General features: G+C 66.6%; 104 protein-coding genes and 12 tRNA genes (2 of these 116 running past the window's edge). 33 read left to right on the top strand and 83 right to left on the bottom strand.

Translation table 11 applies throughout. The annotated features are described in order from the left end of the window. The 3 genes from rpoE to ISP14_RS14820 form a co-directional block, all read right to left on the bottom strand. Positions 1-491: the 5' portion of an RNA polymerase sigma factor RpoE gene (gene rpoE / locus ISP14_RS14830; RefSeq protein ID WP_404541254.1), read on the bottom strand. It extends 124 nt beyond the left edge of the window; the window shows 491 of its 615 coding nt (coding positions 1-491); the start codon lies at positions 489-491; its stop codon lies off the left edge, out of view. A 180-nt stretch (positions 492-671) separates the two neighbouring features. Beyond that, a complete protein-coding gene (locus ISP14_RS14825; protein WP_404541252.1) occupies positions 672-2,885 on the bottom strand; it encodes a putative bifunctional diguanylate cyclase/phosphodiesterase in 2,214 nt (737 codons plus the stop codon). Continuing rightward, a complete protein-coding gene (locus ISP14_RS14820) occupies positions 2,882-3,367 on the bottom strand; it encodes a hypothetical protein (RefSeq protein WP_404541306.1) in 486 nt (161 codons plus the stop codon). Before ISP14_RS14820 ends, ISP14_RS14825 begins: the two co-directional genes overlap by 4 nt. A 288-nt stretch (positions 3,368-3,655) precedes the next feature. Between ISP14_RS14820 and ISP14_RS14815 the strand changes: the two genes are divergently transcribed. Further along, entirely contained in the window at positions 3,656-5,719 is a 2,064-nt protein-coding gene (locus tag ISP14_RS14815) for a 3-hydroxyacyl-CoA dehydrogenase NAD-binding domain-containing protein (RefSeq protein WP_404541250.1), read from the top strand. 78 nt (positions 5,720-5,797) lie between these two features. Here ISP14_RS14815 and ISP14_RS14810 read toward each other — a convergent pair whose 3' ends face one another. The 5 genes from ISP14_RS14810 to ISP14_RS14790 form a co-directional block, all read right to left on the bottom strand. Further along, a complete protein-coding gene (locus ISP14_RS14810) occupies positions 5,798-6,355 on the bottom strand; it encodes a DUF2058 domain-containing protein (RefSeq protein ID WP_404541248.1) in 558 nt (185 codons plus the stop codon). Positions 6,356-6,499: 144 nt separating this feature from the next. Further along, positions 6,500-6,712 carry a SlyX family protein gene (locus ISP14_RS14805; protein WP_404541246.1) on the bottom strand — a complete coding sequence of 71 codons (213 nt, stop codon included), beginning with the start codon at positions 6,710-6,712 and terminating at the stop codon, positions 6,500-6,502. Further along, positions 6,712-8,055: a UDP-glucose dehydrogenase family protein gene (locus tag ISP14_RS14800; RefSeq protein ID WP_404541244.1), complete on the bottom strand. Its 1,344-nt coding sequence runs from the start codon at positions 8,053-8,055 to the stop codon at positions 6,712-6,714. The genes ISP14_RS14805 and ISP14_RS14800 overlap by 1 nt, the downstream gene beginning before the upstream one ends. A gap of 131 nt (positions 8,056-8,186) precedes the next feature. Next, positions 8,187-8,981, bottom strand: a complete 795-nt coding sequence (locus tag ISP14_RS14795; RefSeq protein WP_404541242.1) for an FKBP-type peptidyl-prolyl cis-trans isomerase N-terminal domain-containing protein — start codon at positions 8,979-8,981, stop codon at positions 8,187-8,189. 187 nt (positions 8,982-9,168) lie between these two features. After that, on the bottom strand, positions 9,169-10,938 hold the full coding sequence (locus ISP14_RS14790) for a cation:proton antiporter (protein WP_404541240.1): 1,770 nt from the start codon (positions 10,936-10,938) through the stop codon (positions 9,169-9,171). Between the two features lie 168 nt (positions 10,939-11,106). Here ISP14_RS14790 and ISP14_RS14785 point away from each other — a divergent pair. The 3 genes from ISP14_RS14785 to ISP14_RS14775 all read left to right on the top strand — a co-directional run bounded on the left by ISP14_RS14785 (position 11,107) and on the right by ISP14_RS14775 (position 11,384). Continuing rightward, a tRNA-Ala gene (locus tag ISP14_RS14785) sits at positions 11,107-11,182 on the top strand. A gap of 11 nt (positions 11,183-11,193) precedes the next feature. Next, positions 11,194-11,269, top strand: a tRNA-Glu gene (locus ISP14_RS14780). Positions 11,270-11,307: 38 nt separating this feature from the next. Then, positions 11,308-11,384: transfer RNA gene (locus ISP14_RS14775), tRNA-Asp, on the top strand. 121 nt (positions 11,385-11,505) lie between these two features. Here the strand turns inward: ISP14_RS14775 and ISP14_RS14770 are convergent. Next, a complete protein-coding gene (locus ISP14_RS14770; protein ID WP_404541238.1) occupies positions 11,506-11,991 on the bottom strand; it encodes a DUF1249 domain-containing protein in 486 nt (161 codons plus the stop codon). Positions 11,992-12,017: 26 nt separating this feature from the next. Continuing rightward, the gene (gene ppsR, locus ISP14_RS14765; RefSeq protein WP_404541237.1) at positions 12,018-12,833 is read right to left on the bottom strand and encodes a posphoenolpyruvate synthetase regulatory kinase/phosphorylase PpsR; all 816 of its coding nucleotides are present in this window, start codon (positions 12,831-12,833) and stop codon (positions 12,018-12,020) included. Positions 12,834-13,131: 298 nt separating this feature from the next. Here ppsR and ppsA point away from each other — a divergent pair, with 298 nt between their 5' ends. The 4 genes from ppsA (at position 13,132) to ISP14_RS14745 (ending at position 17,415) form a co-directional block, all read left to right on the top strand. Next, positions 13,132-15,504, top strand: coding sequence for a phosphoenolpyruvate synthase (gene ppsA, locus ISP14_RS14760; protein ID WP_404541235.1), 2,373 nt, complete (start codon positions 13,132-13,134; stop codon positions 15,502-15,504). 110 nt (positions 15,505-15,614) lie between these two features. Then, positions 15,615-16,289: a signal peptidase I gene (gene lepB, locus ISP14_RS14755; protein WP_404541233.1), complete on the top strand. Its 675-nt coding sequence runs from the start codon at positions 15,615-15,617 to the stop codon at positions 16,287-16,289. Positions 16,290-16,390: 101 nt separating this feature from the next. Further along, positions 16,391-16,480 (top strand) — tRNA-Ser (locus ISP14_RS14750). A 233-nt stretch (positions 16,481-16,713) separates the two neighbouring features. Then, positions 16,714-17,415, top strand: a complete 702-nt coding sequence (locus tag ISP14_RS14745; RefSeq protein WP_404541231.1) for a PP2C family protein-serine/threonine phosphatase — start codon at positions 16,714-16,716, stop codon at positions 17,413-17,415. On the opposite strand, the gene dnaQ is transcribed toward ISP14_RS14745, so the two are convergent. The 3 genes from dnaQ to ISP14_RS14730 are packed head-to-tail and all read right to left on the bottom strand — an operon-like array spanning position 17,407 to position 19,284. Beyond that, a complete protein-coding gene (gene dnaQ / locus ISP14_RS14740) occupies positions 17,407-18,144 on the bottom strand; it encodes a DNA polymerase III subunit epsilon (RefSeq protein WP_404541230.1) in 738 nt (245 codons plus the stop codon). The genes ISP14_RS14745 and dnaQ overlap by 9 nt on opposite strands. Then, complete coding sequence (rnhA, locus tag ISP14_RS14735) at positions 18,141-18,584, bottom strand: ribonuclease HI (RefSeq protein WP_404541304.1); 444 nt, start codon at positions 18,582-18,584, stop codon at positions 18,141-18,143. The genes dnaQ and rnhA overlap by 4 nt, the downstream gene beginning before the upstream one ends. 16 nt (positions 18,585-18,600) lie before the next feature. After that, on the bottom strand, positions 18,601-19,284 hold the full coding sequence (locus ISP14_RS14730; RefSeq protein WP_404541228.1) for a methyltransferase domain-containing protein: 684 nt from the start codon (positions 19,282-19,284) through the stop codon (positions 18,601-18,603). Between the two features lie 243 nt (positions 19,285-19,527). Here ISP14_RS14730 and gloB point away from each other — a divergent pair, with 243 nt between their 5' ends. After that, the gene (gene gloB, locus ISP14_RS14725) at positions 19,528-20,295 is read left to right on the top strand and encodes a hydroxyacylglutathione hydrolase (RefSeq protein ID WP_404541227.1); all 768 of its coding nucleotides are present in this window, start codon (positions 19,528-19,530) and stop codon (positions 20,293-20,295) included. Then, entirely contained in the window at positions 20,292-21,530 is a 1,239-nt protein-coding gene (locus ISP14_RS14720) for a LysM peptidoglycan-binding domain-containing protein (RefSeq protein WP_404541225.1), read from the top strand. The genes gloB and ISP14_RS14720 overlap by 4 nt, the downstream gene beginning before the upstream one ends. An 86-nt stretch (positions 21,531-21,616) precedes the next feature. Here ISP14_RS14720 and ISP14_RS14715 read toward each other — a convergent pair whose 3' ends face one another. The 17 genes from ISP14_RS14715 to rlmE all read right to left on the bottom strand — a co-directional run bounded on the left by ISP14_RS14715 (position 21,617) and on the right by rlmE (position 34,440). Beyond that, positions 21,617-23,521, bottom strand: coding sequence for a SurA N-terminal domain-containing protein (locus ISP14_RS14715; RefSeq protein WP_404541223.1), 1,905 nt, complete (start codon positions 23,519-23,521; stop codon positions 21,617-21,619). Positions 23,522-23,666: 145 nt separating this feature from the next. Further along, positions 23,667-23,743: transfer RNA gene (locus ISP14_RS14710), tRNA-Asp, on the bottom strand. A gap of 9 nt (positions 23,744-23,752) precedes the next feature. After that, positions 23,753-23,827: transfer RNA gene (locus tag ISP14_RS14705), tRNA-Val, on the bottom strand. A 19-nt stretch (positions 23,828-23,846) separates the two neighbouring features. Next, positions 23,847-24,119, bottom strand: a complete 273-nt coding sequence (locus tag ISP14_RS14700; protein ID WP_077483600.1) for an HU family DNA-binding protein — start codon at positions 24,117-24,119, stop codon at positions 23,847-23,849. A gap of 341 nt (positions 24,120-24,460) precedes the next feature. After that, positions 24,461-26,953 (bottom strand): endopeptidase La, encoded by a 2,493-nt coding sequence (gene lon, locus ISP14_RS14695; protein WP_404541221.1) that lies wholly within the window; start codon positions 26,951-26,953, stop codon positions 24,461-24,463. Positions 26,954-27,159: 206 nt separating this feature from the next. Further along, positions 27,160-28,452 carry an ATP-dependent Clp protease ATP-binding subunit ClpX gene (clpX, locus tag ISP14_RS14690; protein WP_404541219.1) on the bottom strand — a complete coding sequence of 431 codons (1,293 nt, stop codon included), beginning with the start codon at positions 28,450-28,452 and terminating at the stop codon, positions 27,160-27,162. 118 nt (positions 28,453-28,570) lie between these two features. Continuing rightward, the gene (gene clpP, locus ISP14_RS14685; protein WP_404541216.1) at positions 28,571-29,194 is read right to left on the bottom strand and encodes an ATP-dependent Clp endopeptidase proteolytic subunit ClpP; all 624 of its coding nucleotides are present in this window, start codon (positions 29,192-29,194) and stop codon (positions 28,571-28,573) included. Between the two features lie 81 nt (positions 29,195-29,275). After that, positions 29,276-30,568 carry a trigger factor gene (gene tig / locus ISP14_RS14680; protein WP_404541215.1) on the bottom strand — a complete coding sequence of 431 codons (1,293 nt, stop codon included), beginning with the start codon at positions 30,566-30,568 and terminating at the stop codon, positions 29,276-29,278. 82 nt (positions 30,569-30,650) lie between these two features. Further along, positions 30,651-30,736, bottom strand: a tRNA-Leu gene (locus ISP14_RS14675). 198 nt (positions 30,737-30,934) lie between these two features. Continuing rightward, positions 30,935-31,010, bottom strand: a tRNA-Lys gene (locus ISP14_RS14670). A 14-nt stretch (positions 31,011-31,024) separates the two neighbouring features. Further along, positions 31,025-31,100, bottom strand: a tRNA-His gene (locus ISP14_RS14665). A 21-nt stretch (positions 31,101-31,121) separates the two neighbouring features. Beyond that, positions 31,122-31,198 (bottom strand) — tRNA-Arg (locus tag ISP14_RS14660). Between the two features lie 25 nt (positions 31,199-31,223). Beyond that, a tRNA-Pro gene (locus tag ISP14_RS14655) sits at positions 31,224-31,300 on the bottom strand. 177 nt (positions 31,301-31,477) lie between these two features. Then, positions 31,478-31,554 (bottom strand) — tRNA-Arg (locus ISP14_RS14650). Between the two features lie 68 nt (positions 31,555-31,622). Next, on the bottom strand, positions 31,623-31,775 hold the full coding sequence (locus ISP14_RS14645; protein ID WP_404541214.1) for a hypothetical protein: 153 nt from the start codon (positions 31,773-31,775) through the stop codon (positions 31,623-31,625). Between the two features lie 62 nt (positions 31,776-31,837). Next, positions 31,838-33,793 carry an ATP-dependent zinc metalloprotease FtsH gene (gene ftsH / locus ISP14_RS14640; RefSeq protein ID WP_404541212.1) on the bottom strand — a complete coding sequence of 652 codons (1,956 nt, stop codon included), beginning with the start codon at positions 33,791-33,793 and terminating at the stop codon, positions 31,838-31,840. Beyond that, complete coding sequence (gene rlmE, locus ISP14_RS14635) at positions 33,790-34,440, bottom strand: 23S rRNA (uridine(2552)-2'-O)-methyltransferase RlmE (RefSeq protein WP_404541210.1); 651 nt, start codon at positions 34,438-34,440, stop codon at positions 33,790-33,792. The genes ftsH and rlmE overlap by 4 nt, the downstream gene beginning before the upstream one ends. A 77-nt stretch (positions 34,441-34,517) precedes the next feature. On the opposite strand from rlmE, the gene yhbY reads away from it, so the two are divergent. Both yhbY and ISP14_RS14625 read left to right on the top strand, forming a co-directional pair. After that, on the top strand, positions 34,518-34,814 hold the full coding sequence (yhbY, locus tag ISP14_RS14630; RefSeq protein WP_404541208.1) for a ribosome assembly RNA-binding protein YhbY: 297 nt from the start codon (positions 34,518-34,520) through the stop codon (positions 34,812-34,814). Next, complete coding sequence (locus ISP14_RS14625) at positions 34,814-35,188, top strand: Mth938-like domain-containing protein (RefSeq protein ID WP_404541206.1); 375 nt, start codon at positions 34,814-34,816, stop codon at positions 35,186-35,188. Before yhbY ends, ISP14_RS14625 begins: the two co-directional genes overlap by 1 nt. Before the next feature lie 74 nt (positions 35,189-35,262). Here ISP14_RS14625 and ISP14_RS14620 read toward each other — a convergent pair whose 3' ends face one another. The 4 genes from ISP14_RS14620 to surE form a co-directional block, all read right to left on the bottom strand. Then, on the bottom strand, positions 35,263-36,249 hold the full coding sequence (locus ISP14_RS14620; protein ID WP_404541302.1) for a peptidoglycan DD-metalloendopeptidase family protein: 987 nt from the start codon (positions 36,247-36,249) through the stop codon (positions 35,263-35,265). A 50-nt stretch (positions 36,250-36,299) separates the two neighbouring features. Further along, positions 36,300-36,908: a YqaA family protein gene (locus tag ISP14_RS14615; RefSeq protein ID WP_404541204.1), complete on the bottom strand. Its 609-nt coding sequence runs from the start codon at positions 36,906-36,908 to the stop codon at positions 36,300-36,302. Positions 36,909-37,267: 359 nt separating this feature from the next. Continuing rightward, positions 37,268-37,963, bottom strand: a complete 696-nt coding sequence (locus ISP14_RS14610; RefSeq protein ID WP_404541203.1) for a protein-L-isoaspartate(D-aspartate) O-methyltransferase — start codon at positions 37,961-37,963, stop codon at positions 37,268-37,270. A gap of 3 nt (positions 37,964-37,966) precedes the next feature. Next, positions 37,967-38,755 carry a 5'/3'-nucleotidase SurE gene (gene surE / locus ISP14_RS14605; RefSeq protein ID WP_404541201.1) on the bottom strand — a complete coding sequence of 263 codons (789 nt, stop codon included), beginning with the start codon at positions 38,753-38,755 and terminating at the stop codon, positions 37,967-37,969. 302 nt (positions 38,756-39,057) lie between these two features. Between surE and ISP14_RS14600 the strand changes: the two genes are divergently transcribed. Continuing rightward, on the top strand, positions 39,058-39,603 hold the full coding sequence (locus tag ISP14_RS14600) for a Smr/MutS family protein (protein ID WP_404541199.1): 546 nt from the start codon (positions 39,058-39,060) through the stop codon (positions 39,601-39,603). A 144-nt stretch (positions 39,604-39,747) separates the two neighbouring features. Here ISP14_RS14600 and ISP14_RS14595 read toward each other — a convergent pair whose 3' ends face one another. Continuing rightward, entirely contained in the window at positions 39,748-40,176 is a 429-nt protein-coding gene (locus ISP14_RS14595) for a helix-turn-helix domain-containing protein (RefSeq protein WP_404541197.1), read from the bottom strand. A 69-nt stretch (positions 40,177-40,245) separates the two neighbouring features. On the opposite strand from ISP14_RS14595, the gene ISP14_RS14590 reads away from it, so the two are divergent. Further along, the gene (locus ISP14_RS14590; protein ID WP_404541195.1) at positions 40,246-41,508 is read left to right on the top strand and encodes an MFS transporter; all 1,263 of its coding nucleotides are present in this window, start codon (positions 40,246-40,248) and stop codon (positions 41,506-41,508) included. Here ISP14_RS14590 and truD read toward each other — a convergent pair. The 11 genes from truD to cyoA form a co-directional block, all read right to left on the bottom strand. Next, complete coding sequence (gene truD, locus ISP14_RS14585) at positions 41,494-42,522, bottom strand: tRNA pseudouridine(13) synthase TruD (protein ID WP_404541193.1); 1,029 nt, start codon at positions 42,520-42,522, stop codon at positions 41,494-41,496. The two genes, ISP14_RS14590 and truD, sit on opposite strands and share 15 nt — an antisense overlap. Before the next feature lie 42 nt (positions 42,523-42,564). Further along, positions 42,565-43,044, bottom strand: coding sequence for a 2-C-methyl-D-erythritol 2,4-cyclodiphosphate synthase (gene ispF / locus ISP14_RS14580; protein ID WP_404541191.1), 480 nt, complete (start codon positions 43,042-43,044; stop codon positions 42,565-42,567). After that, positions 43,041-43,733 (bottom strand): 2-C-methyl-D-erythritol 4-phosphate cytidylyltransferase, encoded by a 693-nt coding sequence (gene ispD, locus ISP14_RS14575; RefSeq protein ID WP_404541189.1) that lies wholly within the window; start codon positions 43,731-43,733, stop codon positions 43,041-43,043. Before ispD ends, ispF begins: the two co-directional genes overlap by 4 nt. Continuing rightward, positions 43,730-44,080 carry a cell division protein FtsB gene (gene ftsB, locus ISP14_RS14570; RefSeq protein ID WP_404541187.1) on the bottom strand — a complete coding sequence of 117 codons (351 nt, stop codon included), beginning with the start codon at positions 44,078-44,080 and terminating at the stop codon, positions 43,730-43,732. Before ftsB ends, ispD begins: the two co-directional genes overlap by 4 nt. Before the next feature lie 18 nt (positions 44,081-44,098). Next, entirely contained in the window at positions 44,099-45,412 is a 1,314-nt protein-coding gene (gene eno, locus ISP14_RS14565; RefSeq protein WP_404541186.1) for a phosphopyruvate hydratase, read from the bottom strand. A gap of 64 nt (positions 45,413-45,476) precedes the next feature. Beyond that, positions 45,477-46,310, bottom strand: a complete 834-nt coding sequence (gene kdsA / locus ISP14_RS14560) for a 3-deoxy-8-phosphooctulonate synthase (protein WP_404541183.1) — start codon at positions 46,308-46,310, stop codon at positions 45,477-45,479. Beyond that, positions 46,307-47,977, bottom strand: a complete 1,671-nt coding sequence (locus tag ISP14_RS14555) for a CTP synthase (RefSeq protein WP_404541180.1) — start codon at positions 47,975-47,977, stop codon at positions 46,307-46,309. Before ISP14_RS14555 ends, kdsA begins: the two co-directional genes overlap by 4 nt. Before the next feature lie 186 nt (positions 47,978-48,163). Then, complete coding sequence (gene cyoD, locus ISP14_RS14550) at positions 48,164-48,511, bottom strand: cytochrome o ubiquinol oxidase subunit IV (RefSeq protein ID WP_404541178.1); 348 nt, start codon at positions 48,509-48,511, stop codon at positions 48,164-48,166. After that, complete coding sequence (gene cyoC / locus ISP14_RS14545; protein WP_404541177.1) at positions 48,511-49,125, bottom strand: cytochrome o ubiquinol oxidase subunit III; 615 nt, start codon at positions 49,123-49,125, stop codon at positions 48,511-48,513. Before cyoC ends, cyoD begins: the two co-directional genes overlap by 1 nt. A gap of 5 nt (positions 49,126-49,130) precedes the next feature. Then, positions 49,131-51,146 carry a cytochrome o ubiquinol oxidase subunit I gene (gene cyoB, locus ISP14_RS14540; RefSeq protein WP_404541175.1) on the bottom strand — a complete coding sequence of 672 codons (2,016 nt, stop codon included), beginning with the start codon at positions 51,144-51,146 and terminating at the stop codon, positions 49,131-49,133. 3 nt (positions 51,147-51,149) lie between these two features. After that, positions 51,150-52,118 (bottom strand): ubiquinol oxidase subunit II, encoded by a 969-nt coding sequence (cyoA, locus tag ISP14_RS14535; protein WP_404541173.1) that lies wholly within the window; start codon positions 52,116-52,118, stop codon positions 51,150-51,152. 200 nt (positions 52,119-52,318) lie between these two features. On the opposite strand from cyoA, the gene ISP14_RS14530 reads away from it, so the two are divergent. Beyond that, positions 52,319-54,133 carry an aminopeptidase P family protein gene (locus ISP14_RS14530; protein ID WP_404541171.1) on the top strand — a complete coding sequence of 605 codons (1,815 nt, stop codon included), beginning with the start codon at positions 52,319-52,321 and terminating at the stop codon, positions 54,131-54,133. A 206-nt stretch (positions 54,134-54,339) separates the two neighbouring features. Here the strand turns inward: ISP14_RS14530 and ISP14_RS14525 are convergent, their stop codons facing one another. The 4 genes from ISP14_RS14525 to ISP14_RS14510 form a co-directional block, all read right to left on the bottom strand. Continuing rightward, complete coding sequence (locus ISP14_RS14525; protein ID WP_404541169.1) at positions 54,340-55,440, bottom strand: fimbrial protein; 1,101 nt, start codon at positions 55,438-55,440, stop codon at positions 54,340-54,342. Then, entirely contained in the window at positions 55,437-58,145 is a 2,709-nt protein-coding gene (locus tag ISP14_RS14520; protein ID WP_404541167.1) for a fimbria/pilus outer membrane usher protein, read from the bottom strand. Before ISP14_RS14520 ends, ISP14_RS14525 begins: the two co-directional genes overlap by 4 nt. Positions 58,146-58,304: 159 nt before the next feature. Next, positions 58,305-59,102 (bottom strand): fimbrial biogenesis chaperone, encoded by a 798-nt coding sequence (locus ISP14_RS14515; protein ID WP_404541165.1) that lies wholly within the window; start codon positions 59,100-59,102, stop codon positions 58,305-58,307. Between the two features lie 20 nt (positions 59,103-59,122). Next, the gene (locus tag ISP14_RS14510) at positions 59,123-59,689 is read right to left on the bottom strand and encodes a fimbrial protein (protein ID WP_404541163.1); all 567 of its coding nucleotides are present in this window, start codon (positions 59,687-59,689) and stop codon (positions 59,123-59,125) included. A gap of 797 nt (positions 59,690-60,486) precedes the next feature. Between ISP14_RS14510 and ISP14_RS14505 the strand changes: the two genes are divergently transcribed. From ISP14_RS14505 to ISP14_RS14495, 3 genes are all read left to right on the top strand, one after another. Then, complete coding sequence (locus ISP14_RS14505) at positions 60,487-61,050, top strand: hypothetical protein (RefSeq protein WP_404541161.1); 564 nt, start codon at positions 60,487-60,489, stop codon at positions 61,048-61,050. 315 nt (positions 61,051-61,365) lie between these two features. Continuing rightward, a complete protein-coding gene (locus ISP14_RS14500) occupies positions 61,366-62,970 on the top strand; it encodes a S8 family serine peptidase (protein WP_404541159.1) in 1,605 nt (534 codons plus the stop codon). A 111-nt stretch (positions 62,971-63,081) separates the two neighbouring features. Further along, complete coding sequence (locus ISP14_RS14495) at positions 63,082-63,627, top strand: hypothetical protein (protein ID WP_404541157.1); 546 nt, start codon at positions 63,082-63,084, stop codon at positions 63,625-63,627. Between the two features lie 166 nt (positions 63,628-63,793). Here ISP14_RS14495 and ISP14_RS14490 read toward each other — a convergent pair whose 3' ends face one another. From ISP14_RS14490 to ISP14_RS14480, 3 genes are all read right to left on the bottom strand, one after another. Beyond that, entirely contained in the window at positions 63,794-65,374 is a 1,581-nt protein-coding gene (locus ISP14_RS14490) for an MASE1 domain-containing protein (protein WP_404541155.1), read from the bottom strand. 874 nt (positions 65,375-66,248) lie between these two features. Then, a complete protein-coding gene (locus tag ISP14_RS14485) occupies positions 66,249-66,932 on the bottom strand; it encodes a response regulator (protein WP_404541153.1) in 684 nt (227 codons plus the stop codon). A gap of 519 nt (positions 66,933-67,451) precedes the next feature. Continuing rightward, positions 67,452-68,099, bottom strand: coding sequence for a response regulator (locus tag ISP14_RS14480; RefSeq protein WP_404541151.1), 648 nt, complete (start codon positions 68,097-68,099; stop codon positions 67,452-67,454). A gap of 269 nt (positions 68,100-68,368) precedes the next feature. On the opposite strand from ISP14_RS14480, the gene ISP14_RS14475 reads away from it, so the two are divergent. The 6 genes from ISP14_RS14475 to ISP14_RS14450 all read left to right on the top strand — a co-directional run bounded on the left by ISP14_RS14475 (position 68,369) and on the right by ISP14_RS14450 (position 77,424). Further along, complete coding sequence (locus tag ISP14_RS14475) at positions 68,369-70,870, top strand: ATP-binding protein (protein WP_404541149.1); 2,502 nt, start codon at positions 68,369-68,371, stop codon at positions 70,868-70,870. A 144-nt stretch (positions 70,871-71,014) separates the two neighbouring features. Further along, a complete protein-coding gene (locus ISP14_RS14470) occupies positions 71,015-72,670 on the top strand; it encodes a FecR domain-containing protein (protein ID WP_404541147.1) in 1,656 nt (551 codons plus the stop codon). Positions 72,671-72,695: 25 nt separating this feature from the next. Next, positions 72,696-73,913: a CHASE2 domain-containing protein gene (locus ISP14_RS14465; protein WP_404541146.1), complete on the top strand. Its 1,218-nt coding sequence runs from the start codon at positions 72,696-72,698 to the stop codon at positions 73,911-73,913. 87 nt (positions 73,914-74,000) lie between these two features. Next, positions 74,001-75,890 carry a DNA topoisomerase IV subunit B gene (parE, locus tag ISP14_RS14460; RefSeq protein ID WP_404541144.1) on the top strand — a complete coding sequence of 630 codons (1,890 nt, stop codon included), beginning with the start codon at positions 74,001-74,003 and terminating at the stop codon, positions 75,888-75,890. 68 nt (positions 75,891-75,958) lie between these two features. After that, positions 75,959-76,825, top strand: a complete 867-nt coding sequence (locus ISP14_RS14455; protein ID WP_404541143.1) for an alpha/beta hydrolase — start codon at positions 75,959-75,961, stop codon at positions 76,823-76,825. 77 nt (positions 76,826-76,902) lie between these two features. Continuing rightward, positions 76,903-77,424 carry a 3-hydroxyanthranilate 3,4-dioxygenase gene (locus tag ISP14_RS14450; RefSeq protein ID WP_404541141.1) on the top strand — a complete coding sequence of 174 codons (522 nt, stop codon included), beginning with the start codon at positions 76,903-76,905 and terminating at the stop codon, positions 77,422-77,424. Here the strand turns inward: ISP14_RS14450 and ISP14_RS14445 are convergent. Further along, entirely contained in the window at positions 77,415-77,966 is a 552-nt protein-coding gene (locus ISP14_RS14445) for an NUDIX hydrolase (protein WP_404541140.1), read from the bottom strand. The two genes, ISP14_RS14450 and ISP14_RS14445, sit on opposite strands and share 10 nt — an antisense overlap. Positions 77,967-78,127: 161 nt before the next feature. Between ISP14_RS14445 and ISP14_RS14440 the strand changes: the two genes are divergently transcribed. Both ISP14_RS14440 and ISP14_RS14435 read left to right on the top strand, forming a co-directional pair. Continuing rightward, complete coding sequence (locus ISP14_RS14440; protein ID WP_404541138.1) at positions 78,128-79,612, top strand: amino acid permease; 1,485 nt, start codon at positions 78,128-78,130, stop codon at positions 79,610-79,612. Between the two features lie 74 nt (positions 79,613-79,686). Continuing rightward, positions 79,687-81,141, top strand: coding sequence for an amino acid permease (locus ISP14_RS14435; RefSeq protein ID WP_404541137.1), 1,455 nt, complete (start codon positions 79,687-79,689; stop codon positions 81,139-81,141). A gap of 442 nt (positions 81,142-81,583) precedes the next feature. Here the strand turns inward: ISP14_RS14435 and ISP14_RS14430 are convergent, their stop codons facing one another. Then, the gene (locus ISP14_RS14430) at positions 81,584-81,916 is read right to left on the bottom strand and encodes a high-potential iron-sulfur protein (RefSeq protein WP_404541136.1); all 333 of its coding nucleotides are present in this window, start codon (positions 81,914-81,916) and stop codon (positions 81,584-81,586) included. Between the two features lie 181 nt (positions 81,917-82,097). Between ISP14_RS14430 and ISP14_RS14425 the strand changes: the two genes are divergently transcribed. From ISP14_RS14425 to ISP14_RS14410, 4 genes are all read left to right on the top strand, one after another. After that, the gene (locus ISP14_RS14425) at positions 82,098-82,742 is read left to right on the top strand and encodes a methylthioribulose 1-phosphate dehydratase (RefSeq protein ID WP_404541135.1); all 645 of its coding nucleotides are present in this window, start codon (positions 82,098-82,100) and stop codon (positions 82,740-82,742) included. Beyond that, positions 82,739-83,299 (top strand): 1,2-dihydroxy-3-keto-5-methylthiopentene dioxygenase, encoded by a 561-nt coding sequence (locus tag ISP14_RS14420; protein ID WP_404541133.1) that lies wholly within the window; start codon positions 82,739-82,741, stop codon positions 83,297-83,299. Before ISP14_RS14425 ends, ISP14_RS14420 begins: the two co-directional genes overlap by 4 nt. Before the next feature lie 91 nt (positions 83,300-83,390). Beyond that, on the top strand, positions 83,391-84,077 hold the full coding sequence (gene mtnC, locus ISP14_RS14415) for an acireductone synthase (RefSeq protein ID WP_404541131.1): 687 nt from the start codon (positions 83,391-83,393) through the stop codon (positions 84,075-84,077). A gap of 22 nt (positions 84,078-84,099) precedes the next feature. Further along, positions 84,100-85,122, top strand: coding sequence for a C13 family peptidase (locus ISP14_RS14410; protein WP_404541129.1), 1,023 nt, complete (start codon positions 84,100-84,102; stop codon positions 85,120-85,122). Between the two features lie 10 nt (positions 85,123-85,132). Here ISP14_RS14410 and hisIE read toward each other — a convergent pair whose 3' ends face one another. The 16 genes from hisIE to ISP14_RS14330 all read right to left on the bottom strand — a co-directional run bounded on the left by hisIE (position 85,133) and on the right by ISP14_RS14330 (position 97,173). Further along, positions 85,133-85,756 carry a bifunctional phosphoribosyl-AMP cyclohydrolase/phosphoribosyl-ATP diphosphatase HisIE gene (gene hisIE, locus ISP14_RS14405; RefSeq protein WP_404541127.1) on the bottom strand — a complete coding sequence of 208 codons (624 nt, stop codon included), beginning with the start codon at positions 85,754-85,756 and terminating at the stop codon, positions 85,133-85,135. A 19-nt stretch (positions 85,757-85,775) separates the two neighbouring features. Then, entirely contained in the window at positions 85,776-86,546 is a 771-nt protein-coding gene (hisF, locus tag ISP14_RS14400) for an imidazole glycerol phosphate synthase subunit HisF (protein WP_404541125.1), read from the bottom strand. Next, complete coding sequence (gene hisA, locus ISP14_RS14395; protein ID WP_404541124.1) at positions 86,540-87,268, bottom strand: 1-(5-phosphoribosyl)-5-[(5-phosphoribosylamino)methylideneamino]imidazole-4-carboxamide isomerase; 729 nt, start codon at positions 87,266-87,268, stop codon at positions 86,540-86,542. The genes hisF and hisA overlap by 7 nt, the downstream gene beginning before the upstream one ends. After that, on the bottom strand, positions 87,265-87,855 hold the full coding sequence (gene hisH / locus ISP14_RS14390) for an imidazole glycerol phosphate synthase subunit HisH (protein ID WP_404541122.1): 591 nt from the start codon (positions 87,853-87,855) through the stop codon (positions 87,265-87,267). Before hisH ends, hisA begins: the two co-directional genes overlap by 4 nt. Continuing rightward, on the bottom strand, positions 87,855-88,922 hold the full coding sequence (gene hisB, locus ISP14_RS14385) for a bifunctional histidinol-phosphatase/imidazoleglycerol-phosphate dehydratase HisB (RefSeq protein WP_404541120.1): 1,068 nt from the start codon (positions 88,920-88,922) through the stop codon (positions 87,855-87,857). Before hisB ends, hisH begins: the two co-directional genes overlap by 1 nt. Further along, entirely contained in the window at positions 88,919-89,995 is a 1,077-nt protein-coding gene (gene hisC / locus ISP14_RS14380; protein WP_404541118.1) for a histidinol-phosphate transaminase, read from the bottom strand. Before hisC ends, hisB begins: the two co-directional genes overlap by 4 nt. Continuing rightward, positions 89,992-91,299, bottom strand: a complete 1,308-nt coding sequence (gene hisD, locus ISP14_RS14375) for a histidinol dehydrogenase (RefSeq protein WP_404541116.1) — start codon at positions 91,297-91,299, stop codon at positions 89,992-89,994. The genes hisC and hisD overlap by 4 nt, the downstream gene beginning before the upstream one ends. A gap of 13 nt (positions 91,300-91,312) precedes the next feature. After that, positions 91,313-92,206, bottom strand: coding sequence for an ATP phosphoribosyltransferase (gene hisG, locus ISP14_RS14370; RefSeq protein ID WP_404541114.1), 894 nt, complete (start codon positions 92,204-92,206; stop codon positions 91,313-91,315). Then, complete coding sequence (locus tag ISP14_RS14365) at positions 92,203-92,538, bottom strand: YerC/YecD family TrpR-related protein (protein WP_404541112.1); 336 nt, start codon at positions 92,536-92,538, stop codon at positions 92,203-92,205. The genes hisG and ISP14_RS14365 overlap by 4 nt, the downstream gene beginning before the upstream one ends. A 187-nt stretch (positions 92,539-92,725) precedes the next feature. Beyond that, positions 92,726-92,887, bottom strand: a complete 162-nt coding sequence (locus ISP14_RS14360; RefSeq protein ID WP_404541110.1) for a 30S ribosomal protein THX — start codon at positions 92,885-92,887, stop codon at positions 92,726-92,728. Between the two features lie 65 nt (positions 92,888-92,952). Beyond that, positions 92,953-93,912 (bottom strand): cation diffusion facilitator family transporter, encoded by a 960-nt coding sequence (locus tag ISP14_RS14355; protein WP_404541108.1) that lies wholly within the window; start codon positions 93,910-93,912, stop codon positions 92,953-92,955. Between the two features lie 54 nt (positions 93,913-93,966). Next, on the bottom strand, positions 93,967-94,419 hold the full coding sequence (locus tag ISP14_RS14350; RefSeq protein ID WP_404541300.1) for a MerC domain-containing protein: 453 nt from the start codon (positions 94,417-94,419) through the stop codon (positions 93,967-93,969). Between the two features lie 124 nt (positions 94,420-94,543). Continuing rightward, positions 94,544-95,029 (bottom strand): transcriptional repressor, encoded by a 486-nt coding sequence (locus ISP14_RS14345; protein WP_404541106.1) that lies wholly within the window; start codon positions 95,027-95,029, stop codon positions 94,544-94,546. 70 nt (positions 95,030-95,099) lie between these two features. Continuing rightward, positions 95,100-95,378: a hypothetical protein gene (locus tag ISP14_RS14340; RefSeq protein WP_404541104.1), complete on the bottom strand. Its 279-nt coding sequence runs from the start codon at positions 95,376-95,378 to the stop codon at positions 95,100-95,102. Between the two features lie 24 nt (positions 95,379-95,402). Continuing rightward, positions 95,403-96,803, bottom strand: a complete 1,401-nt coding sequence (gltX, locus tag ISP14_RS14335; RefSeq protein ID WP_404541102.1) for a glutamate--tRNA ligase — start codon at positions 96,801-96,803, stop codon at positions 95,403-95,405. Between the two features lie 55 nt (positions 96,804-96,858). Then, positions 96,859-97,173: a hypothetical protein gene (locus tag ISP14_RS14330; protein ID WP_404541099.1), complete on the bottom strand. Its 315-nt coding sequence runs from the start codon at positions 97,171-97,173 to the stop codon at positions 96,859-96,861. 447 nt (positions 97,174-97,620) lie between these two features. Between ISP14_RS14330 and ISP14_RS14325 the strand changes: the two genes are divergently transcribed. Together ISP14_RS14325 and ISP14_RS14320 are read left to right on the top strand one after the other, a co-directional pair. Then, positions 97,621-98,781, top strand: coding sequence for a glycosyltransferase family 4 protein (locus tag ISP14_RS14325; protein ID WP_404541096.1), 1,161 nt, complete (start codon positions 97,621-97,623; stop codon positions 98,779-98,781). Next, positions 98,750-99,307, top strand: a complete 558-nt coding sequence (locus ISP14_RS14320; RefSeq protein ID WP_404541094.1) for a phosphatase PAP2 family protein — start codon at positions 98,750-98,752, stop codon at positions 99,305-99,307. Before ISP14_RS14325 ends, ISP14_RS14320 begins: the two co-directional genes overlap by 32 nt. Before the next feature lie 278 nt (positions 99,308-99,585). Here the strand turns inward: ISP14_RS14320 and accD are convergent, their stop codons facing one another. The 3 genes from accD to trpB form a co-directional block, all read right to left on the bottom strand. Beyond that, a complete protein-coding gene (gene accD, locus ISP14_RS14315) occupies positions 99,586-100,455 on the bottom strand; it encodes an acetyl-CoA carboxylase, carboxyltransferase subunit beta (RefSeq protein WP_404541092.1) in 870 nt (289 codons plus the stop codon). A 95-nt stretch (positions 100,456-100,550) separates the two neighbouring features. Further along, a complete protein-coding gene (gene trpA, locus ISP14_RS14310) occupies positions 100,551-101,351 on the bottom strand; it encodes a tryptophan synthase subunit alpha (RefSeq protein WP_404541090.1) in 801 nt (266 codons plus the stop codon). Continuing rightward, complete coding sequence (gene trpB / locus ISP14_RS14305) at positions 101,348-102,559, bottom strand: tryptophan synthase subunit beta (protein WP_404541088.1); 1,212 nt, start codon at positions 102,557-102,559, stop codon at positions 101,348-101,350. Before trpB ends, trpA begins: the two co-directional genes overlap by 4 nt. A gap of 104 nt (positions 102,560-102,663) precedes the next feature. Between trpB and ISP14_RS14300 the strand changes: the two genes are divergently transcribed. Continuing rightward, a complete protein-coding gene (locus ISP14_RS14300) occupies positions 102,664-103,557 on the top strand; it encodes a LysR family transcriptional regulator (RefSeq protein WP_404541086.1) in 894 nt (297 codons plus the stop codon). Between the two features lie 145 nt (positions 103,558-103,702). On the opposite strand, the gene ISP14_RS14295 is transcribed toward ISP14_RS14300, so the two are convergent. From ISP14_RS14295 to ISP14_RS14255, 9 genes are all read right to left on the bottom strand, one after another. Next, complete coding sequence (locus ISP14_RS14295; RefSeq protein ID WP_404541085.1) at positions 103,703-104,338, bottom strand: phosphoribosylanthranilate isomerase; 636 nt, start codon at positions 104,336-104,338, stop codon at positions 103,703-103,705. Beyond that, complete coding sequence (gene truA, locus ISP14_RS14290; protein ID WP_404541083.1) at positions 104,335-105,105, bottom strand: tRNA pseudouridine(38-40) synthase TruA; 771 nt, start codon at positions 105,103-105,105, stop codon at positions 104,335-104,337. The genes ISP14_RS14295 and truA overlap by 4 nt, the downstream gene beginning before the upstream one ends. 251 nt (positions 105,106-105,356) lie before the next feature. Further along, complete coding sequence (locus tag ISP14_RS14285) at positions 105,357-107,708, bottom strand: FimV/HubP family polar landmark protein (RefSeq protein ID WP_404541081.1); 2,352 nt, start codon at positions 107,706-107,708, stop codon at positions 105,357-105,359. A gap of 176 nt (positions 107,709-107,884) precedes the next feature. Beyond that, on the bottom strand, positions 107,885-108,172 hold the full coding sequence (locus ISP14_RS14280; RefSeq protein WP_404541079.1) for a hypothetical protein: 288 nt from the start codon (positions 108,170-108,172) through the stop codon (positions 107,885-107,887). Continuing rightward, positions 108,169-109,197 carry an aspartate-semialdehyde dehydrogenase gene (locus ISP14_RS14275; RefSeq protein WP_404541077.1) on the bottom strand — a complete coding sequence of 343 codons (1,029 nt, stop codon included), beginning with the start codon at positions 109,195-109,197 and terminating at the stop codon, positions 108,169-108,171. The genes ISP14_RS14280 and ISP14_RS14275 overlap by 4 nt, the downstream gene beginning before the upstream one ends. Further along, complete coding sequence (locus tag ISP14_RS14270) at positions 109,194-110,246, bottom strand: 2-hydroxyacid dehydrogenase (protein ID WP_404541075.1); 1,053 nt, start codon at positions 110,244-110,246, stop codon at positions 109,194-109,196. The genes ISP14_RS14275 and ISP14_RS14270 overlap by 4 nt, the downstream gene beginning before the upstream one ends. After that, positions 110,243-110,629: a hypothetical protein gene (locus ISP14_RS14265; RefSeq protein WP_404541073.1), complete on the bottom strand. Its 387-nt coding sequence runs from the start codon at positions 110,627-110,629 to the stop codon at positions 110,243-110,245. Before ISP14_RS14265 ends, ISP14_RS14270 begins: the two co-directional genes overlap by 4 nt. 14 nt (positions 110,630-110,643) lie before the next feature. Beyond that, positions 110,644-111,732 carry a chorismate synthase gene (aroC, locus tag ISP14_RS14260; protein WP_404541071.1) on the bottom strand — a complete coding sequence of 363 codons (1,089 nt, stop codon included), beginning with the start codon at positions 111,730-111,732 and terminating at the stop codon, positions 110,644-110,646. A 33-nt stretch (positions 111,733-111,765) separates the two neighbouring features. Further along, positions 111,766-112,082, bottom strand: the 3' portion of a protein-coding gene (locus tag ISP14_RS14255) for a GNAT family N-acetyltransferase (protein WP_404541069.1). Its footprint extends 247 nt past the window's final position; the window shows 317 of its 564 coding nt (coding positions 248-564); its start codon lies beyond the right edge, outside the window; its stop codon occupies positions 111,766-111,768.

Here is a 112,082-nt window from a genome sequence, read left to right as displayed (position 1 = left end):
TAACTCAGGCCGTCCACCTCACGCAGCGTGATGGCCACCCTGAGTTCCTCAGGCAGCGCTTGGACAGTGGAAAACACCGAATGTTCAATTTCCTGCCGCATCAGCTCGCGCTCGGGGGTGGCGCTGTCGTGCATGCGCTCGGCGCCGGACAGGAACACGGCATCCTCCGCGTCGATATCGTCGGTGGGCGGGCGCCGCCCCATGGCCACCAGATGGTTCTTGGCCGTGTTGACCGCGATCTTGTAAAGCCAGGTGTAGAACGCGCTATCGCCGCGGAACGAGCCTATCGCCCGCCAGGCGCGGATGAAGGATTCCTGAGCGATGTCCTCGCACTCGGCATAGCTCTTCACGTAGCGCGAGACCAGCCCCACCACCTTGTGCTGGTACTTGCGCACCAGCAGGTCGAAGGCACGCTTGTCGCCGCCCTGTACGCGTTCGACCAGTGCCCGATCCAGTTCGTTTTCGCCCGTTCGGGCCGTATCCGTCGTCAATGCCGTCTTCCGCTGCAGTGCCTGTGCCAGAACGAGCGCGCTGCTCAGACCGGGGCCGGGCGCGCAAGTTCAGCATCGCGTATCAGTGTAGCGACCCCACTCTGACGTTCGGGCCTGCCATTGGTTGACCCGCCGTGGCTGCGGCGGATCGGTCAAGGATGGGGACAAATGCCGCCCGGCTCAAGCCGGCACGGCGGCCGACTGGCCCAGCAGGTGCTGGCGTTCGGCCAGCAGCCGCTCGAAGGAAACCACCGGCAGCGGCCGGCAGAACAGGTAGCCCTGCAACTCGTCGCACTGATGGGCGCGCAGGAAGCTGAGGTGCTGCTCGGTCTCTACCCCTTCGGCGACTACAGTGCGCTTGAGCCGGTGCGCCATTTCGATGGTGGCGCGCACGATCGCCTCGTCGTCCGGGTCCACGCCGATGTTGCGGACGAAACTCTGGTCGACCTTGATGCGGTCGGCCGGCAGCTTGCGCAGATAGTCCAGCGAGGCGGCGCCGGTACCGAAATCGTCGATCGCGATGCGGCAGCCCAGCCGGTGCAGCGCCTGCAGGTTCTCCACCAGGTTCGGTGCGGCCTTGATGCTGATGCTTTCGGTGATCTCCAGTTCCAGCAAGGTGGGGTCGAGCCCACTTTCCTGCAGCGAACGGAATACGGTGGTCGGCAGCTTCGGTTCCATCAGCTGCAGCGCGGACAGGTTCACGCCCAGGCGCAGGCGCAGGCCATAGCGCTGCTCCCACTCCTGAGCCTGGCGACACGCCGTGCGCAGCACCCATTCGCCGATCGGCACGATCAGGCCGGTCTCCTCGGCCAGCGGCACGAACACCGCGGGACTGATCGGCCCCAGCTCGGGATGTTCCCAGCGCAGCAGCGCCTCCATCCCCACGATGTCCTCGCTCTCGGTGCCGACCTGCGGCTGGTAGACCAGGCGTAGCTCACCGTTGCCCAGGGCATGGCGCAGGCGCGAGCGCAGCGCCATGCCGTGCTCGCGCGCATATTCCGGACTCACCTCGTAGATGCGGCAGTTGTTGCGCCCCTGGCGCTTGGCCGCGTACATCGCCTCGTCGGCATGCTTGAGCAGGGTTTCCGCGTCGGCCGCGTCGTCGGGGAAGAAACTCACGCCGATCGACACACCGACCTGCAACCGCGCGCCGTTTTCCAGCTGCACCGGCTCGGCGATCACCTGCAAGATCTTTTCCGCGACCCGCTGCACGTCGTCGTTCTTCACGATGTGGCGCAGCACCACAGTGAACTCGTCGCCGGCGTAGCGCGCCACCGTGTCGGAGGCGCGCACGCTGCCGCGCAGGCGACGGGTAACTTCCTGCAACACCTGGTCGCCGGCGGCGTGGCCGTGGGTGTCGTTGACCGCCTTGAAATGGTCGAGATCCACGAACAGCACGGCAAAGCACTCGCCGTTGCGCACCGCCTCGCGCAGGATCGACTCCAGCCGGTCGCCGAACAAAAGGCGGTTCGGCAGGCCGGTAAGCGCATCGAGCAGGCCTTCGGCACGCCCCTGCTCGCGCGTGAGTCCAAGCTCCAGTCCCTGCGCGAAGCGTGCTGCCGCGCAACGAAGCAAGGGCTCGACGATCGCCATGTCGTCGAAGCCGCGCCGGGTGCCGGCCAGCATCGCACCCAGCACCACCCGTCGCTCGTCCAGCAACGGCAGTCCGACGAAACCCGACAGCTCGAGCAAAGGCAGCAAGGGGTCCGCGGGCATGCGCTGCTGCGCGTCGCCACGGTAGAGCACCGACTCCCCGCCCAGGACACGCTGCAGCGTGGCTTGCGACTCGAGCGGCGGCCACGCCGGCTCCGCACCGTTCCAGAGCTGCAGCAGCGGCGCCAGGAACTCGCCGCCTTCGCCGCGCACCGGCCATACGGCCAGATAGTCCAGCGCCAGTTCGTCGAACAGCAGCCGCGCCGAGGCATCGCGGGTGGCGCCACCGCCGCTGGTGGCGAAAATGCGGGCCAGCAGGGCCAGCGCGTTTTCCGCTGCACTGCGCGCGGGTGCGGGTCCTGCCGAAGGCGCAGCCGACGGCAGCTGCTTCCAGCGTGTCAGCAGCTCGGTTTCGATCTGGCCGGCGGGCAGCCAGCCGGCGATGCCGTCGGGCAATTGGGCAACCTGCAATGGCGCGTCTTCGTCCAGGATCGCCAGCAACGGCACGCCGGCGCCAGCCGCCAGGGCGCACAGTTGCTCGCAGCAACGGCGGGCCTGCGCCTCGTCGTTGCCGAGCACAGCCACCATCAGCTCCAGCGACTGGCGTCCCTCCAGCAGGATCGCTGCATGCTGCGCGTCGCGAGCGCTGTGGATATGCCGGCAGCCTGCCCGGTCGAACACGTCGAACAGGCGGCGACGCAGATCGCGTTGTGCGGCCAGTACGAGGATGCCTTCGCTCATGCCTGTCCGCTCAGCCAACGGCCATCGCGCAAGCGCAGGCGCTGCGGCAACTCGGGCTCGCTATCGATGAAGGCGATCAATTCGCCCAGCTGCTCGACCAAGGCCAGCGGCGCATTCAACAACACCACGCGGCGCAGTTGCCCGGTGTTCGCCCGCGCCAGCTGTCGCAACAGGGCAAGGTCGGTCGGCGCCAGCGGCAATTCCAGTTCCTGCAGTATGTAGACCCCGAAATGCATGCTCTGCTGCATGTAGCGCAAGGCCTGGCCGAGACGTTGCGCATCCGGCACACGCGCATACGCATCGCGCAGGCTGGACAGGCCCACGCCCGGCTGCCACAGGTAAACCGCTTGTCCGCTGTGGCGGGCGATGCCGCGGAATTGTTCCAGCAACGCCCCGCCGTCTTCGCTGCGCACAGCCACCACGCCGGCAGGCGCGGCCAGGATCCGCTCGAAGACGTCGTGACCGGAAGATGGCAAGGGCATATCCATCATCGATGTCATCGTGGCTCCCTGAATCGTTCGATGCAGCCGGCAACGATGCTACGCCGACCACCAGTCCCCCGTGGCGCATTCTCCACGGTTTCCGACCATTCTGGCGCCTGTTCGCCACTGCGGTGGGCGAACCGCTTCACATTCAACCGATCGGAAGATTCCGAAAGTCGACGCAAGTCCGCGCCTGGCGCAGCGCCCACCGAGATGCCCGGACCGCATCTCGCATTCGTCCGGACGGGACGGTATGGTTCGGGCTTCGTCCACCACTTCCCTGATCCCATGTTCGAAGGATTGCGCTTCAACCATTGGAAGACGAGTCTGGACGAGCGCGGCATCGTCACACTCGGCCTCGACCGTGCCGGCAGCAGCGTCAACGCAATCAACCGCGCCGTGCTCGATGAGCTGGGCCAGATCGTCGAGCGGCTGGCGATCGAGCAGCCGGCCGGTGTGATTGTGCATTCCGCCAAGCCCGCCGGCTTCGCGGTGGGTGCGGACATCAAGGAATTCGTGGAGTACGCCAAACAAGGCAGCGTGCTGGAGAACATCGAGAACGGTCAGCAGGTGTACGAGGCACTGGCCCGGCTGCCCTGCCCCACGGTGGCGGCGGTGCATGGCGCCTGCATGGGCGGTGGCACCGAGCTGGTCCTGGCCTGCCGCCAGCGCATCGCCGCGGACGATGACAAAACCAGGATCGCCCTGCCCGAGGTGATGCTTGGCATCCATCCCGGCTGGGGCGGCACGGCGCGCCTGCCGCGGCTGATCGGCGCCCTCGACGCGCTGCCCCTGATGCTCACCGGCAAGCCGCTGTCGGCGAAGCGTGCGCTGGCACTGGGGGTGATCGACCGTGTGGCGCCAGCCGAGGAATTGCTGGCCGAGGCACGCGCACTGCTGCGCCGCCCACAGCCGCGGCCGTTCGCGCGACGCGCCAAAGCCTGGCTCAGCAACTGCTGGCCGGCGCGGCAGATCCTCGCGCCGATGGTGATGAAACAGACCGCCGCCAAGGTGCGCAGGGAGCACTATCCCGCCCCGTTCGCGATGATCGACGTGTGGCAGCGCGGCGGCGGCGACATCCGCCAGCGGTTGAAGCTGGAAGCACGCTCGGTGGCGAAACTGGCGCAGACGCCTACCGCACACAACCTGATCCGCCTGTTCTTCCTGCAGGAACGGCTGAAGAACCAGGGCGCCGGCACCGAACACGGCATCTCGCATGTGCACGTGGTGGGCGCCGGCGTGATGGGCGGCGACATCGCCGCCTGGGCCGCGCTCAAGGGCTTTGCGGTGACCTTGCAGGACCGCGAGATGAAGTTCATCCAGCCCGCGCTGGATCGCGCCCGCAAGCTCTACGAGAAGAAGCTGAAGACACCCGAGAAGATCGAGGCCGCGGTTCGTCGCCTGCGCGCCGATGTGGAAGGCGCCGGCGTCAAGGGCGCCGACCTCGCCATCGAAGCGATCTACGAGAACGCCGAAGCCAAGGAGGCGCTGTACGCCGCCATCGAACCGCAATTCCAGGCCGCGGAAATCCTCGCCAGCAACACCTCCAGCATCCCGCTGGATGAACTGCGCAAGAATCTCGTAGCGCCGCAACGCTTCCTCGGTCTGCACTTCTTCAATCCTGTGGCGCAGATGCCGCTGGTCGAGGTGGTGCGCCACGACAAGCTCGATCCGGCGATCGAGAAGCGCGCACTGGCCTTCTGCAAGGCGATCGGCAAGCTGCCGGTGGCCGTGAAAGGCACGCCAGGCTTCCTGGTCAACCGCATCCTGATGCCCTACCTGCTGGAGGCATTGCGCCTGTACAACGAGGGCGTGCCCGGCCCGGTGCTGGACAAGGCGGCAAAGCAGTTCGGCATGCCGATGGGGCCGATTGAGCTGGCCGACACCGTGGGCCTGGATGTGTGCGCCTCGGTGGGCAAGGAACTCGCGCCCTTCCTTGGCCTGGAGCTGCCGCCCGGGCTGGAAGACAAGCTCGACGCCGGCAAGCGCGGCAAGAAGGACGGTCAAGGCCTGTACGTCTGGCAGGACGGCAAGCCGATCAAGCCGGAGGTCGATCCCGACTACGCGCCGGCACCTGATCTCACCGACCGCATGATCCTGCCCATGGTAAACGAGGCAGTGGCCTGCCTCGCCGACGACGTGGTGGACGACGCCGACCTGCTCGACGCCGGCGTGATCTTCGGCACCGGCTTTGCGCCCTTCCGCGGCGGTCCGATCCAGTACCTGCGCAGCGAGGGCGTGGACTCGGTCAAGGCAAGGCTGGAACAATTGGCGCAGCGCCATGGCGCGCGCTTCACGCCCAAGGAAGGCTGGGAGCATCCGTCACTGTCGGCGGGTGCCGACACTATCTGAGCTCGCACTTGCTTCACCAACGAAACGCCCGGCCAGGTGCCGGGCGTTTTCTTGAGGGCCAACAGCAGGCGGACCGTCTTACCAGACCAGATCGTCGGGCACGCCGTCGTCGTCGCTGCCGGACGCATTCGGATCGACCAGCACGGCCAGCAGGTGCTCGTCGATCGCGCGCACCTGTTCGGCGATGTCGCGCGCGACCAGCAGGTAACGCCCCGCCTGCTGCACCACGCCCAGCTCACCCGCATTGAGCGCTGCCAGCTGGGCCGCATCGACGTGGATACGGCGGATCTTCCCGCCGTATTCGAAGTTGCGCACCAGTTCGGTCTCGGCCTTGTTCAACGCCTTGCCCTCCAGCAACTGCTGGATCTTCTGCTTGCGCTCGCGACGCAGGCGCGCCTGTTCCTCGGCCTCTTGCTGGGCGCGCTTGCGCTCGATCGCTTCGGTCTGCGCGCGAATCGCGTAGGCCTTGGCCAGGTCGATCTCTTCCTGGTTGCGGCGCGGCGCCGGCGGCTTGCCACCGTGACCATGAGCCTTGCCGGGGCTTGGCCTGCCTTTGCCTTCGCTGCCGCGTTTTTCTTCGCGGACTTGCTTGACGAGACCGCTCTTGAGCAGCTGGTCGCGCAGTGATTCACTCATGATCGTGATTCCGATGCTTTATTACTGCGATCGTCCATGATCGCGGAAATCAAACGGGCGGCCATCCTTGACCGCACTATCAATTCATTTGCGATCATCCATGATCGCGAGGATCAAACGGGCGGCCATCCTTGGCCGCACTTTTCAATAGTGCGGCGGCGGCGGTTCGCTGTGCGGATCGTGCCCTGGCCCCAAGCGCACGCTCTGCAATTCCTGGCGCAGCAGATGCAGCAGGCGTTCCAGCTCGACGATGCGCATCGCCTGTTCGGCGTCGGCCGCGGCCAGTGCCTGCACGGTGTCGTCGATGAAGGTCAGCCGTACTTCGAGATCGGCCAGGCGCTGTTCGATCGCGTTCATCACCGCGCCTGCTGCAGGCTGCGGCCACGGCCGATGCCGTAATAGGCCACGCCCGACTCCTCCACTGCCGCGGGATCGTAGAGATTGCGGCCGTCGAAGATCACCGAGGTTTTCAGCGCAGCGCGGATACGCGCGAAGTCCGGGCTGCGGAAGGCCTTCCACTCGGTGACGATGGCCAGCGCGTCGGCGCCTTGCAGCGCATCGTAGGCGTGCTCGCACAGCACGAGATCGGCGCGATCGCCGTAGATCCGCCGGGTTTCCTCGCGCGCCTCCGGGTCGAAGGCCTGCACGCGGGCGCCGGCGGCCCACAGCGCTTCCATCAGGTTGCGGCTGGACGCCTCGCGCATGTCGTCGGTGTTCGGCTTGAACGCAAGGCCCCACAGCGCGATGGTCCGGCCCTGCAGCTGGCCGTCGAAATGGCGCGCGATCAGGTCGAACAACTTAGTCTTCTGGTCGTGGTTCACCGCCTCGACCGCACCGAGCACGCGTGCCTCATAACCGACGCTACGCGCGGTGCGCTCCAGCGCCTGAACGTCCTTCGGGAAGCACGAGCCGCCGTAGCCCGCGCCGGGATAGATGAAGTGGTAGCCGATGCGCGGATCGGCGCCGATGCCTTGGCGCACCAGCTCCACGTCGGCGCCCACGCGCTCGGCGATGTTGGCGATCTCGTTCATGAAGCTGATCTTGGTCGCCAGCATCGCGTTGGCGGCGTACTTGGTCAGCTCGGCGGAACGCTCGTCCATCACCACGGTGCGTTCGTGGTTGCGGTTGAACGGTGCGTACAACTTGCGCAACACGGCCACCGCGCGCTCGCTGGAGCTGCCGATCACGATGCGGTCGGGGCGCAGGCAATCCTCCACCGCGTCGCCTTCCTTGAGGAATTCGGGGTTGGAGACCACGTCGAACTCGATGCTCGCGCCGCGCGCCGCCAGCTCCGCCGCGATCGCCGTGCGTACGCGGTCGGCGGTGCCCACCGGCACGGTGGATTTGTTCACCACCACGGTGTAGCGATCCATGTGCCGGCCGATGGTCTTCGCCACGCTCAGCACGTATTGCAGGTCGGCGCTGCCGTCCTCGTCAGGCGGGGTGCCTACCGCGATGAAGATTGTTTCGCCGTGCGCGATCGCCGGCGCGGCCTCGGTCGTGAAGTCGAGCTGGCCGTCGGCATGATTGCGCTTGACGATGGGCTCCAGGCCCGGCTCATAGATCGGAATCTCGCCGCGCTTCAGGCGTTCGACCTTGCCCGCGTCGATGTCCACGCAGACCACATGGTTGCCCATCTCGGCGAGGCAGGCGCCGGTAACCAGGCCGACATAGCCGGTGCCGAAGATCGTGACTTTCATCGTGCTGCCGATTCCTCTGGAACGCGAACATGCATTCTAACCGCGCGACCATTGCCGCGGTTGGACAATCAGGAAAGCAAGAGGGCGCGAATCGCTTCGCGCCCTCTCGACGGGGACTGCCAGGGCCGTGCTTACTGGCCGCTGTCGCCGCCACCGCTGGCGTTGCTGGGTGCGGGAGCGGCAGGCGTCGCCTTGGTGCTGACCAGGGTCACGTCGAAGATCAGCGTGGCGTTCGGCGGCATCGGCGGCTGCGGCTCGGCGCCGTAGGCCAGGCTCGCCGGAATGAACAGCTTGTAGTGGCCGCCCACCTGCATCAGCTGCAGGCCTTCGCGGAAACCGGGGATCACGCCGGCCAGCGGGATGTCGGCCGCACCCGGCGGGTTGTGCTTGGCGGAAGCGTCGAACACTTCACCGTTGATGAAGCTGCCGGTGTAGTTGATCTTCACCGTATCGCCCGGGCCCGGGCGGGCGCCGGTACCCTGGCTGATCACCTGGTACTGCAGGCCCGAGGCCGTGGTCTTCACACCCGGCTGGGTCTTGTTCTTGGCGAGGAAGGCGTCGCCCTCGGCCTTGTTCTTGGCCGCCAGCTTGGTCATCTCGGCTTCGTACTTGGCCTTGATCTTGGCCATGAAGGCGTCATGCACCTGCTTGGCCTCGGCCTCGCTCATGCTCGGCTTCTCGCCGGAAAGCGCAGCCTTCACCGCGTTCGCCACGGTGGCCGGGTCCAGCTCGTCGCGCATGATCGGCGGAACCTGGGAAGCAATCTCCCAGCCCACCACGTAGCTGGCCTTGGCCTTGTCAGTCGTGCCGGCGGCACTGCTGGCGGGCTTGCTGGTGGTCTTCTGGGCGGCGAACGCACCCGCCGACAGGCCCAGCGCCGCGGTCATCGCCACCGCCGTCAGCGTGGGGCGCAGAAAATGCTTCATTCGAAACTCCCTCGTATTGGATATGCCGGTGCCGCCGGCCGGGCCTCCACTGCGGAGGCTTGGTCGCCCATTGTGAGGCGGCCGCGCCGGGCTTGCAATCGGGTTTAGGTGGGACAGTCAAGCCACGGAAAGGTTCAAGTCGCGGCTATGCGGGAAACGCCGAACCGGGCCGTGCGATGACATTCCTTCAGGCGGAATTGCCGTGTTCGGGCGGTTCCGGCTTGTCCAGCGTCTCTTTCAGGGCCGCCTGCAGCCGCGCATGCAGCTTCACCAGCGTGCGCCACAGCACCACGGCCAGCACCACGCCGGCCACCAGCAGCGACAGCGCCACCCCGCGCGGCGGCAGGATCGCCGAACCCAGCGCGCTGACCAACAGCGCCAGGGCGAACAAGGTGGCCAGCGGGATCATCCGCGCCAGCACGTTGCGGATCGCATGCGTGTAGGCGCCGGCGAAGCGTTCGCGGATGCCCAGCTCGGCCAGCAGCATGCCCAGCGCCTCGGCCTTGCGGTACACGGCGATCAGCATCGGCAGCGACAGGAACAGCGCGCCGGCCCAGATCAGCGTATGGCGCAGGTCGCGATGGATGCCGAACTGCGCGAATACATCCCAGCCGTGCGAGTTCACGTAGGCACCGATCACGAACAGCGTGACCACCAGCAGCACGTTGACCGCAATGTGCCATAGCAGGCGACGCAGCATCGCCGCCAGCACCGCGTTCTCGTTGACCGGCTTGAGGTTCTCCAGCCAGCCGCTGTAGCTGTCGGCCAGGAAGCGCAACGAATGCGGCGTGACGCGCGACAGGCCATCCGCCAAGCGGTCGGCGGAGCGTCCCAGGTACGGCGACACCGCCATGCACAGCACCGACACCGCCACCGCGATCGGATACAGGAAATCGCTGATCGCGCCCAGCGACAGCCCCAAGGTGGCAATCACGAACGAGAACTCGCCGATCTGCGCCATGCTCAGGCCCGAGCGCAACGCGGTGCGGGCATCGTGCCCCACCGCGAGGATGCCCAGGCCGCATGCCAGCGTCTTGCCCACGATCACCACCGCGGCGATCAACAGCGCCGGCAGCGCGTACTGCCACAGCATCGTGGGATCGATCTTCAGGCCGATCGACACGAAGAACAGCGCAGCGAACATGTCGCGCAGCGGCTCGATCAAGTGCAACACGCGCCCCACGCTGCGTGCCTCGGCCACCACCGCGCCAGCGAGGAAGGCGCCCAGCGCCACGCTGAACCCCATCCACGCTGCCAGCAGGCTGGCGCCGAAACAGATGCCGAGCACACTCACCAGCAAGGTTTCGTCGCGGCCGAAGCCGGCCACGTAGTCCACCAACCGCGGCAGCAGCAGCAAGCCCAGGATCATGCCCACCACCACGAACAGTCCGAGGTGGCCGACCAGCGCGAATGCGGCATCCGCTTGCACGGTGCCGCCGATCGCCACCGCAGTGAGCAGGGTCAGCATCACGATGGTGAGCACGTCCTCCGCCACCAGCAGGCCCACCACCAGCTTCGCGAATGGCTGGCCCTGCTTGCCGCCCTCCTTCAGCGTGCGTGTGGCGACCATGGTCGAGGACAGCGCGATGATCGCGCCTAGGAACAGTGCATCTATGCCCTTCCAGCCAAACAGTCCGCCCAGGCCTACGCCGATCCACAGCATCAGGCCCACTTCCAGCACCGCCACCGCGAGCACGCCGATGCCGACCTCGCGCAACTTGCGCACGCTGAACTCCAGGCCCAGCGTGAACATCAGCAACACCACGCCGAGGTTGGAAATGTCGTCGATGGCCTGCGCATCGGCCACCAGCATGCCTGGCGTATGTGGGCCGATCAGCACGCCGGCCAGGATGTAGCCCAGCAGCACCGGCTGGCGCAGGCGCTGGAACAGGATCGTGGCGGCGCCGGCCACGAGCATCACGATCGCGAGGTCGCGGATGAAGCCGATCTCGTGCATGTCTTCCTCTGGTTACGCCGGTGCTGGAAGCTTAAACGATGCGTCGCGCACGCCGGACCGATGCCCGACGAATCACGCCGGTCGATCATCGGCAGCCATGTGAAAATTTCTTGAAAAAAAGCTTGACGGATATGCGACCCACGCCTATTCTTTGCGGCTTCCAGCGGCGGGGCCATAGCTCAGCTGGGAGAGCGCCTGCATGGCATGCAGGAGGTCGGCGGTTCGATCCCGCCTGGCTCCACCAATCTGACAAACGTCCCCATCGTCTAGAGGCCTAGGACATCACCCTTTCACGGTGGCGACCGGGGTTCGAATCCCCGTGGGGACGCCAGGATTGGTTCGCGTTGTACGTTAGCTGGAAACAAATGTGGAGCGGTAGTTCAGTCGGTTAGAATGCTGGCCTGTCACGCCGGAGGTCGCGGGTTCGAGTCCCGTCCGCTCCGCCACGAACAACAAAAAAGCCGCCTCAGGGCGGCTTTTTTGTTGGGCTGTATTTTTGCGCTCGTCCGTGAACGCGAAGATCAAGAAGCGCCCCCCCCCCCGGCCGCACTCTTCAACAAAGCCCCGCTATTCCCGTTCGCGCTCGTGCGCCTCTCCTTGCGGCTCCAGCGTGCCAACGGAATGCCCCTGCTCCGCCAGGTATTCCAACCAGCGCGCGAGAAAGCCGTTCATCTGCAGGCGATGCTGGAACACTGTATGTGCCGGCGCAAACGGCCCGAGCACCTGCCACAGATGGCGCCCGGGATGGCAATGCAGCGCCTCGGCCACGTGGGCATCGGTGTACATGCGCAGTTGCGCCGAGGGCGCGCGATGGCCGGTGTGCGCATCGACGAAATCGTAGGTGAGCTCCAGCTCCAGCGTATAGGGATGGCGCTCCTGCACCGCCAGGTGCACGTTGAGTCCGTCGTCGACGTCCGACACGTACTGCCCCGGCACCAGTTGCTGGGGCGCGAACAGCCGCGTCAGCCGGTGGTAGTTCTCCGCATACAGCCCCATCAGGAACTCGAAGCGTCCCGGCAAAAGGCTGTGGCGGTCGTCGAGTACGGCACTCATGGGACGCTGGCTACTCCTGTGCGGTTTCAGTACATGGTGCGCTCGATGCCGAAGCTGGCGAAGATCTTGCTCGCGATCTCCTCGATCGACACGTGCGTGGTATTGAGGAACGGGATACCGGCCTGGCGCATCAGCCGGTCGGCCTGTTCCAGCTCCCAGCGACACTGCTTGATCGTGGCATAGCGACTGCCCGCCCGACGCTGCTCGCGGATCTGCGCCAACCGCTCGGGCTCGATGGTGAGGCCGAACAGGCGGTCGCGGTACGGCCGCAGGCGCGCCGGCAATTCAAGCTTTTCCAGGTCCTCGTCGGTCAGCGGGTAGTTGGCGGCGCTGACACCGTAATGCAAGGCCATGTACAGACACGTCGGCGTCTTGCCCGAGCGCGACACGCCAACCAGGATCAGGTCGGCCTGGGCGTAGTCCACGTCGATGCCGTCGTCGTGCGACAGCGCGTAGTTGGTGGCGTTGATGCGCGCCTCGTATTTCTCGAAGTCCACCAGACCGTGCGAGCGGTTCACCGCGCCGGAACGCTTGGCGCCCAGCTCCGCTTCCAGTGGGCCGATGAACGGCGCGAACACGTCCAGCATCAACGCACCGCTGGCGGCGACAATCTCGCACAGCGCGCGGTCGGCCATGGTGTTGACCACGATCGGCCGCTCGCCGCTCTTCGCGTAATGCGTCTTGATGCGCAGCGCGGCCGCTTCAGCCTTGTGCGCGTCGTCGATGAAGGGCAAGCGGTGCTTGTCGAAACGCAGCCCTTCGAACTGCGCGAGGATGCTGTTGCCGATCGTCTCGGCCGTGATGCCGGTGGAGTCGGAAATGAAGAAGACCGTGCGCTGCATGAAAAGTCCGATGGTCGAGGCACCTGCCTGCCGCGCACCTTAGCGCAAGGTCCGAAAACTGTCGCCAGCTGTCCCGGCAACCCGACGCGGATGCCACCAAGGCCGCCGGAGCGCCGCGGGTGCCCTCCCCACACCGACTCCCGCCTGACTGGTATGCAGTTGGCGCGACACCGGCTGGCATTGGTCTTCTTGTGCTACGCACCATCGGCAGCGGACAATACCAATCCTTTGCGGCCCGCTTTGTGCCTGCGCTTCGCGACCATTCCACCATCTGCAGCACTTCCCTGAGGAGATCCCCTTGAACCACCTGGTGCTCTGGCTCGACCAACTGCGCATGACCGACCTCGGCAAGGTCGGCGGCAAGAATGCCTCGCTCGGCGAAATGATCGGCAACCTGGCCAAGCTGGGCGTCTCCGTACCCGGGGGCTTCGCCACCACCGCCGACGCGTTCCAGCAGTATCTGGAAAAGAGCGGCGTGGCCAAACGCATCCAGGCGCGCCTCGCCGACCTGGACGTGGACGACGTGGACGCGCTCACCAAGGCTGGCAAGGAGATCCGCGAGTGGGTCACCGAAACCCCGCTGCCCTCCGATCTCGACCAGGCGATCCGCGACGCCTACGCCAAGCTGTGCAATGACGCCGGCGCGGACAATATCGCCGTGGCCGTGCGCTCCTCCGCCACCGCCGAGGACCTGCCCGACGCTTCGTTCGCCGGTCAGCAGGAAACCTTCCTCAACGTGGTCGGTATCGAGGACGTGCTGCACAAGGTGAAGGAAGTTTTCGCCTCGCTGTACAACGACCGCGCCATCGCCTACCGCGTGCACCAGGGCTTCGCGCACGAGAACGTGTTCCTCTCCGCCGGCGTGCAGCTGATGGTGCGCTCGGATGTGGGCGCCTCCGGCGTGCTGTTCACGCTGGACACCGAATCCGGCTTCCGCGACGTGGTGTTCGTCACTGGCAGCTACGGCCTCGGCGAGATGGTCGTGCAGGGCGCGGTGAACCCTGACGAGTTCTACGTGTTCAAGCCCACGCTGAAGGCCGGCAAGCCCGCCGTGCTTCGCCGCAACCTCGGTGCCAAGCAGCTGCGCATGGTCTATTCGAACCAGCCCGGCGAGCGCGTGAAGACCGAGGACACCCCGGCCGAGCTGCGCAACCGCTTCTGCATCAGCGATGCCGACGTGGAATCGCTGGCGAAACAGGCGCTGATCATCGAGCAGCACTACGGCCGCCCGATGGACGTCGAGTGGGCGAAGGACGGCAACACCGGCAAGCTGTACATCGTGCAGGCGCGCCCGGAAACGGTGAAGTCGCGTGCGCACGCCACCCAGCTCGAGCGCTTCCACCTCAGCGAGAAAGGCAAGGTGCTGGCCGAGGGCCGCGCCATCGGCCAGAAGATTGGCGCCGGCAAGGCGCGCGTGATCCGCTCGCTGGCCGACATGAACAAGGTGCAGCCCGGCGACGTGCTGGTGGCCGACATGACCGACCCCGACTGGGAGCCGGTGATGAAGCGCGCTAGCGCCATCGTCACCAACCGCGGCGGCCGCACTTGCCACGCGGCGATCATCGCCCGCGAGCTGGGCGTGCCAGCCGTGGTCGGCACCCACAACGCGCTGGACAGCATCCCCGACGGCACCGAGGTCACCGTGTCCTGTGCCGAGGGCGACACCGGCACGATCTACGCCGGCCAGCTGAAGTTCGAGCGCATCACCGCCGACCTCGGCGCGATGCCCGAGGCGCCGCTGAAGATCATGATGAACGTGGCCAACCCTGAGCGCGCGTTCGACTTCGGCATGCTGCCGAATGCCGGCATCGGCCTGGCCCGCCTGGAGATGATCATCGCCAGCCACATCGGCGTGCACCCCAAGGCGCTGCTGGAATACGCCAAACAGGACGCCGAGACGAAGGCGAAGATCGACCAGCGCATCGCCGGCTATTCCGGTCCGGTCGAGTTCTACGTGGACCGCCTCGCCGAAGGCATCGCCACCATTGCCGCCTCGGTCTACCCGAAGCCGGTGATCGTGCGCATGAGCGACTTCAAGTCCAACGAATACGCCAACCTGCTCGGCGGTTCGCGCTACGAGCCGCACGAGGAAAACCCGATGATCGGCTTCCGCGGCGCCAGCCGCTACGTCGATCCCAGCTTCGCCGAGGCATTCGGGCTGGAGTGCAAGGCGGTCAAGCGAGTGCGCGAGGCGATGGGCCTGGACAACGTCTGGGTGATGATCCCGTTCGTGCGCACCCTGGAGGAAGGCCGCAAGGTGGTCGAGGTACTGGCGAAGAATGACCTCAAGCAAGGCGAGCACGGCCTCAAGGTCATCATGATGTGCGAGGTTCCCTCGAACGCCCTGCTGGCCGACGAGTTCCTCGACATCTTCGACGGCTTCTCGATCGGCTCCAACGACCTCACCCAGCTCACCCTGGGCCTGGACCGCGACTCCTCCATCGTCGCCAACCTGTTCGACGAGCGGAACCTCGCGGTAAAGAAGCTGCTGGCGATGGCGATCCAGACCGCGCGCGCCAAGGGCAAGTACGTGGGCATCTGCGGCCAGGGCCCCAGCGATCACCCCGACCTCGCCGAATGGCTGATGGACCAAGGCATCGAGTCCGTGTCGCTCAACCCCGACACCGTGGTCGACACCTGGCTGCGGCTGGCCAAGCGCAAGGCGGCCTGACCGGTTCGACGATCAAGGGGCGGTGGCGACACCGCCCCTTAGAGCCTACGCCAGGAACCTTCGCACGCAGCCGGCAGTCCCTTCCTGCACCACATTAAGGAGCGGACACCGTGCGCGCCATCCTGGGACTGATCTATCGCAACAAGGGGTTCATCACCTTCATGCTGTGCATGGTGATGTTCCGCAGCGCCGTCGCCGACTGGAACGTGGTGCCCACCGGCTCGATGCAGCCGACCATCCGCATCGGCGACCGCATCCTGGTGGACAAGGCCGCCTACGACCTGCACCTGCCGTTGACCTCCCTGTCACTGTGGCGGCGTGCCGATCCGGCGCGTGGCGACATCGTCGTGCTCGACTCCCACGCGGCGGGCGAACGCCTGGTGAAACGTGTCATCGGCCTGCCCGGCGATCGGGTGGCACTCATCGACGACCACCTTTTCGTCAACGGCGTCGCCGCGGACTATCGACCCCTCCATATCGCAGGCATCCGCGACGATCGGGCCGACCCTGCGCGCTACGTCGAGGAAAGCCTGGGCTCCATCCACCACGCGGTACGCTGGTCCGTCGCGGCGCAAGGTCACGGCCTGGATTTTGGCCCGATCACCGTGCCAGCCGGCCAATACCTGCTGCTGGGCGACGACAGGGACAACAGCGCCGACTCGCGCTACTACGGGTTCTTTCCCCGTAACGAGATCACCGGCCGCGCGACCCGGGTCGCGCTGTCGCTCGACCCCGGCAACCACTACCTGCCCCGCAGCGAGCGCTGGGGAAAAGCGCTGCAATGACCGCGAGGGTTAGCCGCCCGACGGAAACCCTCCCTGCTCCATTGCCAGCCACGGCTTGACCGCGTAAGATTGCCGGCTCGCGTAGACCACGCGACCCCTTTGGAGAGGTGGCAGAGTGGTCGAATGTACCTGACTCGAAATCAGGCGTACGTGTAAGCGTACCGTGGGTTCGAATCCCACCCTCTCCGCCAGACACAAAAACGCCCCCTCGTGGGGCGTTTTTGTGTCTGGCGGAGAGGGTGATGTAGACGAGCTCACTGGTTCAACAAATTTGTCTGGAACCAATTTGGACAGCCGAACGCTGACCCCGTAGCGCGCAAGCGCGGAGGGGTTCGGCTCATGAATGAACCGAACAATTCCACCCGCACGACTGCTCAGCGGCACCGCTTTTGCACCCTCCTCCAACATCCGCCATGCTTCCCCCATGATCGAATTCGGACACGGCACCCACGTCGGCCTGCGCCGCACGCGCAACGAAGACACTTATTACGCCGACGCGGCACTGGGCCTGTTCCTGGTGGCCGACGGCATGGGCGGCCATCTGCATGGCGAGGTAGCTTCAGCGCTGGTGCGCGACACGGTGGTCGAGCTGGTGAGCCGCGGGCATGGCCTGGCCGAGGCCATCCGCTGTGCCGACGAACATTTGCTGGCGCAGATGCACGACGGCACCGACGTGATGCCGATGGGCAGCACGATCGCGGCACTGCGCCTGAACGAAGACGGCTATGAAGCAGCCTGGGTAGGCGACAGTCGCATCTACACGGCCGGGCGCGAACTGCGCCAGATCAGCCACGATCATTCGCTGGTGCAGGCACTGGTCGAGGCGGGGCAACTGGACCCGGCGCACACCGCGCGGCATCCGCAGCGCAACGTGCTGACCCAGGCGCTGGGTGTGACCGCCCCCTCGCAACTGCACATCGGCATGGCGCACGGCCGCGTCACGCCGGGTATGGGCTTCCTGCTGTGCAGCGACGGATTGACCGAGGATCTCGATGCGACCTCGATCGCCCGCACGGTGGCGCGCACCGACCTGGCTGCGCAGGAGTGCGTGGATCAGCTGCTGCTGAACGCGTTGGACCACGGCGGCAAGGACAACATCACCGCGATCCTGGTGCGCTCAAGCTGAGCCCGTCTCCACCGCAGCCTCCTCCGTCTCCAGCTTGCGCCAGACGCTGACGCCGCCGGCGCTCTTGTCCAACGCATCGAGGCGCTGTTCGTGCGCGACGGCCTCCTCGGCGGAGGCGCGCAACACGCGGGGCCGTCCGCGCAACACCAGCGGCGTCGCCGCCATCGCCGCCGACTCCTGCGGTTGCTCGAAGGCCAGATCCAACGCGACCTGACCCGAGGTCATCGCGAGATAGACGTCGGCCAGCAGCTGGGCGTCGATCAGGCCGCCGTGCAGGTCGCGCCGCGAATTGTCCACGCCGAGGCGTTTGCACAACGCGTCCAGGCTGTTGCGCTGGCCGGGATAGCGCTCGCGCGCCATCGCCAGTGTGTCGAGCACGCTGCAGCGGTCGCCGATGCGGCCATACGAACCGCCGAGCCGCGCCAGCTCGGCATCGATGAAGCCCACGTCGAAGCTGGCGTTGTGGATGACCAGTTCGGCGCCATCGACGAAGTCGAGGAACTCTCCCACCTTCTCGGCGAACAGCGGCTTGTCGACAAGATGCTCGTCGCGGATGCCGGTGACCTGGCTGGCACCCTCATCCATCGCCCGCTCGGGGTTGAGATAGGTCTGCCAGTAGCGGCCGGTGAGGCGCCGACCCACCATTTCCACGCAGGCGATTTCCACCAACCGGTGACCCTGGCGCACTTCCAGGCCGGTGGTTTCCGTATCCAGCACCACCTGCCTCATGCGTTGCCCCTGCGCTGCTCGGCCTGTTCACGCGCGGCCTGGTCTACACGCTCATTCTCTGCATGACCGTTGTGGCCTTTCACCCACTTCCAACGCACGCGATGGTTACCGCTTGCCGCGGAAAGGCGCTCCCACAAATCCTGGTTCTTCACCGGCTTCTTGTCGGCGGTGCGCCAGCCGTTGGCGCGCCACTTCGGCAGCCACTGCTCAATGCCTTGCATCACGTAGCGCGAGTCGGTGGTGAGCACCACGGCGCAAGGCCGGGTCAGCGCCTCCAGCGCGCCGATCGCCGCCATCAGCTCCATGCGGTTATTGGTGGTGTCGGCCTCGCCACCGGCCAGCAGGCGTTCGCGGCCCTTGGCGCGCAGCAGCGCCGCCCAGCCGCCAGGCCCCGGGTTGCCAAGGCAGGCACCATCGGTGAATGCTTCCACTTCTTCAATCGTCACGCATGATTCCTTAGGAGACAGAGTGCCGCCGCGTGCCAGGCGACAAGTGCGCGTTCACCGGCGCGCGCGCCGGCAAGGGGCGCAATTTGATAGGAATGGGCATGCGCCGCTGTTTGCGCGCCAGCAGCAGGTAGCCGCCGCCCCAGCGGCTGTCGCCGCCCGCCGGCCGCGCGTCGCCCGGCCAGGGGGCGCCCAACCGGCGCAGGCTTTCGATTTCCAGCCCTTCCCGTCGCAGCTGTTGGCGTAAACGCCACGGCCACTGCAGCGATTGCCGCTGTCCACGCGCACGCCAGAAGAACCAGGGAGCCCATCCACCCAGCGGGTGTACCGCAGTCACCGCGAGCACGCCGCCGGCCGCCAGTACACGACAGGCCTCGCCGAGCATGCCGGCGATTTGCGGCGCCGGCTCCAGCGCATGCTGCAGCCAGACCAGATCGAAAGCCTCGTCGATGAAAGGCAGGGGCTCGTCGGCACGGCCACGCAGGTCGCCCCGATAGTTGTCCTGCGCCAGCCACAACCGCGTCCACGCCACGTCGGGCAGCGGCGGCACCGCGTCATCGTCGGCCACGCCGATGCGCAGGGCACGTCGCCCCGTCTCGCCCTGCAGCAGCGATGCCATGCTGCGCCACTGCCCGCTGCGCAGTTGCCGCAGGGGGGCGCTGGCGTGAATGTCCTGATCGCGTTGAAGCGGCATGCACTCGACCCGGCCCGGGAATACGGGGTTCCGGTCATCATCGAAATCCAGCCCGCAGTGTAGCGTTTGATGGCGCCAACCGCGTCGCAGACCTTTGCCGACGCGCCTCACATCGCTGAACCGCCGCCGCGCGCATTAACGAGATGCTAACGAGTCGCCGCGGGAGGCTGTTTATAGTCGACCGTTCGCGCATGCCCGGATGGCTGCGTCTGCACGTTAGTGAACCAACGCAGCGGAGCATGCATGCATCTCGTAGCGCTACCGGCACTGGCCGACAACTACATCTGGTTGCTGCACGACGACGCCGGCCAGGCCATCGCCGTCGATCCCGGCGACGACACCCCGGTGGAGCAGGCGCTGGCTGCGCGCAATCTGCAGCTGCGGGCGATCCTGCTGACCCACCACCACCACGACCACATTGGCGGCGCTGCGGCGCTGCGCCAGCGGCACGGCGTGCCGGTGTACGCGCCCGAAGATGCACGGATCGAATCGGCCACCGTGCGCGTACGCGACGGCGAACGCATCACCCTGCCCCAGCCACAGGCCAGCTTCGAGGTGATCGCCGTGCCGGGCCATACGCTGAGTCACGTGGCCTACTTCGGCGAGGGCGTGCTGCTGGCCGGCGACACCTTGTTCAGCCTGGGCTGTGGGCGCCTGTTCGAGGGCACGCCTGCGCAGATGCTGGCTTCGCTGGATCGCCTCGCGTCGCTGCCAGCCAATACCCTGCTTTGCTGCGGACACGAATACACCGCCGCCAACGGCCGCTTCGCCCGCGAGATCGAACCGGACAATCCCGACCTGGCGGCACGCCTGCGGGAAGTGGCTGCGCTGCGCGCCCAGCAGCGCCCCAGCCTGCCGGTCGCCATGGCCAGCGAACTGGCGACCAATCCTTTCCTGCGCACCGATGCGTCGGCGGTGATCGACTGGTGCCACCGACAGCCCGGCCATCCCGGGGATCGTACCGCCCGCTTCGCCGCCGTGCGGGCAGCCAAGGACGATTTCCGCGCATGAGCAGCCACCGCTACCCGAAACGGCTGCTGCCGTTAATGCTCTCGGCCCTGCTCACCGCCTGCGCCACCACGCCGCCGCCGCACCGCGAACCGGCGCCGCTGCCTGCCCCGCCGGCAAGCGCCGCTCCGGTCGAAACGGCGCCACCTGCCGCCGCGGCCGAGCCGGCACAGGACAATGGCAACGTCTGGGACCGGTTGCGCGGCAGTTTCGCCATGGCCGACTGCGATGCCGATCCCGCGGTGCTGTCCTGGGCGCGACGCTATACCAGCAACCCGCAGCGCTTCGAGGAAGAGGCGCAAGCGGCGCTGCCCAAGCTGACCTACGTGCAGCAGGTAGCAGCCGAGCACAACGTGGCCGGCGAGTTCGTGCTGCTGCCCTGGATCGAGAGCGGCTTCCGCCCGGTCCCCGGCCGGCGCGGCCGCCCTGCCGGCATGTGGCAGATCATGCCGGCCACGGCAGCTGCGATGGGTCTGCACGTGGATCGCCGCTACGACGGCCGTCTCGATGTGCAGGCCACCGCCGACGCGGTGATGAAACTGCTGAGCGGCTATCACGAGCAATTCCACGACTGGCGCATCGTCGACTACGCGTACAACGCCGGCGAATACAAGGCCCGCCAGCTGGTCCAGCAGCATGGCCTGCCACCGGAGACGCCGGTGATCCCGCACTGGCCGGTGCACAACATCACCCGCGAGCACCTCACCAAGCTGCTGGGCATGGCGTGCGTGGTGCGCGAACCCGACCGCTTCCATGTCAGCCTGCCCGCGCTGGCACCCAGCCAGCATCTGGTCAAGGTGCCGCTGCCGCACTCGATGCCGCTGGCGCGCGCCGCCGATCGCGCCGGCATGCCGGTAGACACGCTGAAGAGCCTCAACGCTGCCTTCCGCAATGACATCGCCGATACCAGCGTCGCTTCCTACCTGATGATGCCGGTGAGCCACGCACAACAGTTCCGCGACGCGCTGCTGAATCAGGCGGCCAGCGCCAGCGCCGATGCCGCCCTCGTGGCAGGTATCGGCGCTGCGGGCGCCGATTCGGCAGCGGCATCCGCCGGAGCGAAATCGACGCGAGCTGCCGCGGAACACGCGCGGACGCATCGCGTCAAATCCGGCGAAAGCCTGTGGCAAGTAGCCCATCGCTATTCGGTGAACGTGAGGGACCTGCAACGCTGGAACCACCTGCAGGGGCAGCACATCACGCCCGGCCAGGTGCTCAAGGTCAGCGCATCGCACTAATACGGGCACACCCCCATGCAGCGATGAAACGAAGAAGGCGGCCCGTGGGCCGCCTTCTTCGTTTGATCCGCATTCGCCGGAGCGATCTACATGCGGTCCTTGGCGATCTTGATCTCGGTGCTGCTGCGCAGCGACTTGATCAGCTCCTCGGTCGCCACGGCACCGTAGGCCTGGGTCATCTGCTGGCGCAGCGTGTCGCGCTGCCCGGGCGGGACCTTGGACAGATCGGCGCCCTGCACCTTGTCCACGGCAAGCAGTGCGTAGCTGCCGTCGTGCATGTCCACTGCGGCGTACTGCGGCTTGCCGTCGGCCGGGTGCGGCAGCAGGAAGGCCTGGTCGCGCAGGGTCGCCGGCAGGTCCGGCTGCACGCGTACCACGCCGGCGACGTTCTTGACGCTGGCATTGGCGGAAGCCGCCACGGCCGCCATCGCCTCGCCCTTGCGCAGGCGCGCCAGCAAGCTGTCGGCCTGCTGCTTCGCAGCGTCGGCGATGCGCTGGTCCAGGATGGTCTTGCCGATCTCATCGTGCACCTGGGCCAGCGGCTTCGCCGCGGCAGGCACGTGCTTCGCCACACGGATCACCACCGCATCGTCGTTGCCGAGTTCGACAAGGTTGGAGTTGTTACCCTGCGCCAGCACGTCATTGCCGAACGCCGCCTTGACGACCTTGGGGTTGGCGGCAATGCCCTGGCCGCCATTGCGCGAGAACAGCGGCGTGGTCTTGATCGGCAGGCCCAACGCCTGCGCGGCCGGTTCCAGCGAGGACGGATTCTGGTAGGTGGTGTCCGACAGCTTGCCGGCCACTTCGTTGTACTTGCGGTCCTTGTCGCCGGTCGTGGCTTCGGCCAGCAGCTGGTCACGCACTTCGGCGAACGACTTGGCCTCGCCGCTACGGATGTCGCGCAGCCAGAGGATGTCGTAGCCGTCCGGCGTCAGCACCGGCTTGGAGATCTCGCCCTTCTTCAGCGCGGACATCGCGGCGTCGAAGGCGGCGTTGGTCACGCCCTTCTGCAGCAAGCCCAGGTCGCCGCCCTGGCGCTTCGAGCCGAGGTCGTCCGAATCCTGCGCGGCCAGCTTGGCGAAATTCTCCGGCGTGGCTTCGGCGGCGATCTTGTCGGCCTTGGCCAGCGCGGCCTTCTGCTGGTCGGGCGTGGCATTGGCCGGCACGTTGACGAGGATGTGCGACACCTGCCGCTGCTCGGGCTGTACGAAGCGCTGCTTCTCACTGTCATAGCGCTTCATCAGGTCGGCGTCGCTCGGCGCCGCATCCGGCTTGAGCTGGGCGCCGTTCACTTCGATGTATTGCAAGGACACCTGCTCGGGGTCCATGTAGTCGGCGAGGTGTGCCTTGTAATACGCCTCGATCTGCGCGTCGGTGACCTTGCCGTCGGCCGGCTGCGGCTTGGGCAGCACGGCGTAGCTGATGTCGCGGCGCTGCATGCGCAGGTCGAGGAAGTGGTCGATCTCGGCGTCGGTGACGATGGTGCTGGCGTTGATCGCGTTCGGCAGCGCCTGGGTGGCCAGCGAGGCGCGGATATCGTCCTGGAACATGTCAGGCGTCTTGCGCTGCTCGGCCAGCAACGTGCGGTAGGTGTTGGCGTCGAACTGGCCATTGACCTGGAACGCCGGGATCGCAGCGATGTAATCGCGTATGGCCTGGTCGGGCACGCGAACGCCCCAGTCCTCGTTCGCCTTCAGCAGCAGTTGCTGGTCGATCATGCCGTCCAGCACCTTCAGCTTCATATCCGGCTTTTCGAACGCGTCCGGATCGAAGCTGTCGCCTTGCTCGGCGCTCAGCTGCTGGCGCAGCTCATTCATGCGGCCCTGGAAGTCCTGCTGGCTGATCTCGTGCTTGCCCACCTTCGCCACGTACGTGTCGGCGCGGGACATGATGTAGCCCTCGATGCCGAAAAACGCGACAGCGAAGACGCACACGCCAAGGAGGATGATGGACGGCCATCCATGCATCTTGTTACGCATTGCCTGCAGCATTGCCTACCTTCCTGCCAGTGTTGATCGGCGCCCTCGGCGCACGTTGCATGAACCATTCGGACGCCGGCGTGGCGCGAGTCACGGCGGATTCCCCGGAAACGCCGTCCAAACGACAAGGGCGCCACTGGGGCGCCCTTGCGAACCGTGGCGGAGCGGACGGGACTCGAACCCGCGACCTCCGGCGTGACAGGCCAGCATTCTAACCGACTGAACTACCGCTCCACAGTTTTCTGGTGGGTGCTGTAGGGATCGAACCTACGACCATCGCCTTGTAAGGGCGGTGCTCTACCGCTGAGCTAAGCACCCGAAACCGAGCGTAAGCCGCTCAGTTTAGGGCGTCCTTGAGCGTCTTGCCAGCCTTGAAGGCGGGAACCTTCGAAGCCTTGATCTTGATCGTCTCGTTGGTGCGCGGGTTGCGACCGGTACGGGCGGCGCGCTTGCGCACGGTGAAGGTACCGAAACCGACCACCGACACGTCCTCACCCTTCTTCAGCGACTTCTGCACGACTTCGAAGAAGGCTTCGAGCGCGCGGCCGGCATCGGCCTTGGTCAGTTCGGCCTTGTCGGCGATGGCATTGATCAGATCGGTTTTATTCATTGAAAGCTCCCTAGTACGTTTCGCGGCAGGCACGTCCGTGGCATGGACGCACGCAGCTGCAGTGGATGGTTGGTACCTGCTTGGCGCCGTAACGCAACCCCGCATCACGGGCACGTGCAGCAGGCGCCGGGATTGCGGTCTCGCCTTTATACCAGCGCCTCGCCGAACACCGCAATACAAGCTGCAGCAAGGTTTTCAGGGGGCATGCAGCGGTCGCGGCGACTTTGTCGGCAACTGCATCACAAAACGCCCGCGAGGCGTGAGAACTTCCCGAAACGCACGATAACGCAAGACGCCGCGGACCGCGTCCGGGCCCGGCGGCGCCTTGCCTGCAACCGGCCTCAGTGGGGCCGCACGTGCGACTCCGCCTCGTCGGCGTCCGCCGCTTCGTCGCGCGCCGCATGCGACGATTCCGCTCGCGGCTCGTTCGGCTGCAAGGGTCGTTCCAGCGCGATGTCCAGCACCTCGTCGATCCAGCGCACCGGATGGATCTCCAGCGAGGCGGTGATGTTGGCCGGCATGTCGGCCAGGTCCTTCTTGTTGTCCTCGGGGATGATCACCGTGGTGATGCCGCCGCGGTGCGCCGCCAGCAACTTCTCCTTGAGGCCGCCGATGGGCAGTACGCGGCCGCGCAAGGTGATCTCGCCGGTCATAGCCACTTCCGAACGCACCGGCACCTTGGTGAGCGCGGATACCAGCGCGGTGCACATGCCAATGCCGGCACTGGGGCCATCCTTCGGCGTGGCTCCCTCGGGCACGTGCACGTGGATGTCGAACTTCTGGTGGAACTCGGGATCGATGCCCAGCCGGTCGACGCGCGCGCGCACCACCGACAACGCGGCCTGGATCGATTCCTTCATCACGTCGCCCAGCTGGCCGGTATGCACCAGCCGGCCCTTGCCGGGCACCACCGAGGCTTCGATGCTGAGCAGTTCGCCGCCCACCTGGGTCCAGGCCAGGCCGGTGACCAGGCCGACTTCGTTCTGCAGCTCCTTGCGGCCGAAATCGAAGCGGCGCACGCCCAGGTAATGATCGAGATTGGCCGAATCCACCAGCACGACCGTCGCGGCCTTCGCCTTGCCCTTCGCAGCCTTCGCCGCCGCCGGCTTGGCCTTGCCCTTGGCTTTGCGCACCTCGCCCAGCGTGAGCTCCTTCACCACCTTGCGGCAGATCTTGGAGATCTCGCGCTCGAGGCTGCGCACGCCGGACTCGCGTGTGTAGTAGCGCACGATGTCGCGCACGGCCTCCTCGGCCACGCCCAGCTCCTCGGGCTTCAGCCCGTTGGCTTTGAGCTGCTTGGGCAGCAGGTATTTCTGCGCGATGGCCAGCTTCTCGTCCTCGGTGTAACCGGGGATGCGGATCACTTCCATGCGGTCGAGCAACGGGCCGGGAATGTTCAGCGAGTTCGCGGTGGCGATCCACATCACCTCAGAGAGGTCGAGATCGACTTCCAGGTAGTGGTCGTTGAACGCGTGGTTCTGCTCGGGATCGAGCACCTCGAGCAGTGCCGAGGACGGATCGCCGCGGAAGTCCATCGACATCTTGTCGATCTCGTCCAGCACGAACAGCGGGTTCTTGCTGCCTGACTTATTGAGGTTCTGCACGATGCGGCCTGGCATCGAGCCGATGTAGGTACGGCGATGACCGCGGATTTCCGCCTCGTCGCGCACACCGCCCAGCGACATGCGCACGAACTTCCGATTGGTGGCCTTGGCGATCGACTGGCCGAGCGAGGTCTTGCCCACGCCGGGCGGACCGACCAGGCACAGGATCGGCCCCTTCATCACCGACACGCGGTGCTGCACGGCAAGGTATTCGAGGATGCGGTCCTTGACCTTCTCCAGACCGAAGTGGTCGGCGTCCAGCACCTGCTGCGCCAGCGCCAGGTCCTTGCGCACCTTGCTGCGCTTCTTCCACGGCACGCCGACCAGCCAGTCGAGGTAGTTGCGCACTACCGTGGCCTCGGCCGACATCGGCGACATCTGGCGCAGCTTGCCGAATTCCTGGCGCGCCTTGGCCAGCACCGCCTTGGGCATGCCGGCGGACTCGATCTTCTTCTGCAGTTCCTCGATCTCGTTCGGGCCGTCCTCGCCCTCGCCCAGCTCCTTCTGGATCGCCTTCATCTGCTCGTTGAGGTAGTACTCGCGCTGGCTCTTCTCCATCTGCGACTTCACACGGCCGCGGATGCGCTTTTCCACCTGCTGCAGGTCCATCTCGCCGTCGACGAGACCGATCAGCAGTTCCAGCCGCTCGCCGACGTCGGCGGTTTCCAGCACCTTCTGCTTGTCGGCCATGCGCACCGACAGATGTGCGGCGATGGAATCGGCCACACGCGAGGGATCCTCGATGCCGGACAGGCTGGCCAGCACTTCCGGCGGCAGCTTGCGGCTCTGCTTCACCAACTGTTCGAACAGCGAGACCAGCGTGCGCGAAACCACGTCCAGTTCGCGCTCCTTGGCGCTGTAGACCGGCTCGATCACGCGCGAGCGCGCCACCAGCATGCCGCCGTCCTCATGGCAGTCCTCGATGGATACGCGCGACTGCCCCTCGACCAGCACCTTCACGGTGCCGTCAGGCAGTTTCAATAGTTGCAGCACACCAGCCAGCGTGCCGATTTCGTGCAGGTCGCCCACGGCAGGATCGTCGATGTCCGGGCTCTTCTGCGCCACCAGCAGGATCTGCCGCTCGCTCTCCATCGCACGCTCCAGTGCGCGCATGGACTTGTCGCGACCCACGAACAGCGGGATGACCATGTGCGGGTAAACCACCACGTCGCGCAGCGGCAGCACGGGCAGCGCGTCGAGTACGGCAGGCGTAGGGGCGTTCTTGGCCATTGGGGGTTCTCGCGGATATCCGGTGGGACAAGCCCGACACTGCGCCGGGCACCATGACACGTCAAGTGGAGGCGGGCCGGGAGTTACTCAAGCGATCATCCGTGATCGCGAAAGTCAAACGGGCGGCCATCCATGGCCGCACTCCCGTATAAAGCAAACGGCTCCGGCGCGAGCGCCGGAGCCGTTCGTTGGAAAACATACGGTGGTCAGGCGGCGTCGCCGCCTTCCCCCGCCGCGCGCTGCTGCAGGTTGCCGCGGTAGATCAGGTAGGGCTCGGCCTGGCCTTCGATCACCGCGTCGTCCACCACCACCTTGCTGACGTGTTCCAGCGAAGGCAGCTCGTACATGGTGTCCAGCAGGACTTGTTCGAGGATGGTGCGCAGGCCGCGGGCGCCGGTCTTGCGCTTCAACGCCTTCTTGGCGATCGCCTGCAGTGCCTCGGGGCGGAACTCCAGTTCCACGTCCTCCATCTCGAACAGCTTCCTGAACTGCTTGGTGACGGCATTCTTCGGCTCGGTGAGGATCTTCACCAGCGCAGGCTCGTCCAGCTCGTCCAGCGTGGCGACCACCGGCAGGCGGCCGACGAATTCGGGAATCAGGCCGAACTTCACCAGGTCCGACGGCTCCACGTCGGCCAGTACCTTACCAAGGTTCTGGGTGCGCTCCTTGCTGCGCACCTCGGCGCCGAAGCCGATGCCGGTGCTCTCGGAGCGCTGCTGGATCACTTTCTCCAGCCCCGCGAACGCGCCGCCGCAGATGAACAGGATGTTCTTGGTGTCCACCTGCAGGAATTCCTGCTGCGGATGCTTGCGGCCGCCCTGCGGCGGCACCGAGGCCAGGGTGCCCTCGATCAGCTTCAGCAGCGCCTGCTGCACGCCTTCGCCCGAAACGTCGCGGGTGATCGACGGGTTCTCGCTCTTGCGCGAGATCTTGTCGATTTCATCGATGTAGACGATGCCCGACTGCGCCTTCTCGACGTCGTAGTCGCACTTCTGCAGCAGCTTCTGGATGATGTTTTCGACGTCCTCGCCCACGTAGCCGGCTTCGGTCAGCGTGGTAGCGTCGGCAATCGTGAACGGCACATTGAGCAGGCGCGCCAGGGTCTCGGCCAGCAAGGTCTTGCCCGAGCCGGTCGGGCCGATCAGCAGGATGTTGGACTTGCCCAGCTCGACGTCGTCGCCCTTCTGGCGCGACTCCATGCGCTTGTAGTGGTTGTAAACCGCCACCGCCAGCGCCTTTTTGGCGCGCGACTGGCCCACCACGTATTGATCCAGCGACTCGCGGATCTCCTTGGGCTTGGGCAGCTGGGTACGGCCGGAGGCGGCCTTCTCCTCCAGCTCCTCGCGGATGATGTCGTTGCACAGCTCCACGCATTCGTCGCAGATGAACACGGACGGACCCGCGATCAGCTTGCGCACCTCATGCTGGCTCTTGCCGCAGAAAGAGCAGTAGAGAATCTTCCCGCCGTCGCTGGAACGTCCCTGCCGGTCGTCGCTCATACTTTCGATCCTGCTGGTGAAACTGTGGCTGGTTCAGGTTGCGGCCCGAGAATAGCACAGGGCCCCGCGTCTGCCCGCAGACGCGAAGCCCCGTGGCTCAAGCCGAAAAGCTGCGTTGTCAGGCCGACTTCACCGTGTCGACGGTGCGGCGGTCGAGCACCGCATCGATCAGGCCGTACTCGCGGGCGGCCTCGGCACTCATGAAGCGGTCGCGCTCCATGTCGCGCTCGATCCGGTCCAGCGGCTGGCCGGTGTGCTGCACGTAGATGTCGTTGAGGCGCCGACGCAAGTACAGGATTTCCTGCGCCTGGATCTCGATGTCGGTGGCCTGGCCGCGGGCGCCGCCCGACGGCTGGTGGATCATCACGCGCGAATTCGGCAGCGAGTAGCGCTTGCCCTTGGCGCCGGCCATCAGCAGCAACGAAGCCGCACTGCAGGCCTGGCCGATGCACATCGTGCTGACGTCGGGCTTGATGTACTGCATGGTGTCGTAGATCGCCAGACCCGCCGTGACCGCGCCACCCGGGCTGTTGATGTACAGATGGATGTCCTTGTCCGGATTCTCCGACTCCAGGAACAGCATCTGCGCGACCAGCAGGTTCGCCACCTGGTCGTTGACTTCGCCGACCAGGAAGATCACCCGCTCCTTCAGCAGGCGCGAGTAGATGTCGTAGGAGCGCTCGCCGCGGGCAGTCTGCTCGACGACCATCGGCACCAGGTTGAGGTTCTGAATCTGTTCCATGGTCTTTGCGCTCTCTGGTTATGTGCCTTGAGTATGCCACCGGGCCCGGCACGCGCCAGACCCGGTGGATGCACCTGATGATCAGGCGCCCGCGGGGCGCATCACCTCGTCGAAGCTGAGGTCCAGGTTGGTGGTGTTGGCGTGGTCTGCCACCCACTCGGCCACCTGGTCCTCGATCACGCGATTCTGCAGCCCTGACATCAACTGGGGGTCGCCGTTGTAGAGTTCAATGACCTTTTCCGGCTCCTCGTAGGTCGAGGCGATCGCGGCAAGCTGCTCTGCCACCCGCGTGCGGTCGATCTTCAGCTCTTGCTTGCGGGCGATTTCGCCCATCAGCAGGCCCGCGATCACGCGCTTGCGCGCCATCGGCAGCGCGGCTTCGACCAGCTGCGGCGGGGGCTGCTGGCCACGCGGCACGCTGCCCGCGGCCATCGCCTGCGCTTCGGACTGCACCATCAGCTTCGGCACGTCCAGCGAGGCATGCGTATCGGCCAGCTTCTCGGCCACTTCGGACTTCAGCCGGCCCATCAGCGCGGCCTTCAGCTCGCGCTCGAGGTTTGCGCGCACTTCATTGCGGAAATGCTCCAGGTCGCCATCGGCGATGCCGAACAGCTTGGCGAACTCAGCGTCGATCTCAGGCAGCTTCGGCTCCTGCACCTTGACGATCTTGAACTCCACCTTGGCGCTCTTGCCGGCCAGGTTCTCATTGCGGAAATCCGCCGGGAACACGATCTCGGCCTCGTAGCTGTCGCCGGCCTTGCGGCCAGTCAGCGCCTCGTCCAGCGCCTTGAACAGGTTGCCCGAACCCAGCACGCTGCCCGCGCGCTCCAGGCCTTCCGCCGGGAAACGGTAGTCGCCGGCCTGCGCCGCGTACTCGAACATCACGAAATCGCCCTCGACCGAGGCGCGCTCGACCAGCTCGAAGCTGCGGCGCTGCTGACGCAGCGTATCCAGCATCTTCTCGACGTCGGCGTCGGCCACCGTCGCCTGCGGACGCTTGATCTCCAGCGAGGACACATCCACCGCGGGGAATTCCGGCATCACCTCGAAGGTGGCGGTATAGGCGATCTCGCCGTTCTCCGGCTTGCCGGTGGTGTCGATCGCAGGGTTGGCGACCGGCTGCAGCTTCTCCTGCGTCACAGCCTCGCGCAGCGTGCTGCCGATCAGGTCGGACAGCACCTCGCCACGCACCTGCTCGCCGAAACGCTGCTTGATGACGGCCACCGGCACCTTGCCCGGGCGAAAACCCTTCAGGCGTACCGTGCGGCCCAGCTCCGCGATGCGCGCGCTCACCTGCGTTTCGTAACGCTCGGCGGGAAACTTCACCGTGAGCTTGCGCTCGAGCGTGCCGATGTTCTCAACCGAAACCTGCATGTCGTCTCCTGGAACCTGATTGTTGTGGCGCCCGTCGGGCGCCCTGGCGGCAACTGTGCAGCGCCGGAAAATCATCGAAAGGTGGTGCGAAAGGCGGGACTCGAACCCGCACGGGGGTTACCCGCCAGAACCTAAATCTGGTGCGTCTACCAGTTCCGCCACTTTCGCCTTGCCCCGCCCGGCTTTGGCGGCGGAAACGGTGCTTTCGCCGCACCTGCCCCGTCGCAGCCTAAGTCGATGATTACCCAGCGCTAAAGCGGTTCATTGTACGGTCGTGCCAAGCCGCAGCACAAGCGCGCGCGCACGCCGGATACCTTGCTGCGCCCCAAAACAAAACGCCGACACTGAAGGTCGGCGTTTTGGCGTTGGTGGGCCGTCTAGGATTCGAACCTAGGACCAATTGATTAAGAGTCAACTGCTCTACCAACTGAGCTAACGGCCCTGAAACTTAAATTTTGGGGTGAACGATGGGACTCGAACCCACGACAACCGGAATCACAATCCGGGACTCTACCAGCTGAGCTACGTCCACCATAAACACTTTGTTTGCTAGTGGTGCGCCCGACAGGACTCGAACCTGCAACCGTCGGCTTAGAAGGCCGATGCTCTATCCGGTTGAGCTACAGGCGCGGGCGCCTACGGCAGAACACGCAACTGGTCGGGGCAGAGGGATTCGAACCCCCGACTTTTGCGTCCCAAACGCAACGCTCTACCAGACTGAGCTATACCCCGAGCGAGCCCGCGACAACCTTCATCAACGGAGCCTTGGAATGCTACGGGCGACCATCCCATCCGTCAAACCGCAAACACCGCTCTGGGCGCCTTGCCCACCGTTCCGCGACCCCGGCAAACCTGCCTGTTTCGCGAAACTAAGGCGAACTGCGAACACTTCGCCTTGCAGTACAAAAATGGCGCGCCCGGAGAGATTCGAACTCCCGACCACCTAGTTCGTAGCCAGGTACTCTATCCAACTGAGCTACGGGCGCGCACTGAACTTGCCACTTCGTCGACCGGCTTCCCGAACCGCCGAAGCGAGGAGCGGAATTATTCAGGGTCAGGTGGCGAAGGTCAACACTTTTGTGAAAATTTTTTTCACGCCCGGCATCGTCGCCCCGCTCTCGCCGTATTCCATCGCGTTACCGATCCGCTGCAGGAACGCGCAGCGCACTGTTTCCAGCGATCCGCAAACGACGAAGGGAGCGGCCATCGCCGCTCCCTTCGCATGATCCGCCACTGCGAAACGTCTGGACGTCCAGACGTCTGCTCGCATCAGCTATCCAGGCCGGACCGGTTCTGCGTCGCCGGATCGCCCACCTTTCCCACCGTGGAATCCCCGCCCTTGGGCGGCGGCGGCGGTGGCGTGGAACCGCCGCTGGTGTTGCGGTTCCAGTCGGCAGGCGGCCCCGGTTGGCGGCCGGCCATGATGTCGTCGATCTGGTGCGCATCGATGGTCTCGTACTGCAGCAGCGCCTCGGCCATCGAGTGCAGCTTGTCGAGGTTGTCGTTCAACAGCTGCGTGCTGCGCGCGTAGGCGCGATCGAGGATGCTGCGCACGACCTCGTCGATCTTGCTGGCGGTTTCGTTGGAGATGCTCTTGTGCTGGGTCACCGAACGCCCCAGGAACACCTCGTCCTCGTCCTCGCCATAGGTGATCGGACCGAGCTCGTCGGAGAGGCCCCACTTGGTCGCCATGTTGCGTGCCATCTTGGTGGCGCGCTCGATGTCGTTGGAGGCGCCGGTGGTGACCTTGTCGGCACCGAAGATCAGCTCCTCGGCCACGCGCCCGCCGTACAGCGAGCACAGCTGTGACTCGATCGCCACCTTGTTCATGCTGTACTTGTCGCCTTCCGGCAGGTACATGGTGACGCCCAGCGCGCGGCCGCGCGGGATGATGGTGACCTTGTAGACCGGGTCGTGCTCGGGCACCAGGCGGCCGACGATGGCGTGGCCGGCCTCGTGGTAGGCCGTGAGCTTCTTCTCGTCCTCGCTCATCGCCATCGAGCGGCGCTCGGTACCCATCAGGATCTTGTCGCGCGCCTTGTCCAGGTGAACCATGCGCACTTCGCGCGCGTTCTCGCGCGCGGCGAACAGCGCCGCCTCGTTGACCAGGTTGGCGAGGTCGGCGCCGGAGAACCCCGGGGTGCCGCGCGCGATGGTCATCGCGTCGACGTCGCTGGCCACCGGCACCTTGCGCAAATGCACCTTGAGGATTTGCTCGCGGCCCTTCACGTCCGGCAGGCCGACCACCACCTGGCGGTCGAAGCGACCCGGCCGCAGCAAGGCCGGGTCGAGTACGTCGGGACGGTTGGTGGCGGCGATCACGATGATGCCCTCGCTGCCCTCGAAGCCGTCCATCTCGACCAGCAGCTGGTTCAGGGTCTGCTCGCGCTCGTCGTGGCCGCCGCCCAGGCCCGCACCGCGATGGCGGCCGACCGCGTCGATTTCGTCGATGAAGATGATGCAGGGTGCGTGCTTCTTGGCCTGCTCGAACATGTCGCGCACGCGGCTAGCGCCCACGCCCACGAACATCTCGACGAAGTCGGAGCCGGAGATCGAGAAGAACGGCACCTTGGCCTCGCCCGCGATGGCCTTGGCCAGCAGGGTCTTGCCGGTACCGGGCGGGCCCACCATCAGCACGCCGCGCGGAATCTTGCCGCCCAGTTTCTGGAACTTGGACGGGTCGCGCAGGAACTCGACCAGCTCGCCGACCTCCTCCTTGGCCTCATCGCAACCGGCCACGTCGCTGAAGTTGACCTTGATCTGGTCCTCGCCCTGCAGCTTGGCGCGCGAACGGCCGAAGCTCATCGCACCACGCCCGCCGCCGCCGGACTGCATCTGGCGCATGAACCAGATGAACACGCCGACGATCAGCAGCACCGGCAGCCAGCTCACCAGCAGGCCCAGCAGCGAGAAGCCCTCAGCCGGGTCCTGGCGCACTTCCACGCCCTTGTCCTGCATCTGCTTCACCACCTGGTTGGTGGAGAAGCCCAGCATCGGCGCCACCGTGCGGTAGCTGCTGCCGTCCTTCAGCTTGCCGCTGATGGTGGGCGGCGAGTCCGCGCTGATCACGGCACTGGAAACGTTGCCGTTGGCCACGCTCTGCACGAAGCTGCTGTAGGCCACGTTCGACGACGCGGAGCCGTGCGGATTGAAGCTCTGGAACACGGTGAACAACACCACCGCGATGATCACCCAGAGCAACACGTTTTTCGCTGTTTCGTTCATGCGCGGTTCTCGCCCGGTTGCGCCGCAGCGGCCTTGCGGCCGATTGCCAGCGCGTACACCTCGCGCGAACGTGCGCGCGAGGCCTTTGGTTTACGCATCGTCACGCGTGAGAAGTCCGCGCGCAAGCTGCGCAGGTAATCGTCGAAGCCTGCGCCCTGGAACAACTTGATCAGGAACGCGCCCCCCGGTTTCAGCCACTGCCGGGAAAAATCCAGTGCCAGCTCGGCCAGAGCCATGGCCCTGATCTGGTCGGCCAGCGCCACACCACTCATATTGGGGGCCATGTCGGACAGCACAAGATCCACCCTCTGCCCCTCCAGCCGGGCCTCCAGCGCCCGCAACACGCTTTCCTCGCGGAAATCGCCTTCGAGGAAATCCACCCCGGCAATCCCCTGCATCGGCAGGATATCCAGCGCGAACACCTTGCCGTTGTCACCCAGCCGCTGGCGCACCAGCTGCGACCAGCCGCCCGGCGCGGCGCCGAGGTCCACCACGGTCATGCCCGGCTTGAGCAGGCGGTCGCGGTCGATCAGCTCCTCCAGCTTGTACACCGCGCGCGAGCGCACGCCTTCGGCCTGCGCCTTCTTCACGTAGACATCATTGAAATGTTCACGCAGCCAGCCGGCGCTGCTCTTGCTGCGGCTCATGGGGCAACATCGCTACTAGGGGAATCAAGGCGCATGATACCCTTAGCGGCCGATTACTCGCGAATTGAAGCCGCCACATGGCCCTCTCCCCCTCGCAGATCCGTTACCTGCGCAGCCTCTCCCACGGCTTGAACCCGGTTGTCCTGCTCGGCAACAAGGGCGCCAGCGACGCCGTGGTCAAGGAATTGCACCAGGCCCTGGAGATCCACGAGCTGGTCAAAGTGAAGCTCTCCGGCGGCGACAAGGACGAGCGCCAGGCCCAGCTCGACACCTTGCTGGCCGACACCCGCGCCGAGGCAGTGCAGCAGATCGGCCATGTCGCCGTGCTGTTCCGCCGCAACGCCGACGAACCGAAGATCGCCTTGCCACGCTGATGGATTTGTCGCTGGAACGGCCGGAGGGCTACCTGTTCGTGCGCCGGGTCGGCGAACACGGCATCACCTTGATCGATCGTGAGCTCACCGACAGTTTCCTGCTGGCGCCCGACCGTGTCGTCGAGCACTGGCCGGTGCACGAGGCCGGCACGCTCGATGCCAGCCATGTCGACGCCCTGCTCGCCCTGCAACCCGAATTGGTGCTGCTGGGCACCGGCGCCCGCCAGACCTTCCCCGCCGCCGCGTTCATGGCCGGCTTCCTGCGCAAGGGCATTGGCGTCGAGGTGATGGACAATGCCGCCGCCGCCCGCACCTACAACCTGCTGGCTGGCGAAGGCCGGCACGTGGTTGCCGCGTTCATGCTTCCGGCCTGACGACGGGCAAGCTCACGGGTCGCATCCCGGTTCACCAGGGCAGCCTCGCTTGACGAGCCCCCAACCCTGGGGCGCTACTTGGACGGCAGGTAGTTCAGCGGGTCGACCGGATTGCCGTCCTTGCGGATCTGGAAACCCAGCTCGACGCTCGAAGCGCCGCTGGACCCCATCTGCGCGATCTCCTGGCCGGCGCTGACGCGCTGACCTTCCTTCACCAGCCGCTTGCTGTTGTGCCCGTAGGCCGACAGCAGGCTGTCGTTGTGTTTGATGATGACCAGTTCGCCATAGCCGACCAGGCCATTGCCGCTGTACACCACCACGCCGTCGGCCGCTGCCCGCACCGGGTCGCCTGCCTTGCCGGCGATCTCGATGCCCGGCACCGCGTCGCCAGGCGTGAAACGCTTGATGATCTGGCCATCGGCCGGCCAGTGCCAGGTAATGCCGCCGGACGCACGCGAAGCGCCACTGGCTGCTACTGGAGCCGGAGCTGGAGCCGGCGGCGGCACGGCCGCTTTGGGTTCTCCCGCCACCGGCACCTCGGTACTCACCGGCGCTGCCGGAGCGGCGACCGGCGCATGCGCCACTGCAGCCGTGGTGGCCACTGACCCGGTCACCACCGGCGCATGGGCACCGGCATGCGGCGGCGGTGTCGAAGCCTGCGCCGGCACACTCTCGAACACGGGCGCGGATGGTGCGGGCGCCGACTTTGCTGCCGTCTGGGCAGCAGCTACCGCGGCATGCGGCACCGGTGCACTGCCGGCAGGCGGCGACAGGCGCAGCTGCTGGCCCGGCCAGATCGTGTAAGGCGCGGCGATGCCGTTCCACTTCGCGAGATCACGGAAATCCACGCCCTTGCGGAAGGCGATCGAATACAGCGTGTCGCCCTTCGCCACCACATAGTTGCCGCCCGGAACCGGTGTGCGCGCCGCGGCGGGCGCAACGACGCGGTGGCTGCCCTGGCTTGTGGCGGGTTCCACCACCACGGTGCTGCAGGCGGACAACGCCAGCAAAGCAACCGCGAGCAGCAACGGGGCGAGGAGTCGATTCATGCGCGCCAGCATAGCGAGGCCTCCCTGTTTTTTCATGCGACGCACCAACGCGGTCGCCATGCTCAATGCCGCCAGAGCCACCACGCCAACAGCCCGCCCAGCAGCACCAGGACGATCCAGCCGATCCACTCGATGTACTTGTGCAGCAAGTGCTCGGCGCGCTCGCCGAACAGCCAAATCAGCAGCGCCAGCAGCCACACGCGCTTGCCGCGGCCCAGCGCCACGCAACCGAGGAAGGGCAGCACCGGCACGCCGACGATGCCCGAAGCCCAGGTCACGAACTTCATCGGCACTACCGGCTGCAGCGCGGCGAGCACCAGCACGCCGTAAAGCCCCCAGCGGTGTTCGGCCATCTGCGCACGCAGGCTGGACACGCCCTGCTCGATCGGCGCCAGCAGGTGCAAGGTACCCAGCAGCGGCCGCAACGCCTCGAACGCCCAGTGCCCCAGCGCAAAACCGACCAGCGAGCCCAGCAGCGAAAACGCGAGGCTGAGGTTTGCGTAGAAGAACGCCCGATGCCGCTTGCCCAGCATCATCGGCGCCAGCATCACCTCCGGCATGATCGGGAAGATGAAGGCCTCGAAAAAGCTGAGCGCGCACAGGTAGCGGACCGCATGGGGATGGCGTGCCCACACCAGAGCGCGGGCATAGAGCTTGCCGAACAGGCGCATCTAGTCGGTTTCCTTGGAGAGTCTGCTCAATGCCTCCGCATGGCCCGCGCCGGGAGCTGTTTGCGCGCAGGCCAAGGAAGAAGGAGGGAGTGGACGTCCGCCCACGACTGAGCGATGACGCAGGGATGCGGGCAGACAGACCCGGCCCGCACGCGGGGAGAGTCCATGGATGGACTCGGTCTTGAGGAGCGAGGAAGGGCTGCCTTGCCATGGCCGCCATGCGGCAGCGCGCGGCTTGACCTGCCAGCCACGCGGCTTGACCTGCCAACCAGGCAGGCGCGGCGCCACGCACTCCCACCTGACGGCCACGGCAAGGCAACGCGGGCTGTGTGGAGACATTGAGCAGACTCTTCGTTGCATCAACCGATGCCACCCAGCAGCGGCACGAAACTGACCGCGCCGAGCTCTTCCTGGGCGAAATCGCCCTGCCCGTCGCCGCGCAGGCGGATCAACACCTGGCTGCTGGGCGAGCCCACCGGGGCCACCAGCACGCCGGTGGGGCTGAGCTGTTCGAGGATGCGGCTGGGAATGGTGTCGCCCGCAGCGGTGAGGATGATCGCATCGAACGGCGCCTCGTCCGCCCAACCCAGCTTGCCATCGTCGTAGCGCGAACGGATGTTGGCGAGGCCCAGCTGGCGGAAGCGGCGGCGCGCCTGGCGCAGCAATTCCTCGATCCGTTCCACGGTGTAGACCTGCTCCACCAGCGCGGCCAGCACCACCGCCTGGTAGCCGGAGCCGGTGCCGATCTCCAACACCCGGCCGGGTTTCTCTTTGCGCGCGTCGAAATGTTCGAGCAGCGCCTCGGTCATCCGCGCCACCACCCAGGGTTGCGAGATGGTCTGGCCGTGACCGATCGGCAGCGCGGTGTTCTCGTAGGCGCGCGAGTGCAACGCCTGGTCGATGAAATGATGGCGCGGGACGTTGCGGATCACGTCGATCACCCGCGGATCGCGGATGCCGCTTTCGCGAAGCTGGGCGGCGAGCCGGTCGCGCGCGCGCTGCGAGGTCATGCCCTCGCCTTTCAGTGCCGCCGGGGGAAGCTGATGCATGCTCATCGCTCAGGCCACCTTGTGGCCGGGCGCGGCCATGTCGTCGCTGAGCGATTGCATCCAGCTGCTGACCTTGTCCAGCGCCTGGAAGCGGGTGAGATCGACGTGGATTGGCGTCACCGACACGTAGCCACGGCGCACCGCATCGAAATCCGTGCCGGGACCGGCATCGTCCACTTCGCCCGCCGGACCGATCCACCACACCGGACGGCCGCGCGGATCGGTCTGCGCGATGCAGGGCGCCGCACGGTGGCGGCGGCCCAGGCGCGTGACTTCGAAACCGCGGATCTCCGACCAGGGCCGGTCCGGCACATTGACGTTGAGGATGGTGTCGGCCGGCAGCGGATCGACCAGCAGGCGGCGCATCAGCAACAGCACCGCGTTCGCCGCGGCATCGTAGTGCGTGCCGCGATGATCGTCGCTGACCAGCGAAACGGCGATCGCAGGCAGGCCGAGAAAGCGCCCTTCCATCGCCGCCGACACCGTACCGGAATAGATCACATCGTCGCCGAGATTGGCCGAGTTGTTGATGCCCGACACCACGATGTCGGGCTCCTCTTCCAGCAGGCCGGACAAAGCAAGGTGCACGCAGTCGGTGGGCGTACCGGCGACACGGTAGCGGCCGTCCTCCATGTGCAGCACGCGCAGCGGAGCGTCCAGGGTCAGCGAATTGCTGGCGCCGGAACGGTCGCGATCAGGCGCCACCACCGTCACTTCGCCTACCTCGCCGAGACGCTCGGCAAGCACGTGAATGCCTTTCGCATCCACGCCATCGTCGTTGCTGACAAGAACTCGCATGCTGATCCGTGTTGAGTCGACCGCGGCACATCGCCATGCGTGGCGTACGCCCCCTGTAACCACCCGAGTTTACCGGAGCGAACCCGCGGTTTCACGGATCGGGAGCACGCGCGGCGCCCTGCCGTTTGCCAGGAGCCTGGGCGGTAGAAACCTTCGAAGCGAAAGGCTCGCCGCGGGATGGGGGTTTTCGACGGTTCGCCGCCCCGTAGGGGTTCTACGGAGCCAACAGAGCGAAAATGTGCGCGGCACAGCAGGCATTGCAGCCAGATGATTTCTGCCGCCCGAGCCCCTAGCATCGGGACATGAAACGCCGCCCGCCCACCTCGATCAGCGCAGACGACGCCCGCCTGTTCCGCGAGGCGATCGGCGAGGTGCGTCGCATCGATCCAGTCGCAGCGCCGCCGCCCACGCCGAAGCCCGAACCGCGGCCACGCATGTTCGAGGCCGACGAAGCCGCCGTGCCAGGCGAATTGCTGGAAATGGCCTTCGATCCGGCCGTGCTCGAGGTGGGCGAGGAACTGGGCTATCTGCGCGAGGGTTACCCGCCAAAGCTGCTGCGCCAGCTGAAACGCGGGCAGTTCAGCGTGCAAGACGAAATCGACCTGCACCAGATGAACGCCGCCGCCGCGCAAGCCTCCATCGCCAGCTTCCTGGCCGAAGCGAAGCAGCACGGCTTGCATTGCGTGCGCATCATCCACGGCAAAGGCCTGCGTTCGAAGGCTGCCGGCCCGGTGCTGAAGGCGCTCACCGACCGCTTGCTGCGCCGGCGCGATGACGTGGTGGCGTTCGCTTCCGCGCGGCCGGCGCAAGGCGGTACGGGCGCGGTGATCGTATTGCTCAAGAGCTGAGAAAGGCACTACGGACCCACCAGGCACCGCGCTCTTGCTCTTTGCGGAACCGTCGCCCGCGCGGGCGGAGCAATCGACTCTTGATCCATTGTTTCGAGGCTCGCATCCTGCCGACGGCATCCGCGATTGGATACACCCGCTATCTCAGGCCAACCCTCGTTTCGAGTCCGTGTGCTTTCCGCTGCGTCTGCCCGCCACGTTCACCAGCCTCCGAAACGTCGGGCACTCCATATGCGAGGGCGCAGAGCAATCGGCGACATGCCGGAGCGTATTGCGCAGCGCCATCAGCTCGCGGATTTGCCGGTCAATCTCGTCGGCCTTCTGGTGGAGCGCAGCGCGCGGCAGATCCGGCAGGCCGTTCTTGCCGAACATGCCGGCGATCTCTTCGAGCGAAAATCCGGCCGATTTGCCCATGGAAACCAACTTGAGCTGCAAAAGCACCTCGGGCAGGAATTGCCTGCGCAGCCCATGCCGCGAAACCGATGCAATCAGCCCGACTGCCTCGTAATGGCGCAGCGCCGAAGGCTTGATTCCGCTCCTTGCCGAGACCGCCCCTATATCCAGGTATCTCATGCTTGACCTCAAGTTGACTTGAAGTCGTAGCCTGCTCCCGAACCGAAATTCCGGCAAGAGGGCAGCACGATGGAACAGGCAGAAGCGCGCGTATCGGAAAAGAGACAGTCAGCCATCACGGCCACGCTGGCGCTATCGATGCTGCTCGCATCGCTAGGAACCAGCATCGCCAATATCGCGCTGCCGACGCTGGCCGAAACGTTTTCCGCACCGTTCGCGCAGGTGCAGGCGGTCGTCGTCGCTTATCTCGCAGCCCTGACGATTTCGGTCATCGTTGCCGGCCAGCTTGGAGACAGGCACGGGTTGAAGCCCATGCTCATGGCGGGTCTGGGATTGTTTGCGGCTGCTTCACTGCTGTGCAGCGTAGCGTCGAACCTTTGGCTCCTGATCGGCTTCAGGACGCTCCAGGGCATCGGCGCGGCCTTTCTGATGACACTCTCCATGGCCTTCATGCGTGAGACCGCCACCGAAACGCGTGTGGGACGAGCCATGGGCTTGCTGGGAACCGTATCGGCGCTAGGAACGGCACTCGGCCCGTCGCTCGGAGGGCTGCTGATCCCGGCGACGGGATGGCGCGGCATCTTCTGGATTCAGTTCCCGCTGGGAGCCGTCGCCTTGATTCTTGCCTACGTGACGCTGCCGGATGCCTTTGGTCAAAGAAAACGATCTTCGACAAACCAGCAGCCGGTGCTGAACCGGAACCTCGTACCCAATCTCGTCGTCAATCTCCTGGTTGCCGCGGTGATGATGACAACACTGGTGGTCGGCCCCTTCTACCTCAGCCTCGGTCTCGGCCTGAAGGCAGCGCAGGTCGGGTTCGTCATGGCGATCGGCCCCGTGATCTCCATCGTCAGCGGCGTTCCCTCAGGGCGGCTCGTCGATGCCCACGGAAGTGGCACCGTGCTCGCTCTCGGGCTTGCCCTCATGGTTGCCGGGACGCTCCTTTTGGCGATCATCCCAAACATGATCGGCGTCATCGGCTACGTACTTTCCATCATCGTCCTGACGCCGGGCTATCAGCTCTTCCAGGCCGCCAACAATACTGCCGCACTGGCAAACGTCCCCATCGACCGACGCGGCACCGTCTCCGGCTTGCTCGGCCTGTCGCGCAACATCGGTTTGATCACCGGCGCATCCGTTATGGGCGCCGTCTTCGCTTTCGGCATCGGCACCAAAGCATTCAGCAATGCAAACGCTGTTGCCATCGCTGCGGGGATGCGGATGACCTTCCTGCTGGCGGCAGGAATGATGATACTCGCTCTCTGGATAGCGCTCGGGCATGGGGCCGCACCGAACGCCAGCGGTGATCGCCAGCGGTCACACCGCAAGTGACGAAGCAGCCACCTCGCGCGCCACGACCGTAGCGTAGGCGCCGGCGGGCAGCTCGAACGACAACTCCAGCGCATCGTCGGCCAGCCAACGCCAGCGCAGGTCCTTCGGCAGCAGGCGCAGCGGGCGGCGCTCCTGATCCATGCGCGCAGCGGCGATGCCTTGCGCCAGGTCTTCGTGGGCAGCGGCGACTTCGCGCTCCAGTGCCCCGGCCTCGCCGGTGGCAGGCGGTTCGCCCTGCCCCCACAACGGGCCGGAGGGATGGATGTCGCCGCGCGCCAGGCGCTCGGCCAGCACGTCGCTGTACGGCTCCGGTCCGAACCACGATCGCGAGCCGGCCAGCGACCAGATTTCGCCATCCAGCGGCGCGTCCCACGCGGCGCGCTCGACGCGGGCGGCGAGCACGCTGTTGAAGATCTGCGAACGCGCAGCGGAGAGCAGAAAACCGCGCTTGTCGCGATCCACCCGGCGCCCCGCGAACATCGCCCGCGCCTGTGCCAGGTTGCCGCCTTCGCGGCCGAAGCGTTGCTCGCCAAAATAATTGGGCACCCCACGCGCGGCGATAGCGGTCAACACCTGTTCCGCATGGCCGCGATCGCCCTGCGCCTCGCGCAGCACCAGCACGAAACGATTGCCGCGCAGCGCACCGCGCTTGAGCTTGCGGCTGTGCCGCGTGGCGGCCAGCACTTTCACCTCCGCATGCGGAAATGCGGACCAGTCCGGATCGGGCTTGCCCGCGAGTTGCACGGTGAAAGCCTGGCGCGTCACCGCGTGGCGATCCTTGAGACCCGCGTAGCCCATCGCCAGCGGCGGCACACCGGCGAACTTCGCCAGCTCGCGCGCCACCCAGTCGGTGTTCGCGCCGCGCTTCTCCACCCATAGCAGCGCATGCTCCCCGCTGCCGTCGGCGTCGTAGCCCAGGATTTCCTCGACCACGAAATCTTCGGGAGTGCTGCGCAAGCGCGCGGTCAGTGGCGGTGTTGTGCCGTGGGCAAAAGGCAGTTCGGAATCGGACATGGCGCTCCGCCGGCCATGCCGGCACGCAAAATTCAGGAAGGCTCAGCGCCGCTCCAGCAGCACGCAGGCCTGCGCCGCGACACCTTCGCCGCGGCCGGTAAAGCCGAGCTTTTCCGTGGTGGTAGCCTTGACGCTGATACGGCCGAGTTCGCATTCGAGATCGGCAGCGAGGTTTTCGCGCATGGCCTGCGCGTGCGGGCCGATCTTGGGCGATTCGCAAATCACGGTGACATCGGCGTTGCCCAGCGCATAGCCATGCTGCGTCATCAGCAGCACGGCGTGACGCAGAAACTGGCGGCTGTCGGCATCGCGCCAGCGTTCGTCCGAGGGCGGGAAGTGCTTGCCGATGTCGCCCAGCGCCAACGCACCGAAGATCGCGTCGCACAGGGCGTGGATCACCACGTCGCCGTCAGAGTGCGCGACCAGGCCGTAGCTGTGGGCGATGCGCACGCCGCCCAAGGTGACATGATCGCCCGCGCCGAATGCGTGCACGTCGAAACCGTTGCCAATACGAAAGCTCATGCCGTCCTCGCCAGCAGGAATTCGGCCAGCGCGAGGTCCGCCGCCGTGGTCACCTTGATATTGTCCTCGGCGCCTTCGACCAACAGCGGCCGGAAACCGGCCAGTTCCATCGCCATCGCCTCGTCGCTGACTGCACGGCCATCGCGCGACACCGCGCGCAACGCAGCGACCAGTTCGCCGCGACGGAACATCTGCGGCGTGAACGCGCGCCAGCGCTGGTCGCGTGGCTCGGTGGCCATGCTGCGGCCACCTTCACCGGCACGCTTAAGCGTGTCGCGCAGCGGCGCGCCGAGCAGGCCGCCGTCTACCTGCGCGGCCTGTTCGATCAGGCGCGCGATGTCGGCTTCGCGCACGCAGGGACGCGCGGCGTCATGCACCAGCACGAAATCGGCGTCGTCCACCTCGGCAGGCAAGGCATGCAGGCCGGCCAGCACCGAATCGCTGCGTTCGGCGCCGCCGAACGCGGTGCGCACCGGCTTGCCATGCAAGGCGGCGGTGCCAGGCCAGTGCCCGTCGCCCGCTCCCAGCACCACCATCAGCCCGGCGATGCGCGGGTGCGCGGCCAGCCGTTCCAGCGTATGCGTAATCAGCGGCCGGCCATTCAGCGGCAGGTATTGCTTGGGGCAGTCCGCGCCCATCCTCGTACCGCGTCCGGCGGCCGGCACCACACACCACAGGGCCGCACTCATTTGACGCCGCCGCCGGGAGCGCCGCCCGGCCGGGCCGGCGGCGGCAGGGGCAGCGTGCTGCTCGCCCCCGCGGGCTGGTTGTCGATCTGGTAGAACGTTTCGCCGGGCTTGATCAGGCCCAGTCCGGTGCGCGCACGCGCCTCGACCGCCTGGTCGCCATGCTTGAGGTCCGCCACGTCGGCGGCCAGTGCCTGGTTGCGTTGCTGCAGGCGCGCGTTCTCGTCGGCCTGCTTCTTGATCGACACGCGCAAAGCATCCACCTCGTGCACGCCGCCGTGAACGGACCACAGTTTCATCTGCAGTCCGATCAGCAGCAACAACAGGACCAGGGCGATCCAGCGCAGCATGGGCCGGGGCGCGCCGGATCAGCCCGGCAGGTGGTCGAGGTTGGGGAACGCCGCGCGGCCCGCATAGCGCGCCGCCGAACCCAGCGCCTCTTCGATGCGCAGCAGCTGGTTGTACTTCGCCACGCGGTCGGTGCGGCACAGCGAGCCGGTCTTGATCTGGGTCGCGGTGGTGGCCACGGCGATGTCGGCGATGGTGGTGTCCTCGGTCTCGCCCGAACGGTGCGAGACGATCGCCGCGTACTTCGCCGCGTCGGCCATGGCGATCGCTTCCAGCGTCTCGGACAGCGTGCCGATCTGGTTGACCTTGATCAGGATCGCGTTGGCGATGCCCTTGTCAATGCCTTCCTTGAAGATGGCCGGGTTGGTCACGAACAGGTCGTCGCCCACCAGCTGCACGCTCTTGCCGATCTTGTCGGTGAGCAGCTTCCAGCCGTCCCAGTCGCCCTCGGCCATGCCGTCTTCGATGGTGACGATGGGGTACTGCTTCGCCCAGCTCGCCAGCACGTCCACCCATTCGTGTTGGGTGTAGACCTTGCCCTCGCCTTCCAGGTCGTACTTGCCATTCTTGAAGAACTCGGAGCTGGCGACGTCGAGGCCGAGCAGGATCTCGCTGCCCACCTTGTAGCCGGCCTTGTTGACGGCCTCCAGGATGGTGTCCAGCGCTTCAATGTTGGAGCGCAGGTTCGGCGCGAAGCCGCCCTCGTCGCCCACCGCGGTGTTGAGGCCCTTGCCCTTCAACACACTCTTCAGCGCGTGGAAGATCTCCGCACCGGCGCGCAGCGCCTCGGCGAAGCTGGACGCGCCCACCGGCAGCACCATGAATTCCTGCACGTCGACGTTGTTGTCGGCATGCGCACCGCCATTGATGATGTTCATCATCGGCACCGGCAGCGCGCCGGGCTTGCCGGTGGTGCCATTGATTTCCGCGAGGTACTGCCACAGCGCCTGCTTGCGCTGCGCCGCCACCGCGTGCGCGGCGGCCATCGACACGCCGAGCAGCGCGTTGGCGCCCAGCTTGCCCTTGTTCGGGGTGCCGTCGAGCTGGATCAGCTTCGCATCCAGGCCGCCTTGGTTGGCGGCATCGAAGCCTTTCAGCGTGCTGGCGATGACGCCGTTGACATTGCCCACCGCGTTCTTCACGCCCTTGCCGAGGTAGCGCGACTTGTCGCCGTCGCGCAATTCCACCGCCTCGCGCGTGCCGGTGCTGGCGCCGCTGGGCACCGCGGCGCGGCCGAAGCCGCCGCCGGCCAGGGTGACCTCGGCTTCCAGCGTGGGGTTGCCGCGCGAGTCGAGGATTTCACGGGCGTGGATGCGGGTGATGTCAGTGCTCATGCGGCTCCAATCCAAAGAGGGTTTTCGGTTCAGCCCGGGGCGCGGTCGTGTCGGCGATCCGGCGTTACAAGGTGTTTTCGAGGAAGCCGTGGCGCTTGGTCACGGTGTCCAGTTCCAGCAAGGTTTCCAGCAAGGCCTCCATCTTGCCCAGCGGCCACGCATTGGGGCCGTCGGACAACGCCCGGCTCGGGTCCGGATGGGTTTCGGCGAACAGTCCGGCCACACCTGCGGCCACCGCCGCGCGCGCCAGCACCGGCACGAACTCGCGCTGGCCACCGGAACTGGTGCCCTGCCCGCCTGGCAGCTGCACCGAATGGGTGGCGTCGAACACCACCGGGCAACCGGTATCGCGCATCGCGCTCAGCGAGCGCATGTCCGAAACGAGGTTGTTGTAGCCGAAGCTGGCGCCGCGCTCGCAGACCATGATCGCGTCGTTGCCGACGGCCTTGGCCTTGTCGACCACGTTCTTCATGTCCCAAGGTGCAAGGAACTGGCCTTTCTTGATGTTCACCGGCTTGCCGGCGCGCGCCACGTTCTGGATGAAGTCGGTCTGACGGCACAGAAAGGCCGGGGTCTGCAGCACGTCCACCACCGCGGCGACTTCGCCGAACGGGGTGTATTCGTGCACGTCGGTAAGTACCGGCACGCCGATCTGGCGCTTCACCTCGCCCAGGATGCGCAGCCCCTCTTCCATGCCCGGACCGCGGAAGCTGGTGCCGGAGGAACGGTTGGCCTTGTCGAAGCTGGACTTGAAGATGAAGTTGATGCCGAGCTTGCCGGTGATTTCCTTGAGCGTGCCTGCGGTATCGAGCTGCAGCTGCTCGGACTCGACCACGCAAGGACCAGCGATCAGGAACAGCGGCCGGTCCAGGCCGACCTCGAAGCCGCACAACTTCATGCCACGTGCTCCCTGGCGAGCTTCTCGCCCTCGCGCACGGCCTTGTGCTCGCGCGCGGCGCGCACGAAGCCGATGAACAGCGGGTGGCCGTCGCGCGGGGTAGAGGTGAATTCCGGATGCGCCTGGCAGCCGAGGAACCACGGGTGCTTCTGCGGCGACAGCTCGACGATCTCGACCAGCAAGTCGTCCATCGACTTGCCGGAGATCACCAGGCCCTGGTCCTCGAAGCTCTGGCGATAGCGGTTGTTGAACTCGTAGCGGTGGCGATGGCGCTCGCGCACCACCTCCTGGCCGTACATCTCGCGCGCCAGTGTGCCGGCCTTGAGACGGCACTCCTGCGCACCGAGACGCATGGTGCCGCCCAGGTCCGAGCGCTCGGTACGCTGCTCGACTTCGCCGCTGGCGGTGGTCCATTCGGTGATCAACGCGATCACCGGGTTCGGCGTGTTGCGGTCGTTCTCGCTGGAATCGGCGTCGGCCAGACCGGCCACGTGGCGGGCGAAATCCACCACCGCCGCATGCATGCCGTAGCAGATGCCGAAGTACGGCACGCCATGCTCGCGCGCGTACTTAGCGGCCATGATCTTGCCTTCGAAACCGCGCTTGCCGAAGCCACCGGGCACCAGGATCGCGTCGACCCCGCCGAGCACCTTGGCAGCGCCCTCGGCCTCGACCTGCTCGGAATCGATCCACTGCAGGTTCACCCGGGTCTGCTGCTTGATGCCGCCGTGGCGCAGTGCTTCGCCCAGCGACTTGTAGGCGTCTTTGTGCTCCACGTATTTGCCGACGATGGCCACGGTGACCTCGTCCTTCGGATGCACCACGGCATCCACCGTGCGCTGCCAGCCGGACAGGTCGGCTGGCTTGGCATCCAGCCCCAGCTTCTTCACCACGATCTCGTCCAGGCCCTGGCTGTGCAGCCACAGCGGCATCTTGTAGATCACGTCCACGTCCACCGCGCTGATCACCGCGTTCTCCGGCACGTTGGTGAACAGGGCGATCTTGCGGCGCTCGCCCTCCGGCAACGGCTGCTCGCTGCGGCACAGCAGGATGTCCGGCTGGATACCGATCGAGCGCAGCTCCTTCACCGAATGCTGGGTGGGCTTGGTCTTGATCTCGCCGGCGGCCTTGATGTACGGCACCAGGGTGAGGTGCATGAACAGGCACTTCTCCGGACCGTGCTCGATGCGCAGCTGACGGATCGCCTCCAGGAACGGCAGCGACTCGATGTCGCCCACCGTGCCGCCGATCTCCACCAGCGCCACGTCGAAGCCGCGGGTAGCCTCGTGGATGCAGTGCTTGATCTCATCGGTGATGTGCGGGATCACCTGCACGGTGGCGCCCAGGTAGTCGCCGCGGCGCTCCTTGCGGATCACCGATTCGTAGATCTTGCCAGTAGTGATCGAGTTCTTGCCGGTGAGCCGGGTATGGACGAAGCGCTCGTAGTGGCCGAGGTCCAGATCGGTCTCGGCGCCATCGTCGGTGACATAGACCTCGCCGTGCTGGAATGGGCTCATGGTGCCCGGATCCACATTGATGTAGGGATCGAGCTTCATCATGGTGACCGAGAGGCCACGCGCTTCCAGGATGGAGGCCAGCGACGCCGCGGCGATGCCCTTGCCAAGCGAGGACACCACACCGCCAGTGACGAAAATCAGGGGGGTCATGGAAAGCAGCCGTGCTGGAAATACGCATTCTAACGGCAGACGGCCTCCGCCGCGAGATGTCACGACGCCCCGATTCAGGCAGAAATGCCCGCCAGCCGCCCCGCGGCGGGGCTTCGCCCTCTCCAAACGAAACCGGCGGCCCCTTTGCGGGAGCCGCCGGCCCGGTACGACCAGGGGTAAGCCGCCTCAGCCGTTCGACATGCCCGGCATCATGTAGGCGTTCATGTTGTGCAGCACCCACAGCGTGCCGACCACCACGATCGCGATAAAGATCAGCGCGCAGACGGCCACCATCAGGTTCTCGCGCTGCTCCGGGGCGATGCCCATGTGCAGGAAGAAGCCGAGCTGTACCAGCACCTGGACCACGCAGAACACCATCAGACCCGGCACGATCAGGTGGTGCGGCACCATGCCGGTCATCACGCAGCCGAAGGACAGCAGCGTGAGCACCAGCGACAACCCGAAGCCGACCACGTAGGACGAAAGCGAACCGTGCTTGCCGCCGTGGGCAGCCTGTTCATGAGCGTGCGACATCACAGCACCCCGTTCAGATAGACAAAAGTGAACACGCAGATCCAGATCACGTCGAGGAAGTGCCAGAACAGGCTGAGGCACGACAGCCGGCGCTTGACCACGCTGTCCAGGCCGTCGCGGCGCACCATGTGCAGCATCACCACGATCCAGATCAGGCCGCAGGTAACGTGCAGGCCGTGCGTGCCGACCAGGGTGAAATAAGCCGACAGGAAGGCACTGCGGTCCGGGCCCGCGCCCTCATGGATCAGAGCCGCGAACTCGTGGATCTCCATACCCACGAAGGCTGCGCCGAACAGGAAGGTGATCGCCAGCCAGGCCAGCACCTTGTTGCGGCGGCCGGCGTGCATGTTCAGCATCGCCATGCCGAAGGTGAAGCTGCTGACCAGCAGCAGCATCGTCTCGCCCAGCACGTAGTTGAGATCGAAGATCTCCTTGCCGGTGGGACCGCCCGCGAACGAATGGGCCATCACGGCGAAGGTGGCGAACAGGCCCGAGAAGATCAGGCAGTCGCTCATCAGGTAGATCCAGAACCCCAGCAGGGTCTTGGAGCCGTCGTCGTGATGCTCGTGGTGGCCGGCGACGTCGTGGCCGGCCGCAATGACGGAGGTATTCATGGGTTTCAGGCCACCTTCTGCTCGGCGGGAGCGGCGCCCACCTGGTCAATCAACGTGTGCAGCGGCACCAGGCGCTCGCGCTCGATCTTCTCGACCTCCGCGCCCGGCACGTAGTAGTCGACGTCGCGGTCGTAAGCGCGCACCACGAACGAACCCACCATGCCGACCAGGCCCAGAATCGCCAGCCACCAGATGTGCCAGATCAGCCCGAAGCCCAGCAGCGTCGCGAAACCGCCCATCACCACGCCCACGCCGGTGTTGCGCGGCATGTGGATGTCGGCGTAGTGCGCATGGCGCGGGTAGGCGCGCTTGTGCTCCTTGTCGACCCAGAACTGATCGAGCTCGGCGATCTGCGGCTCCACGGCGAAGTTGTAGAACGGCGCCGGCGAGCTGGTCGACCACTCCAGGGTACGGCCGCCCCAGGGGTCGCCGGTGAGGTCGCGGTTGCTGTCGCGGTTGCGGATGCTCACGGCGATCTGCAGCACGGTGAAGCCGATGCCCGCCAGGATGATCGCGGCGCCGATGAAGGCCACCACGAAGTACGGCTGCCATGCCACGTTGTCGTAATGCTGCATGCGGCGGGTGGCGCCCATGAAGCCCAGCACGTACAGCGGCATGAAGGCTACGTAGAAACCCACCAGCCAGCACCAGAACGACCACTTGCCCCAGCGCTCCTCCAGCTTGAAGCCGGTGGCCTTGGGGAACCAGAAGTTCAGCGCGGCCAGGCAGCCGAACACCACGCCGCCGATGATCATGTTGTGGAAGTGCGCGATCAGGAACAGGCTGTTGTGCAGCACGAAGTCCGCGCCCGGCACCGCCAGCAGCACGCCGGTCATGCCGCCGATCACGAAGGTCACCATGAAGCCGATCGTCCACAGCACCGGCACGGTGAAGCGCACACGGCCGCGGTACATGGTGAACAGCCAGTTGAACACCTTCACGCCGGTGGGAATCGAAATCACCATGGTGGCGATGCCGAAGAACGCATTGACGTCCGCGCCCGAGCCCATGGTGAAGAAGTGGTGCAGCCACACCAGGAAGGACAGGCCGCCGATCGCCACCGTGGCCCACACCATCGACTTGTAGCCGAACAGCGGCTTGCCCGAGAACGTGGAGATGATCTCGGAGAACACGCCGAAGCACGGCAGCACCAGGATGTAGACCTCGGGGTGGCCCCAGACCCAGATCAGGTTCACGTACATCATGGCGTTGCCGCCAAGGTCGTTCGTGAAGAAGTGCATGCCGAGGTAGCGGTCAGCGCCGAGCAGCGCCAGCGTCACGGTCAGCACCGGGAATGCCGCCACGATCAGCACGTTGGTGACCAGGGCGGTCCAGCTGAACACCGGCATCTTCATCAGCGTCATGCCCGGAGCGCGCATGCGCAGGATGGTGACGATGAAGTTGATGCCGCTGAGCGTGGTTCCCAGACCCGATAGCTGCAGCGACCAGATGTAGTAATCCACGCCGACGCCGGGGCTGAACTGCAGCTCGGACAGCGGCGGATACGCCAGCCAGCCGGTGGTGGAGAACTCGCCCACGAACAGCGACAGCATGATCAGCACCACGCCCGAGGCGGTGAGCCAGAAGCTCAGCGAGTTCAGGAACGGATAGGCCACGTCGCGCGCGCCGATCTGCAGCGGCACGACCAGGTTCATCAGGCCCACGATGAACGGCATCGCCATGAAGAAGATCATGATCGTGCCGTGGGCGCTGAAGATCTGGTCGAAATGGTGCGCCGGCAGGTAGCCCTGGGCACCGCCGGCGGCCAGCGCCTGCTGGCCGCGCATCATGATCGCGTCAGCGAAGCCGCGCAGCAGCATCACCAGCGCCAGAATGACGTACATGACGCCGATCTTCTTGTGATCCACCGTGGTGAACCACTCGTTCCACAGGTAGCCCCACTTGCGGAAGTAGGTGATGCCACCGAGCATGGCCGCGCCGCCGATGGCCACCATCAGCAGGGTGCCCATCACGATCGGCTGGTCGAAGGGGATCGACGAAAGGGAAAGCTTTCCGAACATGGCTTACTCCGCAGCCTTGGCGTGATCGTTGTGCGAGGCGGCGACGGCGACGCCGTCATGCGCCGGCATGTCGTGCATCGGCATGCCCTCCATCGGCGCGCCTTCCATCGGCTTGTCGCCGGCGGGCTTGCCGCCCATGTCCTTGTGCAGGATGTCCTCGAACAGGTCGGGCGCGACCGTCGCGTAGTACGACACCGGCACCTTCTCGCTGGGCTGTTCCAGCGTCTTGTAGGTTGGCAGATCGAGCGTGGCCGAACTGGCCTTCGCCTTGGCCAGCCAGTCCTGGAAGCCCTGCGCACTGGTGGCGATCGCCTTGAAGCGCATGTCGGAGAACCCGGCACCGCTGTAGTTGGAGGACAGGCCGTCGTAGTTGCCCGCCTCGCGCGCGATCAGGTGCAGCTTGGTCTGCATGCCCGCCATCGCGTAGATCTGGCTGCCCAGCTGCGGGATGAAGAACGCGTTCATCACCGAGGCCGAGGTGATCTTGAAGTTCACCGGCGTGTCCACCGGGAACGCGATCTGGTTGACGCTGGCCACGCCGTAGTCCGGATAAATGAACAGCCACTTCCAGTCCAGCGCCACCGCCTCGATGGTCACCGGCTTCACGTCGGACGCCAGCGGCTTGTACGGGTCCAGCGCGTGCGTGCTGCGCCAAGTGATGACGGCGAGGATCGCGATGATGACGCAGGGGATGCCCCACATCACCGCCTCGATCTTGGTCGAGTGCGCCCACTTCGGGGCGTAGGTGGCCTTGGTGTTGGAGGCGCGGTAGCGCCACGCGAACCACAGGGTCAGCCCAATCACCGGGATCACCACCACGGACATCAGCCCTAGCGCGATCAGGATCAGGTTCTTCTCATGCATGCCCACATCGCCCTTCGGCGAGAGGACTTCCATGTTGCAGCCGGCGAGGAACACGGCGATGCCTGCGCACGACCAGCGCAAGGCGGAAACGACGGTACGTTTGCTCACGAACGACTCTTTGGGACGGCTAAAAGGGGGATGCCGTGGGGATGCGGCGCGCGCATCGTAGTGAGTGGCGGCACAAATTGACACCCCGTCGAGACACAATGTCGCAGTTGAAACATGCTGCGCGATGAACTTGCGCGTTGCCTGCCGCGCCTTAGTGTGGCTGGCATCTCACAGAAAGCGCGCCTGCTACCATGCCGCGCATGAGCACATCCATCCCCGCCCGGATCGCCGCGCTGCGCGCGGCCATGCAGCAGCACGGCGTCGCCGCCGTGGTCGTCCCCAGCGCCGACCCGCATCTGTCCGAATACCTGCCCGAGCACTGGCAGGCACGCGTATGGCTGTCCGGCTTCACCGGCTCGGCCGGCACCCTGGTGGTGGGCCGCGAGCAGGCGGGCCTGTGGACCGACTCGCGCTATTTCTCGCAAGCCGAGCAGCAACTCGCCGGCAGCGGCATCGCCTTGATGAAGCTGCACGTGCCGCACACGCCCGAGCACATGGACTGGCTGGCCACGCACCTGCATCAGGGCGACGTGCTGGCCGTAGCCGGCGACAGCGTCTCGCTGGCCGGCCTGCGTGCGATGGAAGGCAAGCTGGGCGCACACGGCGTGCGCGTACGCACCGATCTCGACCTGCCCGGCGCGGCCTGGCACGACCGGCCCGCCCTGCCCCATGCACGCATCGTCGAGCATCCGATCGCCTGGGCCTGCACTTCGCGTACGGACAAGCTCAACCGCCTGCGCAACGCGCTGCGCAAGCGCGGCGCCACCCATCACCTTGTTTCCAGCCTCGACGACATCGCCTGGCTCACCAACCTGCGCGGCAGCGACGTGGAGTGCAACCCGGTCTTCCTCGCCCACCTGCTGGTCGCGGCCGAGGGCAAGGCCACCTTGTTCGCCGAGCGCGGCAAGTTCGACGATGCGCTGGTCGCCCAGCTCGCCGCCGACGGTGTGGCGATCGCCGGCTATGCCGGCATCACCGGCGCGCTGGCCGAGCTGCGCAAGGGCGAAGTCCTGCTGTTCGACCCCGCGCGCGTGGTCTGCACGATCAGCAACGCGATCCCCGCCGACGTGCAGCGCATCGAAGCCGCCAATCCCAGCACCGCATTCAAGGCGGTGAAGAGCCCGGCCGAGCTGGATCGCGTGCGCGAGGTGATGCGCCGCGACGGCGCGGCACTGGCCGGCGCGTTCCGCGAGATCGAGCACCAGTTGGCCCAAGGCAAGCCGCTCACCGAGCTGGATGTGCATCGCCTCGTGCATGCCGCGCGCGCGGCGCAACCGGAGTTCGTGGGCGAGAGTTTCGCCACCATCGCCGGCTACCAGGCCAACGGTGCCCTGCCGCATTACCGCGCCACCCAGGAATCGCACAGCGCGCTGCAGGCGAAGGGCTTGCTGCTGATCGACTCCGGCGGCCAGTACCTCGGCGGCACCACCGACATCACCCGCGTGCTGGCGCTGGGAGAAACCACCGTCGAGCAACGCCGCGACGCCACCCTGGTGCTCAAGGGCATGATCGCGCTCAGCCGCGCCCGCTTCCCGAAGGGCGCCAGCGGCCCGCAGCTCGACGCGCTGGCGCGTGCGCCGCTATGGGCTGCCGGCTGCGACTACGGCCACGGCACCGGCCACGGTGTGGGTTACTTCCTCAACGTGCACGAAGGCCCGCAGTCGATCCGCCCGCCGGTGAGCGGTGGCGCGCTGGTGGCGCTGGAGCCGGGCATGATCTCCTCCATCGAACCCGGCCTGTACAAGCCCGGCCGCCATGGCATCCGCCACGAGAACCTCGCCGTGGCAGTCGAAGCCGACCGCACCGAATTCGGCGACTTCCTCGCCTTCGAGACGCTCACGCTGTGCCCGTTCGATCGCCGTGCGCTGGAACCCGGCCTGCTCAGCCCCGACGAACGCGCCTGGCTGGACGACTACCACGCCACCGTGCGCGCCGCGCTGTCCCCACTGCTGGAAGGCGCCGACCTCGCCTGGCTGACCTGGCATTGCGCACCGCTGGCCGGCAGGGCCGAGTAACCGGGGCAATCCGCCATCGTCGGCATCCCGGGATTCAAAAGATCGGGTGTTTCTTCGTGCCGCAGCCGTTTCTCCCTGTCCCGGGAGACGGCTGCCGGATTTCCCGCGGCCGGCCACCGATGCCGGCAAGGCGGCAGGTTTCCGGCGCCAGGACGGAAAGGCCGCGTCGTGGAATTCGCAGGATACGAATGCGAAGGACGGCCCCATCATTGGTATTGCATGGTCACGGTTACCGAGGTGTTTGCCGCCCCCCCGGCGATGGCACCGCCCACCCGGTAGTAGCGGGCCTTCAGCGGGATGACATAGCTTCCGCCGGAACTTGGGTCGTAATCTGAAAACGTCTGGTCCTTGCCCAGCTGGAAGGCGGTGGTCCCGTCGTCGTTCAACAATTGCACGCCGACCCCGGAAGCCGACGAACTGCCGTCCAGGGCAATCACCGAATCCGCAGCGCTCAGCACCGCGGTCGTGGGATCGAGGCGGTATTGAATGCGACCCAGGCCGGCCGGGCAGTTATTCAGGCTGATGTCGAAGCCGACGGCCTGCGTGGTAGTGCCGATCGCGGGCATCTCGCTCGGCAGGTGCGACCCCAGGCGAACCATGACGTCCGGCGTCTCGCATGCCATCTCGGAAATCTGGACGTTGGGAATACTGAAAGAAACGCGGCTGGTCCCTGGTGCCTGGACGGGATTGTTGTTCACGATCGCCACACCGTAACCCACGATGCCTCCCGGCAGAATGCCGGGCGTTATCGGCCCCGTTTTCACGAACGCCACGCCGATCTGGAGTCCGTTGAACACCGTGCCGTTCTGGTTGCACGCCGTCCAGGCATAGCCCGTGGCCGGCGCAACCTCCTGGCGGGCCCCCCATCCACAACCATTGACATGCTGCCTTACATAGAAGGCGATACCGACGCCCGGCACCGCCGTCATGTGCGCCGGAACCGATTGCCCAGAGATCGTATAAGTACCGACGGTAGCCCCCTCGCCCCTGAAGCCGGCGCCAGTGGACGAGCTGTTGTTGACACTGCACGTCCAGATGCTGGGGAGGCTGCTGCTGTAGCTGAATGTTGCCAGCACGGTTCCGACAGCGGCGTCCCGTGGCACCGTGATGGAGGAAGGCACATTGACGAGATAGTTCTGTCCCCCGCCGCGACAGGTAGCCGTTGCCATCGCCGCCCTGGATCCCGCAAGCAAGAGCAAGAGCATCGCCAACTTCGGCAGCAGGCGACGCCCACGGGCGCCCGCGCCGGAAGAAGAAAATCGCCAGCCGATGCGTGCCCGTGCGGCATATGGCCATGCAGACTTCATGGCGCCTCCTCTTCAGCGGGCAGGGATGCAGCTGCGGCACCGCCTGCCGAGCGACATACGGCACTAAGCGTGTCGTAATAGGAACGTCGGCTGCTCTTGCCGCGGGACGGCAGCGCGTAGTCGATCCGGCATTGCTGATCCGGCTGATCGCCCCATTTCACATGCAAGGTGCCGCTGTCGGCCAAGCCACGCAGGAAGAGCCGGCTGGCCTGCCCCACCACGCCCACCGTCTGTCCCTGTTCATCGAGCACGTCAGCACCAAACGGCAACGGATCGCCGTAGGGGCCGCGCGCCTCCATCAGCGCAGAGCGCCCCAGCGTGGTGCGGAAAACCAGCTTCACCACGGCGCCGGCGTAAGGCGCCACCTGCTGGCTGGTGTTCTGCCATTGCACGTCCGTGGAGGTGCCATACGGGTCGAGCTGCACGGTGTTCTGCTGATACGGAATCAGGTTCGCCACCAGTGCATAGCCACGGCCATCCACGTGTACGCCGGCGTAGTTGGAAACCTGCGCCCCCTTGGCGCCCCGGGCCTCGATCAACGCCATGGTCCTGCCTTGCTGAGGACTGAAGGTCACGCCCCCACCATGCACCAGCAAGACGCCGTTTGCCCCCAGCGACGCCTGGCTATAGCCAGCACCTTGCGCATACGAAGCACTGAGCGTGCTGTACGGGCTGAGGTATTGCAGACTCGCCGAGCCGCTGCCGCTGCCGCCGCCCCGGCTATCGTTGTTCGCCGCGACGCCGTAGCTGAACTCGCCCTCCCTGCCCGCGTTGCCGCTTAGGCCAAGCTCGCGGGTGCTGTAACCGCGGTCGCTGTGCGCGAACGTGCCGCTGAGCGTGGGCGCATGCGCCGCGTGCCCCAACGGCAACGAGAAATGCACGAAGTACTGCGTCTCGCGCATGCCGAAGGCGTCGCGCGTACGCGATACCGTCGCCGAGAAACCCAGATGGCCGACATGGCTGGTATAGCCGGCCTGGTATTGCACGTCCGAGCCTGACGCGTTCCAGTAACGCGAAAGCGAACCGCTGGCGTAGAACGCCCCCGCGCGGCCCAGCGGCTGGTTCATGGTCGCTTCGAACCGGCTGCGCTGGCGCCGGACGGCATCGATGCCAAGCCCACGCCGGGCCAGGTCACGGCTCAGCAAGGCCTCCTGCAAGCCAAGGTAGCCTGACGTCGAGTAGCGGTAGGCAGCCACCAGGAAGCTGGTGCCCGTGCCGGCAAGGAGCCTGCTGTAGCCGAGTTTGAAACTCTTTCCCCGCGAGTCGCGCGTGCCCGGGAGCCGTGCGCGCGCATGCGTAAGATCCGCCGAGAACGCACCGATCCGCGTATTGAATCCACCGCCGACCTGCAAGGCAGCGTAGCCCTGGCTGGCCACCATGCCGCCATAACCGGTCACGAGGTTGGTCACGCCGTGCTGATAGATGCCCTGGAGCAGGTAGGGACGGCCACGCAGGTAGTCGCCGCGCACATAACCCGCGGTGACGCTGTAGCGCGAAAAGCCCTGGCGCAGCAGCTGCGCGACGGAGGAATACGGCACCGCGAAGCGGTGCTCGCTGCCGTCCGCCTCGGTAACGGTCACTTGCAGGTCGCCGCCGTAGCTGCTGGGGTACAGGTCGTTGATCTCGAAAGGTCCCGGCGCAACCGCGACCCGATAGATCAGGTAGCCGTTCTGGCGGACCGACACGCGGGCGTTGCTCGACGCGACCCCTCGCACCACGGGCGCATAGCCGCGCAGCGAACCCGGCAGCATGCGGTCGTCGGAGGCCAGGCGGACGCCGCGAAACGCGACCGTGTCGAACATCTCTCCGCTGGTACTGGTGTCGCCGACGATCAGCTGGCTGCGAATCCCGGCAAAACTCCGCCGCGCATAACTGGCGATGTCCTGCCAATGCCGGCCGGCACCGGTCTGCCACGTCAACGATGACTCATGCCGGATTTGCCAGTCGCCGATATTCAAGCCGGCGTTCAAACCGAGGTAGGCCGAATCCTGCACCAGGCGGCGCGCGCCCGATGGCGGCATCCACGGCTTGCCGTCCGGCCCGAGGATGCGACCATCTGCATTGAACACGCTGCCGCCGGGGATGATGGCTCCGTGGATCGTGCTGCCGGCGGGAATCGCGCCCCCGACGGAGAGTGCATTGCCGTCCGGCCCCAGTACGCGATTGTCCTGCCATGCATCGCCAACACGGTTGCGCATGCGGAAGGCATTGAAGCTGTAGCCCAGCACGCCCGCGTCGATGCCACGATCCCAGTATTGCGGCGCCACGTAGCCGCGCGGGGTACGAACCATGGCAGCCTGGGGCATGCTCAGGTCGAGGCGGAACTGCGCGCTGTCGTAGCTGTCCGCGGCATCCGTCACCCACTGTTCGATACGGTGGCAAGCCCCCTGGCCCGATGGCGCCATCAGTCCCGAAACATCCACGCCGTAACGTTCAAGTTGTTCGCGACTGAAGCACGGGCGGGCGCGTTCGCTTGCGCCCGCCCTGAACTGCACCTGTTCGTTGCCGATGCGATCGCCATTGATATAGATGTCGACCCGATGAGCGCCCGGCAGCACCGGGTCGTCGTGTTCGAAACGCGAAAGGTCCATGTCCTTGGCGCCCCCCTTCAGGAAGGCGCGGTTGAAAGACGGTTCCGCCCCCTCGGCAGCCGTCTCCGAAGGAGTATCCGTCTCCACGACCTCCGCGCTTGCCGCCGCGGCCATCACGGGAGTGCTGCCAAGGACCCCGAAAACCACCGCGGCAAGCGGGTGCCGGCGCAGCGCTCGCGCAGACCGGTGCTGTTGCTTCCTTGCGCTTGCGACATCCGTCCTGCCTCCTTGTGCCATATGCATTCCCATGAAGGCTCCTCCACGCAGCCGGATTCAGCGCTCCAGTGTCGACTTGCGGGGCTTGTCGCCGCCGTAATCGTTGATCGAGGTGAAATCCACTTCGGTCCCGGCAGGCGGTAGCGACGACAAGCCGGCCAGCGGGAAGAAGGCCTTGGCCGCCGGAGCCACCATGCCTCCCTTGTCGAAGGCATAAGGGCGACCATCGACCGTCACGCCCACCCGGCTGAAGGAAACGTAGTAAGGCGTCGGGTTATCGCATTCCAGGCCGAGGCCCTTTCCATCGGACGAAGGCACGACATGCCAGTGCAGCTTGGCGGGCGCTTCGTTGGCCTGCCCGGGCAGCCCCGGCGGGCGAAAAAAAACCTTGATGCGCGAACGGAACGCCAATTGCAGGTAGTTCTTGCCGGTGCTACCCGCCGGCATCGGCGGCACTTCCAGCATGTTGAGCCAGAACAGGCTCTCCCGGTCCTTCGGCAGCGGACGTCCCGTGTACATCAGGCGCAACGCCTGCCCCTTGTTCGGGTTGAGCCGGAAGACCGGCGGCGTCAACGCGAAAGGGGCATTGCTCTCGTCTGGCGTCATCTTCGCGTCGCCGTTGTCCAGCCACGCCTGCACCAACGAAGGTGAGGTGCCGTGATTGCTCAACTGGATAATCACCTCGCGTGCCTTGCCCGGATACACCACGCGCGTGCCGTGGATGACGACATTCGCCCTCGCCGGATATATCGCGAACAGGGAAAACGCGAGGACTGCAGTCCATTGCAACGTAGGCTTCATCGACTGGACCCGGAAAGTACGGACAAGAGCGTTCGGGGAAAGCGGCCAGCCCACGGGAACTGGCCGCCCGTCCATCAGTTGTAAACGATGGTGTAATCCACGCGACTGGCAACGCTGCCTTCCGTCGCCGCGCCGTTGGTGGCCACGTATTGCACGTAGTAGTTCAGCGTGGCGGCGCCGCTGGACAGGGCCACGCTCCCGGTACCCGAGCTATCCGTGCCGCTCGTGGTCTCACCGACATGGATCTGGCTGGTGTCCTCATTCAACAGCGCCAGCTCCACATTCGTTGCGGCAGTGCCACCGCCGTCCACGATCAGCTGCCCCGTACTCTGGTTGACGCTGGTTCCCGGTTCGAAATAGGTCGAAACGTTGCCGGTTGCCGGCGAGCAGTTGCTCAACCCGATGTTGAAGGGAGTGCGGCCGGCCCACGCCCCGCTCGATGCCAGCGTACTCGCGGAAACGGTTGGCAGATTCACGGTGAAGTCCTCGCCGCCCGTGCCATTGCCGTTGATGTCGCAGGTCTGCCCGGTGATGTCGCCGTTGAAAGTGATGGTTCCATCAGCGGCCCGCGCGACTGACGGGGCAGCCAAAAGTCCGGCCCCGATCACGGCCAAACCAGTTGCAAGAATCACGTTATTCATGGAAATACCCTCCATTGATGGCACCAGCGAAATCGAAGAGGCGTCACACAGACCGTGGGACGTTGCATGCACATCGCAGACACACGCTGCCCGCAGCAATCTGTTTACGCCATGCGTTGCACAGCGACTCTTAAGTTTCGAATAGATCACCTCCCCCAGACCCAATCACAGGGACCGCACAAATGGCATTTACATCTCCGGAGCATCCGAGCGCCAAAGCGTTCGATTATCGAAATTCGACGGGAATGCATGAGCGCGGGCATCTTCGACCCAACTCACTTGTACAGTGACATCGTCCGTCGCCGCATATCCGGATAACACCAGACGATTCCGATTTTTGTCGGCCACCGTACTGACGTTGTGAATGCCGATGCCTATGGCAGGAAATACCCTGCACATAGCCATACCGCCCCACCCCTCTGTCCGCGTATCCCGCATGACGTAGAAGAAACCCCGACAGGCGGCCCCTTATTGGGGGTGAGCGGTCGCCTGCTGCCGACACGAAGCCGGCACATGCCGTTCCATGGGCACGCGGGTAATCGGTCGATGTCCGGCAACAAGCCACGGCGAGTACAGCGCCTCGAGGCGGCGAACATCACTCTTCACAGCCTCATTGTGCGGTGGCTATCCAGCGACGTGAATCAGATAGTTCTTAAAATTCGATCCGTAGCGCCACATCGCATACACGATGGTCGGCTGCTCCGACTCAACGAGCAGCATGCCTGCGGCCGCTCACCTTCTGAACACGCCGGCTTCTGGAGACTGTCGCTTCGCGCAGTCGACCAGGGCATGGAGCCATGTTTCCACTCGAGCGATCCATCAAGGGCAGAACGGCCGAAGCCATCGCCACCATCATCTTCGAACGCGGCGGATATCGACTGGCCCGCTTCGGCATCGAGGAGCTCTTCCGCGAGGTCAAGCTGCTGGGAGACGCCGAATACCAGCTACTCAACCTCGATCCACGGCTCCGCTCACTGCCGGATTTCCTGGTGTCGACGCAAAATCTGGACGCAGCGTTCCAGGTCGAAGTGAAGTTCCGGAGCAACCTCTACCAGGAGGTGCGCGAAGAACTTGCCGCCACCATGCAGGGGCAGCGCGACAACTGGCCCAACACCCACGTGCTCCTCCTGGTCGGCTATTCGCCCAACGGATCGAATGCCAAATTCTTTCAGGATTACGTGAGGATCGTTCCGCCTTCGGTGAGCATAGAATTCATCGCGGAAAAGCAGTGGCACAACCAGTTCTGGTCCCAGCTCCCACAGGTCGCCGACGTTTTTCCGCTGATCAAGAAATCCGATTTCGATCTCGACTCGGTGGTTCCGTTTCTTCAGGAACTCACCAAGCTCGGCAATGGCAGCTGACCATTGGTTTCGTCCCGCCAGGCAAAAGCGCCCAAGACGTTCCGCGCTAAACAGCTCCTGCTGCCGGGCTGGTCCGAAGTCCGAACGCGCCCCACGCGACACGGAGCCCGCTCCGGCCCGCGACGCATGCCGTAACGCGCCATCGCGGCCGGTCATCTGGATTCTTGCGGCACCCTCCAGGATGGAGGTCGACCCAGGGGAATCGCCATCGTCGGCTTGTCGCCGCGAGAGGGCCGGCCAGGGCGCCATGCCCGGCCGGGTTCGCCCAGGATGCCGTGCGCAGCGCGGCTCCAATCACCTGAAAGGGAAATTTCGATGAAACGTCCAATGCATGCAAAATGGCTGGCCGCCGCTCTGCTGATTGCCATGTCGGCAACCACCACCGCAGCGGAATTCGGCACATCGCCGCCACCCTCTGCCAACTTCGATGTCAGTCCGCTGCAGAGCGACCAGACCTATCGCGGCTTCATCGTCACTTACAAGAACGGCAGCAGCGAGCACGGCAATGCGGCCGCCGCCGTGCAAAACATCGGCGTGGCCATGGCGCGAGCCAGGCTGACTACCGGCACCGCCGGCGCGGCGCACGCTGTAGGCGTGCGCTATGGGCGCAAACTCGCCACCGGCGCGGAGCTGTTCCACACGGATCGCGCATTGTCCGCCACCGAGGCAGCTGGGCTGATCCGGCAAATCGCCGCCGACCCCGCAGTGGCATTCGTGGAGCCGGAGTACCTGCTCAAAGCCGTCGACAGAGTCGCCCCCGCCGGTGCGGCCAACTTTACGACGCCCAACGACACTTACTACGCCTCCTACCAGTGGGACTACCTGGGCACGGGTGGCAGCAGCTTCTTCGACAACACGCTCAACACCAGTGTGGCGAACTGGGGCGGCGCGAACATCCAGCAGGCATGGAGCCTTGCCGATGGCAGCGGCATCACTATCGCCAGCCTGGATACCGGCGTGACCAACCACCCGGATCTCAACCTCGCGCTGGCCAATGCAGGGTATGACTTCATTACCAGCGCGTCGGTGTCGGGGCGTTCCAGCAATGGCCGTGTCGCCGGCGGCTGGGATACCGGCGACTGGACCACCGCGGGCCAGTGCGGCTTCGGCCAGGGGGCGAGCGACAGCAGCTGGCACGGTACCCACGTGTTCGGCACGGCTGGCGGCGAAATCACCAACAACAACGTCGGCATGGTCGGCACGGCCTTTGGCGCGCAGGTATTGCCGGTGCGCGTGCTCGGCCACTGCGGCGGCAGCAATGCCGATATCGCGGATGCCATCACCTGGGCCTCCGGCGGCACGGTATCGGGCGTGCCAGCCAATACGCATCCGGCGCAAGTGTTGAGCCTGAGCCTGGGCGGCTCGGGTGCCTGCTCGCCCAACAGCGCGCTCGGTGCGGCGATCAGCGGGGCGATCAATCGCGGCGCGGTGGTAGTGGTGGCGGCGGGCAACAGCAATGCCGATGCGGCCAATTACTCGCCGGCCAGTTGCGTCGGCGCGGTGACGGTGGCGGCCACAGGCGTTACCAGCGCGCGCGCCTACTACTCCAATTACGGCGCGAAAGTGACCCTGGCGGCGCCGGGCGGCGGCGTCTACAAGAACGACGGCTCCAGCGGCGCCCAGGCCACCACCGGCTTCATCTGGTCGACCATCAACGCCGGCACCACCACACCATCCGGCGCCACCTACGGCGGCATGGCCGGCACCTCGCAGGCAACCCCGCATGTGGCCGGCGTGGTCGCCCTCATGCAGAGCTACCGCTTGGCCCTGGGCAAGGCGCTGCTGACGCCCGCGCAAGTAACCACACTGCTGCAATCCTCGGCCACCACCCCACACGTTATGCCCACAGCCCCCAAGACGATCGGCGCAGGCATCGTGAACGCTTACGCCGCAGTGCAGGCGGCAGGCAATCAACCCTGAGTGCGACCGGGCCGGCGTCATCGCGACGCCGGCCCGGTTTTCTTGGCAATGAGGCTCAGGGTGCTACATTCCCAAGGCCCATCGGGCACACCACTATTCAAGGAGGAAGTCATGTCGAATATCCCCTGTCGTCGCACTGCGCTTGTCGCGCTCCTGCTCATTGGCCTGTCAGGCACCACTGTCGCCGCCACTGCCCCGTCCAGCGGACTTGGCCAGGCCTGGCCGAATGCGACGGATGTCAGCGCCAGTCCGAACTGGCACGCCTATGTGTTCGTGCTGGGCGGCATCGAATTCGTCCAGATCAACGACATCAACGGCAACGTGATCGGCGCGGTAGGCACGGCCAACGGCGCATTCATCATCTTGCCGGTCGGCCGGTACGCGCAGCTGGTTTCCACGCCGCAGCAACCGGCCGCGGCCACTACCGCCTCCGTTGCCGCGGCCCCACCGACGACGGTCTATCGGGACACCGCGACCACCATCACTGCAACACCGATGAGCGACGGCACGGTCAAGCTCAACGCAATGGGCACCGCCATATGCGACCCGCTCGTCTGCAGCTCTCATGGCGCGCCGCTGAGCAGTGGCACGATCAAGCTCGATACGGAGGGCACAGACACGTGCGACCCGCTCGACTGCAATACCAACCTTCAGTAGGCAGCCCACCTAGACACTGCCGCCACCGTTGCTTCGACGTCGCCGCGCAACGGCATGATCGGACTCGATGCGGCACGCACGGTCGACTGCGGCCCGATGACTGTAACTTCCAGGGAAAGCAACAGTGAACCGCTCGACTCCCCGCAGCAGCACTCGCTGCCGGTGGTTATTCGGGATCGAAGAGGATCACGCTGGTGCGTCGCCCGTCGGGTAGCACGCGCTCCCGCGAGCGCCCCTCGAAGGTGGCGGCGCGGTCGTCGATGGCTTGCCGCCCAAAACCGCAGGTGCTGTAGCGCAGGCGCTGCAGGAGTTCGTGCCAGCGGATATGCCCGACCCGCGACGGATGCCCCCGAGCATCGATCTGAAGCACGGCGAACTGGCGGCCCCCGCCCATCCGCCCGCATCTCACCCGGACACAGAACGCGCTGACGTCGCGTTTCGCACAGGCCTGGGCGACGGTTTCGCACACCAGACGGTAGATCGCCAGATGAATCGGCAGCGAGAGCAGGCTCAACGGACCACGCAGATCGCACCAGTAGGTGATGCCGGCCTCGTCCAACGCCCTGACCATGATCCCTTCGCGCAAGGCGCCGAGCAGTCCGCGTTCGCGCCAGGAAACGGGATAGAGGCTGTCGGCGAGCCTGTGGATCTGGTCCTGCGCCACCAGTTCACGGTTGCGATAACGATGGTCGTCCAACGCCGGGTGCAGGTACCGGAGCCGTTCCATCATCAGCGTATAGCCGGTATGCACTGTCTCGCGGATCCGCTCGAGCGCATGCGAGGTCATGCGCAGCTGCATTTCACTGACGTGGACATTGCGTTGTGCAAGGGTCAATAGCGCCCGCATGGCGTCACGCTCTTGCCGGGCGCGGTGGTCGAACGCGGTGATGCGCGCGCCGACCAGCAGCATGGCCGAGATGACCACAGCGATCACCACCTCAGCCTGCAAGGTGTCAGGATCGTAACTCTGCGGCATCAACACCATGACCGCGATACTGGCTCCTGTGCCGCCAACGGCCGCGCCCTCCCAGCCATGACGCAAGGCCAGCCAAACTACCGGCAGGAACATCGCCACCTGGACGATTTCCCGCGCCTGCTCGGCATGCAGTCCGACCCAGATCAGGAAAATCAGCACCGGTGCAAGCAACAAGATGCTCTCAAGCAGCAACCGGCTCTCGGCGAGTTTCCTTTGCAGCGCGCCCACGTCGAGCCCTGCAAGCGACTGCCGCACCGCCAATACCAGGGGAGCGAGGGTGAGGATCCCCAGGTAGTTGCCGAGCACCCATTGCGCCACGACCTGATCATAGTGAATAGACGGATAGCCGGGTGGCAGCCTGATCGTCGACAGCAGGACCAGATTGTTGAGGGTCATGGCGCAGGTCACCAGCAGCGAAGCCCCCAGCAGCATTCCCATGCTTGCGGTGTTCCGCTCTGGAAAGAGCCGCCACCGCTCGCGGCACAGATAGACGATGGGCATCGCAACCACGGCTGATGGGATGACGTTGACGGTCGCCCAGGCCAAACCAAGCTGGTCGGCACACACATAGCTGAGATACGCCAGTGAGCAGGTTTCGCCGACGAGCAAGGCAGGCCAGTACCGGTACGGCGCCAGCAACAATACGCAGAGGTGAAAGCCACAGAGCGGCATCCAATGCGGTATCAGCCCTTGACGGAACAATGTTGTTCCCAACCCGTAAGCCACGGCTACCGCCGAGTGGCGCATCCAGGCGTTCGTCGACATCTTCATCCGTGCATCCCTCCTGGGATCCCTGTCGTCGTCCATCAATCGGACGAATCGAACTTTCCGGCGCCGGCCATCCGCATGACATGCGGGCACATCGGCCACTTCCGGAGCATCAGGCTTGTCCCCTGGATCCGCCGCTGCCGGCCATCCTTCTGGTCGCCGACAGCATCCTCTTGGCGAAATCGCAGCTATCGACGTTAACAGCATGCCTCCGTCGAATCCAAACGCATGCGCCTGTTCGCGACCCTGTGAGAGTCCGCGCCCAATGAAGATCGGAAGTGCGAAACGGAGGCTGTCATCGCGCCGACGCGCAAAGCGCGCCTCAACGAGCAAGGGCTCCCCAGCCAGCTGCACGCACCAGGATCATCGATCACTGGCGGCAGGAATACGGCGAGGAACGAGCGATGAGGGTAGCGGGCCGGCCGGTACTCGCCGCCCATGCGGAACGGCGAGCGCGCAATCCGGATCCCAAGCCGCCCTGCCACTCGAAGCGGGGATGTCGGCGGCAATGACATCGGCGATGCCGGGACTGCACGAACCCACGCAACCATGCCCGGCAACCCAAAAGAGATCCCGACAGGAGGGGCCACTTGGAGTAAGGGTAAACCCCTCCTGTCGCTAGCGTCGATTCGCCAACACACAGAATCCTTCCATGCGGGAAACCTTGAAGCCGGGAAACGGTCGCTGATCGCCAAAAGGCTCACGACATAGGGTCGCCACCGGCCTTGCTGCATGCTCGGCCATGGATATACGCATGGGAATCAGACGATTCCTAAAAAAGAACCGAACAAGACAAGAAACGCCGACCGAATCGCGGTGGCATGGCGGAGTAGGCACCGCCTGGCGGCGAACGTTTGCCGCCAGCAGCGCGGGCGGCTCAGAAACGCGGGCCGCAGACCCGCGCGTAGTCGTAGAGTTGGCTGCTGTTGGCGAGGCCGAGCTTGCGCATGGCATCGCTTTTCTGCTGGCTCACGGTTTTGACGCTGCGGTGCAGCTTCCCGGCGATCTGCGTCACGCTCAAGCCGCTTGCGTACAAACGCAGCACTTCCGCCTCGCGTCCGGACAGCATGGCCCGATTGACAGCCAGGCCTGCACCCTGCCTGGAGACCGCAATATCCACGCTCGCCTTGGCCAGGCTCGCCCGCACTTGTTCGCTCAGGTAGGTTCGTCCGTGCATCACTGCCTGCACCGCCAACAACAGCTCCCTGGTCAGGGCGGCCTTGCCGACCAGGCCGTTGGCGCCCGCCGTGAACATGCCGCGCACCAGCGCTGGATTGCTGACCATGGTGAGCACGATGACCGGCAGCCGCGGATGCTTGCGGCGCACCCTTCGCAACAAAGTCAGACCGTCGCCGCCATCCCCGTCGGGCATCGCAAAGTCGGTAACCAGCAGGTCGCAGGGCTCGCGTTCAAGCAGCACCAGCAATTCGCCGCCGCTGGTCGCTTCACCCACGACCCGCAAGCTTTGGTGCCGACTCGCCACAAGGGCTTTGACGCCCATCAGCACCACCGGGTGATCGTCCGAAACGACGATCCTGATCGGGAACCTGCTGTTTTCCACGCCGCGAGACCGCCCTGCACACCCGAGCCGACCCCATATCGTCCGGTCGGCATGCGCTCCTTTTGAAAATGGACTTCGTCTGCCGCGCCCCTTTCGGTCACGATGTTGCCGTGTCGGCCATCGCGACTGCCGGAACCGCGGTGGCGAGAGCGTGCATCACGCGCAGCGCTGCCAGCGTCCCCGCCCTGTCCGCGCATTCGGCATGCAGCAGAAATCGGATCCCGACAGGCAACTCCCCAGGGGAAGGGGTTACCTGCCGCCGACACGGAGGTCGACACATACCGGTCCTTCGGCATGCGGGAGTCGGTGAAGGGACGTCCAGCGGCAAGTCACGGCGAGCTCATCGCCATGAAGTGGCAGACATCACGCTTCATGGTCAGGATTGTGTGATGGGTATCCGGCGATTTGAATCAGACGATTCTTAAAAATTCGGCTGATGACAGCAGCAATCGTGCAAGGGGCGGTCGCGCCGGCCGGCCCAGGCCTCGGGATGCGTGCCCCGAGGGAAGCGCCCGCACCTCAGGAAAGCAATCCGTTGGCGCGGGCGAATTCGAACAACTCGCGATTGCTTTCCAGCCCGAGCTTGCGCATGGCGTCGTTTTTCTGCTTGCTGATCGTCTTCACGCTGCGTTGCACCGTTTCGGCAATCTGGGTGACTTTGAGGCCCTGGGCATACAGGCGCACCACCTCCGCCTCGCGCACCGAGAGCGCCGCGATGGCCGCCGACTTGTCGTCGGCACCCTCTGTGGCCTGGTCGTTCGCACTGGAAACGCCCGCGCTGACGTAACTGCGCCCGGCGGACATCGCGACGATGGCGCGAAGCAGTTCGGTGGTCATGCCGGTCTTGTCCACGACGCCTTGCACGCCCAGCTTGAGCATGCCTTGCAGCAGCGCGGAGTTGTGGATCATCGTGAGCACGATGACCGGCAGCTCGGGCCAGGTTTCGCGCAACCTGCGCAGCATGGGCAGGCCGTCGTCCCGGTGACTTTCGCCCGGCATCGAGAAGTCGGTGATCAGCAGGTCGCACGGCCTGGTTTCCAGCATGTCCAGCAGCTGCTGGCCACCATGCGCTTCGCCCACCACCTGGAAGGCATCGCCCTGGGTAGCGAGGATCGCCTTGACCCCCATGATCACTACCGGATGGTCATCGCAGATCACTATGCGCATGTCGATCATCTTCTTCGCTGAATCTATACGGCAGCGGCTCAATCTATGCGGCCGCGGCCCAAACATACCCGCCCCGGCGCCGCGAGCGCCACCCGGCCGCCTGAACGGGGGGCTTGCTGCCGCCCCACCCGGCCTGCAGGCTATGTCCATGCAGAAGCCAGCCAGGCATGCCGTCATGCGCATGGAAATTCCGGGAAACCATCGAGCCGTCGCCATGCGCTGGCGACGATTCCGGACATCGCCCACACGCACCCGCTGCCTGCCCTGACATGAAGACGGCCGCCACCTCTCTTCCCGTAGCCGATTGGTTGCACACCGCCAGTGGCCCCTGGCAGGGCCCCACCTTGCTGCTGGCCGCGTTGCTGGTACTGATGGCGCTGCTGGCGCTGGCGCTGCTGTGGCATGTCCGCAAACAGCGCGGAATGCTGCGTCGCGCCGGCCATTACCTTGCCGTCGAACGAGACTTGCGCGGCGTCGCCACGCATGTGCCAGTGGCGATCTTCATGTTGCGCATGGCGCCGGACGGCATACTGCGACTCGACCCGCTGGCCGGCGACCTGGCCGCCGTGGCGGGGCTGGAGCCCGCGGCGTTGCCGTCCGGCGGGAATCCACTGCAAGCCCCTTCGTTCCGCGAACGTGTTCACCCGGAAGATCTTCTCCCGCTGTCGCAACTGCTGGAGCTGTCGCCACAAGCGGACCCGCCGACGCCATCGCGCATGCTGGATTTCCGCGTGCGCGCACCGGAAGGCATGCGATGGCTGCACCTCGAGCTCGCCGCCCAGACGCTGGCAGATGGCGGCGTGCAGTGGATCGGCTGCCTGTTCGACGCCTCGCGCAGCCGCGCGCACGACGAGGCGCTGCGTGCGGCGCGCGACGCCGCGGAACGCGCCGCCAAAGCGCGGGCGGATTTCCTCGCCACCATGAGCCATGAGATCCGCACGCCGATGAACGGCGTGATCGGCATGCTCGAACTGCTGCAGCAAACGCCACTCGATGCCGCGCAAGGCGAGCTGCTGCATGCGGTGGAGGATTCGGCCTCCGTGCTGCTGCAGATCCTCAACGACGTGCTGGATTTCTCCAAGCTGGAGGCCGGCAGCCTCCGGCTCGACCGCGCACCGTTCGATCCGCGCACCCTGGTGGACAACGTGGTGGGCGTGATGGCCGCCTCGATGCGACGCAAGGGGTTGCAGGTCGACGTGCTGGTCGACGCCGCCACCGCCGGCCTGCTGCTGGGCGACGGGGTACGCATTCGGCAAATCCTGTTGAACCTGCTTGGCAACGCCGCGAAATTCACCGAGCGCGGACGCATCGCGGTCGCCTGGCGGGTCCTCGGCGACGACGGCGGAACGCAGCTGCTTCGCATCACCGTCAGCGACACCGGCATCGGCATTCCCGAGGAGAAACAAGCCGCGCTGTTCACTCCGTTCAGCCAAGCCGAGGACTGGACGGCACACCGCTATGGCGGCACCGGCCTTGGCCTGGCGATCAGCCGCCATCTGGTGCAGCTGATGGACGGCGAGATCGGGCTTGCGAGCCGCCCCGGCGAAGGCACCACGGTGACGCTGCAGTTACGCCTGCCGGTGGCGCGCCGCGAACCCGAAGGCTTGTCCGGCGCGGCGCCACGCCATGCCCTCGTGCGCCTGCGCGAGACGGGAACGGCTGCGGCGCTGGCGGAGCACCTCGCCGCGCTCGGCCTGACTGTCGAGCGCATCGACCCTACTCTTCCGCTGCGTACCGGCATGGCCGCCGACCTGCTGTTCCTGGACGAGGACGACCGCGACAGCGGGCACGCCATTCCCGCCCGCGTGGTGGCCATCACCATGCGCGACGAGCCGGCAGCCGCCGTCGCCACGGACGACGAGTGCATCCTGCTCGCCGCCAATCCGTTGCGATGGCAGGCGTTGCTGCGCGCCTGCACACAGGCGCTGGCGCCACGGCATGCATCCGGCGCCCCATCGACGGAGGAAACGCCCGGTCCACCTCGCTCCGTGGTGGCTTCGAAGCGGGCGCGCCGGCGTACGCAACGCATCCTGGTGGCCGAGGATCACCCGGTCGGCCAGCAACTCATGCAGCGCCAGCTCGAACTGCTGGGCTGGCCCTTCGACATGGTGAGTAATGGGCACGCCGCGCTGGCCGCCCTGCAACGCGGCGGTTACGCCTTGCTGCTCACCGACTGCAACATGCCGCGGATGAGCGGCTATGAGCTGGCGACCGCCTGGCGCCAGCGCGAACACGCAGGCAGCGCTTCGGCACGCCTGCCTATCGTCGCGACCACCGCCAATGCGCTCGCCGGCGAGCTGGTCCGCTGCCGCGAGGCCGGCATGGACGACTGCCTCAGCAAACCTTTGCAGCTGGAGCCGCTGGAACGGAAGCTCGAACAATGGCTGGATGGCGGCGACAGCGATACAACCGATGCCGCGGGAGCCGGCGCCCAGGCATCCTCCCTCCCCTCCGGCTCCGACGACACTGGTGCCGATATCGCTCCCGATACATGGCGCCGCCAGTTGCTGCCGATGCTGATCGCCACCAGCCGCGACGACCTGGACGAACTGTCCGTCGCGATCGCCCGGAACGACTCCGAGAGCGCGTGGCAACGCCTGCATCGTCTTTTGGGCGCACTGCCGCTAGTGCTCGACGACCCACTGATCGAGGAAGGGCGGCAACGGCTGGAAAGCCTGCGCGCGGGCGAGAACGCCACGTTGCCCGGACTGGCTTCCTATGTCGATGCCATGCGCCAATTGCTGAACCGGGTGGAACAAACGAACGTCTGAGTCAAGCGGCGGCGCGTGGATATTTCGTGCTCCATCCCGCAGAATGCACGCATTCCCGCAGCACGCCGCCGCCACTGGAAGTGAGGCACCGAACTGCTTGCACTGCCCGGGCGCAGGGGGCCCCGGCACTTTACAGGACACTTCATGAAGCGTCTGACCGGATGCGTGACGCCGATCCGCAAGCTCGCCGTGCTCGCCTTGCTGACCATCGGTTTGCTGCCCTGCGCGCAGGCAGCCGACTGGACCTATCGCGTACGACCCACCGACAACATCTGGGATCTCTCCCGGCGCTACCTGAAACCCGGCGTGTCGTGGCAGCAGTTGCAGCTCTACAACAAGGTGGCCGACCCCTACCACCTGCCGCCGGGCATGCGCCTGCAAGTGCCGATCGCCTGGCTGCGCGTGCAGCCGGCCGAGGCCACGGTGGTGGCGGTGATCGGCAGCGCACACGCGCAACAGAGCCCCCAGGCCCAGTCTGAGGACGTCAAGGCCGGCATGTCGTACGGCATGGGTGCACACCTGAGCACCGACGACGGCGCCAGCCTCACCCTGCAGTTCGCCGACGGCTCGCGTGTGCTGATGCAGGGCGGCAGCGAACTGGAACTCGATCGCCTCAGCGCCTACGGCCGCACCGGCATGGTGGACACCCGGCTGCGCCTGCAGCACGGCCGCCTGGTCAACGACGTCACCCATATCGACGGCGCCGCGCACTTCAGCGTGCAAACGCCGAGCTCGATCTCCAGTGTGCGCGGCACGCATTTCCGCGTGGCGGCCGACGGCAATGACCGCGCACAGACCGAGGTGCTCGGCGGACGCGTCGATGTCGACGGGGCGCGCCGGCACGTGTTGCTGCCCGCCGGCAAGGGCACGATCGTGGCCGCCGGTCAGCATCCTGGCCAACCACGCCCCCTGCTTGCCGTACCAGATCTGCACTGCCCGCAACAGCCGGTCACCCGCGCCGCCTGGGCATTCCGCTGGTCCGCGCTGCGCGGCGCGGCGCAATACCGTGTGCAGGTCGCGCCGGACAAACAGTTCGAGGCCTTGCTGATGGATCGCGTCGTCAGCGAAACAGGTGTCAACCTGCCCGACCTGCCCGACGGCAACTACGCGATCCGCGTGCACGGCATCGACGCGCAGCGGCTGGAAGGCGAGGATGCGAGTTGCGCGATCACGATCAGCGCGCATCCGCAGCCACCGCTGGTGATGGAGCCGCAGCCGGGGAGCAAGGTGCGCGACGCCCGTCCGCATTTCCATTGGACTGAGAACACCGAAGCGGCCTCGTATGCGTGGCAGCTGGCCAGCGACGACGCGTTCCAGCACTTGCTGGGCGAGCAGGCCACGCTCACCGGCGACGGTGTGCGTGCACCGCAGGCGCTGCCGCTTGGCCACTACTGGTGGCGCATCGCCAGCCGCGACCGCAACGGCAAGCTGGGGCCGTACAGCGATCCGATGCCGTTCGACCGCGTGGCCGAACCGCCGGTACCGGCGATGAACGCGCCCAAGCATTCCGGCAAGCAGATGGACTTCGGCTGGCAGGCCGGCCTGCCCGGCCAGCATTACCGCGTGCAGATGGCGCGCGACCTCGACTTCGCCCACCCTGTGCTGGATACGACAGTCGCGGAACCGACCCTGCAGATCCCCAAGCCCGCCCACGGCACCTGGTTTCTGCGCGTGCGCACCATCGACACCGACGGCTACGCCGGCCCCTGGAGTCCGGCGCAGAAGGTGAAGCTGCCCTGCATCGCCTGCCGTATCGCACTGGGCGGCGGCGGCGCAGCCGCGCTGTGGCTGCTGTTGTGATGCGAACCGGGATGCGCTGACCGCCATGCACGACCACGCCCTGCCGGATCGCCACGCCGCGCCACGCTACCTCGATCCCTTCGCGTGGCTGGTACGCATGGTGGTTTGGGCGCTGGCAGTCGGCGTGCTTGCGCTGTTGATGGCCAGCAACCGCGCCGCACGGCTGGACCACGCGCTGTACGACCTCCACATGCGTCACTGGGGCTGGGATCCCGGCAACGATGTGGTCATCGTGGCGATCGATCCGGCCAGCCTCGACGCGCTGGGGCGCTGGCCTTGGCCGCGCGAACTGCATGCACGGCTGATCGACCGGCTCACCGCCGCAGGTGTGCGCGGCATCGGCATGGACGTCACCGTATCCGAACCCAATGTGGCCCACCTGCAGAACGACCAGGCGTTCGCCGCCGCCATCGCGCGCAACGGCCGCGTGGTGATGCCGGTGTTTGCCGAAGCCCAGGAACTGGGCGGCATGCTGCAGGAGATCCTGCCGATCCCGGCCGTGGCGAAGGCCGCCGCGGCGATGGGCCAGGTGGACGTGGCGGTGGACGACGATCGCGTGGTGCGCAGCGCCTATCTGATGGCCGGTCTCGGCAGTCCGTACTGGCCCTCGCTGGCGCTGGCACTGGCGCGGCTGGATCGCGATGCCGGCAGCAAGGTGCTGCCTGGCCTGCGCGACAATGCCCTCGACCCGCGCTCGCCTTATCTGTGGGAGCGCGACAATCTGGTGCGGCTGCGCTATGCCGGCCCGGACGGCAGCTTCGGCCGGGTGTCCTACGCCGACGTGCTAAACGGCAAGGTACCTGCCGCACTGCTCAAGGGGCGGCTGGTGCTGGTCGGCGCCACCGCCGAGGGCATGGGCGACATCATCAACACGCCCGACGGCAACATACCGGGTGTGGAATACCAGGCCAATGTGCTGGCCGCCCTGCGCCGTGGCGAGACCATCCTGCCGCTGAATCTTGCCGGGCAATTCCTGCTCGGGGCTTCGCTGCTGCTGTTGCCGCTGGGGCTGTACGGCCTGCCCGGCCTGCATCGCGCCTGGCGTGCGGCGGCCGTGTCCAGCCTCGCCTGCCTGCTGCTCAGCGTGCTGTTGCTGCGTCTCGCCCATCTGTGGTGGCCGCCCGCGGCCTGTGTGTTGTTGATGCTGGGCGGTACGGCCCTGCTGTGGCTGCTGGCGCGACTGGACGTGCTCACGCGTCGCCGCCAGCACCGGCGCCGGATCGCCACGGGGTTTGCCGCCTGATCGACGGCACGACGCACGCCGGCCACGCTTGACCCTGCCCGGCGGCGCCCGCATCCTGCCCGCCTTGTCTCCCCAGAATCTCCCCGCATGAGCAGTCGCTACAACGCCGCCGACATCGAAGTCCTCTCCGGCCTGGATCCGGTCAAGCGCCGCCCCGGCATGTACACCGACACCACCCGCCCGAACCACATGGCGCAGGAGGTGATCGACAACTCGGTGGACGAGGCGCTGGCCGGCCACGCGAAATCGATCGAAGTGGTGCTGCACGCGGATGGCTCGGTCGAGGTCACCGACGACGGCCGCGGCATGCCGGTGGACATCCACCCCGAGGAAGGCATTCCCGGCGTCGAGCTGATCCTCACCCGCCTGCACGCGGGCGGCAAGTTCAGCGGCAAGAACTACAACTTCTCCGGCGGCCTGCACGGCGTGGGCGTGTCGGTGGTGAATGCGCTGTCGCAGCGCGTGGAAGTGACCATCCGCCGCGACGGCAACGAATACCGCATGGCGTTCGAGCACGGCGACCGCGTCAGCGAGCTGGAGATCATCGGCACGGTGCCGAAGAAGAAGACCGGCACCACCGTACACTTCTGGCCCGACCCGAAATACTTCGACTCGCCGAAGATCTCGCTGTCCAGGCTCAAGCACCTGCTGCGTGCCAAGGCCGTGCTGTGCGCGGGCCTCAACGTGAAACTCGTCGACGAGGCCAGCGGCGAAACCAGCGAATGGTTCTACGAGGACGGCCTGCGCGACTACTTGCGCGGCGAACTGGACGGCGGCGAGGCGCTGCCGGCGGAACTCTTCGTACACCACGTGGCGCGCGACACCGAAGGCATGGACGTGGCGCTGGCCTGGCTGCCGGAAGGCGAGCTGGTGCAGGAGAGCTACGTCAACCTGATCCCCACCGCGCAAGGCGGCACCCACGTCAACGGCCTGCGCTCCGGCCTTACCAACGCCATCCGCGAGTTCTGCGACATCCGCAATCTGCTGCCGCGTGGCGTGAAGCTGGCGCCCGAGGACGTGTGGGAGCGGCTCGCCTTCGTGCTCAGCGCCAAGCTGCTCGATCCGCAGTTCGCCGGCCAGACCAAGGAGCGACTGTCCTCGCGCCAGGCCGCCGGCATGGTGGAGAACGTGATCCACGACGCCTTCAGCCTGTGGCTGAACCAGCACGTGGATCTCGGCGAGCGCATCGCCCAACTCGCCATCGAGCGCGCCAGCGCGCGGCTCAAGGCCGCCAAGCAGGTGGTGCGCAAGAAGATCGTGCAAGGCCCCGCCCTGCCCGGCAAGCTCGCCGACTGCACCTCCACCGACCTCTCCCGCACCGAGCTGTTCCTGGTGGAGGGCGACTCCGCCGGCGGCAGCGCCAAGCAGGCGCGCGACAAGGAGTTCCAGGCGATCCTGCCGCTGCGCGGCAAGATCCTCAACACTTGGGAGGTGGAGTCCACCTCGGTGCTGGCATCCGAGGAGGTGCACAACCTCGCCGTGGCGATCGGCTGTGATCCGGGCAAGGACGACCTCACCGGCCTGCGCTACGGCAAGGTGATCATCCTTGCCGATGCCGACTCCGACGGCCTGCACATCGCCACCTTGCTCTCCGCGCTGTTCCTCAAGCATTTCCCGCACCTGGTCAGCGAAGGCCATGTGTTCGTGGCGATGCCGCCCCTGTTCCGCGTCGACGTGGGCAAGCAGGTGTTCTACTGCCTCGACGAGAACGAGAAGCAGGCGATGCTGCAGAAGATCGAGCGCGAGAAAATGAAGGGCGCGGTCGCCGTTACCCGCTTCAAGGGCCTGGGCGAGATGAACCCGCCGCAGCTGCGCGAATCCACCATTCATCCCGATACGCGCCGCCTGGTTCAGCTCACCGTGGACGGCGACGACGGCACCGCGAAGATGATGGACCTGCTGCTGGCCAAGAAGCGCGCCAGCGACCGCAAGGCATGGCTGGAGGAAAAGGGCGACCTCGCCACGCTGGAGGTATAACTACCGGCACGGTTCGCCCCAGCCCCGCGCGAGTATCGTGCACGCAGCCTCCTCCGGAGCGGCTTCCCATGATGCGCGCGTCCCTTCCGCGATTCGCGTTCGCCCTCACCTGCTGGCTGGCCGGCGGGCACGCCCTTGCGCAGGATGTCGTCAAGCTCTGGCCCGGCGTCGCGCCCGGCTCGGAACACTGGACGTGGCAAGAGCAGGCGTTCCCGCACCAGCAGGTCGACCACCGGTCCATCGGCACCGTGATCGAGGACGTGGTGACGCCGACGCTCGCCGTCTACCTGCCCGAACACGGCCACGCCACCGGCACCGGCGTGGTGATCGCGCCGGGCGGCGCCTGCATCGCGCTGGTGATGGACGAGCAAGGCAGGGACGTGGCGCGCGAGCTGCAACGCATGGGCATCGCCGCCTTCGTGCTGAAGTACCGCCTCCAGCACAAGGCCGCGCAAGGCATGCCGAAGGATCTGAGCGAGGACCAGGCCTGCCGCTGGGGCATCGCCGACGCCGCCCAGGCGATCCGGCTGGTGCGCGGTCATGCGAAGGCATGGGGCGTGGCGCCGAACCGGCTCGGCCTGCTCGGCTTCTCCGCCGGCGGCATGATCGCCAGCGAGGTGCTGGTACAGAAAGACCCCACGCTGCGTCCGGACTTCGCGGCGCTGATCTATGGCGCACCCTTCGAGTCCATGCCGCCCGTCCCTGCCGGCCTGCCGCCGGTCTTCATGGCCTGGGCGCAGGACGACGCCATTGCCGGCGACGCGATGGCGCGCTTCTACCAGGCCCTGGTCAAGGCCGGCGACAACCCGGAAGCCCATATCTACGACGCCGGCGGCCACGGCTTCTCGGCACGGCAACCGGACACCAGCAGCGCGCACTGGCTGCAGGAGTTCGAGTGGTGGCTGCAATCCCGCAAACTGGCAGGCGCACCCTGAGCCGCCGTCACAACACCGGCGGTTTTCGCGGCTGCAGGTCGGCGCTAAGGTAGGCAGGTCTTCCACGGACCGCCCGCATGGCCCTCACGCCCCCCTTCGACCTGCAACGCTGGATCGACGAACACCGCCACCTGCTGAAGCCGCCGGTGGGCAACAAATGCATTGTCGACGGCGACTTCATCGTGATGATCGTGGGTGGCCCGAACGCGCGCACCGACTACCATTGGGACGAGGGCCCGGAGTTCTTCTACCAGATCGAGGGCGAGATGGTGCTGAAGGTGCAGGACGACGGCGTGGCGCGCGACCTGCCGATCCGCGCCGGCGAGATGTTCTACCTACCCCCGCGCGTGCCGCACTCGCCGCAGCGCATGGCCGATTCGATCGGCCTGGTGATCGAGCGCCGCCGCCTGCCGCACGAGAAGGACGGCCTGCTGTGGTTCTGCGAACGCTGCAACCACAAGCTGTACGAGGAGTACTTCATCCTGGACAGCATCGAGCGCGACTTCCCGCCGGTGTTCGAGCGTTTCTATCGTTCGCGCGAGTCACGCACTTGCACGAGCTGCGGCCACCTCAACCCGGCGCCGGAACGCTACGGGTAACGCACCAGCCACTTGCGGGCCATGCGCCGCAACGATGTATCGGCCTGCGGGTTGTCGACTATCCCACGCACCGGTTTCCACGCCAGTGCCAGCGATTCCTCGCTGACTGCGAACGCCTCGCTGCCGGTGGCGCGCACCACGTAGCGCACGTCGTAGTGCCAATGCTCCGGTTCGTTGCCGCGCGCCGGAATGCGGTGGGCGTCGAGATCGAAAATCTCCGGCTCGACCACCAGTTCGCCCAGGCCGGATTCTTCTTCCGCTTCGCGCAGGGCCACCCGCGCCAGGTTGGCGTCGCCATCGGCATGCCCGCCCAGCTGCAGCCAGCGCTGGAGCTTGCGGTGGTGGGTGAGCAATACGCGCTCGCCATCCGCACTCACCAGCCAGGCCGATCCGGTGAAGTGGCCGGCGAGGCGGCTGCGCTCGAACACCGCCGCATCCGACGTGAGGAATTCCTCGAAGTCCGCAACGACACCGCCTTCTTCGGGATGGCGTGCGAGATAGTCGTCCAGGGCAGCAGCGAAACGCAGGAAAAAGACCGGCATGACTTGTGGCAGGGAGGCGGAAAGCGACGGCTATTCTAGCTGCATCGCGTCTTGTACCCCTCCAGTCGCTCCGCTATGGTTGGCTGTCCGTCGGCTCGTCGCGTCCCACTTCGTCGCGTTTCCGTTCGAGCGTGACGTCGCTGTTTCCCGGGGAGCACCGCATGCTGTTCAAGCGCATCAAGCCGATCGACCAGATCATCGCCACGGCCGAGAAGAAAAGCCTCACCCGCCAGCTCGGCGCCTTCCAGCTCACCATGCTCGGCATCGGCGCGATCATCGGCACCGGCATCTTCGTGCTCACCGCCGAGGCGGGCCAGAAGGCCGGCCCCGGCATGATGATTGCGTTCGTGATCGCCGCGGTGGTCTGCGCGTTCGCCGCGCTGGCCTACGCGGAACTCGCCGCGATGGTGCCGGTGGCCGGCTCGGCTTACACCTACACCTACGGCGTGCTCGGCGAAGGCGTTGCTTGGATCGTGGGCTGGGCGCTGGTGCTGGAATACACCATCGCCGCCAGCACGGTGTGCGTGGGCTGGGCCGGTTACGTCAATGGCCTGCTTGCGCATGCCGGATTCGGTTTGCCGCACTTCCTGCAGGTGGGCCCGATGGACGGCGGCACCTTCAACCTGCTGGCCTGCCTGATCGGCCTTGCGATCACCGGTCTGCTGGTGATCGGCACCTCGAAGTCGGCCAAGGTCAACACGGTGCTGGTGCTGATCAAGATCGCCGCGCTCACCGCCTTCATCTTCGTCGCCCTGCCGGCGGTGAAGGACCAGAACTTCACGCCCTTCGTGCCGAACGGTTGGGGCAGCCCGATGGGTGGCATCGGCGTACTGGGCGCGGCGGCTTCGATCGTGTTCGCCTACATCGGCTTCGATGCCATCTCCACCGCGGCTGAAGAAACCAAGAACCCGAACCGCAACATCCCGATCGCCCTGATCGGCTCGCTGAGCGTGTGCACCATCTACTACCTGCTGGTGAGCTACGGCGCCGTGGGCTCGGTGGGCGCGCAGCCCATGCTGGGGCCGAACGGCCTGGCGCTCGAGCCGGGCACCCCGGCATTCGCCGCGGCCTGCGACGGTTCGCAGGCGCTGGTGTGCAGCAAGGAGGCGCTGGCCCACGTGGTGCGCCTGCTCAACCACAACACCGTCGCCTCCTGCATCGCCTTTGCCGCCGGCATCGCGCTGCCGTCGGTGATCCTGACGATGACCTACGGCCAGACGCGCATCTTCTTCACCATGTCGCGCGACGGCCTGCTGCCACACTCACTGGCGAAGATTCACCCGCGCTTTCACACGCCTCACGTGATCACGCTCATCACCGGCACCTTCGTGTCGCTGTTCGGTGCGCTGTTCCCGGTGGGCATCCTCGCCGACATCACCAACTCGGGCACGCTGTTCGCCTTCATCATGGTGGCCGTGGGCGTGCTGATCCTGCGCAAGACCCAGCCCGACCGTGCACGTCCGTTCCGCACCCCGATGCCGTGGCTGGTGTGCCCGCTGGCGGTGATCGGCTGCCTGCTGCTGTTCCTCAACCTGTCGAAGGAAGCCAAGATCACCTTCTTCGTGTGGGGTGCGATCGGCCTGGTTGTGTACTACCTCTACGGCTACCGCAAGAGCCACCTGGCCCGCGGCGTCGAGCCGGGCTGATCCCGCACTCACGCAAACCGACTGTTACGCCACCGGCACGACCACGTCGTGCCGGTTTCACGTCCGGAAGCCCCATGCTCAAGCAACTGCTCGCCCGCAAGACCGAATTCGGTACCGATGCTGCCCATGGCCTCACCCTGCAGCGCACGCTCGGACCCTGGGGCCTGACCGCGCTGGGCATCGGTGCGGTGATCGGCGGCGGCATCTTCGTGATCACCGGCCAGGCGGCAGCCGAGCATGCGGGACCGGCCATCGTCCTGTCGTTCATCATCGCGGCTATCTGCTGCAGCTTCACCGCGCTGTGCTACGCAGAATTCGCCACCCTGATCCCGATGTCGGGCAGTTCCTACTCCTACGCCTACGCCACACTGGGCGAACTGGTGGCCTGGTTCATCGGCTGGAACATGGTGCTGGAATACGGCGTGTCCGCCTCGGCGGTGGCGGTGAGCTGGACCGGCTACTTCACCAGCCTGCTCGACCACATGGGCCTGCATCTGCCCGCGGTGCTGACCAATGCGCCGCTGGCCTACCAAGGCGGCCACCTGGTCGCCACCGGTGCCTTGTTCAACCTGCCCGCAGTGGCGATCACGCTCGTGCTGACCTGGCTTTGCTATGTCGGCATCCGCGAATCCAGCGGCGCCAACCTGGCGATGGTGATCCTCAAGGTCGGCCTGATCGTGGTCGTGATCGTGGCCGGCTGGCAATACGTGAACCCGCACTACTGGGAACCCTTCATTCCGCCGTCGCAAGGGCCAGAGAAATACGGCTGGGCCGGCATCATGCGCGCGTCCACCCTGGTGTTCTTCGCCTATATCGGCTTCGAGGCCACCTCCACCGCCGCGCAGGAAGCGAAGAACCCGCAGCGCGACCTGCCGATCAGCACCCTCGTCTCGCTGGCGATCTGCACCGTGCTGTATATCGGCATGGCTGCGGTGATCACCGGCCTGTTGCCGTTCGACCAGCTGGGTACTTCGGAACCGGTGGTCACCGCGATCAAGGCGCACCCCGAACTTAGCGCGCTGCGCTGGGTGGTGGAGGTCGGCGCGCTGATCGGCCTGTCCTCGGTGGTGCTGGTGATGATCATCGCGCAGCCGCGCATCTTCATGATCATGGGCAACGACGGCCTGCTGCCGCCGGTGTTCGCGAAAATCCACCCGCGCTACAAGACCCCGCACATCAACACCGTGATCACCGGCCTCGGCATCGCCGCGCTGGCGGCGGTGTTCCCGCTGGACATCCTCGGCGACCTCGTCTCGATGGGCACGCTGATCGCTTTCGTCGCGGTCTGCGCTGGAGTACTGATCCTGCGCTACACCCACCCCGAGCTGCCGCGCACCTTCCGCGTGCCGTGGGCGCCAGTGATCTGCACATTGGGCGTCGTGTGCTGCCTCGGCCTGCTGTATTGGGAGAACTGGTATCAGTGGCTGATGATGGGCATCTGGACCGTGATCGGCCTGGCGATCTACTTCGGCTACGGCTATCGGCACAGCCATCTGCGCCGTTCGAAGGCGGGCGCGCAACAAGCCTGACCGGGGAATATCGCCGAATTTCGTCGAAGACGGCTCAATTTCGGTATATGCCACTCATCGTGAGCATTCGGGCCGGCAGTCCGGTTTTCCCCGGACTCGGCCCGCGCATTCAAAATAAGTTGTTGTTTTTGAATGACTTAACGGAATATTTCCGAAAGAATCTCGACTCTCGACCGCCCATTTGGCCCGGCCAGGGGTATCATCCCAAGTCCGAGGGTTGATCACTTGGCAGTGGGCCCCGGATCGCGGCCCGGTGCGTCAGGTGGGTAGCTCCTCAGCCTGACGCGCCGGGCAGCATTTTTCTCCCGCGACACCCTCCCCTTTCGATACCGCTCGCGCCCTTGGCGTGACGTCGACGCGTGTCTGCGTGACGCCATACGCAAAAAGGCCGGCAACACGTGCCGGCCTTCGTTGCGTTGAACAGGAATCGCGGTGCGCGCGATCAACCCGCCTTCGGCGAATGCGATACGCACCAACCCTTCGCGTTGACGGACTTGCCAGGGAACAGCGCGCAGGGACCGTAGCCACTCGGGCCGCCGGAATAGAACTGGCAGTTCGCGCAGTCGTCGCCAGCCTTGTGCTTCGGATTGGTGGTCTTGCTGGCGTCCTCCACGTAACCCAGCGCTTTGGCGGTCGGATCCGCATCGGTCACGTGCGGCAGATCGGCGGCGCGCGCGAAACGCGGCAGCCCGCCCATCACCACGGCAGCCGCCGTAGTGCCGGCAGCCACCTTAAGGAAGCGGCGACGCGATTCGAGATCTTTTTCGTTCGACATGGGCAAAACCTCCGTCTTTGAAGAATCCGGCGCAGCAAGCGGCGGGATGAATGAAGCTCGATGCGGCGATCTTAGCGCGTTTGTGCGCGACGCCCCCTGACTTGCGAGAATGGATCGCATTACTGCGGGGCGCGCCCGCCGCGCATGTTATAGTCGGCATCCATTTGGACGTCCATTTGCCATGCACCAGAAACTCCCGGACACGATTCCCGCCACTCTCTTTGCTGCGCGCGCCGACGCCATCGCCGACGCTGCGCGCGAGTTGGCGCTCGCCGGCTGGACACCCGCCACCAGCAGCAACTTTTCGATGCGCGTGGACGCCGATCACGCCGCGATCACCATCTCCGGCCGCGACAAGGGCAAGCTGGGCCGCGATGACATCATGCTGGTGGACATGCAAGGCCTCGCCGTGGGCACCGATGCCCGCCCCAGCGCGGAAACCGCGCTGCACACCCAGGTCTACCGCCGCTGGCCCGAAGCGCAGGTCGTGCTGCACACCCACTCGCGTACGCAGAGCGTAGCCTCGCGGCTGTTCGCGCAGGACGGTGCGGTGCGCCTGGAGGGTTGGGAGCTGCAGAAAGCCATCACCGGCCACACCACCCATGAAAGCGTGCTGGAAATCCCGGTATTCCCCAACACCCAGCATATGCCCGAGCTGGTAGAACGCGTGGACGCGTGGCTGGATGCCGGCAAGCCGCTCGCGGCCTACCTGATCAATGGCCACGGCATCTATACCTGGGGCCGCGACATGGCCGAGGCGCGCCGCCACCTGGAGGCGCTGGAATTCCTGCTGGGCTGCGAACTGGATCTGAGGGCCTATTCATGAGTCGTCTGCGCATCTTCGACGAAAGCCACCCCGAGGCACCGCTGTCCGTCCATGCCGAGCATGCGGCCATCACCAGCGAGCTCGCCAAGGTCGGCGTGCGCTTCGAACAGTGGGCCGCGAACCAGCCGATCGCCCCCGGCGCCAGCCAGGACGAGGTGATCGCCGCCTACCGCGGCGACATCGACCGCCTGATGCGCGAGGAAGGCTATCAGTCGGTGGATGTGATCAGCCTCAGGCCCGACCACCCCGAGCGCGCCGCGCTGCGCCAGAAGTTCCTCAGCGAACACACCCACAGTGAAGACGAGGTGCGTTTCTTCGTAGCCGGCGCCGGCCAGTTCACCTTGCACATCCAGGGCAAGGTCTACGACGTGCTGTGCGAACAAGGCGACCTGATCGGCGTGCCCGACGGCACCCGCCACTGGTTCGACATGAGCGAGGCGCCCTATTTCGTGGCGATCCGCCTGTTCACCAACAAGGACGGCTGGGTGGCGAATTTCACCGGCAGCGACATCGCGCTGGGATTCCCGCGCATGGAGCCCCTCGCCACCGCGAGTTAAGCCCCCCTTCCCTCCGGAAGAGGGCCCCGGGGAGAGGGCACGGACGCCAAGGCCGGGTAAACTGTGCGCTCGCCATTGCCACACAGCAGCCATGCCCGAAATCCGCGCCATCGTCACCGATATCGAAGGCACCACGAGCTCGATCAGCTTCGTCAAGGACGTGCTGTTTCCGTACGCGCGCAAGCGCCTGCCCGCCTTCGTCGAAACCCACGCCGACCGCCCCGAGTTGCAGCACTGGCTGCACGAGGCCGCGAAGGAAGCGGGCTACATCGAGGCCAGCCGGCAGGAAGTGATCGAGCTGCTGCTGCGCTGGATAGCCGAGGATCGCAAGTCCACCGCGCTGAAAGCGCTGCAAGGCATGATCTGGCAGGAGGGCTACGAAGCCGGCGACTACCGCGCCCATGTCTATCCCGAGGTGCCGGCGCGGCTGCGCGCCTGGCGTGCCGAGGGCCTGCGGCTGTACGTGTACTCCTCCGGCTCGGTCCCGGCGCAGCAGCTGTTCTTCGGCTACAGCGAGGCAGGCGACCTGACGCCGCTGTTCGCCGGTTACTTCGACACCGAAACCGGCCCCAAGCGCGAGCAGGCCTCCTACGAAAAGATCGCCGCGGCGATCGGCGAGCAGCCTGCGCACATCCTGTTCCTCTCCGACATCGTCGAGGAACTGGACGCCGCGCAGGCCGCGGGCTACCGCACCGGCTGGCTGCTGCGCCCGCCGCAGGCGCTGCCGGCGCAGCCACGTCACCCTGCCTACACCGATTTCGACGCAGTCACGCCCTGACCCCTAGCCGAGTCTCCGCATCATGCGCACCGTACTCACCGTCCTGCTCGCCTTCGCTGCCGGCGTGTTGCTGATGCTGTGGCTGCCGGGCTCCGCACCCGCACCCGCCAACTCAGCCGTTTCCGCCACGGCGACGTCGATCGGCGCCGCAACGGCCAGCTCCGTCGGAGACAGCGAGAGTGGCGACGACGATGAAGGCACCAACTGGCCGGATCAGGGCCCCACGCCAGAACAGGTGCTCTACGCCCAGCCGCAGATGCTGCACGACGCACTGGCGAATCTCGGTCCGCGCGTGCCCGGCAAACCCAACCTCTACCTGGTCGCCTTCGCCGGCGATGGCAGCCAGGACGTGTTCCGCAACGAGGCGGAATACGCGTCCAAGCTGTTCCGCCAGCGCTTCGGCGCGAGCGCCCACACCCTGGTGCTGGAGAACAACCCCGCCTCGCTCTCCACCCGCCCACTGGCCGGCTGGAGCAACCTGGAGGGCGCGCTGGACGGCCTTGCCAAGGTGATGCAACCCGACGACATCCTGATGCTCTACATGGCTACCCACGGCAGCGAAGACCACGAGCTGCTGGTGGACATGGACCCGCTGCCGCTGGACCAGATCGGCGCGCAGGACCTGGCCGACATCCTCAAGGAGCACCCGTTCAAGTGGAAGGTGGTGGTGGTCAACGCCTGCTACTCCGGCGGCTTCATCCCGCCGCTGGCCGGCGATGGCACCCTGGTGCTCACCGCCGCACGCAGCGACCGCAGCTCCTTCGGCTGCGGCAGCGAATCGGAGCTCACCTATTTCGGCCACGCCTGGCTGGTCGACGCGCTGAACCACACCGACCACTTCGTCGACGCCTTCGCCCACGCCAAAACCGAGATCGCACAGTGGGAGCAGCGCGACAAGCTCACGCCCTCAGAGCCGCAGAGCTACGTCGGCAAGGGCATCGAGGCACAGCTCGATGCATGGCGCAAGGGCATCACGGCGGGCCCAGCGGTGCCCTTCGCACCAGCACCACCTGCGCCCGCCAGCAGCGCCGCCACGGCGGACTAAGCGCCTGCGATCAGTGTCCGGCGTGCCGTTTCGCCAGCACGGCCACCGCATCGGCCAGTGACAGCCCGCGTGCGCGCAGCAGCACCGTGAGGTGGAACACCAGGTCCGCCGCCTCGCCGAGCAACGCTTCATCGCCTTGCGCCACAGCGGCGAGCGCGCTCTCCACACCTTCCTCGCCCACCTTCTGCGCGATGCGGCGCGTTCCGGCCTCGAACAGCTTGGTGGTGTAGCTGCCTTGCGGGCGCTCCGCGTGGCGCTGTGCCACCAGCGCATCAAGCTCGGCGAGGAAACCCAGCGGCGGACGCATGTCTTCGCCGAAGCAACTGGACGTACCCAGATGGCAGGTCGGCCCGTGCGGCTCGGCCTGCACCAGCAAGGTGTCGGCATCGCAGTCGATGCGGATGGATTTCAGCGCCAGCACATGGCCGGAGCTTTCGCCCTTCATCCACAACCGCTGCTTGCTGCGGCTCCAGAACGTCACCTTGCCGGTGGCCTGCGTGGCAGCCAGCGCCTCGGCATTCATGTAACCCAGCATCAGCACCTCGCCAGTCAGCCAATGCTGCACGACGACGGGAAGCAGGCCGTCGCCCTTGGGCCAGTCGAGGCGGGAGAGATCGGTGTGGATGTCGCTCATGAGTGATGCTCTCGTCGGTTCACGGACGAACGCGGATGCCCTGCTCGCACAGGTAACGCTTGAGTTCGGGGATGGCGATCGCGCCGGAGTGGAACACGCTGGCCGCCAGCGCACCGTCCACGTCGGCTTCGGTGAATGCATCGCGGAAATGCGCCGGCTCACCCGCACCGCCGGAAGCGATCAGCGGCACCTGGCAGAGCGCACGCACAGCCTTGAGTTGTTCGATATCGTAGCCCTGCCGCACGCCATCGCTGCCCATGCAGTTGAGCACGATCTCGCCAGCACCGCGCTGCTGCGCCTCGGCCACCCAGTCCAGCGTGCGGCGCGTCAGGGCGCGCGTCTTCGATGGATCGCCGGTGTACTGGCGCACGCGCCATTCGCCGTCGGCGTCACGCAGCGAATCCACGCCCACCACTACGCACTGCACGCCGAAGGCGGCGGCCAGCTCGTCGATCAGTTCCGGCCGTTCCAGCGCCGGCGAGTTCACCGACACCTTGTCCGCACCGGCATGCAATACGGCGCGCGCTTCATCCACCGAGCGGATGCCGCCGGCGACGCAGAACGGGATGTCGATCACCCGCGCCACCTTCTCTACCCAGCCGCGGTCCACGCTGCGCCCCTCGGGGCTGGCGGTGATGTCGTAGAACACCAGTTCATCGGCACCTTCGTCGCGGTAGCGCAGCGCGAGATCCACGATGCCACCCATCGTCACGTGGTCGCGGAAACGCACGCCTTTGACCACCTGACCGTCACGCACGTCGAGGCAGGGAATGATGCGGCGGCTCAGCATGCCAGCGCCTCCGCCACGGTGAAACGCCCTTCCAGCAGGGCGCGCCCCAGGATCACGCCACGCGCCCCGGCTTCACGGGCCGCGCGAATATCGTCCAGCGAGCGCACACCGCCGGAGGCCTGCACCGCCAGCTGCGGCACGGTGCCGGCGAGGTGCCGGTACAGGTCGAGGTTGAAGCCGGCCAGCATGCCGTCGCGGTCGATGTCGGTGCACAGCAGGTGGCGCGCGCCTTGCGCGGCGTACCACGGCGCCAGTTCGTCCAGCGTGCGCGACTCGGTTTCCGTCCAGCCTGCACTGGGCAGGCTCCAGCGCCCGCCGGTGCGGCGGGTGTCGAGGGCCAGCGTGAGGTGTTCGGCTCCATGTTCGCGCAGCCAGCCGGCCACGCGGTCGGGATCGCGGATCGCCACGCTGCCCACCACCACGCGGCTCACGCCGGCATCGAACAGGCGGCGCAGATCCGCGTCCTCGCGCACGCCGCCGCCGGCCTGCACCTGCATGCCGTCCTTCGTGATCGCCTCGATCACCGCCAGGTTGTCCAGCGTGCCGGAGCGTGCGCCGTCGAGATCGACCAGGTGCAGCCAGCGCGCACCCGCCTCGGCATAACGTCGCGCCACGGCGCGTGGATTGTCCGAATAAGTAGTCTGCTGCGCGTAGTCGCCCTGCTTCAGGCGCACCACGCGGCCTTCGCGCAAGTCGATGGCAGGAATGACCGTGAACGTCATAGCGCTAGGAAATTCTTGAGGAGCTTCGCGCCGACGGCGGCGGAACGCTCGGGGTGGAACTGCATGCCGTGGAAGTTGCCGCCCGCGACCACGGCGGAGAACGCATCGCCATAGTCCGCAGTGGCCAGCGTCCACTCGCCCGTGGGCACCGCGTAGCTGTGCACGAAATACGCTTGCTCGCCCGCGTCCAGCCCGGTCAGCAGCGGATGTTCCTGTTGCACCGACAGCGGGTTCCAACCCATGTGTGGCACGCGCAGACCGGGACGCTCGGCGAAGCGGCGCACCTCCGCCGGAATCAGGCCGAGGCACTCGGTATCGCCCTCCTCCGAATGCGCGCAGAGCAATTGCATCCCCAGGCACACGCCCAGCACCGGCTGGGTCAGCGATCGCAACAGCTCGACCAGTCCCAGCTCGCGCAGGCGCGCCATGCCCGGGCCTGCCGCGCCGACGCCGGGCAGGATCACTTTGTCGGCGCCACGGATCGCCGCGGCATCCGAGGTCAGCGCCGCATCCGCGCCCAGGCGCTGCAAGGCATAGCGCACCGAGCCGATATTGGTGCCACCCGCATCGACCAGCACGACGCTCATCAAAGCGTCCCCTTGGTGCTGGGCAGTTCGTCGCCTTCGCGGCGGATCGCCTGGCGCAGCGTGCGCGCCACCACCTTGAAGCAGGCCTCGATCATGTGATGCGCGTTCTCGCCGCGCACCGACAGATGCAGGTTCGCGCCCAGCGTCTCGCACAACGAGCGAAAAAAGTGCGGCACCATCTCGACCGCCAGCTCGCCCACGCGCTCACGCGGAAACTGGCCTTCGAATACGAAGTACGGACGGCCGGACAGATCCAGCCGCGCTTCCGCCGCACTCTCGTCCATCGGCAGCGCAAAACCGTAACGGCCGATGCCGCGCTTGTCGCCCAGGGCCTGCTTCAGCGCCTGGCCCAGGGCCAGGCCACAGTCCTCGATGGTGTGATGATCGTCGATGTGGATGTCGCCGTCGCAGCTCAGCTCCAGCGCGAAACCGCCGTGCTTGCCGATCTGCTCCAGCATGTGGTCGAAGAAACCGAGGCCGGTGTGTGCCTTGGGCTCCGCAATGCGGTCCAGATCCACCCGCACGCGAATGCGGGTTTCCTTGGTGTTGCGCACCACCTCGGCGACGCGCGGGGCGTCCAGCACCTGGTGCGCCAGCTCGTCCCAGGCGATGCCTTGCGGCCCTACCCGGAAACCGCGCACGCCGAGGTTGGCGGCGAAGCACAGATCGGTCTCGCGGTCGCCGACCATCAACGAGGCGGCGCGGCTCCAGCCGTCGTCGGCCAGCCATCCGCGCATCATGCCGACGCCCGGTTTGCGCGTGTCCAATCCCTCGTGCGGAAAACTGCGGTCGATCAGCACTTCGCGGAAACGGATGCCCTGCGAGGACAGGATGCGCATCAGCAACTCATGCGGGCCGGTGAAATGCGCCTCGGGGAAACGATCGGTGCCCAGCCCGTCCTGGTTCGTCACCATCACCAGCTCGTAGCCTGAAGCGACGAAGCGCTGCAGCGCGGCGATCACGCCCGGCAGCAGGGCCAGCTTCTCGTAGCTGTCGATCTGCTCGTCCGCCGGCTCCTCGATCAGGCAACCATCGCGATCGACGAAGAGGATGCGGCGAGCGCTCATGCCGCCCCTCGCGCCATCGACCGGTCCGCCAGCACGGCCAGCACGCGTTCGTTCTCCGCCGGCGTACCGATGGTGATGCGCAGCGCATCGTCCAGGCCCGGGTAACGCCGCACGTCGCGTACCACGATGCCGGCCTCGAACAGCCGCTGGTAGGCGGCGCCGGCATCGTCGAAACGCACAGTCAGGAAATTCGCCTGCGAGGGCAGCACGGCGCGCACGCCCGGCAAACCCGCCAAGGCCGCCCGCAGGCGAACCCGCTCGGCCCGCACGATGTCGATATGCGCGCGTGCGTTCGCCTGCCCCCAGCCCGACAGCGCGAGCAAGGCCGCATTCACGCTGGGCAACGGCAGCGGATACGGTGGCATGATCCGGCGCAGCAGCGCCACCACGTCCGGGTGCGCCAGCAGGGAGCCTACGCGCGCGCCGGCCAGCGCCCAGGCCTTGGACAAGGTGCGCAGCACGGCAAGGTTGTCGTAACGGTCGAGCAGATCGGCCACGCTGCCTTCGTCGGCGAACTCTACATAAGCCTCGTCCACTACCAGCAACGCACGGCCGGCCAGCGCCCGCGCCAGGCGTTCGATGTCGGCGCGCGGCACCACGCTGCCTGCAGGGTTGTTCGGCGTGCAGACGAACACCAGCTTCACCGCACTGGTCACTGCCGCCAGCGTGGCGCCCATGTCCAGCGTGAAGTCGCGGCGCAACGGTGCCTCGATCACGCCTGCATCCTGGATGCGCGCGCATACCGCGTACATGCCGAAAGTGGGCGGCTGGATCAGGATTGTGTCGCGTCCGGCACGGCAGAACGCACGCACCAGCAGGTCGATCGCCTCGTCGCTGCCGCGGCCTACCAGCACCTGTTCGCGGCGCACGCCATACAGCCGCGCCAAGGCATCCACCAACGCGGCGGGTTGCGGCTCCGGGTAGCGGTTGCAGCCCGTGCCGCCGTCCCCGGTCGGCGCCCATGCGGATTCGTTCGCGTTGAGCAGCAATTGGCCACCGCTGGCTTCCATCCGTGCCGAGGAATACGGCTGCAAGGCACGGATTTCCGCACGTGCCAGATCGAGCACACTCATGTCATTGACTCCAGTTCGGCCAATCGCAGCGTCACCGCGCGGCGATGCGCCTCCAGTTGTTCGGCGGCGGCCAGCGTGGCAGTGCACGGGCCGATGCCGCGCAAGCCGCCGGCGCTGAGCTCCTGCACCGTTATCTGCTTCTGATAGCTCGCCACCGACACGCCGCTGTAGCTGCGCGCGTAGCCATAGGTGGGCAGCACGTGGTTGCTGCCACTGCAATAGTCGCCTACCGATTCGGGCGTCCACGCGCCGAGGAAGACGGAACCGGCGCTCTCGATGCCATCCAGCAGCACCCGTGGTGCGACCACCTGCACGATCAGGTGCTCGGGCGCATAGCGGTTGCTCACTTCGACCGCCTGCGGCAACGAGGCGACCTTGATCAGGCGGCTTTGCGCCAGCGCCAGCCGGGCGATTTCCGCGCGCGGCAGTTCAGCGCACTGCCGCGCGACCTCACGTTCGACGCGATCCAGCAGCGCGACGGAATCGCTGAGCAGGATCACCTGCGAATCCGGCCCATGCTCGGCCTGGGACAGCAGGTCCGCGGCGACGAAGGCGGGATTCGCCGCCACGTCGGCGATCACCAGCACCTCGGACGGCCCGGCCGGCATGTCGATCGCCGCGCCATCGGGCTCGGACGACACCTGCAGCTTGGCCTCGGTGACCCAGGCATTGCCGGGGCCGAACAGCTTGTCGCACTTCGGCACGGAAGCCGTGCCGTAAGCCATCGCCGCGATCGCCTGCGCGCCGCCCAGCTTGAACACCTTGTGCACGCCGGTGAGGCGCGCGGCATACAGCACCGCCGGATCGCAACGGCCGTCGCTACGCGCGGGTGAGCACAGCACGACTTCGCGGCAGCCCGCGATGCGCGCGGGCACGCCCAACATCAATGCGGTGGACGGCAGCGGCGCGCTGCCCGCCGGCACGTACAGGCCCACGCGCGTGATCGGCCGCAGTATGCGTTCCACCCGCACGCCGGGTGCGGTGTCCACGCTGACCGGCTGCGGCGCGGCGGCACGATGGAAGGCCTCGATGCGTGCGGCGGCCTCGCGGATCGCCGTCTTCAAGACCGGATCGAGCGACGCCTCGGCAGCCGCGAATTCGTCCTCGGCGACGTCGAGGGCATTCAAGGCGCAGCCGTCGTATTTCGCGCTCAACTCGCGCAAGGCCGCATCGCCGCGCGCGCGTACCGCCGCGATGATGCCACTGACGCCTTCGCGCAACGCCGCCGCGCGCGACTGCGCCGGGCGCGCCAGCGCTTCGCTGCGCTCTTGTTCGTCCAACGCGTTCCAGTCGATCCGTTTCATGCCAGCCAGCTCTTCATGCCAACATCTTCTCCACCGGCAGCACGAACATCTCGCGCGCGCCGGCCTTCTTGATCTCTTCCAGCTGACGCCAGCTCACCTCGCCCGCACACAACGCCTGCAGCATCAGCTGGTCGGGTTGGCCGGCCACCGGCAGCAAGGTCGGCTGCGGACCGCCGGGCAGCAGCCGGGTCACCGCATCCAGCGCGGCGCGCGGCGTCTGCAGCAGCAACAGGCGCGATTCGCGCACCTGGATCACGCCGTCCAGCCGCTTCAGCAGCAGCTCGATCAGGTCGCCACGCTCGTCCGCCGGCAACGCCTGTGGGCCGGCCAGCACCGCCTCGCTCTCCAGCAGCACATCGACCTCGCGCAACTGGTTCGCCACCAAGGTGCCGCCGCTCTGTACCAGGTCGCAGATCGCGTCCGCAGTACCCAGCTTCGGCGCGATCTCCACCGAACCGGCCAGGGTCACCACGCCGGCCTCGACGCCATGCTCGCGCAGCCATGCGCCGAGCAAGCCGGGATACGAAGTGGCGATGCGCCGTCCGGATAGTTGCGCGGGCTCGCTGTAGTCGAATTCCTGCGGCACCGCGATGGAAAGCCGGCAACGCCCGAAGCCCAGCGGCCGCAGCTCGGCCAGCGGCTCGCTGTCGCGACCGGTTGTGACACGGAACTCGTCGAGCACGTTGCGGCCCACGATGCCCAGCTCGCACACGCCCTGGGCGATCAGGCCGGGGATGTCGTCGTCGCGCACCAGCAGCAAGTCCACCGGCTCGCCCTCGCCGAAGCAGAACAGCTTGTCGCGGCTCTGCCGGAACGTGAGGCCACAACGCTTGAGCAATTCCAGCGCCGGCTCGGTCAGCCGCCCGGATTTCTGCATCGCGATGCGCAGGCGGTCGCGCGGCCTCATGCGCGTGCCTTCTTGCTGGCAGCGCGACGGCGCGAGGCGCGCGCGGCGGCGGCCAGGTAGCCACCGTTGCCCTGGGTGAGGAAACGCGCCACGCGGCCGATCGTGGTGATGCTCACCGCGGTGCGCTCGTGGATCTCGCGGTAGGACACGCCGTCGAGCAGATACGGCACCACGCGCCAGCGGTCCACCAGCACCTCCAGCTCGGCCGGCGTGCACAGGTCGCGCAGGAAGGCATCCATCTCCCCGGCATCCTTCAGCGACAACAACGCCAGGCACAGGCTCTGCTCGGCCGACTCGACGGGCGTCTCGGGATCCAGCGATCGACGTTTCATAATGTATTAGCGCATTAGTACAATGGATCGCATTGTAAGGACCGCCGGCACCCTGCGCAAGCGGCCGCTGCCGCGCCGGTTCAGCGCACCGTCACGGCGCACCCGTCGATCAACATCCCGGTCTGGCAAGCGCCCATAAAAAAACCCCGCCTAGGCGGGGTCTTTCGTGATGCGTGGTCGCTGCGACTCAGGCCGACTTCTTCTTCGGCGCGGCCTTCTTCACAGCCACCGGCTTGGTCACGGTCGGCTTGGCGCCGACCACGGCCGGCTGCGCACCGTGCACGCGGGTATTGCCGTAGCTGCCACGATAGGTCTTGCCGCGACGGGTCTTGCGATCGCCCTTGCCCATGGAAATCTCCTCAATGCGTGATGGTGGATCATGATAGCAGCGCCATCGCCGACGCCATAGCCGGGTCAGCCGTGGCCCGCACAGCCCCGCGACTGGTCGAGGCAGGCTTCCGGGTCGATCTGCACGGTGACGTGCTCGATGCCGAAACGCTCGCCCAGCAGGCAGTTGATCGCGCGCAGCGCCTGCGCGGCGGCGGCCGGATCGTGCAGCTCGGCGTGCAAGGTCGCCATGCGCGAGCCGGAAGCCAGCTGCCATACGTGCAGATGATGGATGCCGCGGATCGAGGCATCGGCACCGCGCAGCGCGGCCTCCACCTCGGCGCTGTCCATGCCGTCCGGCACACCTTCGAGCAGGATATGCGCGGAACGGCGCAGCAGGCGCCACGCGCTGCCCAGGATCAGCACCGCCACCAGCAGCGACAGCACCGGGTCGGCCCACAGCCAGCCGAACGCGCGGATCGCCAGGGCCGCCAGCACCGCCGCCACCGAGCCCAGCACGTCACCGAGCACATGCAGGCTGGCGCCAGCCAGGTTCACGTCGTCATGCGCATGGCCGTGCAGGCTGCGCAACACCAACAGGTTCACCAGCAGGCCGATAATGGCCACGATCAGCATCATGCCCGAGAGGATCTCGCCCGGATGCAGCAGACGCTGGACTGCCTCCCACGCCACCCAGGCCACCAGCACGAACTGGCTGAGTGCGTTGACGAAGCCGACCAGCACCTCCATCCGCCCATAGCCGTAGCTGCGTCGTGCGTCTGCCGGCCGCAATGCCATGCGCGCGCCGACGAAGGCCATCAGCAAGGCCAGTGCATCCACCATCATGTGGCCGCCGTCGGTGAGCAGAGCCAGCGAGCCCGACCACAGGCCGCCGGCCACTTCTGCCAGCATGGTCAGCGTGGTCAGCACAAAGGCCAGCAGCAGCTTGCGGCCGCGCACGCTGGCATGCGGCGCATGATCGTGGTCGTGATCGTGGGCATCCGCCGGGTGCGGATGTTCGTGATGGTGTGGGGAAGCGACGCTCATGCGTGCATGCTAGGAAGCACGGGCGGCGTTACACAATCACCGCGGTGCGGGAATTCAATGCGCGCACTGCGGGCCGTGCACATGCGCCACGGCAAGACCATGCCGGCGATCGATGTACAGGTTCACGAAATGCGCCGAAGCCACCAGCAGGCCGCCGCAGGTCACCATCACGCTATGCACGGCGATCGGATACGCCGATGCCCAGGTGACGCCTAGCAGCAGCAACGCCAACCCCGGCACCGCCAGCAGCAGCGGCAATGGCCGGTGATGACGGCGATAGCCGCCGACCAGGGCGAACAGCGCCAGCGTGGCGGCGAACATCACGAAGCCGCGCTCGAAACGGTGCCCGGCCAGGAAACCGAGACCAAGCAAGGGCAGCACGGTCAATACGAACGGCAACAGCGCGCAGTGGACCGCGCACAGGAACGAGGCCGTGGCGCCCAGGCGGTCGGCCAGATGCCACCAGCGCGCGGATTTCGACGCATCGCCCACGGCAGCAGGCCCCATCGTCATGGGGTCCAGCAGCACGGTGTCGCCTTCGGCGGAGCTTCCGATCCGGTCCATGCGAATAATGTTACTTTATAACAATCGCGCTGCACAAGCGGCTTGCCCGGACAGCGGCGTCCCGGCATCAGGACTTGCGGCAGCGCTTGCAGACGCCGTGCACTTCCAGCGTCTGCGCCTGGGCACGGAAGCCCAGCGCCTTGGCCTGAACCTCGATCAATTCGGCGACGCGCTCGTCGCACACTTCCTCGGCGCCGGAGCAGACGTCGCAGATCAGGAACGGCACCTGATGCGCCTCGGCGGGGTGATGGCAGGAAACGAAGGCGTTGATCGATTCCAGCTTGTGGATGAAGCCCTGCTCCAGCAGGAAATCCAGCGCGCGGTAGACCGTGGGCGGCGCCGCGTTGCCGTGTTTCTCGCGCAGCTGGTCAAGCAAGTCGTAGGCCTTCACCGGCTTGGCCGCAGCGGCCACCAGCTCCAGCACCTCCATGCGCAGCGGGGTGAGGCGCAGGCCGCGCTGCTCGCTGACGTGGGCCACCTCGCGCACGAAACCCTTCGCATCATGGTGATGCGAATGGTGGGCATGCGGCTTGCTGGCGGCGTCGTGGGCCAAGGGGTCTCTCCTCGCAGACGATCATACATGCAGGTCTACGGGCAGGAAGATGCGGCCGTTTGCCGGCAAGTCAACGCGACAACGGCGGCGGCGCGGCCCGCGGTTTGCCGCGCGGGCGCAGCAGCAGCGCGATCCAGCCGATCGGCCCCAGTACCAGGGACCACACGACGCCCTCCCACAGGCGACCGCGCCACCAGCCCAGCAGCGCCCCTACCGCGACGAACTGCAGGTTCCACCAGAACAACGCGACCCAAGGCACCATCGCCCACAGATTGAAGAACACGCGCCAGAACGCGTCCGGCGCGTCGGGATCGACACCTTGCATGGCGCGGGCGAGCAGCTCATGCATGGCGTCGGCGCCCTGCCCGCTCGATCAGCCGCGGGCCAGCGCCAGCGCGTGGTCGATGCGCTTCAGCGCCTCGTCGCGCCCGGCGAGATAGATGGTGTGGTCGATCGACGGCGACACCTGGGTGCCGGTCATCGCCACGCGCAGCGGCTGCGCGATCTTGCCCATGCCCAGCTCCAGCCTGGCGGCCACCTGCTCGATCACGCCGTGGATCGGCTCCGGCCGCCACTCGACGGCGGCCAGCAGCTCCCTGGCCGCTTCCAGCACGGCGGCGGCACTGTCGTTCTTCAAGTGCTTGGCGACGGCTTTGTCGTCCCACTCGGCGATCGGGCCGTACCAGATCTTCGCCCGCTCGGCCATTTCCTTCAGCGTGTGCACGCGGTCGCGCAGCGCCACGATCACGTCGGCCGGCGCCGGGCCATTCGCCGTGGCAATGCCGGCGCGCGCCAGGTGCCACGCGAACTCGGGCGCCAGCACGGCGGGATCGTCGGTCTTCAGGTAATGCTGGTTCAGCCAGTTGAGCTTCTCGGTGTCGAAGCGCGAGGCGGCCTTGTTGACGTCAGCGATGTCGAACAGGCGGATCATCTCCTCGCGCGAGAAGATCTCCTGGTCCCCGTGCGACCAGCCGAGGCGCACCAGGTAGTTGAGGATCGCGTGCGGGAGATAGCCTTCCTCCCGGTACTCCATCACGCTGACCGAATTGGTGCGCTTGGAGAGCTTCTTGCCCTCCTTGTCCAGGATCATCGGCAGGTGCGCGAACTCCGGCACCGACGCGCCCAGCGCGTGGTAGATGTTGATCTGGCGCGGCGTGTTGTTGACATGATCATCGCCGCGGATCACCTCGGTGATGCCCATGTCGATGTCGTCCACCACCACGGCGAAGTTGTAGGTGGGCCAGCCGTCCGAGCGGAAGATGACGAGATCGTCCAGCTCGGCGTTGGACCACTCCACCCGCCCCTTCACCTTGTCCTCGAACACCACCGTGCCCTCCAGCGGGTTCCTGAAGCGGATCACGCGGTTCGGATCGTCGCGGAAGGGTTCGTTGCGGTCGCGGTAGTAGCCGTTGTAGCGAGGCTTCTCGCCTTTCGCCATGGCGGCCTCGCGCATCGCCTCGATCTCGTCCTTGCTCTCGTAGGCGTAATACGCCTTGCCCTCGGCAAGCAGGCGCTCCGCCACCTCCTTGTAACGGGCGAGGCGCCGGGTCTGGTAGACCGGGGCTTCATCGGCGGAAAGCTCCAGCCAGGCCATCGCATCGAGGATCGCCTGCACGGCCTCGTCGGTGGAGCGTTCGCGGTCGGTGTCCTCGATGCGCAGCACGAAGTCGCCGCCGCGCCGGCGCGCCTCCAGCCAGCAATACAGCGCGGTGCGCGCGCCGCCGATGTGCAGGAAACCGGTAGGGCTGGGGGCAAAGCGGGTACGGACGGTCATCGAGATCGTGGCTATCGGATGAAATGCGCGATTTTACCCGATAGCCAATGGCCGTTTAACGGTGGCCGGAGGTTTCGCAAGCCCATTGCCGGCAGATTTCCACGTTCGGATCGACGGCAAAGGCACCGAACGCTTTGGAACCCGGCCAGTCCAAGTGCAACGGCAGCATGGCGGCGGATGATTCGCTGTAATCGATCCGGGGCGCGTCATCGGCCGTCTTCGGGGCTGGCAACAGGACATATTTCACGTAGACCAACGGTCTATGCACGGCCGGCTTCGCCGGCGCCGGCACGATCTGGGGTCCGGGAACGCCGGCCGCCCACGCTGCGGCCGGAATCGCCAAGGCCAGAACGAGCGACATGCGTTTCATCGGGCGCCTCCGCGGGGAATCCGGGTCGACTCGGCCGGGATAGTACGCTCATCCACTCGCGCCTCCACCCAGGCATGCCGGCGCAACGAAATACAGGGATGAAGCTCCGCCGACACGGGCACATTCATCGATCCGCGCCGGCATCGCCGCCTTGCAGGCATCCGCCCGGTGCGCGGCGGCGCCTGCTGGCGGCAACCCGGGCCACGGCTACCTGCCACGGCGCCATGCCTGCCGTACCGGGTGCCGGCGACATCACCTGCAGCAAGAGGCCTCCCGGGCCGCTGCCTCGCTCGCGGTAGCCACGGCGGCACGCGGTGGCTGAGCACCGGTCTCCTGCTGGAATTCCAGCCCGGCAGGCCGCCACCGTCATCACCGCGTCACACATCCGCCACCCGCACGCAAACCTGCGCGATCAAGCTGTCTGCGGACTACGTGAGAGCAGCCGTCATGCGCATCGGTATCGTCAGCGAAACCTGGCCGCCGGAGATCAACGGTGTCGCCCTCACCGTGCACGGGCTGGCTGCCGGGCTCGCCGCGCGCGGCCATGCGATCGACGTGGTGCGGCCGCGCCAGGCGCGGCAGAGCGTGGCCGACCCGCACTTCGAGACCTTGTTCACCCGCGGCGTGGCCTTGCCGCGCTATCCCGGCCTGCGCTTCGGCCTGCCGGCCGGACAGGCCCTGCACGAGCGCTGGGCGCAGGAACGCCCCGACGCGATCTACATCGCCACCGAAGGCCCGCTGGGCTGGTCGGCGCTGCGCACGGCCTGCGCCCTGCGCATTCCGGTGGCAACCGGTTTCCACACGCGCTTCGACAGCTATGTCGGCCACTACGGCCTGCGCTGGCTGACCTCGCTGGTGCGCGGCCACCTGCGTCGCTTCCACAGCCGTGCCGTCGCGACTCTCGTGCCTACCGATGCGCTGGCGCAGGAGCTCGCTGCACTCGGCGTGGACAATGCGCGCCTGCTGCGCCGCGCGGTGGACACGCAACTGTTCCATCCCGACCGGCGCGACCCGGCGTTGCGCGCGCAATGGGGCGTCGATGCCGGCACGCCGGTGGTGCTGTACGTGGGCCGCATCGCGCCAGAGAAGAATCTCGACCTGGCGGTGCAAGCCTTCCGCGCCGCGCAACGGAAGCAGCCGGCGCTGCGTTACGTATGGGTGGGCGACGGTCCCGCGCGCGCCGCACTGCAGGCGGCACATCCGGATTTCATCTTCGCCGGCATGCAGCGTGGCGAAGCGCTGGCGCGGCACATCGCCAGCGCCGACCTGTTCCCCTTCCCCAGCCTCAGCGAGACCTTCGGCAACGTGATCCTGGAGGCCATGGCCTGCGGCCTGCCGGTGGTGGCTTACCACGAGGGCGCGGCGCGCGAGCATCTGCGCGACGGCTACAACGGCTACCGCATCGCCTCCGGCAACGCGGCCGAATTCGTCGAGGCGACCGTCAGGCTGGCCAACAACCCCGGCCTGATCCGCCACATGGGCCGCCGCGCACACGAAGGCGTGGCGCGTCTGTCGCCGGAACGCGTGATCCGCGAATTCGAAACCCTGCTGCGCGAACTCGCCGAGGAGCAGCACCATGAACACGATACCGTCGTCGTCCATGCCTAGAACCGTCGCCTTCGACCGCCGCGTCTGCGTGGCGGCCAACCGCTGGGGCACGCGCCGCGCGGTGGGCACTTGCTTCGGCGCGATCAGCCGGCTCGGCGACGGCATGTTCTGGTACGCGCTGATGTTCGCCCTGGCCGCGCTGGAAGGCCGCCGCGGCCTGTATGCCGCGGCGCAGATGGCCATTACCGGCCTGGCTGCTCTGCTGCTCTACCGCCTGCTGAAAAAGTACACGCGCCGGCCGCGTCCGTTCCGCGCCTGCCCGGGTGTGATAGCGCACGTGCCGCCGCTGGACGAGTTCAGCTTCCCGTCCGGCCACACCTTGCAGGCAGTCAGCTTCACCATCGTGGCAGTGGCCTGGTTTCCGCTGCTGGCGCCGCTGCTGGTGACGTTCACCGTGCTGATCGCCACTTCGCGCGTGGTACTCGGCCTGCACTACCCCAGCGATGTATTGGCCGCGATCGGCATCGGCGGCGCGCTCGGCACACTGTCCTTGTGGCTGGCGCACATCGCAGCGACGCTAGGCTGAGCAATTCCTGCGCACCGCGTCGAACGCTGTTTTGCGCTCAGACACTTGCGACACCTATCCACAGGCTGTGCCCACATGCTTCCACACGAACTGTGGAAAACCCGCGCCGCGCTGCGCATAAATTCGTCAACGCGTGCCAAGTGCTTGTCGTCAAAGCACCGAATGCGGCTTGTCCACAGCTTTGTCGGACAAACATCCACATCGCCTGTGGAAAACCCCGGCGCGAAAACGACGATGCCGCCCAAGGGCGGCATCGTGCATCGAGGATCGGGCAAGCATCACGCCGCGCGCGGCGCCTTCTGCATCAGGTTGAGCAGGTCGGCCAGCTTGTCGCGCATCTCGCGGCGGTCGATGATCATGTCGATCGCGCCGTGCTCGAGCAGGAACTCGGAACGCTGGAAGCCTTCGGGCAAGGTCTCGCGCACGGTCTGCTCGATCACGCGCGGACCGGCAAAGCCGATCAGCGCCTTCGGCTCGCCGATGTTGATGTCGCCCAGCATGCCCATGCTGGCGGAGACGCCACCGGTAGAAGGATTGGTCAGCACGCTGATGTAGGGCACGCCGGCATCGCGCAGCTTCGCCAGCACCGCAGAGGTCTTGGCCATCTGCATCAGCGAGAACAGGCCTTCCTGCATGCGCATGCCGCCGCTGGCGGCGAAGCACACCAGCGCGCTCTTTTCGGCCAGCGCGCGCTCGCCGGCGCGGGCGAACTTCTCGCCGCCCACCGAGCCCATCGAGCCGCCGACGAAGGCGAACTCGAACGCGGTGGCGACCAGCGGCCGGCCCTTCAGGCGGCCGCTCATCGCGATCAGGGAGTCCTTCTCGCCGCTGGACTTCTGCGAGGCCACGATGCGGTCGCGGTATTTCTTGGAGTCGCGGAACTTCAGCGGGTCGGTGGCCTCCATACTCGGCCACAGCTCCTGCGTGGAACCCTCGTCGAGCAGCGCGAGCAATCGCGTGCGGGCACGGATCGCATGGTGATGCCCGCACTTGGGGCAGACCATCAGGTTGCGCTCCAGCTCCGGCTTGTACAGCACCGAGCCGCATCCGGCGCACTTCTCCCACACACCCTCGGGCACCTTGCCCTTGCCGGCGTTGGAGCCGTGCGTCCGCGCACGCGGGGTCATGATTTTCTGCAGCCAGTTCATAGCGACACCTCTGGTGAAGCGTGCATTCTAGCCGAGAACCGGGATACGTCCCGGACGCCCGCGTGTGGTGCGCGGCGTGCGGTCAGGCGCAGCCGTCAGCCGGCATCCAGCGCGGCACGGATCGGCGCCAGGAAACCGCTGACACGGTCCTCGACTTCCGCCGCCGACGCTGCGCCTGCCAGCCGCTCCACCAGCGCGCTGCCGATTACCACCGCGTCGGCGAAACCGGCGATGGCCTTCGCACTTTCGGCATCGCGCACGCCGAAGCCCACCGCCACCGGCGCGTTTGCATGGCCACGGATGTCGGCCACGCGCTCGGCGATGTCCGTGGTGCTCAGCCGTGCGGCGCCGGTAATGCCGGCGAAGGATACGTAGTAGAGGAAACCCGCGGCCGCCGCACACAGTTTCGCCAGGCGCTCCGGCGCCGTGGTGGGTGCGGCGAGCAGGATCTGCCTGAGGCCCGCTTCCCGCAATGGCAGCAGTACCGCCGATTCCTCCAGCGGGCAGTCCACCACCAGCACGCCGTCCACGCCGGCCTGCACGGCCTCTGCGGCGAAGCGCGCATAGCCGTGGATCTCGATGGGGTTGAGGTAGCCCATCAACACGACCGGCGTGTCGTTGTCGCGCTGGCGGAACTGCGCCACCCAACCGAGCACCTTGGCCAGACCTACGCCCGCGGCAATCGCCCGCTCGCTGGCGTGCTGGATCACCGGGCCGTCGGCCATGGGGTCGGAGAACGGCACACCCAGTTCGATCAGGTCGGCGCCGGATTCGACCAGGGCGTGCATCAGCGCCACCGCGTGTTCGGGCGAAGGATCGCCCGCCGTGACGAAGGGGATCAGTCCGGTGCGGCCGGCGGCCTTGAGCGCTGCAAAGCGACGGTCGATGCGATTCATACCTGCACTCCTTCGCGCGCCGCGATCGTGTGCACGTCCTTGTCGCCGCGACCAGAAAGATTGCACAGCACGATGCCGTCCTTCGGATACTCGCGGGCCAGCTTGATCGCCTGGGCGACCGCGTGGCTGGATTCCAGCGCGGCGAGGATGCCCTCGGTGCGCGCCAGCAAATGGAAAGCCTCCAGCGCTTCGTCGTCGGTGACGCCGACATAGTCGGCGCGACCCGCATCCTTCAGGAAGGCATGCTCCGGGCCCACGCCGGGGTAATCCAGGCCCGCCGACACCGAATGCGTCTCGGTGATCTGGCCGTCGTCGTCGCACAGTACGTAAGTGCGGTTACCGTGCAGCACACCAGGGCGACCCGCGGCCAGCGAAGCTGCATGATGCCCGGTGGCAATCCCTTCGCCCGCCGCCTCGGCGCCGACGATGCGCACGTCGCGGTCGTTGAGGAAGGCATGGAACAGGCCGATCGCATTCGAACCGCCGCCCACGCAGGCGGTCAGCACGTCAGGCAGCCGGCCGTACTGCTCCAGCAGCTGCGCGCGCGCCTCGCGGCCGACGATGGCGTTGAAGTCGCGCACCATCAGCGGATACGGATGCGGGCCGGCCACGGTGCCGATGATGTAGAAGGTGTCGGCCACGTTGGTGACCCAGTCGCGCATCGCCTCGTTCAAGGCGTCCTTCAGCGTCTTCGAACCGGACGTCACCGGCACCACCTCGGCGCCGAGCAGCTTCATGCGGTAGACGTTGATCTTCTGCCGCTCGATATCGGTGGCGCCCATGTAAACCACGCACTTCAGGCCCAGCCGCGCCGCCACCGTGGCGCTGGCCACGCCGTGCTGGCCGGCGCCGGTCTCGGCGATGATGCGGGTCTTGCCCATGTGCCGCGCCACCAAGGCCTGGCCCACGGTGTTGTTGATCTTGTGCGCGCCGGTGTGGTTGAGGTCCTCGCGCTTGAGCAGGATGCGCGCGCCACCCACGTGCTTGGTCAGCCGCTCGGCGAAATACACCGGGCTGGGCCGGCCCACGTAATGCGTGAGATCGCGGTCGAGCTCGGCAATGAAGGCCGGATCCTTGCGCAGGCGCAGGTAGGCATCGGTCAGCTCGGCCAGCGGCGCCATCAGCGTTTCGGCGACATAGCTGCCACCGAACTGGCCGAAGCGTCCCTGGGCATCGGGGAAGGCGTGGAAATCCCGGATCTCGGGCATGGCGGCTCCAACGGAAAGCGGCGGCGACAGGCTCACACCTTAGCGCCTGCGCACCCCGCGAAAAAGCGAAAAGATCGCAGTGATACTTGAGCTAGACTCACAGCATGTCGGATCGCGATCTGCCCTCGCTGAATGCCCTTCGCGCCTTCGAGTCCGCTGCGCGACTGGGCAGCATGAGCCTCGCCGCACAGGAACTGCACGTGACCCACGGCGCGGTGAGCCGGCAAGTGCGCGCGCTGGAAGAAGCCCTGGGCCAGCCGCTGTTCGTCCGTCAGGGTCGCGGCGTCGCGCTGACCGCGACCGGGCAGCAGTTGCGCGAGCAATGCAGCGCCGCGTTCGGGCAATTGCGGGAAGGCTGGCTGCAACTGAAAAAGACCAGCGGCATGTCGGCCTACGTGCTCGGTTGTTCCGGCAGTGTGCTGGCACGCTGGGTGATTCCCCGGCTGGAGCGCCTGCGCTACGAACTGCCCGCGCTGACGCTGCATCTGGCCGTACAGGACGAACCCGTGGCCGACCACCTGGCCGACGTGGATGCCGCCCTGCTGCTGGCCGCGCCGCCCTGGCCTGCCGGCTGGCAAGTGCACGAACTGGCGCCGGAACGCATCGGCCCGGTACTCAGCCCGCGCTACCCCGACGCAGACCGCCTGCGCGAACTGCCCGCCACCGCACTGTGCGACGAGCCGCTGCTGCACACCGCCTCGCGCCCGCAGGCCTGGCCGGAGTGGGCGCACGCCATGGGCCTGCCCCCCGAATCGCTGCAGCAGACGCAGGCCCTGCCCCACCTCTACTTCCTGCTGGAGGCTGCTGCGGCCGGGCTGGGCGTGGCCATCGCGCCGCAGCCGCTGGTTGCCGACGACCTGGCCAGCGGGCGTTTGCTGGCACCCTGGGGATTCCGCGAAACGTCCGCGCGCTGGGTGCTGGTTTCGGCGCGACGAACCGACGATGCGAGGCTCGCGGCGCTGGCGGACTGGCTGCGCGGCGAACTGGCCGAGGCCTGATCGAGATTTCTGCCGCGCTTCGACTCCGCTTGCTATCGCAGGCTACGCTCAGCGTGCACGGTGAAAGCACGGCCAGCGATTCTGCTTTGCATTGACCTGCACTCCTCCACCACGGCCGCTGCCGGCATCGTGCTGGAAGCTTCGCTCATGGCGTGCCTTCTCCTTCGTCCGTGGCACGCACCGCCGCGATGAAATCCCGCAGCTTGCCGGCATCCTTGATGCCAGGCGCCGACTCCACGCCGCTGGCCACGTCCACCGCCCACGGTCGCGCGACGCGGATCGCTTCGGCCACGTTGCCGGCGTGCAGCCCCCCGGCAAGCACCAGCGGCTGCACAAGGTTCCTGGGCATCAGCGACCAATCGAAAGCTTTGCCGCCACCACCGGCCTCGCCGAGGCCGTGGCCGTCGAGCAGCAGCGCGGCGGCACGCGGATAGTCGCGCAGGCGCGCCAGCGCAGCAGCACCCTCGCCCATCGCGATGGCCTTGAGGTAGCGATGGCCGAACTGCGCGCACCAGGCGTCTGATTCGCCGCCGTGGAACTGCAACAGGTCCGGCACCACGGTGGCGATGACTTCCTCCACCAGCGCCGGCGCGTCGTCCATGAACAGTGCCACTGTGCTTACGAACGGCGGCAGGGCATGCACGATGGCCTGCGCCTGCGCCACGGAAACGCGGCGCCGGCTGCGCGCGGTGAACACCAGTCCGATCGCGTCGGCACCGAGCTGTGCGGCCAGCAAGGCGTCCTCGACGCGGGTCATGCCGCAGCACTTGATGCGCGTCATGGTTGGCTCACCGCTGCGGGCAGACCCCAATGCGCCTCGTAGCGCGGGCCGATGAAGGTGAGCCCGGAGGATGGCGCGGTCGGTCCGGCCACCTCGCGGTTGCGCCCCGCCAGCAGTTCGCCGACCCATGCGACAGGCTGCTCGCCGCGCCCCACCGGCAGCAGCGAACCCACGATGTTGCGCACCATGTGGTGCAGGAAAGCGTTTGCCTCGATCTCCACGATCACCTGCTCGTCTTCCCGTCGTACGCTCACCGCCAGCACGGAACGCCGCGCGTGTGCAGCCTGGCAGGACACCGCGCGGAATGCGGAAAAGTCGTGCTCGCCCAGCAACGCCTGCGCGGCCTCATGCATGCGCGCTGCATCCAGCGGCAAGCGTTCCCAGGTCACGTAGCGCGCGTCCAGCGCCGCGCGTACCGGCCGGTTGAGGATGGTGTAGCGATAACGCCGGCTGCGCGCGGAAAAACGCGCGTGGAAATCCTCCGCCACCGGCTGCGCCCACAGCACCGCCACGCCGGTCGGCAGGTTGGAGGTCGCGCCCAGCAGCCAGCCGCGCATCGCACGCGACACCCCGGTATCGAAATGCACCACCTGGCAACGGCCATGCACGCCGGCGTCGGTGCGACCCGCACAGGTCACCTCGACCGGTTGCGCGGCCACTTTCGACAAGGCGTCTTCCAGCGCGCCCTGCACCGTGTTGCCATGGCTCAGGCGCTGCCAGCCGAGGAAGTCGGTGCCGTCGTATTCGATGCCCAGGGCGATGCGCATGGATCGGGAGAATGCGGAAAGTGCGCAGCGTAGCAGGCATTTTCATTTGCGATCGTCCGTGATCGCGAAAATCAAACGGGCGGCCATCCATGGCCGCACTCCTCAAACTTTGCGATCGTCCGTGATCGCGAAAATCAAACGGGCGGCCATCCATGGCCGCACTCCTCAAACTTTGCGATCGTCCGTGATCGCGAAAATCAAACGGGCCGGCATGGCCGGCCCGTTCGGGGTTCGAGGTGCGCGCAGGCGACTCAGTGCAGGTCGTCGATCATGCGCTTGGCGACGTCGCGCTGCGTTTGGCTGCCCTCGTGGATCACTTCCTCGAGCATGGCGCGGGCCCCTTCGGGGTCGCCCATGTCCAGGTAGGCGCGAGCCAGGTCGAGCTTGGTGTCCACCGGGTCGTCGCTGAAATCGCGCGGCTCGATGTCGTGCCCAGCCGGATGGACGTGCATCTCCGGCTCCTCGAACTGCCAGCTCGACGCCGACGAGCGCAGCACCGTCACATCGTCGTCAGCGGCGTGATGCTCCGCGGCCTGGTGCGCCACGACCGGCTCGACCTCGTCGGCATGCTTCGGCGACGACGCCGATTCGTGCCCCGGCGTCAGGTCGAAATTGAAGTTGTACTCGCTCACCTTCACCGGGTGCGCAGGCAGCGGCGGCGGACCGGCCGGCGCGGATGCCGCAGCAGGCTCAGTGGTGGGCTCGGCAGCGTACTTGTCGATGTCGAAGCCGTGGTGCGCCTCAAGCTCCTCCGCCGACATGCCGCCGTGCCCGGCGAACAGCGGATGGCCGGGCACCAGGTCCTCGCCCATGTGCAGCACGTCCTGCCACTCTTCCTGATGCGGATCGGTGACGTGGGCATGCATCGCCTCGGCGGCGGCCTCGAAATGCTCGACGTCGCGGCGGCCGTAATACAGGCTGACCAGCTCCAGGTGCAGGCCGATGTCGTCGGGATGCTCGGCCAGCTGGTCGAGCAACTGGTTCTGGTCGACGTCGTCGGCACTGTCGACCAGCGGCGTGTCGCCGAAACGGTCGGCCAGCGACGGCGCCAGCTTCGGCGCCTGGACCGCGGGCTTCGCCTTGCGGCGACGGCCGAGCAGCGCGCCCAGCAACAGCAGCACCAGGACGATGGCGCCCAGCGCCTGCGCCCACAGCTGCGTGTACCAGGGTTCCTCGCTCGCCGGCGCTGCCGGCTTGATGGCCGTCGGCTTGATCGGGGTGGTCTTCGCCGGCGTGGCGGCCGCGGCCGGCTGGCCCGTGGTGGGCGCCGTCGCGGCAGCAGACGGGGCCGCTGCCGGTTTGGCAGCCGCGGTCACGGGCTGGTTGCCAGCGGTCGCCGCCGCGGCCGGGGCGACACTGGCCGGCTGCTCCGCCGGCTTCGCCGTGCTCGCGCCAGTCGCTGTCGCCGCCGTCGCTGCGGCAGCAGGCGCCGCATGCACCGGTTCGACCGGCTGGCCGGAAGCTTTGCGCGCCGCGGCCAGCTTCTGCTGCAGCTCGGCGATCTCGCTGTCCTTGAGCGCCAGCAGGCGTTCGTTCTTGTTGTTGATGTCGCTGAGATCCTTCAGCCGCGACTTCAGGTCCGCACCCTGCTGCTGCAGGCTGGCGAGGGTCTCCTGGCTGCGCAGCAAATCCTGGCGCAGCGCATTGCCCTGCTCCGCCCCGGCCGCCGCAGCGGCAGCCTTGCTGCCCTGCTTCGCCGGCATCAGGGCCAGGTGGTCGCCCTTGCTGCCTGCAGCCGCCGTGGGCGAGCTGGAGGTACCGGCGCGCGTGCCCGCATCGGCCACGGTCACCGGCGAACTGCTCACCGTGCCGTTGCGCCAGTCGCCGTTCTGGCGGCGCACTTCTTCTGCGGCGGCGGCGATGGCAACCGCTGCAGCCTCGTCCTTGCTGGGGATGCGCAACACCGCGCCAGCCTTCAACGCATTGATGTTGTCGCGGTAGAACGCGTCGGGATTGGCCTGCTTGAGCGCCAGCAGCATCTGGTTGACGTCGACGCCGGCCGGTGCCGTCTGGTGAGCCACCGCGGACAAGGTCTGGCCGCGTGCAACCGGTCCAAAACGGCCATTCGCCACCTGTTCCGTCGCGGCGGCATGCGTCGCGCCGGCATGGCTGGCCGGGCGGGGTGCGGACGCGGTGGCGGCCGGCTTCGCCTCATGGGATGCCGCATGGGAAGCGGCGGGGGTATGCGACGCTACCGGCGCCGGGTTGCTGCCGGGCGGATCGAGCAAGATGGTGTATTCGCGCACGCTCTTGCCGGTGCCGCCGCTGATCTCGACCAGCAGATCGAGGAACGGGTCGTTGACCGCCGCCTCGCTGGTAATGCGGATGACTTTGTGGCCGTTGGCGCCGTCGACCACGTCGAAGCGCAGGGGAATCGAGGGTCGTCCGCCGCTCACCCCGGCACGTGCGAATTCCTCGCCCGAAGCCAGTTGCACGCTGAGCTGCTGCAACTCGGCCGGCGTCGCCTTCTGCACCGGGATTTCCGCCAGCAGTGGCTGGCCCAGCGCCGACTTGACCTGGACCTGGCCCAGGTCCAGCGCCAGTGCGTGGCCGCTGCCAAGGGTCAGCGCCACCAGCAGTGGCAGTTTCAACGAACGATTCATCACGCGCTCCCCCGAACAAGCCATGGCATCTGGCAAGGCCACCACGATAGTGGCGCTTCGCCCTGACGAGGCGCCACTTTAGTTAGATGTGTACGGATCAACAATAGCAGGATCGCAGACTTGCGACGCATTGCTGCCGCACATTCCAGAACCCTGGCGGCCCTTGGGAGGGAGGATCAGGGTCCTTTGCCGGTGGCGGCCCCGGCCTGCTGTGCCGCCTGCAACTGCCGCTGCAGATCGGCGATCTCCGCGTCCCGCTGCTTGAGCCGCTGGGCGGCCGCCTCGCTGCCGGACTCCTGCGCGGCCACGTCGTGCCGCAAGCGTTGCACCTCGGCACGTTGCCTGGCGACCGCAGCCGCATCCTTGGGCGCCGCCTTGGAAACAGCAGGCTGCTGGGTGCGCGCCCACAGAGGGGCGGCCGCCAGCGCCAAGGCCAGCGCCAGCCAGTACTGGCCGCGCCTCACAGATAGTCCTTGATCAGCAGCTCGGCGATCTGCACTGCGTTCAGCGCCGCGCCCTTGCGGATGTTGTCCGAGACGATCCACAGATCGAGGCCGTGGTCGTGCGAGATGTCCTCGCGGATACGGCCCACGTACACCGGGTCCTTGCCGGCCACGTCGCCCACCGGGGTGGGATAGCCGCCGGCCTTGCGCTCGTCCATCACCACCACGCCCTCGGCCTGCTCCAGCAAGGCGCGGGCCTGCTCGGCGCTGATCTTGTCGCGGGTCTCGATGTGCACCGCCTCGGAGTGGCCGTAGAACACCGGCACGCGCACCGCGGTGGGGTTCACCTGGATGGATTCGTCCTCCAGGATCTTGCGCGTCTCCCACACCATCTTCATCTCTTCCTTGGTGTAGCCGTTCGGCTGGAATTCGTCGATGTGCGGGATCACGTTGAAGGCGATCTGCTTGGGGAACTTGCTCTTCTCCACGTCCTGGAAGTTGAGCAGCGCGGCAGTCTGCCGGCCCAGTTCCTCCATACCCGAGCGGCCCGCGCCGGAAACCGACTGGTAGGTAGCCACGTTGATGCGCTCGATGCCCACCTCGCGGTGGATCGGCGCCAGTGCCACCAGCATGCCCATGGTCGAGCAGTTCGGGTTGGCGATGATGCCGCGGGTGGTGTACTGGGCGATCGCGTGCGGGTTCACCTCGCTCACCACCAGCGGGATGTCGTCCTGGTAGCGGAACTCGGAAGTGTTGTCGATCACCACCGCACCGGCCGCCGCGGCGCGCGGCGCATGCACCTTGCTCACCGAGCCGCCGGCCGAGAAGAAGGCGATGTCCACGCCGGCGAAGTCGTAGTCGGCAAGGTTGCGCACCGTCACCTGTTTGCCCGCGAACTCCACCTTGCCGCCGGCAGAGCGCTCGCTGGCCAGCGGCACCAGCTCGCCGACCGGGAAATCGCGCTCGGCGAGGATCGCCAGCAGGGTCTCGCCCACGGCGCCGGTGGCGCCGACCATCGCAACCTTGTAACTGCTCTTCTTGCTCATCGGGTGGGTTCTTGGTGGGTGGAAAAGTGGAGGGGTGGTGGAACAGTCGCGCCGGCCGCGGCCAGCGCTTCGGGATTCAAGAGGTTCGGCGGATGCCCGGCATGCGGGCCATGGCCGAAGAACGCCAGCACATTGTCCACCGCCACGGCGGTCATGGCACGGCGGGTATCTGTCGTGGCGCTGGCGATATGCGGGCTGAGCAGCACGTTGTCGAGCGCGAGCAGGTCCGGATGCACCCGCGGCTCACCCTCGAACACGTCCAGCCCCGCCGCGGCGAGGCGGCCTTCGCGCAGCGCGGCCGCCAGCGCCGCGTCGTCCACGATGCCGCCGCGCGCCACGTTCACCAGCACCGCGGACGGCTTCATCTGCGCCAGCTCGGCGGTGCCGATGGCGTGACGGGTCTCCGCCGTCAGCGGCAATACCAGCACGAGGCAGTCGGACTCACGCAGCAAGGTGGTCTTGTCCACGTAACGGGCGCGGCATTCGCGTTCGGTGCTCTCTGGCAGGCGCGAGCGGTTGTGATAGAGCACCGGCATGCTGAAGCCCTGCGCGCGTCGGGCGATCGCCTGGCCGATACGGCCCATGCCCAGGATGCCCAAGGTGCGGCCGCGCACATCGGTGCCCAGCCAGCCCTTGAACTCGGTGGCGTGCCAGTGCCCTGCGCGCAGCCAGCGCTCGGCGGCGCCCATGCGCCGCGCCGCGCCGAGCAGCAGCGCCCAGGCGTAGTCGGCCACGCTCTCGTTGAGCACGTCGGCGGTGTTGGAGGCAGCGATGCCGGCTGCACCCAGCGCGGCCAGGTCGAGGTTGTCGTAGCCCACGGCAAGATTGGCCACGATGCGCAGACGCTTTGCGCCGGCCAGCTCGGCCGTACCGATGTGTTCCTTCAAGCCCACGATGGCGGCATCGCAGCCGGCCAGTTTCGCGGCCAGCTCGGCGGGGGCGAACTTCCTCTCTTCCGGCTCGACGCGCACATCGAAATGCGGAGCCAGCCGTGCGGTCACGTCGTCGAAGGTCGGGCGCGACACCCACACGCTGGGCCGGTCGCTCATGGACGTCCCACTGCCGGCAGGATCTCGTCGGCGATCCAGAACCAGGTCAACGCCATGCCGAACAAGGTGCCGACCAGCCACAGCAGCCAGCGCCGGCGACGCCAGCCGGCCCGGAACGCCGAAAGCTGCATCGGCACGTCCGCCAGGTAGGCGGCGCAGTAGCAGACATTCGCCAGCACCGCGAGAACGAACAGCATCAGCAGGTGCTGGACGTCCAGTTGGCCGCGCAGCTCGGCCCATGCCGATGCCGTCCAGCCCAGGACGACCGCCGCCAGCGCGATGTTGTAGGCGATGCGCCGGCGCTCCCAGTAGCCGATCGCGTCGCTGAGAATTTCGCCAAAACGGGGCACCAGGCCAAGGGCCGGGTCGGAATGCGTTTTCATCGTCGTCGCCTCCGTCAGGTGATACGGGGGGCCACCTCGCCCACGTCGCCGCACTGCGCGCGGTGGCGCAGCGCGTGGTCCATCAGCACCAGCGCCATCATCGCCTCGGCGATCGGCGTGGCGCGGATGCCGACGCAGGGGTCGTGGCGGCCCTTGGTGACCACTTCCACCGGCTCGCCCGCCAGGTTCACGCTGCGGCCGGGAATCAGGATGCTGGACGTGGGCTTCAACGCGACCGAGGCGACCACCGCCTGCCCCGTGCTGATGCCGCCAAGGATGCCACCCGCGTGATTGGACGTAAAGCCGTCCAAATGCATTTCATCGCGGTGCTGGCTGCCGCGCTGCCCGACCGCCGCGAAACCGTCGCCGATCTCCACACCCTTCACCGCATTGATCGACATCAGCGCACTGGCGAGGTCGCCGTCCAGCTTGCCGTAGATCGGCTCGCCCCAGCCCGGCGGCACGCCATCGGCCACCACGTTGACGCGCGCACCGACCGAGTCGCCGGATTTGCGCAGCGCGTCCATGTATTTTTCCAGCTCGGGGACTTGCGCCGCATCCGGCCAGAAGAACGGGTTCTGCTCCACCGCGGACCAGTCGAAACCGGCCGGCGCGATCTCGCCGATCTGCGCGAGGTAGCCACGCACGCGCACGCCGTGGCGCTCGGCCAGCCATTTCTTGGCGATCACCGCGGCGGCCACGCGCATGGTGGTTTCGCGCGCCGACGAACGGCCGCCGCCGCGTGGATCGCGGATGCCGTACTTATGCCAGTAGGTGTAGTCGGCATGGCCGGGGCGAAAGGTCGAGGCGATGTCGCCGTAGTCCTTGCTGCGCTGGTCGGTGTTGCGGATCAGCAGCGCGATCGGCGTGCCGGTGGTGCGGCCTTCGTACACGCCGGAAAGGATCTCCACCTCGTCCGCCTCGCGCCGCTGCGAGGTGTGGCGCGACTTGCCGGTGGCGCGGCGGTCGAGGTCCTGGCGGAATTCTTCTTCGCTGATCGGCAGGCCCGGCGGGCAGCCGTCGATCACGCAGCCAATGGCCGGCCCGTGGCTTTCGCCGAAGGTGGTGACGGTGAAGAGCTTGCCGGTGGAGTTGCTGGACACGGGATTTGGACGTCCGAGGAAAACCCGCACAGCTTACCGCGATGCAACAATTCCTGCGCTCCTGCCGGCGACAGCGGGCCATTCGCTGGCCAGCAGCCCGAAGACGACGTCATCCACCCAGGCGCCATGGAACAGCAGGCTTTCGCGGAAATGCGCCTCCTTGCGCATGCCCATCGCCTGCAGCAAGGCCATGCTCGGCGCGTTGCGCGGATCGACCGACGCATGCAGGCGATGCACCCCCATCTCGCCGAACAGCCAGCCGAACAGCGCATGCAGCGCCTCGCGGGCATAGCCCTTGCCCTGCACGGCAGGCGCCAGCGTGATGCCGAATTCGGCTTGCGCATCGGCGA

The sequence above is a fragment of the Dyella agri genome, assembly GCF_044904705.1.
GTDB classification, from domain to species: Bacteria; Pseudomonadota; Gammaproteobacteria; order Xanthomonadales; family Rhodanobacteraceae; genus Rhodanobacter_A; species Rhodanobacter_A agri.
Note: the sequence above shows the minus strand (reverse complement) of the source record. Positions and strands in the feature narration are given on the sequence as shown.

What these genes read in the sequence shown, in the direction of transcription:
- ISP14_RS14825 (WP_404541252.1), bottom strand. Translation starts at nt 2,885, where the DNA reads ATGAGCGAAGGCATCCTCGTACTGGCCGCACAACGCGATCTGCGTCGC.
- ISP14_RS14820 (WP_404541306.1), bottom strand. Translation starts at nt 3,367, where the DNA reads ATGCCCTTGCCATCTTCCGGTCACGACGTCTTCGAGCGGATCCTGGCC.
- ISP14_RS14815 (WP_404541250.1), top strand. Translation starts at nt 3,656, where the DNA reads ATGTTCGAAGGATTGCGCTTCAACCATTGGAAGACGAGTCTGGACGAG.
- ISP14_RS14810 (WP_404541248.1), bottom strand. Translation starts at nt 6,355, where the DNA reads ATGAGTGAATCACTGCGCGACCAGCTGCTCAAGAGCGGTCTCGTCAAG.
- ISP14_RS14805 (WP_404541246.1), bottom strand. Translation starts at nt 6,712, where the DNA reads ATGAACGCGATCGAACAGCGCCTGGCCGATCTCGAAGTACGGCTGACC.
- ISP14_RS14800 (WP_404541244.1), bottom strand. Translation starts at nt 8,055, where the DNA reads ATGAAAGTCACGATCTTCGGCACCGGCTATGTCGGCCTGGTTACCGGC.
- ISP14_RS14795 (WP_404541242.1), bottom strand. Translation starts at nt 8,981, where the DNA reads ATGAAGCATTTTCTGCGCCCCACGCTGACGGCGGTGGCGATGACCGCG.
- ISP14_RS14790 (WP_404541240.1), bottom strand. Translation starts at nt 10,938, where the DNA reads ATGCACGAGATCGGCTTCATCCGCGACCTCGCGATCGTGATGCTCGTG.
- ISP14_RS14770 (WP_404541238.1), bottom strand. Translation starts at nt 11,991, where the DNA reads ATGAGTGCCGTACTCGACGACCGCCACAGCCTTTTGCCGGGACGCTTC.
- ppsR (WP_404541237.1), bottom strand. Translation starts at nt 12,833, where the DNA reads ATGCAGCGCACGGTCTTCTTCATTTCCGACTCCACCGGCATCACGGCC.
- ISP14_RS14745 (WP_404541231.1), top strand. Translation starts at nt 16,714, where the DNA reads ATGATCGAATTCGGACACGGCACCCACGTCGGCCTGCGCCGCACGCGC.
- dnaQ (WP_404541230.1), bottom strand. Translation starts at nt 18,144, where the DNA reads ATGAGGCAGGTGGTGCTGGATACGGAAACCACCGGCCTGGAAGTGCGC.
- ISP14_RS14730 (WP_404541228.1), bottom strand. Translation starts at nt 19,284, where the DNA reads ATGCCGCTTCAACGCGATCAGGACATTCACGCCAGCGCCCCCCTGCGG.
- gloB (WP_404541227.1), top strand. Translation starts at nt 19,528, where the DNA reads ATGCATCTCGTAGCGCTACCGGCACTGGCCGACAACTACATCTGGTTG.
- ISP14_RS14720 (WP_404541225.1), top strand. Translation starts at nt 20,292, where the DNA reads ATGAGCAGCCACCGCTACCCGAAACGGCTGCTGCCGTTAATGCTCTCG.
- ISP14_RS14715 (WP_404541223.1), bottom strand. Translation starts at nt 23,521, where the DNA reads ATGCTGCAGGCAATGCGTAACAAGATGCATGGATGGCCGTCCATCATC.
- ISP14_RS14700 (WP_077483600.1), bottom strand. Translation starts at nt 24,119, where the DNA reads ATGAATAAAACCGATCTGATCAATGCCATCGCCGACAAGGCCGAACTG.
- lon (WP_404541221.1), bottom strand. Translation starts at nt 26,953, where the DNA reads ATGGCCAAGAACGCCCCTACGCCTGCCGTACTCGACGCGCTGCCCGTG.
- clpX (WP_404541219.1), bottom strand. Translation starts at nt 28,452, where the DNA reads ATGAGCGACGACCGGCAGGGACGTTCCAGCGACGGCGGGAAGATTCTC.
- clpP (WP_404541216.1), bottom strand. Translation starts at nt 29,194, where the DNA reads ATGGAACAGATTCAGAACCTCAACCTGGTGCCGATGGTCGTCGAGCAG.
- tig (WP_404541215.1), bottom strand. Translation starts at nt 30,568, where the DNA reads ATGCAGGTTTCGGTTGAGAACATCGGCACGCTCGAGCGCAAGCTCACG.
- ISP14_RS14645 (WP_404541214.1), bottom strand. Translation starts at nt 31,775, where the DNA reads ATGGCCGCTCCCTTCGTCGTTTGCGGATCGCTGGAAACAGTGCGCTGC.
- ftsH (WP_404541212.1), bottom strand. Translation starts at nt 33,793, where the DNA reads ATGAACGAAACAGCGAAAAACGTGTTGCTCTGGGTGATCATCGCGGTG.
- rlmE (WP_404541210.1), bottom strand. Translation starts at nt 34,440, where the DNA reads ATGAGCCGCAGCAAGAGCAGCGCCGGCTGGCTGCGTGAACATTTCAAT.
- yhbY (WP_404541208.1), top strand. Translation starts at nt 34,518, where the DNA reads ATGGCCCTCTCCCCCTCGCAGATCCGTTACCTGCGCAGCCTCTCCCAC.
- ISP14_RS14625 (WP_404541206.1), top strand. Translation starts at nt 34,814, where the DNA reads ATGGATTTGTCGCTGGAACGGCCGGAGGGCTACCTGTTCGTGCGCCGG.
- ISP14_RS14620 (WP_404541302.1), bottom strand. Translation starts at nt 36,249, where the DNA reads ATGCTGGCGCGCATGAATCGACTCCTCGCCCCGTTGCTGCTCGCGGTT.
- ISP14_RS14615 (WP_404541204.1), bottom strand. Translation starts at nt 36,908, where the DNA reads ATGCGCCTGTTCGGCAAGCTCTATGCCCGCGCTCTGGTGTGGGCACGC.
- ISP14_RS14610 (WP_404541203.1), bottom strand. Translation starts at nt 37,963, where the DNA reads ATGAGCATGCATCAGCTTCCCCCGGCGGCACTGAAAGGCGAGGGCATG.
- surE (WP_404541201.1), bottom strand. Translation starts at nt 38,755, where the DNA reads ATGCGAGTTCTTGTCAGCAACGACGATGGCGTGGATGCGAAAGGCATT.
- ISP14_RS14600 (WP_404541199.1), top strand. Translation starts at nt 39,058, where the DNA reads ATGAAACGCCGCCCGCCCACCTCGATCAGCGCAGACGACGCCCGCCTG.
- ISP14_RS14595 (WP_404541197.1), bottom strand. Translation starts at nt 40,176, where the DNA reads ATGAGATACCTGGATATAGGGGCGGTCTCGGCAAGGAGCGGAATCAAG.
- ISP14_RS14590 (WP_404541195.1), top strand. Translation starts at nt 40,246, where the DNA reads ATGGAACAGGCAGAAGCGCGCGTATCGGAAAAGAGACAGTCAGCCATC.
- truD (WP_404541193.1), bottom strand. Translation starts at nt 42,522, where the DNA reads ATGTCCGATTCCGAACTGCCTTTTGCCCACGGCACAACACCGCCACTG.
- ispF (WP_404541191.1), bottom strand. Translation starts at nt 43,044, where the DNA reads ATGAGCTTTCGTATTGGCAACGGTTTCGACGTGCACGCATTCGGCGCG.
- ispD (WP_404541189.1), bottom strand. Translation starts at nt 43,733, where the DNA reads ATGAGTGCGGCCCTGTGGTGTGTGGTGCCGGCCGCCGGACGCGGTACG.
- ftsB (WP_404541187.1), bottom strand. Translation starts at nt 44,080, where the DNA reads ATGCTGCGCTGGATCGCCCTGGTCCTGTTGTTGCTGCTGATCGGACTG.
- eno (WP_404541186.1), bottom strand. Translation starts at nt 45,412, where the DNA reads ATGAGCACTGACATCACCCGCATCCACGCCCGTGAAATCCTCGACTCG.
- kdsA (WP_404541183.1), bottom strand. Translation starts at nt 46,310, where the DNA reads ATGAAGTTGTGCGGCTTCGAGGTCGGCCTGGACCGGCCGCTGTTCCTG.
- ISP14_RS14555 (WP_404541180.1), bottom strand. Translation starts at nt 47,977, where the DNA reads ATGACCCCCCTGATTTTCGTCACTGGCGGTGTGGTGTCCTCGCTTGGC.
- cyoD (WP_404541178.1), bottom strand. Translation starts at nt 48,511, where the DNA reads ATGTCGCACGCTCATGAACAGGCTGCCCACGGCGGCAAGCACGGTTCG.
- cyoC (WP_404541177.1), bottom strand. Translation starts at nt 49,125, where the DNA reads ATGAATACCTCCGTCATTGCGGCCGGCCACGACGTCGCCGGCCACCAC.
- cyoB (WP_404541175.1), bottom strand. Translation starts at nt 51,146, where the DNA reads ATGTTCGGAAAGCTTTCCCTTTCGTCGATCCCCTTCGACCAGCCGATC.
- ISP14_RS14530 (WP_404541171.1), top strand. Translation starts at nt 52,319, where the DNA reads ATGAGCACATCCATCCCCGCCCGGATCGCCGCGCTGCGCGCGGCCATG.
- ISP14_RS14525 (WP_404541169.1), bottom strand. Translation starts at nt 55,440, where the DNA reads ATGAAGTCTGCATGGCCATATGCCGCACGGGCACGCATCGGCTGGCGA.
- ISP14_RS14520 (WP_404541167.1), bottom strand. Translation starts at nt 58,145, where the DNA reads ATGGCCGCGGCGGCAAGCGCGGAGGTCGTGGAGACGGATACTCCTTCG.
- ISP14_RS14510 (WP_404541163.1), bottom strand. Translation starts at nt 59,689, where the DNA reads ATGAATAACGTGATTCTTGCAACTGGTTTGGCCGTGATCGGGGCCGGA.
- ISP14_RS14505 (WP_404541161.1), top strand. Translation starts at nt 60,487, where the DNA reads ATGTTTCCACTCGAGCGATCCATCAAGGGCAGAACGGCCGAAGCCATC.
- ISP14_RS14500 (WP_404541159.1), top strand. Translation starts at nt 61,366, where the DNA reads ATGAAACGTCCAATGCATGCAAAATGGCTGGCCGCCGCTCTGCTGATT.
- ISP14_RS14495 (WP_404541157.1), top strand. Translation starts at nt 63,082, where the DNA reads ATGTCGAATATCCCCTGTCGTCGCACTGCGCTTGTCGCGCTCCTGCTC.
- ISP14_RS14490 (WP_404541155.1), bottom strand. Translation starts at nt 65,374, where the DNA reads ATGAAGATGTCGACGAACGCCTGGATGCGCCACTCGGCGGTAGCCGTG.
- ISP14_RS14480 (WP_404541151.1), bottom strand. Translation starts at nt 68,099, where the DNA reads ATGCGCATAGTGATCTGCGATGACCATCCGGTAGTGATCATGGGGGTC.
- ISP14_RS14475 (WP_404541149.1), top strand. Translation starts at nt 68,369, where the DNA reads ATGAAGACGGCCGCCACCTCTCTTCCCGTAGCCGATTGGTTGCACACC.
- ISP14_RS14470 (WP_404541147.1), top strand. Translation starts at nt 71,015, where the DNA reads ATGAAGCGTCTGACCGGATGCGTGACGCCGATCCGCAAGCTCGCCGTG.
- ISP14_RS14465 (WP_404541146.1), top strand. Translation starts at nt 72,696, where the DNA reads ATGCACGACCACGCCCTGCCGGATCGCCACGCCGCGCCACGCTACCTC.
- parE (WP_404541144.1), top strand. Translation starts at nt 74,001, where the DNA reads ATGAGCAGTCGCTACAACGCCGCCGACATCGAAGTCCTCTCCGGCCTG.
- ISP14_RS14455 (WP_404541143.1), top strand. Translation starts at nt 75,959, where the DNA reads ATGATGCGCGCGTCCCTTCCGCGATTCGCGTTCGCCCTCACCTGCTGG.
- ISP14_RS14450 (WP_404541141.1), top strand. Translation starts at nt 76,903, where the DNA reads ATGGCCCTCACGCCCCCCTTCGACCTGCAACGCTGGATCGACGAACAC.
- ISP14_RS14445 (WP_404541140.1), bottom strand. Translation starts at nt 77,966, where the DNA reads ATGCCGGTCTTTTTCCTGCGTTTCGCTGCTGCCCTGGACGACTATCTC.
- ISP14_RS14440 (WP_404541138.1), top strand. Translation starts at nt 78,128, where the DNA reads ATGCTGTTCAAGCGCATCAAGCCGATCGACCAGATCATCGCCACGGCC.
- ISP14_RS14435 (WP_404541137.1), top strand. Translation starts at nt 79,687, where the DNA reads ATGCTCAAGCAACTGCTCGCCCGCAAGACCGAATTCGGTACCGATGCT.
- ISP14_RS14430 (WP_404541136.1), bottom strand. Translation starts at nt 81,916, where the DNA reads ATGTCGAACGAAAAAGATCTCGAATCGCGTCGCCGCTTCCTTAAGGTG.
- ISP14_RS14425 (WP_404541135.1), top strand. Translation starts at nt 82,098, where the DNA reads ATGCACCAGAAACTCCCGGACACGATTCCCGCCACTCTCTTTGCTGCG.
- ISP14_RS14420 (WP_404541133.1), top strand. Translation starts at nt 82,739, where the DNA reads ATGAGTCGTCTGCGCATCTTCGACGAAAGCCACCCCGAGGCACCGCTG.
- mtnC (WP_404541131.1), top strand. Translation starts at nt 83,391, where the DNA reads ATGCCCGAAATCCGCGCCATCGTCACCGATATCGAAGGCACCACGAGC.
- ISP14_RS14410 (WP_404541129.1), top strand. Translation starts at nt 84,100, where the DNA reads ATGCGCACCGTACTCACCGTCCTGCTCGCCTTCGCTGCCGGCGTGTTG.
- hisIE (WP_404541127.1), bottom strand. Translation starts at nt 85,756, where the DNA reads ATGAGCGACATCCACACCGATCTCTCCCGCCTCGACTGGCCCAAGGGC.
- hisF (WP_404541125.1), bottom strand. Translation starts at nt 86,546, where the DNA reads ATGCTGAGCCGCCGCATCATTCCCTGCCTCGACGTGCGTGACGGTCAG.
- hisA (WP_404541124.1), bottom strand. Translation starts at nt 87,268, where the DNA reads ATGACGTTCACGGTCATTCCTGCCATCGACTTGCGCGAAGGCCGCGTG.
- hisH (WP_404541122.1), bottom strand. Translation starts at nt 87,855, where the DNA reads ATGAGCGTCGTGCTGGTCGATGCGGGTGGCACCAATATCGGCTCGGTG.
- hisB (WP_404541120.1), bottom strand. Translation starts at nt 88,922, where the DNA reads ATGAGCGCTCGCCGCATCCTCTTCGTCGATCGCGATGGTTGCCTGATC.
- hisC (WP_404541118.1), bottom strand. Translation starts at nt 89,995, where the DNA reads ATGAGTGTGCTCGATCTGGCACGTGCGGAAATCCGTGCCTTGCAGCCG.
- hisD (WP_404541116.1), bottom strand. Translation starts at nt 91,299, where the DNA reads ATGAAACGGATCGACTGGAACGCGTTGGACGAACAAGAGCGCAGCGAA.
- hisG (WP_404541114.1), bottom strand. Translation starts at nt 92,206, where the DNA reads ATGAGGCCGCGCGACCGCCTGCGCATCGCGATGCAGAAATCCGGGCGG.
- ISP14_RS14365 (WP_404541112.1), bottom strand. Translation starts at nt 92,538, where the DNA reads ATGAAACGTCGATCGCTGGATCCCGAGACGCCCGTCGAGTCGGCCGAG.
- ISP14_RS14360 (WP_404541110.1), bottom strand. Translation starts at nt 92,887, where the DNA reads ATGGGCAAGGGCGATCGCAAGACCCGTCGCGGCAAGACCTATCGTGGC.
- ISP14_RS14355 (WP_404541108.1), bottom strand. Translation starts at nt 93,912, where the DNA reads ATGAGCGTCGCTTCCCCACACCATCACGAACATCCGCACCCGGCGGAT.
- ISP14_RS14350 (WP_404541300.1), bottom strand. Translation starts at nt 94,419, where the DNA reads ATGGGGCCTGCTGCCGTGGGCGATGCGTCGAAATCCGCGCGCTGGTGG.
- ISP14_RS14340 (WP_404541104.1), bottom strand. Translation starts at nt 95,378, where the DNA reads ATGCATGAGCTGCTCGCCCGCGCCATGCAAGGTGTCGATCCCGACGCG.
- gltX (WP_404541102.1), bottom strand. Translation starts at nt 96,803, where the DNA reads ATGACCGTCCGTACCCGCTTTGCCCCCAGCCCTACCGGTTTCCTGCAC.
- ISP14_RS14330 (WP_404541099.1), bottom strand. Translation starts at nt 97,173, where the DNA reads ATGAAACGCATGTCGCTCGTTCTGGCCTTGGCGATTCCGGCCGCAGCG.
- ISP14_RS14325 (WP_404541096.1), top strand. Translation starts at nt 97,621, where the DNA reads ATGCGCATCGGTATCGTCAGCGAAACCTGGCCGCCGGAGATCAACGGT.
- ISP14_RS14320 (WP_404541094.1), top strand. Translation starts at nt 98,750, where the DNA reads ATGAACACGATACCGTCGTCGTCCATGCCTAGAACCGTCGCCTTCGAC.
- accD (WP_404541092.1), bottom strand. Translation starts at nt 100,455, where the DNA reads ATGAACTGGCTGCAGAAAATCATGACCCCGCGTGCGCGGACGCACGGC.
- trpA (WP_404541090.1), bottom strand. Translation starts at nt 101,351, where the DNA reads ATGAATCGCATCGACCGTCGCTTTGCAGCGCTCAAGGCCGCCGGCCGC.
- trpB (WP_404541088.1), bottom strand. Translation starts at nt 102,559, where the DNA reads ATGCCCGAGATCCGGGATTTCCACGCCTTCCCCGATGCCCAGGGACGC.
- ISP14_RS14300 (WP_404541086.1), top strand. Translation starts at nt 102,664, where the DNA reads ATGTCGGATCGCGATCTGCCCTCGCTGAATGCCCTTCGCGCCTTCGAG.
- ISP14_RS14295 (WP_404541085.1), bottom strand. Translation starts at nt 104,338, where the DNA reads ATGACGCGCATCAAGTGCTGCGGCATGACCCGCGTCGAGGACGCCTTG.
- truA (WP_404541083.1), bottom strand. Translation starts at nt 105,105, where the DNA reads ATGCGCATCGCCCTGGGCATCGAATACGACGGCACCGACTTCCTCGGC.
- ISP14_RS14285 (WP_404541081.1), bottom strand. Translation starts at nt 107,708, where the DNA reads ATGAATCGTTCGTTGAAACTGCCACTGCTGGTGGCGCTGACCCTTGGC.
- ISP14_RS14275 (WP_404541077.1), bottom strand. Translation starts at nt 109,197, where the DNA reads ATGAGCAAGAAGAGCAGTTACAAGGTTGCGATGGTCGGCGCCACCGGC.
- ISP14_RS14270 (WP_404541075.1), bottom strand. Translation starts at nt 110,246, where the DNA reads ATGAGCGACCGGCCCAGCGTGTGGGTGTCGCGCCCGACCTTCGACGAC.
- ISP14_RS14265 (WP_404541073.1), bottom strand. Translation starts at nt 110,629, where the DNA reads ATGAAAACGCATTCCGACCCGGCCCTTGGCCTGGTGCCCCGTTTTGGC.